Here is a 111,194-nt window from a genome sequence, read left to right as displayed (position 1 = left end):
CGGCGAAGTAGTCCTTGAAGGTCTTCTCGATCACGGGGTCGTCGTCGTAGACGAAGTAGCCGGGGTTGGGCGAGCCGATCATGTCGAAGTTCAGGTAGCCGCTGATCTTCGCGCGCCCGGCGGACCCGAGGCTGTTGACGTAGGAGCGGGAGCCGACCAGTCCCAGTTCCTCCGCGCCCCACCAGGCGAAGCGCAGGTGCTTGGCGGGGTGGTAGCCGGAGCGGGCCACGGCGAGCGCGGTCTCCAGGACGGCCGCCGAGCCGGAGCCGTTGTCGTTGATGCCGGGGCCCGAGGTGACGCTGTCCAAATGTGACCCTGACATGACAACCTGATTCGCGTCGCCGCCCGGCCAGTCCGCGACGAGGTTGTAGCCGGTGCGGCCGGAGGAGGTGAACCGCTGGACCGTGGTGGTGAACCCGGCGGCGTCCAGCTTGGCCTTCACGTAGTCGATCGACGCCTGGTAGCCGGGGCGACCGTGGGCGCGGTTGCCACCGTTCGCCGTGGCGATCGACTGGAGCTGGGCCAGGTGGGCCTTGACGTTGGCCACCGGTATGTCGGGGGCGGCGGCCGCCTCGGCGGCCCGGGACGCGGGTGCCGCACCGGCCACGGAACCGCCGGCCGCCAGGGTGGCGACCGCGACGGCACCGGCCGCCAGGGCACGCCCGGAAACGGGGAGCTTCATGTGGGGGGCTCCGAATTCCTGGGGAGTCCCTGGGGAGGACTCCCGGTGAATGGGGTGCCTGGATGGTGTGGCTCCGGCTGACGCCCCGTCAAGACCGCTATTCGGCCACGGCGTCGCGCATATCGGGTTACGGCTTCCCGGTGGGGGCGTCGAGCTGTGCGGGCGCGGCCGCGGGCTGCGCGGAAGCGGAATCCGGGGACGGCCCTCCGCAGGCCACGATGTCCGAGTCCCGCGCGCCGTCCCCCTTCTCCGCCGGCACGCCGGTGCCGGCTTCGTCCAGCCGGGCCCGCAGCGCCCGGGCGGTCCGGTGGGCGGTGCGCAGCGCGTCCCAGGTGAGCAGCGTCAGCGCCAGCCAGACCAGCGCGAAGCCGGCCCAGCGCTCGGGCGGCATGGCCTCGCCGAAGTAGAGGATGCCGAGCAGGAACTGGAAGACCGGGGCCAGGTACTGGAGCAGGCCCAGCGTGGACAGCGGCACGCGGATCGCCGCCGCGCCGAAGCAGACCAGGGGGATCGCGGTGACCACGCCGGTCGCGGCGAGCAGGGCGCCGTGCCCCACGCCCTCGGTGGTGAGGGTGGAGTCGCCGTGCGCGCCCAGCCACAGCAGGTAGCCGAGCGCGGGCAGGAACTGGATCGCCGTCTCGGCGGCCAGCGACTCGACGCCCCCGAGGTTGACCTTCTTCTTCACCAGCCCGTACGTGGCGAAGGAGAAGGCGAGGCAGAGGGAGATCCAGGGCGGCCGGCCGTAGCCGATGGTGAGCACGAGCACGGCCGCGAAGCCGGTCCCGACCGCCGCCCACTGCGCGGGCCTCAGCCGCTCCTTCAGCAGCAGCACGCCCATCGCGATGGTGACCAGAGGGTTGATGAAGTACCCGAGGGACGCCTCGACGACGTGGCCGCTGTTCACGGCCCAGATGTAGACGCCCCAGTTGACGGTGATGACCGCCGCGGCCACGGTGATCAGGCCCAGCTTGCGCGGCTGCCGCAGCAGCTCGCCGGCCCACGCCCAGCGCCGCACGACGAGCAGGGCGACGGCGACGAAGGCGAGGGACCACACCATCCGGTGGGCGAGGATCTCCCCGGCCCCGGCCGGCTTGAGCAGCGGCCAGAACAGCGGGACGAGCCCCCACATCCCGTACGCCGCGAAGCCGTTCAGCAGGCCTATGCGCTGTTCACTCCTGGACGACCCGACCACGGGCACCTCCTCCTCGCCTACGGCACGCCGGGACGGAGGCGTGCCAGGACGACGGTAGCGCCGCATCCGGCCACCTGTCATGCCCGTATCGTCATACGGTCATGACAGGTGGCCGTCGGAGGCGTCAGCCCCGGAGGGCCGCCTCGATCGCGTCGGTGATCGGGGCGGTCGGGCGGCCGATGAGCCGGGACAGGTCGCCGGTGGTCACGACCAGTTCCCCCTTCTCGGTGGACGCCTCCACGCCGCCCAGCACCTCGGCCATCGGCCCGGGCAGCCCGGCGTCGACCAGCGCGCGGACGTACTCCTCGACGGACACGGGGCGGAAGGCGACCTCGCGGCCCGCCAGCCGGCTCACCTCGGCCGCGTACTCGGCGAAGCTCCACGCCTCGTCGCCGCCCAGGTCGTACCGCGTGTTCTCGTGTCCCTCGCCGGTCAGTACGGCGACGGCGGCGGCCGCGTAGTCGGCGCGCGAGGCGGAGGAGATGCGGCCCTCGCGGGCGGCCTGGACGACGGCGCCCTGCTCCAGCACCCGGGCGAGGTTCTCCGTGTGGTTCTCGTGGTACCAGCCGTTGCCCAGGATCACCCACGGCAGGCCGGAGGCGAACAGGATCTTCTCGGTGGCGCGGTGGTCGTCGGCGAGGGAGGCGGTCAGGCCGCTGGGGGCGCTCGTGTACGCCAGCAGCGCGACACCCGCCGCCGCGGCGGCGTCGATGACGGCCTTGTGCTGTCCGGGGCGGTCCTTGGTGACCTCGTTGCCGGAGATCAGCAGCACCTTGTCGCCCGCCGAGAACAGCCCGTCGAAGGTCTCGGGCGCGTTGTAGTCGGCCACGGCGATCCGCACGCCGCGCTCCGCGAGGCCGGCGCCCTTCTCCTCGCTGCGCACGACGGCGGTGATCTGTTCGGCCGGGACCTTCTCCAGCAGCTGCTCCACCACGTGGTGGCCGAGGTGCCCGGTGGCTCCGGTGACGACGATGCTCATGCTCTGTGTACTCCTCGTGCGGTGACGTCCTTCTCTGTCACTCACCCTAGGAGGGGCGCTAACTTATGGATAGTACCCACTTTCACGTAAGGTACAGGCATGGAAGTAAGTGTCGATCGTGAGGCCATGTGCCCGTACCGGCTCGTCCTGGAGCACGTCACCAGCCGCTGGGGCGTCCTGGTCCTGATGGAGCTGACCGACCGCCCGTACCGCTTCGGTGAGCTGCGGCGCGCCGTCTCCCGGCAGGGCCGGACGGTCAGCGAGAAGATGCTGACCCAGACGCTCCAGACCCTGGAGCGCGACGGCCTGGTGCACCGGGACGCCAAGCCGGTGATCCCGCCGCGGGTGGACTACTCCCTGACGGACCTGGGCCGGGAGGCGGCCGGACAGGTCGCGGGCCTGGCCCGGTGGTCGAAGGAGCGGATGGACGACGTCGCGCGGGCGCGCCGGGCGTACGACGAGGCCCGGGCCTGACGACCCGGGCCTCGTGGAGCGGTACGTCTCTCAGCCGACGACGGTCCAGGTGTCGTTGCCGGTCAGGAGGCTGGTGAGGTCGCCCTTGCCGTGCTGTTCGACGGCGGCGTCGAGCTGGTCGGCCATGAGGGTGTCGTAGACCGGTCGGTCGACGGAGCGCAGGACGCCGATGGGGGTGTGGTGGAGGGTGTCGGGGTCGGCGAGGCGCGAGAGCGCGAAGGCGGTGGTGGGGGAGGCGGCGTGGGCGTCGTGGACGAGGACGTCGGCCTCGTTGTCCGCGGTGACGGTGACGATCCTCAGGTCGCCGGTGCGCGGGTCGCGGACGACACCCTTGGCGTGGTCGGTGCCGAAGCGGATGGGCTGTCCGTGTTCGAGGCGGATCACCGCGTCCTGGGCCTGCCGGCGGTCCTTGAGGGCGTCGAAGGCACCGTCGTTGAAGATGTTGCAGTTCTGGTAGATCTCGATCAGGGCGGTGCCGGGGTGGTCGGCGGCCTGGCGCAGCACGTCGGTGAGGTGGGCGCGGTCGGAGTCGATGGTGCGGGCGACGAAGGAGGCCTCCGCGCCCAGCGCCAGGGAGACCGGGTTGAAGGGCGCGTCCAGGGAGCCCATCGGCGTGGACTTGGTGATCTTGCCGGTCTCGGAGGTGGGGGAGTACTGGCCCTTGGTCAGGCCGTAGATGCGGTTGTTGAACAGCAGGATCTTGAGGTTGACGTTGCGGCGCAGGGCGTGGATGAGGTGGTTGCCGCCGATGGACAGGGCGTCGCCGTCGCCGGTGACGACCCACACCGACAGATCGCGCCTGCTCGTGGCCAGGCCGGTGGCGATGGCGGGGGCGCGGCCGTGGATGGAGTGCATCCCGTAGGTGTTCATGTAGTACGGGAAGCGGGAGGAGCAGCCGATGCCGGAGACGAAGACGATGTTCTCGCGGGCCAGGCCGAGCTGGGGCATGAAGGACTGGACGGCGGCGAGGACGGCGTAGTCGCCGCAGCCGGGGCACCAGCGCACTTCCTGGTCGGACTTGAAGTCCTTCATGGACTGCTCGCCCTCGGCCTTGGGCACGAGCTGGAGCAGTGCGTTGGCGTCAGTCATCGATGGCCTCCTTCAGTGCCGTGGCGAGCTGCTCCGCCTTGAACGGCATGCCGTTGACCTGGGTGTGGGAGCGTGCGTCGACCAGGTACTTCGCCCGGATCAGGGTGGCGAGCTGTCCGAGGTTCATCTCCGGGACCACCACCGTGTCGTAGCCCTTCAGCACCTCGCCGAGGTTGGGCGGGAAGGGGTTGAGGTGGCGCAGGTGGGCCTGCGCGATCCGGCCGCCCTCCTTGCGGATCCGCCGCACGGCCGCGGTGATCGGCCCGTAGGTCGAGCCCCAGCCCAGCACCAGGGCGCGCGCGCCGTCGGGGTCGTCGACCTCCAGGGCGGGCACCTCGATGCCGTCGACCTTGGCCTGGCGGGTGCGGACCATCAGGTCGTGGTTGGCCGGGTCGTAGGAGATGTTGCCGGTGCCGTCCTGCTTCTCGATGCCGCCGATGCGGTGCTCCAGGCCCGGGGTGCCCGGCACCGCCCACGGGCGGGCCAGGGTGTGCGGATCGCGCTTGTAGGGCCAGAACACCTCGGTGCCGTCGTCCAGGGTGTGGTTCGTCCCTTGCGCGAACCGCACCGTCAGGTCCGGCAGTTCCTCCAGCTCCGGGATCCGCCACGGCTCGGATCCGTTGGCCAGGTAGCCGTCCGACAGCAGGAACACCGGGGTGCGGTAGGTCAGCGCGATCCGCGCCGCCTCCAGGGCCGCGTCGAAGCAGTCCGCCGGGGTGCGCGCGGCGATCACCGGCACCGGGGCCTCGCCGTTGCGGCCGTACATCGCCTGCAGCAGATCCGCCTGCTCGGTCTTGGTCGGCAGCCCCGTCGAGGGCCCGCCGCGCTGGATGTCCACCACCAGCAGCGGCAGCTCCAGACTCACCGCCAGCCCGACCGTCTCGCTCTTGAGCGCCACGCCCGGGCCCGAGGTGGTCGTCACCGCCAGCGATCCGCCGAACGCCGCACCCAGCGCCGCGCCGATCCCGGCGATCTCGTCCTCGGCCTGGAAGGTGCGCACCCCGAAGTTCTTGTGCCGGGACAGCTCGTGCAGGATGTCCGAGGCGGGAGTGATCGGGTACGAGCCCAGGAACAGCGGCAGGTCCGCCTGCCGGGAGGCGGCGATCAGTCCGTAGGACAGCGCCAGGTTCCCGGAGATGTTGCGGTAGGTGCCCGGCGGGAACGCCCGCGCCGCCGGCGCGACCTCGTAGGAGACCGCGAAGTCCTCCGTCGTCTCGCCGAAGTTCCAGCCCGCCCGGAACGCGGCGACGTTCGCCTCCGCGAGATCCGGCTTCTTCGCGAACTTCGTCCGCAGGAACTTCTCCGTGCCCTCCGTCGGACGGTGGTACATCCAGCTCAGAAGCCCCAGCGCGAACATGTTCTTGCTGCGCTCGGCCTCCTTGCGCGACAGGCCGAACTCCCCCAGCGCCTCCACCGTCAGCGTGGTCAGCGGCACCGGGTGCACCCGGTAGCCCTCCAGCGAGCCGTCCTCCAGCGGAGACGTCTCGTAGCCGACCTTCTGCATCGCCCGCCGGGTGAACTCGTCCGTGTTGACGATGATCTCCGCACCCCGCGGCAGATCACCCACGTTCGCCCGCAGCGCCGCCGGGTTCATCGCCACCAGCACATCCGGCGCGTCACCCGGGGTGAGGATGTCGTGGTCGGCGAAGTGCAGCTGGAACGACGACACACCCGGCAGCGTCCCGGCGGGCGCCCGGATCTCGGCCGGGAAGTTCGGCAGCGTGGACAGATCGTTGCCGAACGACGCCGTCTCCGAGGTGAACCGGTCACCCGTGAGCTGCATGCCGTCACCGGAGTCACCCGCGAACCTGATGACCACCCGGTCCAACCGGCGGACGTCCTTCACCCCGACCGGTTTGCGCTGCTCTCCTACGACGGTTCCGTCGGCCTGCTCCGCTGGGCTGCTGACCTGGTTGGTCACTGAACTGGACCTCCCTCGAGGCGGCTGTCCGGGGACTGGCCTTCCGTCGACCATCCCAGGATCAACCCTACGTCCGCGGGGGGTGACTTCCGGTGGACATTCGCATGACGGTCACTATCGTGAGGCGGCCCGGAACCCCGCCGGTCCACGGTCCCCCCGCCCCGCGCCGGTGAGGACGCCCCTGGTCAGCGCCGCGGTTTCCCCATCGTCCGGACGGGCCCCGGCGACAGGATCCGACAGGCCGTTCCCCGGGACCGGAGTCTCAGGAATTGAGATAGGTGAGCACGGCGAGCACGCGCCGGTGATCACCGTCGCTCGGGGACAGCCCCAGCTTCAGGAAGATGTTGCTGACGTGCTTCTCCACGGCCCCGTCGCTGACGACGAGCTGCCTCGCGATCGCGGAGTTCGTCCGGCCCTCGGCCATCAGCCCCAGGACCTCCCGCTCCCGCGGGGTGAGCCCGGCCAGCACGTCCTGCTTGCGGCTGCGTCCGAGCAGCTGCGCGACCACCTCGGGGTCGAGCGCCGTACCGCCCTGCGCCACGCGCACCACGGCGTCCACGAACTCCCGCACCTCGGCCACCCGGTCCTTGAGCAGGTAGCCGACGCCCCGGCTGGAACCGGCCAGCAGCTCGGTGGCGTACCGCTCCTCCACGTACTGGGACAGCACCAGCACGCCGAGCCCGGGGTGCGCCTTGCGCAGCTGCACCGATGCCCGCACGCCCTCGTCGGTGTGCGTCGGCGGCATCCGTACGTCCGCCACGACGACGTCCGGCAGCTCACCCTGCGCGTCCAGCTCGGTGATCGTCTTGATCAGCGCCTGGGCGTCACCGACACCGGCCACCACGTCGTGCCCGCGGTCGGTCAGCAACCGGGTCAGCCCCTCCCTGAGCAGCACCGAATCCTCGGCGATGACCACCCGCACCCTGTCCTCCACGTTCCTCGGCCCCCCACAGCCAGATTCCGTCCACCCCACGGCCCGCGCGGCCCGTGCCGCGTCCACGGACCGTCCGTACGACAGGTCCAGCATTCCAGCATCGGGGGCCGGATGCGTTCGTACGCCGGGAACCGACGGGAAGAGCGGGGGAGGAAGGGGAGGCCGGACCGGGATTCGGACGCCCGGTGGCCGAATCCCGGTCACGCCGGCCGGAGCCCGGGGGTACGGGGCTTCCGGCCGGCGGTGTGTTCCGGGCGGCGGCAGCCGCTCAGCGGCGTACCGGATCCGTCCGCCACGGCAGTTCCGCCGTCACCCGGGTGGGACCCCCGGCCGGCGAGTCCACCACGAGGATCCCGTCCACCGCGTCGAGCCGCTCGGCCAGTCCCGCCAGACCGGAACCGGCGGACACCTCCGCGCCGCCCACGCCGTTGTCCACGACCTGGAGCATCAGCCGGTCCTCCACCCGCCAGACGTCCACGGCGGCCGCCGTGGCCCGCGCGTGCTTGCTGATGTTCTGCAGCAGCTCCGAGACGGTGAAGTAGGCGATGCCCTCGATCGCCGACGCCGGCCGCTCCGTCAGGTCCACCTCCACCCGCACGGGCGCCGTGCAGCGCGAGGCCACCGAGGACAGGGCGGCGTCCAGGCCGCGGTCGGTCAGGACGGCCGGGTGGATGCCGCGCGCCAGGTCCCGCAGCTCCTGCAGGGCCGTCTTCACCTCGCCGTGCGCCTCGCCCACCATGCGCGCCGCCTCCTGCGGGTCCTCCCGCAGCTTCTCCTTGGCCAGGCCCAGGTCCATGGCCAGGTTGACCAGGCGGGCCTGCGCCCCGTCGTGCAGGTCCCGCTCGATGCGCCGCAGGTCGGCCGCGGCCGTGTCGACGACCACCCCCCGGTCCGACTCCAGCTCCACCACCCGCGTCGCCAGCCGCGACGGCCCGAGCAGCCCGTGCACCAGCAGCCGGTCCACCGTCGTCAGGGCCCGCACGATCCACGGCGTCGCCAGGGTGACCAGCAGCCCGACCAGCGCGGTCACGGTGATCTCGAAGGGGTTGTCGAGGTAGACCCGGTGCGCCTCGTCGCCGTACAGCTGGAGCCCGTCCTGCCCGGCGTACGCCGGGAACACCCAGAACCACAGGGGATAGGTCAGCATCGTCCAGCCGGTCGCCCAGAGGCTCACGGCGACGGCGAACGAGAACACCGCCCACGGGAACTGCAGCACCGCGTACAGCAGGCTCCGCCAGGACGAGCCGCTCTTGAGGACGGCCCCCATCCAGGCCATCGCGCCCGGCTTGCCCATCCGCAGCGGCTCCGGCGCGGCCACGTCGATCCCCAGCAGGCCGCGCGCCCGGGCCCGCTCCAGCGCCCCGATCCCCCGGCACCCGGCGAGCGCGGCGGCCAGCACCGGGACACCCAGGAACGTCACCAGCAGACCGGCGCCGAGCGACACCATCGTGACGGCGTACGTGAAGAGCATGATCCCGATCGGCAGGCCCAGCAGCACGAAGCCGAACTCCCGCCAGCTGCGTCCCTCGAACGGTGCCCGCAGCCCCGCCGGCAGCCGGTGCCGTCGCGCACCGGCGTCCGCGGAAAGACCGGCCCCGCTCCCGAGCCCGTAACCCTGTCCGTACTCCGTGGCCATCGGTGCCGTCCTTCTCCTCGACGTGTGGCTGTGCTCTTACGACACCACCCTCCTCGACCGCACGTCCCCGGGCCATGGAGCCCGTCGGCGTCCTGTGAGGGGGGTTTTCCCCACCCCGCCGACCGGCATGCGAACGCCCCGGCGGGTGAGCGCCGGGGCGTGCCTCGGGGCCGGTCCGCTACCTCGTGCCGGAGGCACCGGCGGCGTCGTCGGCGTCCGAGCGGTCGCGCCACGGCAGCTCGGCCGTGACCGTCGTCGGACCGCCCTCCGGCGAACGGACCGCGAACAGGCCGTCGACGGCGCTCAACCGCTCGGCGAGGCCCTTCATCCCCGTACCGCCGTCCAGGCGCGCGCCCCCGCGCCCGTCGTCGTCCACCTGTATGAGCAGCCGGTCGGCCGACCGCCACACCTCCACGGAGGCGGATCTCGCCCCGCTGTGCTTGCTGACGTTCTGCAGCAGCTCCGAGACGGTGAAGTAGGCGATGCCCTCGATCGCCGCCGCCGGCCGCTCGGTCAGGTCGACCGTCACCTTCACCGGCACCGTGCAGCGCGAGGCCACCGAGGACAGGGCGGCGTCCAGGCCGCGGTCGGTCAGGACGGCCGGGTGGATGCCGCGCGCCAGGTCCCGCAGCTCCTGCAGCGCCAGCTTCACCTCGCCGTGCGCCTCGTCGACCATCGCCGCAGCCGCGTCGGGATCCTCCAGCAGCTTCTCCTTGGCCAGGCCCAGCCCCATGGCCAGGTTGACCAGGCGGGCCTGCGCCCCGTCGTGCAGGTCCCGTTCGATGCGCCGCAGGTCGGCCGCGGCCGTGTCGACGACCACCCCCCGGTCCGACTCCAGCTCGGCGATCCGCCGCTCCAGCTCGTCGGACGGCGACAGCAGCCCGCGCACCATCGCCCGGTCCACGTTGGTCAGGCCCCGCGCGACGAACGGCAGCACCGGCCACAGCACGAACAGCGACACCAGCGTGACGGTGAAGGTGACGACGCCCCAGGGCAGCCGTATGAGCTCGTACAGGACCGTGCGCCAGCCCACCGGGTCCTTCAGCGCCATCCACAGCCGGGTGAAGAACCCGCCCCGGCCCCGCCACGGCAGCCGGCTCGGTTCCTCCACCCGCACCCCGAGCAGCGCCCGGGCCCGTGCCCGTTCCATCCTGCCCAGCAGCCGCGCCCCCGCGAGGCCCACCGCCAGCAATGGCAGCCCGATCACGGTGACCGTCAGCCCGAAACCGACGGCCAGCGTCACCACGACGTACGTGAAGCCGATCAACGCCACCGGAAGGTCCACCAGCAGGTGGGCGATCTCCTTCCAGGTGTGCCGGTCGAGAGCGAACCGGGCCGGTGGCAGGCGGTCGCTGTCCGTCTCGCCGGTGTGTCCGGCGTGCGTCGAGGACGAGAGGCGTTCGGTCATACGGGTCAGCGTGCCGTGCGGCGCGGCGCGACGCCATGAGGTGGACCGCCGGACGTCCCTGAGGAAAACCCCACCCAGGCGTCTCACGGTACGACGGGCTGCTTACCGTCTCTTTATAGGCCCTAGACTCCCGTGCGTACAGACAGATCGTCGAACAGCAGCGTTCAGGGTCAGGGTTCGGACAGGGAGTGAGGGACGGACGTGCCGGAACCGACTGTCGGCATCGCGGCGGACTACTTCCAGGCCTACTCGGTCGTCGGACTGCTCGCCGTCGTCGGCGTGCTCTTCGTGGCCGTGGCCTTCGGCGCCGGGCGCCTGCTGCGGCCGGTGGTCCCGACGCCCGAGAAGCTCCTGACGTACGAGTGCGGAGTCGACCCCGTCGGCGAGGGCTGGGCGCACACCCAGGTCCGCTACTACGTCTACGCCTTCCTGTACGTGATCTTCGCGGTGGACTCGATCTTCCTCTTCCCGTGGGCGACGATCTTCGCCGCCCCCGGGTACGGCGCGACGACGCTCGTGGAGATGTTCGTCTTCCTCGGCTTCCTCGCCGTGGGCCTGCTCTACGCATACAAGAAGGGCGTCCTGTCATGGACGTGAACCCCTCCGCCTCCGCCCCCGGTCCCGACCCCGCCGCCGAGCCGGTGCTGCTCCCGGAACCCAAGCGGCTCGGCGCGCTCGCGCGGCTCGCCCCCGAGCCGATGAAGGTCGTCCTCAACTGGGGCCGCCGCTACTCCCTGTGGGTCTTCAACTTCGGCCTCGCCTGCTGCGCCATCGAGTTCATCGCCGCGTCGATGGCCCGCCACGACTTCATCCGCCTCGGTGTGATCCCGTTCGCGCCGGGGCCCCGTCAGGCCGACCTGATGGTGGTCTCGGGCACGGTCACGGACAAGATGGCCCCCGCCGTCAAGCGCCTCTACGAGCAGATGCCCGAGCCGAAGTACGTCATCTCCTTCGGCGCCTGCTCCAACTGCGGCGGCCCGTACTGGGACTCGTACTCCGTGACGAAGGGCGTCGACCAGATCATCCCGGTCGACGTCTACGTCCCCGGCTGCCCGCCGCGCCCCGAGGCGCTGCTCCAGGGCATCCTCAAGCTCCAGGAGAAGATCGCTCGGGAGTCGCTGGGGGAGCGGTACGGCACCTCGCCGCGCCCGTCGGCGGCCGCGCTGCAGAGCGGCCTGGTGCAGCCGCCCGCTCCCACGTCGGCTTCCACGTCGGCTCCGGAGGAGGGCCGATGACCGCGGTCGGCTGGCTGCCCGCCGATGCCGGTGACCTCTTCGGACCCGAGGCCACCGCCGAGGAGTCGTACGACCTCCTGACGGTGGACGTGCCGCCGGCGGCCTGGATCTCCGCCCTGGAGACCGCCCGCGACCGGCTGGGCTGCACGTACTTCGACTGGCTGAGCGCGGTCGACGAACCGGGCACGGGCTTCCGCGTCGCGGCGCACGTCGCCGCCCTCGCGCCGGTCCGCAGGCTGCTGGTGCGGACGACGGTTCCGCACGAGGACCCGGTCCTGCCCACCGCCGTCACGGTCTACGCGGGCGCGGCCTGGCACGAACGCGAGACGCACGAGATGTTCGGCGTCGTCTTCGAGGACCACCCCGCGCTGGACCACCTGCTGCTGCCCGAGGGCTTCGAGGGCCACCCCCTGCGCAAGGACTTCGTCCTCGCCGCCCGCGTCGCCAAGGCCTGGCCGGGCGCGAAGGAACCCGGCGAGTCCGATCACGGCGGCCCCCGGCGCCGCCAGATGCTGCCCCCGGGCGTCCCCGACCCCAACGAGTGGGGCCCGCTGAAGGGCCAGCTCCCCCCTGCTCCGGCCCGCCCGGCCCGGGGTGCCGCCCGTGCGGCGGGCGAACGTCCGGCCCGTGCGACGGGCGAGCGCCCGGCCCGCCGCATGCGCACGGCCGCCCAGGGCTCCGTCGGCCAGACGACCCCGGCCACCGAGACGCCGGGCACAAAAACCCCGGTCGCCGGAACCCCGGCCACTGAGCCGTCGGCGCCACCGGCGTCCGCGCCCCGGCGCACGCGGAGCGCGAGCCAGGGTTCCGCGTCGCAGCGACCGGGACCGGCAGCCCCCGAGGGTCAGGCGGACGCACCCGGCGGGAAGGACCGGGAGGCCGCCGGACCGCGCACACCGACCGCGCGCCGCGCCCGGAGTGCGAGCGAGGGATCGGCCTCCCAGCGGACCGGCTCCACCGCGGGCCGGTCCGACGCGGCCGGTCCGTCCGACGCGGCCGGTCCGTCCGACGCGGCCGGTCCGTCCGACGCGGCCGGTCCGTCCGGCGCCGACGGGGGAACACCCGCCGCCCCGAAGCCCGTTTCCGCGCCTCCGCGCAGCCCCGACGCACCCTGGCATCACGCCCGCCCGGCCTTCGCCGAGCCCGAGGAGCTCACCGAGGAGTCCGCGGAGTCCACCAAGGAGCCCGCGGCGCCCACCGAGGAGCCCGACGGCCGGGGGAGCGCGGAGGGCGGGAAGAGCCCGGACACCGACGAGCAGCCCCCCGCCCGCCCGGAAACCCCCGACGACCGCCCAGGAGGCACGCAGTGAACGACGCCCTCGACGTCACCCTGCGCCTCCTGGTCGTCTTCGTCGTCTTCCTCGCCCTCCCCCTGATCGTCGGCCAGACCGAGCACAAGGTGATGGCCCACATGCAGGGCCGCCTCGGCCCGATGTACGCCGGCGGCTTCCACGGCTGGGCACAGCTCGTCGCGGACGGTGTGAAGTTCGCGCAGAAGGAGGACGTCGTCCCGGCGGACGCCGACCGCCGCGTCTTCCAGCTCGCCCCCGCCGTGGCCCTGCTGCCGTACCTCCTCGTCCTCCTCGCCGTCCCCGTCGGCCCCGGCGAGGGCGCGGTGGGGCAGGTCGTCGACGCGGGGATCTTCTTCGTCCTCGCCGTCATGGGCGTCGGCGTCCTCGGCTCGCTCATGGCCGGCTGGGCCTCCGCCAACAAGTTCTCCCTCCTCGGCGGCCTGCGCACCGCCGCCCAGCTGCTCGCGTACGAACTCCCGATGCTGCTCACCGCCGCCTCCGTCGCCATGGCGGCCGGCACGGTCTCGCTCGTCGGCATCCTCGACGCCTTCGAGTGGTGGTGGCTGCCCTGGCAGATCGTCGGCGCGGTCGTCTTCTTCGTCGCCGGCCTCGCCGAACTCCAGCGCCCCCCGTTCGACATGCCGGTCGCCGACTCGGAGATCATCTTCGGCGCCTACACCGAGTACACCGGCCTGCGCTTCGCCCTGTTCCTCCTCGCCGAGTACGCCGGGATCGTCGTGCTGTGCGGCCTGACCACCGTCCTCTTCCTGGGCGGCTGGCACGGCCCCTGGGGCGCCGACGGCCTCGGCTGGGTCTGGACCCTGCTGAAGACCGCCGTCCTCGCCTTCGTCGTGATCTGGCTGCGCGTGACCTACCCCCGCCTGCGCGAGGACCAGCTCCAGAAGCTCTCCTGGACCCTCCTCGTCCCCCTCTCCCTCGCCCAGATCGCCCTCACCGGCATCGTCAAGGTGGTGATCCGGTAACCATGTCCCCCGTCCCCGGTTCCGGTCTGGCCAAGGGCCTGGCCGTCACCCTCCGCACGATGACGAGGAAGACCGTCACCGAGCAGTACCCGGACACCCTGCCCGACCTCCCGCCCCGCTCCCGCGGCGTGATCGGCCTGTTCGAGGAGAACTGCACGGTCTGCATGCTGTGCGCCCGCGAGTGCCCCGACTGGTGCATCTACATCGACTCCCACAAGGAGACGGTGCCGGCGGCCACGCCCGGCGGCCGCGAGCGCAGCCGCAACGTCCTCGACCGCTTCGCCATCGACTTCTCCCTGTGCATGTACTGCGGTATCTGCATCGAGGTCTGTCCTTTCGACGCGCTGTTCTGGTCCCCCGAGTTCGAGTACTCCGAGACGGACATCCGCGACCTCACCCACGAGCGCGACAAGCTCCGCGAGTGGATGTGGACGGTCCCGGCACCGCCCGCCCTCGACCCCGGCGCGGAGGAACCGAAGGAACTCGCCGCCGCCCGCAAGACCGCCGACAAACTGGCCGCCCGCCAGGAGGCTGCCCGGCAGGAAACGACCCAGCAGGGTGCGACCCGGCAGGGTGCGGCCGATGCGACCGGGTCGACCGAGGCGCACGCCGACGAGCAGGCCCGCGCCGCCGAGCAGCCCACCCGCCCGATGGGCGACTCCCAGCAGCAGACGGACCAGCCGGGGCCGGACCGGCCGGGGCCGGGACAGGAGGGCCGGGAATGACGCTCGCAGCGACCGCCGTCCGCCTCGCGGCGACGGACACCACGGTCACGGCCGCCGGACCCCACGGGTTCCTCTCCCCGTCCGGCGTCGAGATCGCCTTCCTCCTCGTCGGCCTCGTCACCTTCGGCGCCGCCGTCGTCACCGTCACGACCCGGCAGCTCGTCCACGCCGCCCTGTGGCTGGTGGTGGCCCTCGGCGGCCTCGCCGTCGAGTACCTCCTGCTCACCGCCGAGTTCATCGCCTGGGTGCAGGTCCTCATCTACGTCGGTTCCGTCGTCGTCCTCCTCCTGTTCGGCCTGATGCTCACCAGAGCCCCGATCGGCCGCTCCCCGGACGCCGACTCCGGCAACCGCTGGGCCGCCCTCACCGTGGCCGTCGCCGCCGCGGCGGCCCTGGTGTGGGTCGTCGTCGACGCCTTCCGGACCACGTGGATCGACCTGGACGGCCCGGCCGCCGGCTCCACCGCCGTGACGGGAGCGAGCCTCTTCCAGAACTGGGTCCTCCCCTTCGAGGCCCTCTCCGTCCTCCTCCTCGCCGCCCTGGTCGGCGCGATCGTCCTGTCCCGCAAGGCCAAGGCGGAGCGAGCCGCAGACGCCACCGGCCCGGCGACCGTCCCGCACGGTGCCGGCAAGGGCGGTGTCCGCTGATGCACCTCGCCTATCCCGCCGTCCTCTCCGCCCTCCTGTTCTGCACGGGTCTGTACGGAGTCCTCGCCCGCCGCAACGCGATCCTGGTCCTGATGTCGGTCGAGCTGATGCTCAACGCCGTCAACCTCAACCTGGTCGCCTTCGACGTCTGGCTCGGCAAGACCGCCGAGGAGACCCTGCACTCCGGACAGGCCCTGACCCTGTTCACCATCGCCATCGCCGCCGCCGAGATCGGCATCGGCCTGGCGATCGTGCTCGCCGTCCACCGCAACCGCGGCACCGCGGACATCGACCGGCTCCGCGACACCGCCGAGGGCCACGAGCCGGACGGCCCCGACACCGACGCCCCCGCGACCGGGACGGCCGAGAAGGCTGAGGCCACCGCGTGACCACGACCACCCTCGCCGTACTCGTCCCCCTCCTGCCCTTCCTCGGGGCGGTCGCCGGCCTGCTCCTCGGCCGCACCGCACCCGGCTTCGTCCGCCCGCTCGCCGTCCTGCCGACCCTGGCGGCCCTCGTCCTCGCCGTCCTGGTCGCCTCCCGCCAGGGCGGTGGCCAGGCCGTCGACGCCGCCACGGAACTGACGCCCACCGGCTCGGTCCCCATCGAGCTCGCCCTGCACATCGACGGCTTCGCCGCCCTCGTGGCCGTCCTGGTCGGCTGCGTCGCCACCTGCGTGCAGCTCTACTCGACGGGCTACCTGCGCGACGACCCGCGCTACCCCTCGTACGCCGCGCTCGTCTCCCTGTTCACCTCCGCCATGTTCCTCGTCGTCTACTCCGGCGACCTGATGGTGCTGCTGGTCGGCTGGGAGATCATGGGCATCTGCTCGTACTTCCTGGTCGGCCACTACTGGGAGACACCGGAGGCGCGGGCCGCCTCCCTCAAGGCCTTCCTGGTCACCAAGCTCGGTGACGTCCCCTTCCTCATCGGCCTGCTCGCGCTGGCCACCGAGACCGGCTCCTTCCGCATCACCAGGATCCTCGGCGCGGTGGCGAGCGGCTCGCTCGACCACCCGACCCTGATCGCCCTGCTGCTCCTGGCCGGTGTCGCGGGAAAGTCGGCGCAGTTCCCGCTGCACACCTGGCTCCCCGACGCGATGGCGGGCCCCACCCCGGTCTCGGCCCTCATCCACGCCGCGACGATGGTCGCCGCCGGCGTCTACTTCATCGCCCGGCTCCTTCCGCTCTTCGAGGCCTCACGGGCCGCGATGACCGTCCTCGCCGTCATGGCCGCCGTCACGATGGTGGGCTCGGCGCTCGCCGCGCTCGCCCAGGACGACATCAAACGCGTCCTCGCCTACTCGACCATCGGCCAGCTCGGCTACATGACCGGTGCCCTCGCCGTCGGCGACCGCGGTGCCGCCGTCTTCCACCTCCTCACGCACGGCGCCTTCAAGGCGCTGCTGTTCCTCGCCGCCGGGGTGATCATCCACGCCGCCGGCACCAACTCGCTGGCCGCCATGTCCCGCATGCGCGACCTGCGCACCCGCGTCCCGGACGCCTACTGGACGATGACCGTGGCGCTGCTCGCACTCGCCGCGATCCCCCCGTTCAGCGGTTTCTTCTCCAAGGAAGCCGTCCTCGGCGCCGCCGAGCACGTCACCACCGGCCACACCGAACACGCCCCCGGCGCCGCGGGCTGGACCGTCCTGATCGCCGGTCTGATCACGGCCCTGCTCACCGCCGCCTACGCGACGCGCCTGTGGCTGCTGGCCTTCCGCGGCCGGGGCGCCGAGGCCCCCGACCACGGCAGGCAGCCGGTCGTCATGAACGCCGTGCTCTGGATGCTCGCCCTCCCCTCCCTCGCCCTCGGCGGACTCGCCTTCCGCCTGCTGCCCGACTGGTTCGACGGCACCGACCTGACCCCGACCCTCACCACCTCCGTGCTCGGCACCGGCGTGGCCCTGATCGGCGGCATCGTCACCTACGCGGCCTGGCGGCACACCACCGCGCTCACGGCCCGCGTCCCCCTGGGCGCGGTCGCGGCCCACCCCGAGGCGGACGCCGGCCAGGTCGAGGCCGAGGCCATCGCCAGCCACGAACCCGCCTACGGGAACGTGGCCTCCGCACCCGACCCCGCCGACCCCGGACGGCTGCTGCTCGGCCCGCTGCACCGCCACGCGGCCGACGGCTTCCACCTCGACGCCCTCTACGAGGCCCTCTTCGTCCGCCCGGTCCAGGCCGGCGCGAGCCTCGTGCGGTTCCTCGACCGCGAGGTCGTCGACACCTACGTACGCGGGGCGGGAGCCCTGCCCCGCTGGCTCGGGGCCGCCGTACGCCGTGCCCAGACCGGCAATGTGCAGACCTATGTGAGCGCGCTGCTCGCCGGCACCGTCGTCCTCGCGGTCGCCACCGTCCTCGTCGCCACGGGAGCGTGAGCAGGCGTGATCGATATCAACGAGTCCGTGATGCAGTTCCTTCTGGCGTTCGTCGTCGTCGGCCCGCTCCTCGGCGCCGCCGCGGCTCTCCTGCCGGCCCCGCCCGGGCTGAAGGGGAAGTCGCCCGAGCAGGCGGTCCTGAGGCACGGCGTGACCGTGACCGGCGCCGTCCTCCTCGCCGCGATCGTCCTCGTGCTCGGCTTCGACCACGACCACCCGTCGAAGATGCAGGCCGGCACGGACATCAGCTGGATCCCCGCACTCGACGTGCGCATCCACCTCGGCATCGACGGCATCTCCCTCCCCCTGCTGGTCCTGACCGCGCTGCTGACCTTCCTGTGCGCGCTCTACTCGTACGTCAAGCCGCCCACGGGCCCGAGCCCGAAGGCCTTCGTCGCACTGCTGCTCGTCCTCGAGTCCGGCACCCTCGCCACCTTCGCCGTCCTCGACCTGATCCTGTTCTTCCTCGCCTTCGAGACGGTCCTCGTCCCGATGTACTTCCTCATCGCCCGCTGGGGCGGCGAGGGACGGGCCCAGGCCGCCTGGAAGTTCATCCTCTACACGCTGCTCGGCTCCGTCGTCATGCTGCTCGGCCTGCTCCTGATCGGAATCAGGGCGGGCACGTTCGACATGGTGGCACTCGCCACTGACAACGGCCGGTCGCTGACCACGTCCGTGCAGGTCATCGCCGTACTGGCGATCGGGATCGGGCTCGCGGTGAAGACGCCGATGTGGCCGCTGCACAGCTGGCTGCCCGACGCCCACACCGCCGCGCCGACCGTCGGCTCGGTCCTGCTGGCCGGCGTCCTGCTGAAGATGGGCACGTACGGGTTCGTCCGGATCCTCCTCCCGGTCGCCCCCGACGGCTTCCGCACCTTCGCCCCCTACCTCGCCGCCTTCGCCGTCGTCGGCATCATCTACGGCTCCCTGGCCTGCCTGGCCCTCGCCAGGCGGGGCGCGAAGGGCGACCTCAAGCGCCTCATCGCCTACTCCTCCGTCGGCCACATGGGCTTCGTCCTGCTCGGCATGGCCACCATGACCCCGACCGGCGTCAACGGCGCCCTGTTCGCCAACATCGCCCACGGCCTCATCACCGGCCTGCTCTTCTTCGTGGTCGGCGCCCTGAAGGACCGCACCGGCACCACCGACCTCGACACCCTCTCCCTCCCGTCGCCCGACCACCACCCCTCGACGAGCGGCGCCGCCGCACCGGACCGGCTCCGGACCGGCGCCGCCCTGTACGGCAGGGCGCCCCGCCTGGGCGGTCTGCTCGCCTTCGCCGCGGTCGCCTCGCTCGGCCTGCCGGGCCTGGCCGGGTTCTGGGGCGAGATGCTCGCCCTGTTCGGCGCCTTCGACCCCCACGACGGCCTCAGCCGCCCCGCCTTCCTCACCTTCATGGCGATCGCCGCCTTCGGCACCCTGCTGACCGCCGCGTACATGCTGATCGTGGTCCGCCGCGTCTGCATGGGCGCCGTCCCGCAGGAGTCCCCGAAGCTCACCGACGTACGCACGTACGAGTTCGCCGCCTGGACCCCGCTCGTCGTCCTCACCGTCGTCGCCGGGCTGTGGCCCAAGATCCTGCTCGGGCTGACCGACCCGGCCGTGCAGCAGCTCCTCTCAGGAGGCACCCGATGAGCTCCCTGGCCGAGCCCCTGGCCCAGAACCTCGTCCAGTCCGTCGACTGGCTCGCCATCGCACCGCCCACCCTCGCGGCGGTCGTCGGTCTCGTCGTCCTCGTCGCCGACCTGTTCGTCGCGGACGCCCGCAAGGCACTGCTCGGCTGGGTCGCGGTCGCCGGACTCGCCGCCTCCGCGCTCCTGCTGCTGCCCCTCGTGGGCGACGACCGCTCCACCTTCTGCCTCACCGGCGACGCCGACGTGTGCAGCTACACCGCGGACACCTTCACCCTCGCCATCCAGCTCCTCGTCCTCGGCGGCGCCCTCCTGGCCGCCCTCCTGTCGGTCACCGCGCTGAAGGACGCCGACCGGGGGCTGCCCGAGGGCGAGTACTGGTTCCTGCTGCTCTCCTCCGCCGCCGGCGCGGCCCTGCTGCCCGCCTCCCGCGACCTCGCGACCCTCGTCGTCGCCCTGGAGGTCGCCTCCCTGCCCGCCTTCGCCCTGGTCGGCCTGCGGCACGGCGACCGGCGCTCCTCCGAGGCCGCCCTGAAGTTCTTCCTGTCCTCGGTCACCGCGACCGCGGTCAGCCTCATGGGCGTCAGCTTCGTGTACGCCTCCACCGGAACCCTGTACCTCACCCAGGTGGCCGGACGCGTCCAGCACGTCGACGGGCAGCTCACCACGCTCACCCAGACCGGCGTCGTCCTCACCCTCGTCGGCTTCGCCTTCAAGACGGCCGCCGTGCCCTTCCACTTCTGGGTGCCCGACACCTACGTGGGCGCACCCCTTCCGATCGCCGCCTACCTGTCCGTCGTCGGCAAGGCGGTCGGCTTCTCCGGCCTGATCCTCGTCACCGTCGTCGCCCTCCCGTCGTACGCCGACGCCTGGGCGCCGGCCCTCGCCGTGCTGGCCGCGCTCACCATGACCGTCGGCAACGTCGGAGCCCTGCGCCAGCGGACCACGCGCGCGTACAGCGCGGTACGCCTGCTCGCCTGGTCGTCCGTCGGCCAGGCCGGCTACCTCCTGGTGCCGATCGCCGCCGCCGGATACTCCGACGACCCCGAACGGCCGATCGGCTCCACCGTCGCCTACGCCCTCATGTACGCCGCCGTGAACCTCGGCGCCTTCGCGGTGGTCGCACTGGTGGGCCGTACGAGGGCGCTCAACCGCGTCGCCGACTACCGCGGCCTGTACGCCTCCCATCCGCTGACCGCCCTGCTCCAGGCGTTCTTCCTGCTCTGCCTCGCCGGACTGCCGCCCGGCGTCATCGGCCTCTTCGCCAAGGTCACCGTCTTCTCCGCGGCCGTCGACGCGGGCCTCGGCTGGCTGGCCGTCGTCATGGCCGCCAACGTCGTCATCGCGCTCTTCTACTACCTCCAGTGGACGGCACTGCTGTTCCGCGCGCCCGAGGGCGAGACCGTACGGCACCGCCTCCCGGCCCCGCTCACGGCCGCGATCACCGCGACCGCCCTCGTCGCCGTCGCCCTGTCCGGAGCACCCCAGCTGATCCTCCGCTTCGCCGACACCGGGCTCTTCTGAACCGGCCTCCTCCGGACCGGGCCCCCCGAGCCGCCGCGCATCGGCACGCGCGCGTGGGGCACTCGGCCCCCCACGCGCGCGTGCCGCATGCCGGGCCGTCACCCGGACGGACCACGCGCGCAGCCGCGCCCGCCGGGGAACTGGCGGCCGTCGCCTGGCGTTGACCAGTACGGAAGGGTCCACTGGACGTGACATCACGACACCAGGGGCGTCGAAGACAGGAAGCAACCACAGCGAGCGAGACAAGCAAGCAAAGGGTTCCCCTGCTGCACGACTTGGAGGGCGTACCGTGCACCGCCGGCACAACGGGCTCAGAACCGCAGTACTCCTCGGGGGACTGTCCGCGCTCATCATCGTCATCGGCAGCTTCTTCGGCCGAGCGGGTCTCGTCGTCGCCGTCCTCGTCGCCCTGGGTACGAACGCGTACGCCTACTGGAACAGCGACAAACTGGCCCTGCGCGCGATGCGCGCACGCCCGGTCAGCGAGTTCGAGGCCCCGGCGCTGTACCGCATGGTCCGGGACCTCTCCACGCAGGCCCGCCAGCCCATGCCGCGCCTGTACATCTCCCCGACGGAGGCCCCGAACGCCTTCGCGACCGGCCGTAATCCGCGCAACGCCGCGGTGTGCTGCACCGAGGGCATCCTGCGCCTGCTCGACGAGCGCGAGCTGCGCGGCGTCATCGGGCACGAGCTCAGTCACGTCTACAACCGCGACATCCTGATCTCCTCGGTCGCCGGGGCCCTGGCCTCCGTGATCATGTTCCTGGTCAACTTCGCCTGGCTGATCCCGGTCGGCCGGTCGAACGACGACGACGGCCCCGGCCTCCTGGGCATGCTGCTCGTCATGCTCCTCGGCCCGCTCGCGGCCGGCCTCATCCAACTGGCGATCAGCCGTTCGAGGGAGTACGAGGCCGACGCGTCCGGCGCCCAGCTCACCGGCGACCCGTTGGCCCTCGCGGGGGCGCTGCGCAAGCTCGACGCCGGTACGAAGCAGCTGCCGCTGCCGCCGGAGCCCCGGCTCGAGACGGCCAGCCACATGATGATCGCCAACCCGTTCCGCCCGGGACAGGGGCTGTCGAAGATGTTCTCCACCCACCCGCCGATGGCGGAGCGGATCGCCCGACTAGAGAAGATGGCAGGTCGTCGGCTGTGAAGACCATCCTCAATGTCATATGGCTCGTCCTCAGCGGCTTCTGGCTGTTCCTCGGGTACTTGGCGGCGGGCCTGCTGCTCTGCGTCACGATCATCGGCATCCCATTCGGCATCGCGGCGTTCCGCATCGGCGTCTACGCCCTGTGGCCCTTCGGGTACACGGCGATCGAGCGCCGCGACGCGGGAGCGCCCTCCTGCATCGGCAACGTGCTGTGGCTCGTCCTCGCCGGCTGGTGGCTGGCCATCGGTCACATCGTCACCGGCATCGCGCTGTGCGTCACGATCATCGGCATCCCGCTGGGCATCGCCAACTTCAAGCTGATCCCGGTCTCGCTGCTCCCGCTGGGACGCGAGATCGTGCGCACGGACAAGCCGTTCACGGCCACCGACGGCACCTCGCGGACCGGTTGGTAGGTCCGGAAGCTGCCGGGAGAGGCCGCCGTTCCTCCACAGCCGCCAGGTTGTCCACAGGCCCGTGCGACGACCGGCGGCGGCTCGCATCATGAACCCGTGACCGAGACCGAGCAGTTGCCGACCCAGCCCCGCACCACCCACCCACGGAACGGGACTTCCCTCCCCGCACCGGTCGACAGGGCGAATCCACCCCCGTCGAGGTGCCCGCGCCCGTGTCCCTCCGGCCGTCAGAGGCACGCACGTGCGCCCTCCGACCGGCCGCCGCGCCGAGCCGCCGGGAAGAACGGCCCTCCGGCGGCGACCTACCGCGGAGCCGGCCACCCCCGCACCGCGTACGCCACCACGCCCACGGCCAGCACCCCCACCCCCACGATCACCGAAACCACCGGAAGGGAGAACGCCAGCACCACGCATCCGGCCAGCCCCAGCGCCGGCACGATCCGCGCCCGCGCCGTCGTGGCCGAGCCCAGCGTCCAGGCCGACGCGTTGGCCACCGCGTAGTACACCAGTACGCCGAAGGAGGAGAACCCGATCGCGCCCCGCACGTCCACCGTGGCGGCCAGGACCGCGACCGTGGCACCCACGGCCAGCTCCGCCCGGTGTGGCACCCGGTACCGCGGATGCACCGCGGTCAGCGCCGCGGGCAGGTGACGGTCCCGGGCCATGGCCAGGGCCGTCCGCGACACACCCAGGATCAGCGCGAGCAGCGAGCCCAGCGCGGCGACGGCGGCACCCGCCCGCACGACCGGCGCCAGTTCCGGCACGCCGGCCGCCCGGACCGCGTCGGCCAGCGGCGCGGTCGCCCCGCCGAGACCCGCCGGACCCAGCACGGAAAGGACAGCCACCGCGACACCCCCGTACACGGCCAGCGTGATGCCCAGAGCCAACGGAATGGCGCGGGGAACGGTGCGCGCCGGATCCCGTACCTCCTCGCCGAGGGTCGCGATCCGCGCGTACCCCGCGAAGGCGAAGAACAGCAGCCCGGCCGCCTGCAGCACTCCTCCGGCACCGCCCGACAGTCCGACGTCCAGCCGTCCGGCGTCGGACCGCCCCGACCCCAGGCACACCACCACCACGGAAGCGAGGACCGCCAGGACCACCGCCACGATCACCCGCGTCACCCAGGCCGACTTCCGCACGCCGCCGTAGTTCACCGCGGTCAGCGCCACCACGGCCGCGACCGCCACCGCGTGCGTCTGCCCGGGCCAGACGTACGCGCCCACGGTGAGCGCCATGGCGGCGCAGGACGCCGTCTTGCCGACGACGAACGACCAGCCGGCCAGATATCCCCAGAACTCCCCGAGCCGCTCACGTCCGTAGACGTACGTGCCGCCCGAGGCCGGGTACCGGGCGGCCAGCCGTGCCGACGACGTGGCGTTGCAGTAGGCCACCACGGCGGCCACGGCGAGGGCGGTCAGCAGCCCCGACCCGGCGGCGTGCGCCGCGGGCGCCAGGGCGGCGAAGATCCCGGCACCGATCATGGAACCGAGCCCCACGACCACCGCGTCGCCCACGCCCAGGGTGCGCCGCAGCTCCGAACCCGCAGGTGTCATGGGCCGCACCCTACTGACCGACGCAACCACCGGGCGGGGCCGGAACGTCCTCCCCGCCAAGAAGAAGTGAACACACCCGGAGGTACGAGCCCCCAGCGCTCGGACAGCGCGGGCACAGCGAGGAAGGGCAGGGCCACGGCATGACCGTCGTCAGCTGGATCATCCTGGGACTGTTGGCCGGAGCCGTAGCCAAGGTCCTGCTGCCGGGCCGCGATCCGGGCGGCCTCATCGGCACCACCGTCATCGGCATCGCGGGCGCGTTCATCGGCGGCTGGATATCGGCCCGCTGGCTGGACCACCCGATCAGCAAGGACTTCTACGACGGCGCCACCTGGGCGGCGGCGATCGGCGGCTCGCTGGTCCTGCTGATCGCCTACCGGATCCTGTTCGGCAACTCGCGCGACTGAGCGCGCCCGGACCGGACGGGCAGCGGAAAGGGTGGGCACCCGAGAGCGCCCACCCCTGGTCGTGCACGACTGCCGCACGCGGCCGGCCCAACCGGACGCCATGGGCATCCGGCAGGTCAGCGGTAGTTCACGAACTGCAGCGCGAAGTCGAAGTCCTTGCCCTTGAGCAGCGCGATCACGGTCTGCAGGTCGTCACGGCTCTTGGAGCTGACCCGCAGCTCGTCGCCCTGCACCTGGGCCTTCACGCCCTTGGGACCCTCGTCGCGGATGATCTTCGCCACCTTCTTCGCGTTCTCCTGGGAGATGCCCTCCTCGATCGACGCGAAGATCTTGTACTCCTTGCCGGAGAGCTGGGGCTCGCCCGCGTCCAGGGCCTTCAGCGAAATGCCGCGCTTGATCAGCTTGGACTGGAAGACGTCGAGGACGGCGTTCACCCGGTCCTCGGAGTTGGCCTCCATGAGGATCTTGTCCCCGGACCACGAGATCGAGGCGCCCACGCCCTTGAAGTCGTAGCGCTGGGAGATCTCCTTGGCGGCCTGGTTGAGGGCGTTGTCGACCTCCTGCCGCTCGACCTTCGAGACGATGTCGAAACTGGAGTCGGCCATGTCCTGTGGCTCCTTGCATCTGGGTGCGTGTCGGGTCCGTACCGGCATACGTGGGCGGCCGCCGAGCCCGGCAGGGGTTCTCGGCCGCATCCGGACAAGCCTAGCCACCCCCCGCGTCCGGGGTGGAGATCAATCGGGTGGCGAAGCACCCCTCCCTATCGGGTATTGTTTACGTCGTTGCCACGGAGCACCGCCGCAAGACGGTGCGAAGAGCAACGAACCCCGGCGGTGTGCCCGAGCGGCCAAAGGGAGCAGACTGTAAATCTGCCGGCTCAGCCTTCCCAGGTTCGAATCCTGGCGCCGCCACACGACCGAAAGGGTCTGTGACCAGCAGCAATGCTGGTCACAGACCCTTTCGTCGTTGACGGGCCTGACCTGATCGTTATGGGTACTTTTTCCCAGTGTGTCTCACCCTGATTCGGGTGCTGACCAGTCCGTGTGGGGCAGGCGTGGGGCAGTGTCGGCCCCCTAGTTGCCGCTCCTCAGTGCCCGCTCGATCCGGGCGTTCGCTGTGGCTGCACCGCCGTCCAGGCACTTCGCGTACACCCGGAACAGCACGGCCACACTGTGGCCGGCGCGCGCGGCTACTTCCTGCGGCTCCACTCCCGAACTGAGCCAGGTGGAAACGGCCGCGTGGCGAAGATCATATGGACGCTTGGCGAGCGGCGACGCGCACTGAGCGGGCGTGAGAGCACGCGCGCGGGCTTCCGCCCATACCTCGCCGTATCCGGTGTCCTGGATGAGCCCGCCGCGCTGCGTCCGGAACAGCCGCCCGTCTGGGGCGACGCCGTACGCAGTGACGTGCCACCGGAGCAGGCTCACGAGATCGGGCGGGATCGGCACCGTGCGGACTGCCTTCCGGGGCCGGTGCTTGAGCCCTCGCCGGTCGTGTGCCTCACCGCTGTCCGTCCAGGCCGACCCCGAGCGCGGGCGGGTCTCTCGGAGTTGCAGAGTGCCCCATCCTCGCCGTGGCAGGTCGCAGTCCTGGCGACGGAGGCCGATGACTTCCGCCGGCCGTGCCGCCGCGTAGTACATGCAGCCGAAGAACGCGACCAGGCGCCGCCCGCGGGGGCTCTGCGTGCGCACGGCATCGAGCAGCGCGAGAGCCTGCCGGGGGTCTGGCACTGAGGCGGGGTCCAGTTCTTCGGCTACCTGCTCCGGAGCTTTCCACTGCACCTGAGGCAGGGGGTTGTCCGTCAGACGGCCGGCGTCGACGGCGTAGCCGAGTGCGTTGTGGAAGATGGCCCGCTTCCGCCGGATGGTCGACGCGGACGCCGTGGCACCGTCCAGCTTCTTGGTCAGGGCGTCCAGAGCCGCGCGCACGTGCATCCGGTCGGCCAGCGCGGAGGTGGGCAGCGACTTCCGCTCGAACCACGCCAGCACGGCGGCCACATCGTCCGGGAGTTCCTGGTCACGGCGGCTCATGTTGAACGCCCAGCTATAGAGAGCCGTCCGCACAGTCGTGGCGTCGGCCATTCCCTTGGTGTTCGTGACAAGCGCCGGCGTCACCGTGGCCATGGCTTCCGCGAGCGTCCGGCGCGTCGAACCGGGGGAGTGCTGCCACTTCATCTCGATGTACTCGCGGGCGTGCTGATACCAACTCACGTCGTTGCGCTTCCGCAGCTCGGAGACCGGCACCCCGGTGGACTCGTCGAACGGCTCGCCAGCGTGAGCCGCCCGCAGCAGCTCGGCGCGGCGGCCCTCTGCCAGCGTCTTGGTCCGGAAGGTCTGAGAGTGCGGAGTCTCGCCCGTCTTCCAGCGCAGCTCTGCGGAGCTCTGGCCACGGTCCTTCCGCTGACGGACGGACCAAATACGAACGTCGTACGTCTTCCCCATCGGGGGCCTTCCTGCGACCGGGGCCCGGCATGAGCCGGGCCCCGTGGGTGGGTTGGTCAGTCGGTGCGATCAGTAGGCGGGGGAGTCCAGGCGGCTGAGCCAGTCGTCCAGGTCGGTGCGACGGACCCGCAGGTGACCGTTGGGCAGCTTCACGAGGCGCGGCGCCTGCCCACGGGCGCGCATGCGGTAGAAGGCGGCGCGGCTCATGCCGATCTCGGTGAGGACTTCAGGGAGCTTGAGCATCTGGGGGCGGGCCATCGTTGCTACTCCTCGGGTCGGCTGGCCTTGGGGCGTGTGTGTCCTAGGTGCGGATTTCTGCGTCACCACGTCACGTGCGTCACTCATGCCGTCTGAGCTGCGGTTTTCGGGTGACGCAGGACGCCGGGAGTGCGTCACCTGTGACACAGGCTGTTCGTCACGCGTGACGCAGGTGACGCGGCGTGACGCAGAGAGAGGCCGTCTGCGTCACGCCCGAATAGGCAGGTCGCGAGACAGATTTCATGATCGTGTGACGCTGTGACGCAGCGTCCCCCCACTTAGGAAAAAGGAGGGGGGTGTCTGTGGTTGTGCGGTGCGGCTCAGGGCTTGAAGAGGGAGCCGCTTCGCGGCACGTCCAGTGCAGGGCGGCGCTGCCGCCGAACAGCAAGAGGAGCACGCCGGGGCGGTGGTGCTCCTCTTGCTTGTGCGGTCGTGCAGTGCGGTCAGAACGCCTGCTGTTCGTGCGGGGCCGTGACCGGCGAGTGGGTCATCTCGATGTAACGGCCTTCCCTGGTGCGGCCCGAGTCGATGAAGACGCCCCGGGCGGCCAGGGTGGGCTGGAGACGCTTGAGACGGTCGGAGAGGACTTTGCCGGTGGTCGGCCACCCTTTGGGCAGGGGGCGGAAGTCCTCGCCGGTGTAGAGCTGGCTGAGGCAGTGCAGCCACTCCGTGGAGGTCATCCGCTGCTGTGCGCCCGGTTCGAGGTCGGCGGTATGGCGGAGGACGGTCTGTGCCAACAGGTCGCCCTCGATCACGTCGTCGTTCAGGTCGTCCAGGCTGGCCCGGTACGCGGCCAGCGCCCCGAGACCGGTCGCGGTGTCGAGCTGCGCGCACAGGTGCGCGAAGTCGGCCATCCGCAGATCGGTCGGGGTCTCCGCCTCAGCCGCCCGAACCTTCACGGTCAGGTCCAGGAGCGACCCGAGGACCACGGGCAGCACTTCCGCGTACTCCGTCCACAGCTCATCCTCCGTGCGCCGGACCTTTGGCCGTTCCAGGCGGAGCGGCAGGAGGCGTTCGGCGAGGTCGGGCCGGATGACCCCTACGTCGATGCCGGTCAGGAGCAGGGGGCGGCGGTAGCGGGCGCGGAACACGTCGCCGTCGGTGAAGAGCGCGCGCTTGACGTTCTCGGCGCCGGTGACGATGCAGCACATGGCGTCCGAGAGGTCCGGGGTCATGTGGGAGAGGTTGTCCAAGGCGGTGACCCATCCGGCGGCCACGGCCGCGATCAGGTTCTCTTCATCCTTGGGGGCCCGGCGCAGGTCTCCGGTCATGCCCTCGATGATCCGGATGAGCATGCGGCCGCCGGTGGACTTGCCGGCGCCCTGCGGTCCGGTGAGGAACGGGGCCGGGACGGGCACGGATGGCCCGAGACAGCCGATCAGCCACGCGATGGCCAGGCACTCCGTCTCGGCGTTGGCGAAGTTGCACAGCCTCAGCAGGAGATCGATGCCCTTGCCGTCGGTGTCCTTGACCGGCAGCGGCAATTCCCCCGTGAGCTGCGTGCGCCGCCAGCACACCTCACGCGGGTCCGGCACGGCGATGTCCCACCCGGTGGGGTGAATACGGACCGACTGCCCGTCGGCCCGTCCCAGGTCGAGCCACGTCGCGCCGTCGAATCCCGGGGCAACACGGATGTGCACGGGCTGTACGTCCTCGGTCAGGGCAAGGGCCTCGATCAGGTCGAGAGCCTCTTTGAGGGCGGTGCCGTTGAAGACGCCGTGCCCATCGCGGAAGAGGCCGACCATGAGTTCCTGGCGGTGGCTTCCGGTGGTGCCCTGGGAGCGGATCGGGCGGGCCACGGGGTGGCCATTGCGCTGCGCGTAGACGGTGCCGTCGGCGGTGCGGAAGTACCGGAAGTTGGATTGGGCGTAGTCGGTGATGATCTCGCGTGCGGGAGTCTTCTCGTCCTCGGACATGTCACAGTCCCAACGTGGTGCGGGCGTTGGTCCACGCGTCCGTGCAGTGCCGGGCCGTCTCGCCCTTGCTCTGCGCGGCGGTGAACAGCCGGGCGACGTGGGTGTCGGTGAGGCAGCCGCACCGGCCGTGCATGGACAGCACCGCGAGGAACGTCCGGTACACGGTGGCGTGCACCGCGCTGGACGCCTCCGTGATGCGCTGCTCCGCCATGGCGACGCCCCGTTCCAGGAAGACGGGCGTGCGATGGGGGCATTCCCCCCGTCCGCCCCTCAGAGGCCCTGGGAGCGTCTGTGACGCCCTGGGGGCGGGGGACGGCTCCTTTACTGCCAAGGCGCGGACAGCGTCCGGGAGAGCGGCGATGGCGCCGGTGCCCGGTCCGAGCCAACGGGCGTAGGCCATGGTGGACTTGATGTCCACGCCGGGCCGGACCCCGTTGTGTGAGGTCATGGCGCCCCGGTAGACCCAGTGTTCACCGCGGGTCGTCGGCACGGTCCGGGTGGCGGGCAGGGCGGTGCGGGCCCAGGCGATGGCGTCGGCGTCGTCGAGGTCGACGACGGTCAGTCCGGCGCCGCCGGGGTGGTAGGCGACGCACACCGCCTGCCGCCATGCTGCCGCCCACTCAAGGGAGACGATGACCGCGGGGTCGGTGGTGGCGGCGGCCCACCCGTGGCACGGGGCCGGGCACCGGCACGGGCCCGGGGTCTTCATGTTCGGCCGTCCGCCGCACGCGTTGTCGGCGCACGCCGTGCAGTTGCCGAACGGGACCTTGCCCCGGCGCAGGGGCAGCACGGGCACGCCGGACGCTGCGAGACTCAGTGCCGTGTGCTGCGGGTAGAGCGTGGGTTGCGTCATGCTGGGTGTCTCCAGTCCTTGACGGGTTCTGGCGAGCAAGGGCGGCCCCGCGTTCTTGGCGGAAGGTGGGGGCCGCCCTTGGCGTAGCTAGCCGTGGAAGTGGTTGCGCTTGATCACGGCCTTGCGGATGTTCACGGTGGTGCCGCTTTGGTGGCCGCGCGTGCTGAAGAGCTGCACGGCGATCCATCCGCCGAAGATCACGGCGGCCAGGATGATGAGCTGGGTGATGAACGCGGTGAGTGCGGCGATGAACGAGGTGAGTAGGAGCAGCCCGCCGCACAGCGCGAGGAACCCGACGCCTCCCAGGGCGACGTTCACCGCCGTCCGCGAGACGGCCGGTTTGGCGGCGGCCGGCTCGGGGTGGGCGGGGTTGATGGCGTAGCCGGTGACGACGCGGCCGTCCGGCAGGATGATGCTCGCCACCGCCGGAACGGCGTTCGGCTGCCCCGGAATGACCGGCGCCGTCACTGGCACGGCCGGCGGGAGCGGGGTGGGCTGGTGGACTTCCACGGCCCGCTGTGCGGGCACGTGTGGAGCCTGTTCGGGGTACATGCGGAATCCCTTCCGGTCGATGGCCAGGGAGGCAGAGACACCCCCTTCGGAGTGCTCTGCAGAGGGGTGTTTCGAGGGTCTGACCTGCACGCCTCCCTGGCTCCCTGAACGATCATTCGCGCAGGTCAGAGCCAGGGAGGCGGGGCAGGGAGGCGGTCAGGGAGTTCTCCCTGCCTCCCTGCCCCGCTGGTCGTTCGCTCCCTGCCGTCACTCGGCGGAAGCGGAACCTTCCCCGTCGCGGTTGGCGAGGGCGCGCGCCACCCGGTCACGGGAGACGACCATCACGCCGTCGGACTTGTACGGCCCGGCGTCGGCGTCGTCGAGGACGCGCTTGAGGTCGAGGAACGACCAGTCGCCGTACGCGTCGCCGTTGCGCGCGGCGAGCCGCGCCAGCACGTCCTTGGTCCGCACCCGCGGAGCATCGCCGACGACGGCGGCGATGTCGGCGAGCGGGTCGTGCTCTGCGCTCCGGTCGATGGCGTGCAGGGTGGTGACGCCGTCGCGCAGGGCCTTGGCCCGGTCGGTGATGGCCTTGGCGGCGTCGTCGTCGATGTAGTGCGTGCGGACCGTGATAGACGACTGTCCCGCCGGGATGGTGATGCCGTCGGAGGCGACGACCAGGGTTCCCCGGTCCAGGCCCGGACGCAGCAGGTTCGGCGCCGCCCCGCCATCAACGGCCTTGTCCCCGAGGGCCATGCGGGCCTGGGACTCCGTGCCGAGGGCGAGGGAGGCGCGGGTGTGGGCACCCTCGCGCACGAGCTTGGGGAGGTTCTCGTTGGTCGGGTCCTGCGTGCCCTGCCACATCAGCACGTTCACGGCCCGGCCCTGGTTGTGAATCTTGCGCACGGCCATGAAGTACCGGGAATCGGCCTTGGCCCCGCCGTAGGGTCGCTTGTCCTTGCCGGTGCCCTTGGCGGGGCACATGAACGCGACCTGTGCTTCGTCGACCAGCACGATCAGCGGCGGGAACACCGTGCCGGGCGGCGCCTGGAGACGCCGGTTCATCTCGTCGACCGCGCCTTCCACCATCTCGGTCACCTGGATGACGTGCTCATCCGTCGGACCCTGGATCAGGGTTGTGGCGAGGCCGTCGAACATGTTCCAGTCGCCCGCGCCCTTGAGGTCGCCCATGAGGAACTGCACGGACTTGTCCAGGGACAGCCACAGGGCCAGGGAGCGCAGAGCCACGGTCTTGCCCTGGTTCGACAGACCCGTGATGAGCAGGTGGCGCTGGTAGAGGGACAGGGCGGCGGCGTCGCCGCGCAGGTCCTGGCCCCACGGGGCCTTGCCCTTGGTGTAGTCGGCGGTCATCGTGTCGTCGGTGACCAGCGGGGACGGGCCGATCGGCTCGTCCAGCGCGCCGGAGTCGGCGACCCACAGCCGCACCGTGCGGGCCGCCTGGGGGATGGTGATGAACACCTCGTGTTCGTGCCGGGTCAGGTTCTCCGCGAGCTTGCGCCGCTTGGCCTGCACCTCGTTCGTGGCCACCCCGGAGGGAAGGGTCACGTCGACCTCGACACCGCATCCGGCAATCCGGATCGGTCCGAGCATCGAGGCGCCGGCGTCGCCCATCTCCTTGATGGCACGCGCCAGGGCCGGGACTCCGAGGTCGCGCAGGGCCTTGACCACGATGGACGGGGTGATCGGCTCCCCTTCGGTGTTGCGGACGTTCGCTGGGAGGGCCCAGGCGGGAGCGGCGTGCTGCTTGCGGCCCACCGACCACAGGGCGAGCAGGGCCAGGAAGGGGCCGATCGTGAGCGCCGGACCCCACACAACCTGCACGATCCGCATCAGCAGCGCGATGAAGTCGATGGTCGCCGACAGCGGCGTGATGACGTCGCCGACGTGGCCGGTGTTGAGGGCCATGACGACGCCGAGGGCGACCAGGACACCGATGCTCATCCCGGCGCCGACGGCCACTCCCTTGGCGGCCTCGACCGGGGAGTGCAGCAGGTCCATGCGGCGGTGGTGGCGGGCTGCGCGGAAGCGCTGCAACCGCTCCTCCCACTCCTCGGCCGCTTCGAGGTTCCCCGCAGCTTCCGCCGCCCGGATCATCCGCTCGTACCGGGACCCGGTGCGGCCGTCCCACGCCCGGCGGGCCACGATCCGGCCCCCGTTGAAGGTGTAGAGACCGTGCCGGGCCGCCGCGCGGACCGTTGCCCGGGTCGTCTCGTGCGTGACGGCCGACTTCACGACGCGGCCGGAGCGGACCCACAGCGGCACGGGCCGCGCCGGGGGCGCGTCGGGCACGACCGTGAGCACCGTCGGCGCCGTGTCGCCGGTCGGCGGGTCGGTGGGCTTGTGGAGGTGAACGACGTTCTCAGACATGCTGGAACTGCTCCTGACTGCCCCCAACGGGGGCGGGAGTAAGGGAGTGAGCCGGGGTGGCCGGGTCCGTGGAAAGAGCGGCCACCCCGGTACGGAAACGGCTGGTCAGAACCAGCCGGACGACTTCTTGGCGGCCTTGGCGCGGGCGGACTCGGTGAGGAGGCGCTGCCGCTCGCCGTGCAGGGCGGTCAGCTCCGCGTTCAGCCGGATCTCGGCACTGTTGCCGGTGGCGTCCATGCGTTGTTCCTCGCGGCCCGCGCTGCGGCCCCGGGCGACCTTGTAGCCGCCGACGGCCAGCGAGCGGGCCATGGCCCGGCGCTCACTGCCGTTCAACGGCCACCACTCGCCCCGGCGGACCGCTTCGAGCTTCTTCTGTGTCGCCTGGATCGCGCGGTCCAGGCGACGGATGTCGGCGTTGCGCATCGGTTGGCTACTCCTCGAAGGCTCGGGATGGTCAGGCGGCCGTACGGGCGGAAAGGGCGGCGGGGGCGAGGAAGCGGAGCGCGGCCGTGGCCTGTTGCGGGACCACGCCGTTGCCCAGCGCCTTGAGCTGTGCGGAGCGGGACAGGCCGGGGACGGCGGTGACGTGCCCGGCGGGCAGGCCCATGAGCCATTCGACGAAAGCGGGGCTCAGCCGTCCCACAGCGTCAACTGGCCCGGGGGCGGGGCGCTGGAGGACCGCCTCCCACCGCGCGACCGCTTCGGCGTACTCGCCCCACTCGGCGGGACCGTCGGGAACGCGCTCAGCGCCGTCTCGGGCAAATTGGCCCTGCCCGACTGCACTCGCCGGTCCGTCGCTTCCGTACGCGAGACCGCGCCCTTCGCGCCGTCCGTGGCCCGCGGGGTCGGCAGAAGCGAGCCCATCTCGGCGGCCAGGCTCCTGCCGTGCGTCCCGGCTTCCTGCGAGGGGCTGCGTTTGGTTTGCCGGTTCTCGTTCTCCGACGCGCGCGGGGTGGGCAGCAGGGAGACGACGTGGCGCAGGTTCATCCCGCCCTGGGCCGCGTGTCCGGCTCCGGTGTTCTCGGAGGTCGACGGGGTCGGCAGGAGCGAGCCGACGGCGGTCGGAAGCTGCCCGCGCTGCCCGCCGCCCTTGAAGTCCCGTGCTGCCGGAGTCGGCAGGCCAGGCGAGGACGAAGAGGCGTTTGCGCTGGTGAGCCGCTCCCACGTCAGATGCGCGAAGAGTGCACCACCGCGCATCGAACCCGAGGGCGGCAAGGTCTCCAAGCACGGTGTCGAATCCGAGAGAAAGGTGCCCTGCGACGTTCTCAAACACCGCGAGTCGGGGTCGTAGAACCCCAAGGGCACGGGCGATGTCGGGCCAGATGTGCCGCTCATCAGCGATTCCCTTCCTCTTGCCGGCGGAGCTGAACGGCTGGCAGGGGTAGCCGCCCGTCACGATGTCGACCGGTTCCACCTCGTCCCAGGGGGCGGAGGTGATGTCGCCCAGGTTCGGCACCTGCGGGTGGTGGTGGGCGAGGATGCGGGAGGCTCCGGCGTCGTTGTCCGCGACCCAGGCCACTGAGCCGCCGAACACGGCCTGGACGGCCATGTCCAGGCCGCCGTAACCGGAGCAGAGCGAACCGATCCGCAGTCCGCTCATGCCGCCGCTCCTGCGGCCCGCTCGGCGAGGATCGTGTCCCGCAGTGAGCGGGCGTTCGCCGGAGACGTGCGGATGGCGCGGCGGATGCCCTCGCCGGTCACCTTCGCGTCCGGCCAGTCGGCCGTCGCCTGCCGTGCTTCGGCGAGCAACTGTTCCGGCGTGCGCTTCGGTCGGGTCGACTTCGCCACCGCCGGGACACGGCCCGTGGCACGGCGCGGACGGGTCGACTCCGCCGACACCGCACGCCGCTCGATCGACGCGACGGGAGCGGGGTCGACCTGTGGGAGCGGCTTGGTCGGGAGCGTCGACTTGAGGAAACCGACGGCCACCGGCCGGGGCAGTGCCACCGCGTTCGGGGTGATCGGCCCCGAGGTCGATACGGGCAGGTCAGCCGTAGACCGTTTCCTGTTGATCTCGGTAGATTCCTCCGCCTTTGCGGTAACGGTGGGAATCGGGTTGGGGCGGTGGTGCAGCACCTTGGCCACGAGGTCGGAACCGAAGTAGATCGACCCGACCGGCAGCGACGTGGCGAGCAGGACCAGGGCCCAGTTCGCCGGGTCCCAGTCGGCCAGTCGCCCCCAGTCGACCGTGCGGCCGTGCAGCTCCGGGACCAGACCGTGCACGTAGTTGAGGACCAGGGAAGCGACCGTGTAGGCGCCCAGGACCCGCAGGGCGAACGTGCGGTCGCGGTCGGCCAGGACCAGGGTGGCGATGAGGGCGAGGGCCATGAGGCCGTCGACCACGAACGGATACAGCATCGCTGCCGTGTCGTCGGCGCCGACGGCGCCGGCGATGTCCCGAAGCGCGTTCCACGAGACACGGAACGCCATGCCGACCACGGCGACCAGGGCGAGCACGAGGGCGGCGCGGCCCTTGCGGTGAAGGTTCATGACCGGCCCGCCAGCCACGGGAAGGGGTGGGTGTGGTGCGCGGCGCGGAAGATGCGCACGGCCACCCCGGCGGGGGCGTCCGGCTTGGCGACCGGGCGAGCGCCGGTGATCGAGGCCAGCATGCGGGCGGCGTGGTGCTCGCATCCGTCCGCCCCCGCGTTCTCCGCGTCGATGATGGTCACGACGACCGGGCCACCGCACGGCGTCGGGTCCTCCGGGTGCGCGGCCGGGCACCGGAGGACGTTCCCGCCGGGGGTTTCGTCGACCATCTCGATCAGCCGCTCCACGGCGACCTCAAGGCGGCCGATCATGCGGGCCATGGCGCTGCCGTCCAGCAGGTTCACGCTCTCCGCAGCCGCCAGCGCGCGGCGGGCGGCCTCGAGGGTGCAGCGGTCGTACTCGGTGAGGTCGAAGCGGGCCATCAGGCTGCACCCCCCGGCACGCTCGTGCCGGCCGCGCGGTTGACCAGCGCGACGCGGGCGGCCAGCGCACGGCGGCGGGCCCGGCGGATACGGCGCGCGTCGACCTCGGTCGGCGTGCGGTCGAGGGTGACGATGTGCGCGTCCAACAGGTCGACGTCCGCCAGGATGACGGGCATCTCCTGCTCGATCGCGTCCAGCTCAGCGTCCGTGGGTTCCATCCACGGCTCGAACGCGGTAACAACGTCCTGAACAGTGACGATGTGGTTCATGGGTCATGGTTCCTTCCAGCGAGGAACGGCCCGAACGCGGCTCCCGGGATGCCCCCCCGGGAGCCGCTTGCCGTTGGAGTCGGTTCCGGCTCCCCTCAGCGCTGCTCGTGCGAGACGAGTAGCGGAGGCAACCGGCCGCCGCGACCAGCACGGCGGAAAGGCTGAGGTTCGAAGCGCGGCAGGTGCCGCAGAAGGTTCTGCGGATTTCAGATCACGCAATGCCAGTCACCGCCCCGACGGGGCGGATCCGGGCGGGTCACCCGGCCCGACATGGGCGGTCGGGATGGTGACCCGCACCCATCGACCGCACGTGTTCATGCGGCTGGGTCGGCACTCTGTTGAGTTCTCCACAGCGCGTCCTCCGGGCCGTGCGTCCGGGCGCTGCCTCGCACACCGTGATTTCAGGACCAGCCCCAATCTGGTGCGCACCAGTAGAGTGCATCTGGTGCGCACCAGTGTCAAGGTGGTTCGCTGAATCGAGTGGCGATGTGACCGCCGCGGTGCATCTCCAGAAGACCTCTGGAGGCAGGGTCGGCGGTAGCCAACAGGGCTTAACATCCGTCCTGTTAACCCCTGTTGACCTGCGGCAACGTGCGTCATGCTGGCAAGGTGGTGCGAGGGAGCCAACGCCGGGAGGTGGCCCGTGAGTACGGGACTTCGAAGCGCGCGGTCGGCGCGTGGGTGGTCGCAGGAACGACTGGTTCGGGAGATCGAGCAGTTCGCCCGACGGAACCTCACGGACGTTGCGTCGACCGCGAGTTTGCGCGTCTACGTGTCCGAGTGGGAGAACGGCAAGCGCACCATCTCTGACCGGTACGCGCGTGTCCTGCGACAGCTCCTCGGAGTCACGGACGGGGAGCTGCGGGACGCCGCACCAGCGCCGGCAGCACCGTTCGCAGACGGTTACGACGACCTGCTGAGCCGTATCGACTCGGCCAGCAACGTCAGTGAGTCCATGGTGAAGACGTTCAACGACCAGACCGAGCTACTGCGCACCATGGATCGGCAGAGGGGCGCTGCGGCCCTGGTCGATCAGATGAGTGGGCACCTTGCTGCTCTGGAAGACGCACTCAACTTCGCAGTGTTGCCCGCCACGCGTCGACCCGTGGCGCTCGCCCTCGCCGGCGCTTCAACTCTCGCGGCGTGGCAGGCAATCGACGCGGGGGCCGTTGAGCGCGCGTGGCGGCACTACGAACTTGCCAAGCGCGCGGCGCGCGACGCCGAAGAGCCCATGTACCTGGCGCATGCGATGGGCGAGCAGGCTTACGTCCTCTGTGAGGCGGGGCGACCGGCGCTCGCGGTTGACCTGGTGCGGGACGCCCAGCGCACCGTCGGCCAATCCGGTTCCGCCCGGCTGCGCGCATGGCTGTACGCCGCAGAAGCGGAGATGTGTGCCCATGCCGGGATGCCGGACGACTGCCGACGCGCGCTGGACGCGGCCATGGCCGTCATCCCGCCGGGCTTGGAGGACCGGGACCCGGACATGCTAAGCATCTTCCTGAACGGCGCCCATCTCGCCCGGTGGCAGGGCAACGTGCTCGCTCTACTGGGGGAGTCGTCGGCAGTCACAAGCCTCTACAGCGCGCTGGACGTGATGGACCCGACCTTTGTGCGCGCCCGGGCCGGACTGCATGCCGACCTGGCACAAGCGCACCTCACGCGAGCCGAGTACGACGACGCCAGTAAGCACCTGCGGCAGGCCCGACTGTTGGCGAGCCGGACCGGTTCGGTCCGGCAGCGCCGCCGCGTCGACCAGCTCAGTGCGCGGTTGTGAGTCCCTGGGTGCGTCGAGTCGCCAGGATGTGGAGCAGAGCGACCAGAGTTCCTGAGCCCAGCAGCTCACCGCGGGCCATGAGCCCGGGAATGTCCGCCAGTGGTACCCACTCGATGTGGCCGGCCTCTTCCAGGTCGGTCGGCTCGCCAACCTTCTCAGCGCCGTGCGCTACGAAGATCTCGTGTGGCGAGTCGACCATGCCGACCATGGGCTGATAGCTCACAACGTGTTCCAGCGTCTTGGGCCGCCATCCCGTCTCTTCGACGGTCTCCCGTAGCGCCGTGTCCGCCGGGTCTTCCCCCTGGTCGACGATGCCGCCGGGGAGTTCCCAGCCGAATTGCTGCGGAACGAAGCGGTATCGCCACATCATCAGAACGCGGTCCTGATCATCAATGACGGCCGTGACCGCCACGTGGTGGAGCCTCACGACGTGGTGTTCAAACCGCTTCACCCCCGGGGGCTCCACGTCCCAGAGCTGGAGTCTGACCCATCGGTTGTCGTACACGTCGCGCTCGCCGTGGATACGCCAGGGTTCCAGCCCTTCCGGACGCTGAACGCTCACCGCGCCCGGCACCCGGTACGAACTCCGTCCCCGCACCTCCAACTGCCCTTCAGAGACGAGACGGGCGAGAACCTGCCGTAGAGCCGTCCGGCCGATGCCGAGTTCTTCCGCGAGGGTGCGTTCTGAAGGGAGCTTGTCGCCGGGCGCATACTCGCCTGCCGCGAGTCGTGCGTGAAGCGTCTCGTAGACCTTGGTCGTCTTCGGTCCCATCGGCGGAGCACTCTCCGTTCTGAGGTGGTGCACACCAGAGTAGCGGTGCATGCAAGGCGGCTGCTTGCTGCCTGGGAGGCGCTGGCTCAGCGATCGTCTAGGGGCGACTCGAAGAGTGATTAGGCTGCACACCGAGTGCATTCTTAAGGGAGTCTGTGAATGACCGAGTCTTCGCAATATCGAGCGCCAACGGTGTGTCGTTCAGAGCACGCTCTACCGCGTCGGCTGCTCGCATGAAAGCGTCGGTTGCTTTTGTGTTGTCCCAAAGGACTTCACAAATTGCCGCACAGTACTTCTCGATCCTGTTGGCGCTCAGCGCGGGCATTTCTGTTCCGCCAGCAATGTACCGAAGGGCCATCAACAGGTGGTACCGTGCCGGTTTGTACTTCACCGGTACGGGGCCATTGCGGAAGAGAAACTCCAACTTGAAGTGGGCGTATGCCGACACGTAGTAAGGGTCTAGCTTGTGCCCATCGTTGAAGATTCTGCTACCGACTTGCGTTTGCAGGTCGGCGTAGTAGCTGATTGATCGATGCGGCTCGTCCAGGAACATTGCCGCAAACGATCGAATCTGCTGCGATTTGGTAATAATGCGCACTTTCTTGATGCCCGATACCGCGTTGTACTGTTTCGAGCGGCGCTCGTAATACAGGCGCTGATCGTTGTTGTAGGAACTCAAAAACTTTTCGAGTTTCTTGGCGAAGGCGCCGAGGGCATAGAGGTCTTCGTTCGTCACCTGGGTTTGACGATTGGTTGCGGTGACAATCGAATTGACTACGTCTTCGTCCTGTGTCGCCACGATCTTCAGCGGGACCTGGACCTGCTCAGTCAGGTGTTCTTTTTGGTCAAATAGGACGTGACTTGTTTGGCAGCCGTTCACGATCTGATAGTCGGTGATTGCGACCTTGTCCCGAGTGGTGGACAGTTCGCGGGCTACGATGGTGATTCCGTTGTTCAGTACAACGAATCTACCCTTCGCTGCTTCGTCTGCCAGCGTGCGTTGAATATCAGCGTTGACATCATTGTCGTACTCCTGGAAGTCCCGAACATTGTCATTGAACAGGGATTTCCTGATGTTTCCGGCGCTGTCCGAGACGATCTTGATGAACTCTGGAGCGGAGATCACTCCCAGGTACGACTCTGTGACGCCGGCGATGTCGGGAAGGAGAACTTTGCTCGGGAAAGAGAATTCCGTGGTAACGCTGTTCTTGCTGCGAAGATAACTCGCGTGCACCTCGTCAGCGCCCATGGGGTGAAACGCTACTTCGGAGAACAATCCAGTCGTCTTCAGCTGGGCTACCCGCTTGGCGACCTTTGCCTCTAGGTACTGGTCGGAAGACCACTGTCCCGTCGTGACGTAGCTCAGGCGGCATTGCGGCTTCGCCCGGCGAAAGCGAAGACTGTTGTCGTAGATTGATTGCATCAAGTTGCGAGCCAGGACGACTGAGTCGTTCATGGGGAGTGATGGGGTTTCCGAAAAGAACTCGTCGACACCATCGAAGAAGGTCATGATTTGCTCGCCAGCGAAAGTGCTCGATGTTTTCGCCTGAATGAAGCAGAAGGTTACGTCGAGTGAGCCGTTTACCTTCAGGAGCCCTTCCATGTCCTCTGTGGAATTGATCAGACTTCCGTTGACGATCACTCCAATTCCGTCGATTCCCAGGTCGTCTCCGCCGCCCGTGTGGACGTCGGTGACGTTGAACTCATCGTCATATGAATCTGAGATTACGCAATAGTCGGCGAATAGCTCGAAGGCATCTGAATCGCTTAGTTTTTCGATGGACTGCTCAGCGCGGAAGGCGTCCAGATATGCTTTAGTTACGCGGTCCATCGATCCCCCCAGGGAAGTCTGCGCGCGACGGCGACTAAGCCGGATCGTACCCCCGTACGGTGCGGAAGCGGGATACTTCGCATCATCTGGCACCTCACTGCTTATCCGGGCTTCGTCCATTGGCGCGAGTCGCGACTGGCAGTGTCATGCGCGACGCCCGCAGTGGCACGCCTGTGGCTCGTGATCCTGGTGCGACCTGCCCGCTGGGCGGGCCCCGCCAGGGACGGTTGGTTGACTGCCAGGTGTGGGGCAGGTGTGGGGCAATACGACAAGGTGCAGGTGTTCGTGCCGGTCAGGCGCGTGACCAGCGCAGACTGTAAATCTGCCGGCTCAGCCTTCCCAGGTTCGAATCCTGGCGCCGCCACACGACCGAAAGGGTCTGTGACCAGCAGCAATGCTGATCACAGACCCTTTCGTCGTTCACGGGTCCGCGAGGCCGCCCGGGCCGTCAGCCGGTTGCCGCCTTGCCGCCCTCCGCGTGGAAGCGGCGAACCAGCCTCTTGTTCTCTTCGGCTTCCCTTCGGCCGACGCAGGAACCCCTCCGCACGCTTCCCGAGTTGCTGGAACCGGCGCACACGACCGGAACCGTCACCCCAGGCCACCAGGCGTCACCGCCGCCGCGCCGAGCCACCGGGTGCGATGAACCGGAAGCAGCCGTGCCGTAAGTCGACGAGGCGTTTTCCGTCCTGGAGCAGGGGGACTCGAACCGTGTCGAAAGCTCACATACAAGACTTTTCGGCACATGCGTCTCTTCGATTCACCAGGAGGAGCCTTGAGCGACTTCCAGCGCACGAACCGTCCCGGTGACAGCAGAGCGGCGGCAGTGGCAGAGACGGCACAGCAGAAGGCGGGCGAGAGCGCCGGGCTCGTCGGTGACAAGGCCAGCGAGGTGGCGGGCACCGCGAGGGAACAGGCGGCGCACACCGCGGACGAGGCCGTCGCCCAGGCCCGCGACTTCGTGGAGGAGGTACGCGCCCAGCTCCAGGACCAGGCACAGTCGCAGACGAGGCATCTGGCGGAGAACGTGCGCCGCCTCGCCGAGGACCTGCAGGACATGGACCGGCGCGGTCGGCCGGACTCCAGTGCCTCCGGAGTCGTGCGGTACCTGGCCGACGGCGGTCACAAGGTGGCGTCCCGTCTGGAGGAACGCGGACCTGACGGACTGATCGACGACCTCCGCGACTTCGCGCGGCGCCGCCCGGGCGTCTTCCTGGCCGGAGCGGCGCTGGCGGGCTTCGCCGTCGCGCGCGCCGGCAAGGGAGTGAGCGCGGCGGGCTCGGGCCCGGGCGCCACCGGGCGGGCCGGCCCGGACGGGACACCCTCCACGTCGGCCGTGCCCCCGGTATCGGAGGCGTCCAGCCCCGAGGCACTCGGCCGCGGCGCGTCCGGCGCGCCCACCGCCTACGGTGAGGACCCGCTGGACACCTACGGGCAGTCCCAGCCGCCGCACTACACCCCCGGTGACGGGCGCGGCCCCACCACCGGGCGGCCCACCGCGGCACCGCCGGCATCCACCACGCCACCGGTGCACACCGACCCGCGCCGACCGACCTGAGGAGCTGAGCGTGGCCACGTCGTACCGAGGACCCGGTACGGGCGAAGCGCGCCCGTACGCACCCTCGTCCCCGCCGGTGTCCGCACCACCCCCGCCGTCCTCCCCGCCCTCCACGGACGACCTGGGGCAGGCCTCGGTCGGTGACCTGATCGGGGAGATCAGTTCGGACGTCTCCCACCTGGTCCGTGACGAGATCGAGCTGGCCAAGGCGGAGATCAAGCAGGAGAGCACCAAGGCGGGCAAGGCCGTCGGGATGCTCGGCGGCGCCGGTTACGCCGGGCACGTCGTCATGCTCTTCGGCAGCCTCGCCGTCGTCTTCGCCCTCGCCAACGTGATGGACCCCGCCTGGGCGGCGCTCATCGTCACGGCGCTGTGGGCGGTGGCCGGCGCGGTGCTCTACGTCATCGGACGCAAACGGCTGAAGACGGTCAACGTCAAGCCCGAACAGACCGTGGAAACCCTCAAGGAGGACGCCCGATGGGCACGACACCCGACGAGCTGAGGACCGACGTCGAACGCCGACGCGCCCACCTGTCCCGCAACGTCGACCTTCTCGCCGAGAGGGTGACGCCCCGGAAGGTGGCCAGACGCAAGGCCGGCGCCGCACGCAACAGGCTGACCGGCATCAAGGAGACCGTGATGGGGACCGCGCAGAACGCCGTCGGAAACGTGTCGGAGACGGCACGGGACGTGACGGAGAGCACAGGTCAGGCCGTCCACAGCCTGTCGGACACCACCGGGCGTGCGGTCGGGCAGGCCGCAGGCACCGCCAAGGAGACCGCTGAGCAGGTCGGTGACGCCCTCCAGCAGACGCCGGATCAGGTCAGGCGGCAGACGCAGGGCAGTCCGCTGGCGGCCGGCCTCATCGCGTTCGGCGCCGGCATGCTGGCCGCCGCGCTGCTGCCGACCACGGCGACGGAGGAGCGCGCGGGTCGGCAACTGCGTGACCACTCGGAGGAGTTGCTCGAACCGGTCCAACGCCAGGCCACGCAGGCCGCGAAGGACGTCAAGGAGGAACTGCGCGAACCCGCCACCGAAGCGGTGGAGACGGTCAAGTCGACCGCGAAGGACGCCGCGCAGACCACCAGGGACCAGGCGCAGTCCGCCGGTCAGGACACCGTTCAGGGGCTGCGGGAGGCGGGGCAGGACACCGTGGACGAGGCTCGCGGCCGATCCGGCCCGGGGACGTGACGCCCGTCCGGAGGGGAAACCCGCTCGACCTGCCGGGCGGTCGTGGACCCGCGTGGTCCGCGGTTGCCCGGCCGTCCCGTCGTCCCTCCCCGCGCACCCCTCGGCCCTCGCCCTCGTGCGCCCTACGCTGGGGCCATGTCGTCGCGCCGCAGGACCTGCCCCGAGTGCCGTCGGGAGATCGCCGTCGTCGCCGGGCGCTTCGCGCGGCACGATCCGCCCGGGGCGCGGGCCGTCGGGGAGCTCGTGTCCTGCCCCGGCTCCCGGCGGTTCGCCGGGGCGGACGCCGCCCAGCCCACGCTGGACGGTTACGCCGTTCCGGAGTTCCCCGGGCAGCTGCCCCTGTTCTGAACGGGAGTCGGTTCCGGTCCTGAGCGGGCGTCAGTTACCGGCCACCGACTTCACCGCGACCGACACCGGCGCCGAGCCGCTGATCAGTTCGAGGGTCAGACCGGCCGTCGCCGGGGTGTCGACGAGTTCCGCCAGTACGGCCGCCACGTCGTCCCGCGGGATCGGGCCGCGGCCGGTGTGCGCCTCCAGGCGCACGAGGCCCGTGCCGGCGTCGTCCGTCAGCTGGCCGGGCCGCAGGATCGTCCAGTCCAGCGCGTCCTGCGCGCGCACGTACGCGTCGGCCTCGCCCTTGGCGCGCAGGTACGCGTCGAAGATCTCGTCCCCGGCGTGCTCCGGGTCCGCGCCCATGGACGACACGATCACGAGGCGTCGTACACCCGCCCGGACGGCCGCGTCAGCGAGGAGGACCGCAGCCGCCTTGTCCACCGTCTCCTTGCGGGCCGCCCCGCTGCCCGGGCCCGCGCCCGCCGCGAACACCGCCGCGTCCGCGTCCCGCAGCCGCTCCGCGACCTCCTCGACCGAGGCCGACTCGAGGTCCAGCACGACCGGTTCGGCACCCGCCGCACGCAGATCATCGGCCTGCTCGGCCTTGCGGATGATGCCCGCCACCTCGTCGCCGCGCGCGGCGAGCAACCGCTCCAGCCGCAGCGCGATCTGACCATGACCACCAGCGATGACAATGCGCATGTCTTCGACCGTACGCCCCGACGGCCGCCCGCGCCGCACGACTTCGACCACGCCCCGGCGCCCTCGGTGCCCCCGGCGCCCCTGCCACCCCCGGCACGCCTCGCGGGTCTCACTCCGGCGTACACCCGCCTCCGTTCCATCCGGCCCCGACCCCGCGCGCCGGACCTCCCGTACGCCCGCGCGGTCCCGCCCCCGCCCCTCAGGGCCGTTCCCCGCGCCCCTGCCGCGGCAGTCCCAGCTCCGCCGAGGTCGTCGAGTCGCCGTACTCCCGCACCGCGCTCGTCCGGGCCACCACCCGCCCCCGGTGCACCACGATCCGGCCGTAGGCCAACGACAGCGCGCCCGCGAGCCGGTCCCCGCGTACCGCGAGGAGCTCGGCCGGGAAGCCGGCCTCGACCCGCACCTCGGGCAGGCCCAGCGTGGCCCGTGCCGCTCCGCTCACGGCGTCGTACGCCTCCTCGGGCCGCAGTCCGTGGCGCGAGGCCAGCAGGTACGCCGCCTCCAGCGGGTCGCCGCGGCCGACCGGGTTGGACACGTCCCGCAGCGCCCCGCTCCCGGCGGCGACCCGTACCCCCGCGGCCCGCAACAGCCGTACCGGGGCGGTGCCCTCGCGGTGGGCGGCACCCCCGTCGCCGCCCTGGCCGCAGGGGCCCTGCGGCAGGCACAGCACGGCGATCCCGGCGGCCGCCAGCCGGTCCGCGGCCCGGGAGGCCACGTCGGCGGGCAGGCGGCCCAGGCCGTCGCAGGGCCCGACGGTCACCCCGGGACGCAGTCCGCCCGCCATGGCCGCGAGCCGGGCCAGCCGCGCCGGGTCGGCGGCGTCCGTGTGCAGGTCGACGGGACGGCCGTGCTCGGCGGCGACCTCCAGGACCGCCTCCACGTACCCCGCCGGATCGGGATCCAGGTCCGGGCACCCGCCCACCACGTCCGCGCCCATCTTGACCGCGTCCCGCAGCATCGCCAGCCCGTCGGCCCCGGCCACCCCGGTCAGCACCCTCGGCATGGCCACCGCCGTCAGCTCGGCCAGTCCGCGCAGCGCGCGCCGCGCCCGCAGCACGGCGAGCAGGGCGCCCAGCCCCGGGACGTCGCCCACCCGCACATGAGCCCGCAGCGCGGTCGCCCCGTGCCCCAGCTGGAGCAGGGCGGCCTCCGTGACCCGGCGCTGGACGTCCTCGGGCTCGTGGGAGACCGGGCCGGGGACGTCGGCCGTGAGCGCGGTGTCGCCGTGGGCGTGGGGTTCGGCGGGGGCGGGCAGGAGCAGGTACCCGGTGAGGTCGACCCGCGTGCCGGGCCCGGACGGGTGGGCCACCGCCAGGCTGCCGGCCGTGCCGACCGCCTCGATGCGCCCGCCGCACAGCCGTACGTCCACGATCCGGCCGTCGGCGAGCCGCGCCCCCGACAGCAGCAGCGAGCCGTGGCCGGCCGGGTCCGAGGGGAAGGACGAGTGGGGCGGCTGCGGCTGGCTGTCGGGCATCGCACTCCTCTGGGCTCGGGACTGCGCAGTGGCGAACGCAAGATCACGCAGAGTGCGGTCGAGCCTAGGACGGTGATCTGCCCGTGGCGCGGAGGAGCGCAAAAGTCGTACCGGCACCCGCCGCGCGCCGCGGGGGCCGGTGTGCGGGGCGGGGTGTCCGGGGTGTCCGGGGGGCTCGGGAACGGGACGGGGCAGGGTCGACGAAACGGATTTGGGCGAACGGCGGGCGACCGTGTAATGTCTTCATCGCTCGCCCCAATAGCTCAGTCGGCAGAGCGTCTCCATGGTAAGGAGAAGGTCAACGGTTCGATTCCGTTTTGGGGCTCTGATGTGAGAGGTTCCCGCCGCGAGGCGGGGCCCGATCGCATCGCAGCGGTGTAGCTCAGTCGGTAGAGCAAGCGGCTCATAATCGCTGTGTCACCGGTTCAAGTCCGGTCACCGCTACTTCTGGTAGCCGATTGCGGGGTCGGTCCTTCAATCGGCTACTCTTTCCTGCGTTAATACCATCAATCCGTTCGTCAAGGAGCACTCACGTGGCTGCCACCGACGTCCGCCCGAAGATCACGCTGGCCTGCGTGGAGTGCAAGGAGCGGAACTACATCACCAAGAAGAACCGGCGTAACAACCCGGACCGACTGGAGATGAAGAAGCACTGCCCGCGTTGCAACGCGCACACCGCGCACCGCGAAACGCGATAAATCAGGCTCGTACACGAGGCCGTCCCCGTACTTTGGGGGCGGCCTCGCGTCGTTGTGTCCGGCGGTGGCCGTCCGGACAGCAGCAGTAGTCGCAGACAGCAGCAGGAGGTTGCGAGCCCATGGCGCTCGACCAGTCGTTCGTGGGGCGGACCTATCCGCCCACCGCGCCCTACGAGGTGGGCCGGGAGAAGATCCGCGAGTTCGCGGAGGCGGTGGGTGACGCCAATCCGGCGTACACGGACACGGAGGCGGCCAAGGCGCTCGGGTATCCGGATGTGATCGCTCCGCCGACCTTCGTGTTCTCCATCACCTTCAAGGCGGCGGGGCAGGTCATCGAGGACCCGCAGCTCGGTCTGGACTACAGCCGGGTGGTGCACGGGGACCAGAAGTTCGCCTACGTCCGTCCGGTGCGGGCCGGTGACCGGCTCACGGTCACCTCCACCATCGAGGCGATCAAGTCGATGGCCGGCAACGACATACTGGACGTCCGCGGCGAGGTCCACGACGAGGCCGGTGAGCACGTCGTGACCGCCTGGACCAAGCTCGTGGCCCGTGCGGCCGAGGAGGCGTGAGCACCCCATGACGCAGCCCCACACGCATCCCGCGACCGCGAAGGTCGCGTACGACGACGTCGAGGTCGGTACCGAGCTGCCCGCGCAGAGCTTCCCCGTGGACCGCGCCGCACTCGTGCGCTACGCCGGCGCCTCCGGCGACTTCAACCCGATCCACTGGAACGAGAGGTTCGCCAAGGAGGTCGGCCTGCCGGACGTCATCGCGCACGGCATGTTCACCATGGCCGAGGCGATCCGCGTGGTGACCGACTGGACCGGCGACCCGGGCTCGGTCGTCGAGTACGGCGTCCGCTTCACCCGGCCGGTCGTCGTCCCGGACGACGACCGGGGCGCCGTGATCGAGGTCAGCGGCAAGGTCGCGGCCAAGCTCGACGGCAACACCGTCCGCGTCGACCTCACGGCCACCAGCGGCGGCCAGAAGGTCCTCGGCATGTCCCGCGCGGTCGTGCGACTCGCCTGACGGCCCCCGCGCGGCGGCCCGCCGCGTGCTCGGTGAGGGGCACCCTCCCCGGAGGGTGCCCCTCGCTCTCACCTCTTGCCCTTCGCCCCCCACCCCCTCGCCCCTCGCCGGGCACCGCACGGGACTTGACGAAGTTAGTGATTGAGCACTAACTTACTCCCCATGGTCAGGATGAGCGCAGAGGAACGGCGCGAGAGCGTCATCCGTGCGGCGATGAGCGAGTTCGCCCGGGGCGGCTACTACGGCACGTCCACCGAGGCCATCGCCAAGCGGGTGGGCGTCTCCCAGCCGTACCTCTTCCGGCTCTTCCCGAGCAAGAAGGCGATCTTCCTGGCGGTGGCCGAACGCTGCCTCCAGGACATGCGCCGGGTCTTCGAGTCGGCGTCCGAGGGTCTGCACGGCGAAGAGGCCCTCGCGTCCATGGCCGAGGCCTACACCCGCCTGATCAGCGAGCAGCCCGAGAGGCTCCAGATGCAGTTGCAGGTGTACGTCACGGTCGCGGCGGCCGAGGCGGAGGGCGACCACGAGTTCGGCGAGATGGTCCGCAGCGGCTGGATGGAGCTCTGGGACGCCGTTCACCTGCCCCTCGGCGGCGACGTCGAGAGGACGGCGGACTTCATGGCGTACGGCATGCTCATCAACACCCTGGCCGGCATGGGCTTCCCGCCGGAGCACCGGGTCTGGGGCGGCTTCCACACCAAGCCGCACCGCACCGGTGCGCAGGGCCGGCAGGGGCAGGAGACCGCGTAGGGGGTGCGGCGGCGCCGTCACGGGCCCTTCCGCACACCTCTGCGCACCCTCTGTACACCCTCAAAAGTTAGTCATCAATCACTAATTCAATCACCGCAGGCAGTGAACACCCTCTGGGGGAGAGATGTCACAGCACAGCGCACGCCGCGGGGGAGCAGGCTGGGCCCTCGTCGTCACCAGCGTCGCCGGTTTCATGGCGGCCCTGGACAACCTCGTCGTCACCACCGCACTGCCCTCCATCCGGGAGGACCTGGGCGGGGGGCTGCACGACCTGGAATGGACCGTCAGCGCCTACACGCTCACCTTCGCGGTGCTGCTGATGTTCGGCGCGGCCCTCGGCGACCGCTTCGGCCGCCGCAGGCTCTTCCTGGTCGGCCTCACCGTCTTCACCGGTGCCTCCGCCGCCGCGGCCATGGCGTCCGGCATCGACTCCCTCATCGCCGCCCGGGCGGTCCAGGGCGTCGGCGCGGCGATCATGATGCCGCTCACGCTGACCCTGCTGACGGCCGCCGTGCCCGCCGAACGGCGCGGAATGGCGTACGGCATCTGGGGCGCCGTCAACGGGCTCGCCGTGGCCTCCGGCCCGCTGGTCGGCGGCAGCCTCACCGAGCACATCTCCTGGCAGTGGATCTTCTGGCTGAACGTCCCCCTGGGGCTCGCCCTGCTGCCGCTCGCCCGCCTCCGCCTCGCCGAGTCGCACGGCACCGGCGCGCCGCTCGACCTCCCCGGCACGCTGCTCGCCAGCGGCGGTCTCTTCGGCATCGTCTACGGCCTGATCCGCGGCCCGGTGGACGGCTGGACCGGCACCGTGGTGCTGATCGCCCTGCTCGTCGGTGCCGCGCTGCTCGCCGGCTTCGTCCTCTACAGCACCCGCGCCAGGAACCCCATGCTCCCCATGCGGCTGTTCCGTTCCCGGGCCTTCTCCGGCATCAACGCGGCGAGCCTGCTGATGTTCCTGGGGATGTTCGGCTCGATCTTCCTGCTCAGCCAGTACATGCAGGGCGTGCTCGGCTACTCGCCCACCGAGGCGGGCCTGCGCATGCTGCCCTGGACCGGCATGCCCATGCTGGTCGCGCCGATCGCCGGCATCCTCTCGGACCGGATCGGCGGACGCCCGGTCGTCGCCACCGGGCTCCTGCTGCAGGCGCTCGGTCTCGGCTACCTCGCCTCCGTGATCACGGCCGACGCCACCTACGCGATCCAGCTGCCCGGTCTGATCATCAGCGGGATCGGCATGGCCCTCTACTTCGCCCCGGCCTCCGCCCTGGTGATGTCCAGCGTCGCCCCGAAGGAGCAGGGCATCGCCTCCGGCACCAACAACGCCCTGCGCGAGGTGGGCGGCGCGCTCGGCATCGCGGTCATGTCCTCGATCTTCGCGGCCCAGGGCGGTTACGAGTCCGGGCAGTCCTTCGTCGACGGGCTGCGGCCCGCGGTCGCGGTGGGCGCCGCGGTGGTGGCCCTCGGCGGTGTCGCGGCCCTGCTGGTCCCGGCCCGCCACCGGGACGACCACGCGCTCACGGACGGGCCCGCGACGGCGCCCGCCACCGCACCGGTGCTCGCCGCGTCGGGGGACCCGGCCGCGCGCTGACCGGCCCGCACAGGGAGCCCCGCGCTCCCGCCCCGCTACGGGACCCCACCCCGGAGGAAGCGCCCCGGCCGGCCGGCCGGGGCGCTTCCCGTCGCCCCGAGCCGCCGGTGCCGTCTCGTAGTCTTGGGCCCGTGCAGGAAATCCACGACGCGCCCCTCGCCCCGCTGACCACCTTCCGGCTCGGCGGCCCCGCGACCCGGCTGATCACGGCCACCACCGACGCCGAGGTGATCGCCGCCGTCCGCGAGGCCGACGACACCGGCACCCCCCTGCTGCTGATCGGCGGCGGATCCAACCTGGTCATCGGCGACAAGGGCTTCGACGGCACGGCCCTGCACATCGCCACGCGCGGCTTCTCACTGGACGGCACGACGCTGGAACTCGCGGCCGGCGAGGTGTGGAGCGACGCCGTCGCCCGCACCGTCGAGGCCGGACTCGCCGGTGTCGAGTGCCTGGCCGGCATCCCCGGCTCGGCGGGCGCCACCCCCATCCAGAACGTGGGGGCGTACGGCCAGGAGGTCTCCGCCACGATCGCCGAGGTGGTCGCCTACGACCGCAGGAACCGCGAGACGGTCACCCTCGCCAACGCCGACTGCGCCTTCGCCTACCGCCACAGCCGCTTCAAGGCCGAACCCGAGCGGTACGTCGTCCTGCGCGTCCGCTTCGCGCTGGAGGACGCCGGCGGACTCTCCGCCCCCCTGCGCTACGCCGAGACGGCCCGCGCGCTCGGCGTCGAGCCCGGCGACCGGGTGCCGCTGTCCGTCGCCCGCGAGACCGTGCTGAAACTGCGCGCCGGCAAGGGCATGGTCCTGGACCCCGAGGACCACGACACCTGGTCGGCCGGGTCCTTCTTCACCAACCCGATCCTCACCGACGAGGAGTTCGCCGCCTTCCGCGCCCGCGTGGACGAGCGGCTCGGTGCGGACGTCGAGCCGCCCGCCTTCCCGGCGGGGGAGGGCCGCGTCAAGACCTCCGCGGCCTGGCTGATCGACAAGGCCGGCTTCACCAAGGGCTACGGCGCCGGCCCCGCGCGCATCTCCACCAAGCACACCCTCGCCCTCACCAACCGCGGCGAGGCGACCACGGAGGACCTGCTCGCCCTGGCCCGCGAGGTCGTCGCCGGCGTCCACGAGGCGTTCGGCGTCACGCTGGTCAACGAGCCGGTGACGGTGGGCGTCAGCCTCTGACCCCTGTCGTCGGGCCCCCGCCCGCCCCGCGGCGCCGGGCACGCTCCCCGGGGGGGGTGCCCCCACGCGCCGCGCCGAGCCGGGCCGCGGGGGCCCGCAGCGGCTCAGTAGGCCACGCCCACGCCCTGCTTCACCGTCCCCGTGTCCGCGATCAGGGCCAGCATCGCGTGGGCCACGTCGGCCCGTCCGATGAACCGGCCCTTGGCGGGGAAGCCGCCCACGACGGTCCGGTACCGGCCGGTGACCGGCTTGTCGCGCAGGCGCGGCGGCCGTACGACCGTCCAGTCCGTGGCGCTGCGGGCCAGCTCGGCCTCCATCTCCCGCAGGTCGGCGTAGACGTCCTTGAGGACCGTCGACACGATGCCGAGCACCCCGCGGTCCAGCAGTCCCGCGCCCTCCGGCTCCGGTCCGACCGGGGCGGCGCTCACCACCAGCAGCCGGCGCACGCCCTCCGCCTCCATCGCACCGAGCACCGTGCGCGTCAGCCGGGTGGCGACGCCGGCGTCCTTCCGGCTGCGCGCGCCGAGCCCGGACAGCACGGCGTCCCGGCCGGCCACCGCGGGCCGCACCGCCGCCGGGTCCCTCAGATCGGCGCGGACCACCTCCAGACCCTCGCCGGTGACCGGCAGCCGCGCGGGATCCCGGACGACCGCCGTGACCTGGTGCCCCGCGTCCAGCGCCTGCCGGACCACCTCCCGTCCGATCCCGCCCGTGGCTCCGAAAACCGTCAGCCTCATGACGTACCCCGCATCTCCTGGACGGTGGGTGAGTGTTTACTCACCCCGGCTTCCTCTAGGGTGAGTAAACACTCACCCACTCGTCAAGCCCGGTTGGAGCCGCCATGCCGTCCGGCACGCCGACCCGCGAGCGCATCCTGGACGCCGCGCACGAGCTGATGCTCACCCTCGGCCTCGCCCGCGTCACCACCAAGGAGATCGCCAGGGCGGCCGACTGCTCCGAGGCCGCGCTCTACAAGCACTTCTCCGGCAAGGAGGAGCTCTTCGTCCGGGTGCTCACCGAGCGGCTGCCCCGGCTCACCCCGCTGCTCGACTCCCTCGCCGCCGAGCCCGGCCGCGGCACCCTCCGGGAGAACCTCACCGAGATCGTCCACCAGGCCGCCCTCTTCTACGAGCAGAGCTTCCCGATCGCCGCCTCCCTGTACGCCGAGACGCAGCTCAAGCGGCGGCACGACGACGCGATGCGGCAGAGGGGATCCGGGCCGCACGTGCCGATCCAGGGCCTCGACGCCTACCTCCGCGCCGAACGGGACGCCGGCCGGATCCGCGCGGACGCCGACACCTTCGCCGCCGCCTCCCTCCTCCTCGGCGCCTGCGCACAGCGCGCCTTCGCCTACGACGCCGTCCCGGACGGCGGTCGGCCCCCGGCGGACGCGTTCGCGCGCCGGCTCGTGGCCACGCTGCTGGACGGAATCGCCGTCACCACGACGGCCTGAACCGGAGCGCCGGGCCGTTCTCCACCGCGTGCTCACGCCGCACGACCGTGCACGGCCCGCCGCGCGACGGCGTACCGCCCGACCAGGGGCGGGGCGAGAACCGGTCGACCTGGTGCCGACGCCCCCGGAGACCGGCCTGCGTCCCACCGGACGGCCCCGATCCGCGCCGCGGGCCGGGACACGGCACACCGCTCACCGTCCGGACCGACGAGACGCGCACGGCCCGCGACGCCCGGCCCCGGGCCCCGGCCCGTGGCGACACCCGCAGACCGTGACCGCCTCCGCGGCGTACCCGCCGTACGCCCGCTTCAGGCGGCCGGGGCGCTGAGCCAGGCGTCGATCCCCGCCAGCAGCCCGTTCTTCACGTCCTCGGGCGCCGCCGAGCCCCGCACCGACTGCCGGGCCAGTTCCGCCAGCTCCGCGTCCGTGAAGCCGTGGTGCTCCCGCGCGATCTCGTACTGCGCCGCGAGCCGCGAGCCGAACAGCAACGGGTCGTCCGCGCCGAGCGCCATCGGCACCCCCGCCTCGAACAGGGTCCGCAGCGGCACGTCCTCCGGCTTCTCGTACACGCCGAGGGCCACGTTCGAGGCCGGACACACCTCGCAGGTCACCTGCCGGTCCGCGAGCCGCTTCAGCAACCGCGGGTCCTCCGCCGCCCGCACGCCGTGCCCGATCCGGTCCGCCTCCAGGTCGTCCAGGCAGTCCCGCACCGACGCCGGGCCGGTCAGCTCGCCGCCGTGCGGCGCCGACAGCAGCCCGCCCTCGCGCGCGATCGCGAACGCCCGGTCGAAGTCCCGGGCCATGCCGCGCCGCTCGTCGTTCGACAGCCCGAAACCGACCACGCCCCGGTCCGCGTACCGCACGGCCAGCCGGGCCAGCGTGCGCGCGTCCAGCGGATGCTTCATCCGGTTCGCGGCCACCAGCACCCGCATCCCGATCCCGGTGTCCCGCACCGTCGTCTCCACCGCGTCCAGGATGACCTCCAACGCCGGGATCAGCCCACCCAGCCGCGGCGCGTACGACGTCGGGTCCACCTGGATCTCCAGCCAGCCCGAGCCGTCCCGCAGGTCCTCCTCCGCGGCCTCCCGGACCAGCCGCCGGATGTCCTCCGGCTCCTGCAGACACGACCGCGCCGCGTCGTACAGCCGCTGGAAGCGGAACCAGCCCCGCTCGTCCGTCGCCCGCAGCTTCGGCGACTCCCCGGCGCCCAGCGCCTCGGTCAGGGACTCGGGCAGCCGCACACCGTGCTTGTCGGCCAGTTCCAGCAGGGTGGCGGGCCGCATCGACCCGGTGAAGTGCAGGTGCAGATGGGCCTTCGGCAGCTCAGAGAGATCACGTACACGCTCCATTCCGTGATCCTGCCGCACGACACGCCCGGTCCGACAGCACTTTCCCCGTACGTGGTCTTGCTCGTACAAACACAGCAGGCCCTCACCGGAACGTTCCGGTGAGGGCCTGCCGAGAAGCGCCCCTCAGGCCCTGGCCTCCGCCAGCAGCTTCTGGATCCGGCTCACGCCCTCGACGAGGTCCTCGTCGCCGAGCGCGTACGACAGCCGCAGGTAACCGGGCGTGCCGAAGGCCTCGCCGGGCACCACCGCGACCTCGGCCTCCTCCAGGATCAGCGCGGCCAGCTCGACGGTGTCCTGCGGACGCTTGCCGCGGATCTCCTTGCCGAGCAGGTCCTTCACCGACGGGTAGGCGTAGAACGCGCCCTCCGGCTCCGGGCACAGCACGCCGTCGATCTCGTTGAGCATCCGCACGATGGTCCGGCGGCGCCGGTCGAACGCCTCCCGCATCTTCGCCACGGCGTCCAGGTCACCGGAGACCGCGGCGAGCGCCGCCGCCTGGGCGACGTTGGACACGTTGGACGTGGCGTGCGACTGGAGGTTCGTCGCGGCCTTGACGACGTCCTTCGGGCCGATGACCCAGCCGACCCGCCAGCCGGTCATGGCGTACGTCTTGGCGACGCCGTTGACCACGATGCACTTGTCGCGCAGCTCGGGCAGGATCGCCGGCATGGACACGGAGGAGGCGTCCCCGTAGACCAGGTGCTCGTAGATCTCGTCGGTCAGCACCCACAGCCCGTGCTCGACGGCCCAGCGGCCGATCGCCTCGGTCTCGGCCTCCGTGTACACGGCGCCGGTCGGGTTGGAGGGCGAGACGAAGAGGACGACCTTGGTCTTCTCCGTGCGCGCGGCCTCCAGCTGCTCCACGCTCACCCGGTAGCCGGTCGTCTCGTCGGCGACCACCTCGACCGGCACACCGCCGGCCAGCCGGATCGACTCCGGGTACGTCGTCCAGTACGGCGCCGGGACGATGACCTCGTCGCCCGGGTCGAGGATCGCGGCGAACGCCTCGTAGATGGCCTGCTTGCCGCCGTTGGTGACCAGGATCTGCGACGGGTCGACCTCGTAGCCCGAGTCGCGCAGCGTCTTCGCGGCGATCGCGGCCTTCAGCTCGGGCAGTCCGCCGGCCGGCGTGTAGCGGTGGAACTTCGGGTTCTTGCAGGCCTCGATCGCGGCCTCGACGATGTAGTCCGGAGTCGGGAAGTCGGGTTCACCGGCGCCGAAGCCGATCACCGGTCGCCCGGCGGCCTTGAGGGCCTTGGCCTTGGCGTCCACGGCGAGGGTGGCGGACTCGGAGATCGCGCCGACTCGGGCGGAGACCCGGCGCTCGGTGGGAGGGATTGCAGCGCTCATGGACCCATCGTTCCAGACCGGAAACCTCCCCGGCACACGGGTTTCACGGACTGAACAGGACCGGGCACACGCCTGAACACCAGTCCGGATCCACGGCGCGGAACGGGCGATCTCCGGCCGGTGATCGCCGACGGAGCGGCCCGTGGACTCTTTCTGTTCGACGCCCGGCCCTCGAGCACGTACACTCTCACCTCGTTGGCCTTCAGCGGGCCGCACACACTCGGTGCCCACGAGCACCCGGGCGGATGCGGTACGTTGGGGGACACACAAAGGGTCGTAGCTCAATTGGTAGAGCACTGGTCTCCAAAACCAGCGGTTGGGGGTTCAAGTCCCTCCGGCCCTGCTACACACACCTTCGCCAGGATGTGTGCGCATGTACGTACAGCAATGCAACGCCGTGCGGCTCAGACCGGGCGCGGCACGGCCACGACCCGGAATCAGGTGAGGACGAGTGACGGACGCCGTGGGCTCCATCGACATGCCTGATGCCCAGGACGAGGCGCCGAACTCCGACAAGAAGCCCCGCAAGGGCGGCAAGCGGGCCAAGAAGGGTCCGCTGAAGCGTCTTGCGCTCTTCTACCGCCAGATCGTCGCGGAGTTGCGCAAGGTCGTCTGGCCCAGCCGTAACCAGCTGACGACGTACACCGCCGTGGTGATCATGTTCGTGGTCATCATGATCGGCCTGGTGACTCTGATTGACTATGGCTTCAGCCACGCCGCCAAGTACGTCTTCGGCTGAGCCGAGAGCGAAGGGCGCCGAGGTACCCGGCGCCCCTTTCGCGTGTTCCACCCCTATGTATCCAGGAAGAAGCAGCCACCGTGTCTGATCCGAACGTGAACGACGCCGTTGAGCCTCGTGGGGAGGCTGTCGAGTCCGTCGAGGACGAGCTCGGCACTGTCGAGGGCGCGGACAACGAGGACACCGAGACCTCCGCCGAGGTCGAGGCTGCCGACGCCGAGGACGAGGCTGCCGTCACCGACGCCGGGGACGAGGCTGCGGAGGACGAGGACGCCGAGCCCGAGCTCGACCCGGTCGAGAAGCTCCGCCAGGAGCTGCGCGTCCTGCCCGGCGAGTGGTACGTCATCCACACCTACGCCGGTTACGAGAACCGCGTGAAGACCAACCTCGAGCAGCGCGCCGTCTCGCTCAACGTCGAGGACTACATCTTCCAGGCCGAGGTGCCGCAGGAAGAGGTCGTCCAGATCAAGAACGGCGACCGCAAGACGATCCGCCAGAACAAGCTGCCGGGTTACGTCCTGGTCCGCATGGACCTGACGAACGAGTCCTGGGGCGTCGTCCGCAACACCCCCGGCGTCACCGGCTTCGTGGGCAACGCCTACGACCCGTACCCGCTGACGCTGGACGAGATCGTCAAGATGCTCGCTCCCGAGGCCGAGGAGAAGGCCGCCCGCGAGGCCGCCGAGGCCGAGGGCAAGCCGGCTCCGCAGCGCAAGGTCGAGGTCCAGGTCCTGGACTTCGAGGTCGGCGACTCGGTCACCGTCACCGACGGCCCGTTCGCCACGCTGCAGGCCACGATCAACGAGATCAACGCCGACTCGAAGAAGGTCAAGGGCCTCGTCGAGATCTTCGGCCGCGAGACCCCGGTCGAGCTGAGCTTCGACCAGATCCAGAAGAACTAGCAGCTCTCTGGACGTACCGCTTCCGACCAGGTCAGGCGAACGCTCGCGCGTCGTCTGACCTGCTCGGTTTTTGGCCGCGCATCCATACCCGTTATCGTTGTGCGGTATGCCTGTCTCCGGGTCGCTCCGGATGCGGGCAGGACCCGAATCGAAAGGACCCGGAGAGCTATGCCTCCCAAGAAGAAGAAGGTCACGGGGCTCATCAAGCTCCAGATCCAGGCCGGTGCCGCGAACCCGGCCCCGCCGGTCGGCCCCGCGCTGGGTCAGCACGGCGTCAACATCATGGAGTTCTGCAAGGCCTACAACGCCGCGACCGAGTCGCAGCGTGGCTGGGTCATCCCGGTGGAGATCACGGTCTACGAGGACCGCTCCTTCACCTTCATCACCAAGACGCCGCCGGCCGCCAAGATGATCCTCAAGGCCGCGGGCGTGGAGAAGGGCTCCGGCGAGCCGCACAAGACCAAGGTCGCGAAGATCACGCGTGACCAGGTCCGCGAGATCGCCACCACCAAGATGCCCGACCTCAACGCCAACGACCTGGACGCCGCCGAGAAGATCATCGCCGGCACCGCGCGTTCCATGGGCGTCACGGTCGAGGGCTGACCTCCACCCCCGTAAGCAAGCAGAAGTGGCAGGGCCTGCTCGGCCCGGACCACGACTCCTAAGAAGCCAACAGGAGCAGTAGTGAGCAAGCGCAGCAAGTCTCTCCGCGCTGCGGACGCCAAGGTCGACCGGGACAAGCTCTACGCCCCGCTCGAGGCCGTCCGTCTCGCCAAGGAGACCTCCACGACCAAGTTCGACGGCACCGTCGAGGTCGCCTTCCGCCTGGGTGTCGACCCGCGCAAGGCCGACCAGATGGTCCGTGGCACCGTGAACCTCCCGCACGGCACCGGTAAGACCGCCCGGGTCCTGGTCTTCGCGACCGGCGACCGTGCCGAGGCCGCGCGTGCCGCGGGCGCCGACATCGTCGGCGCCGACGAACTGATCGACGAGGTGTCGAAGGGCCGTCTGGACTTCGACGCCGTCGTCGCCACCCCGGACCTCATGGGCAAGGTCGGCCGCCTCGGCCGCGTGCTCGGTCCCCGTGGTCTCATGCCGAACCCCAAGACCGGCACCGTGACCCCGGACGTCGCCAAGGCTGTCAACGACATCAAGGGCGGCAAGATCGAGTTCCGCGTCGACAAGCACTCGAACCTGCACTTCATCATCGGCAAGACGTCGTTCGACGACACCAAGCTGGTGGAGAACTACGGCGCGGCCCTGGAGGAGATCCTCCGTCTGAAGCCGTCCGCCGCCAAGGGTCGCTACATCAAGAAGGCCGCCATCAGCACCACGATGGGCCCCGGCATTCCGGTCGACTCCAACCGCACCCGCAACCTCCTCGTCGAGGAGGACCCGGCCGCGGTCTGAGCCGACGGCTCGCCCCACCGGTTCACGGGCCCCGCACCTTCCGAGGTGCGGGGCCCGTCCCCTTTCCCGGTACGGGAGCCGGGCGCCTGGGCTAGCGTGCGGGCAGGCGACGCGCACAGGGGTGGGACGACATGACGAGCACGGCGGGACGCCGCACGGCCTTCTCGATCGCGGTGACGGCGGTGCTGGCGTGTCTGGCCGCCTGCGTCCCCTCCGGCCCCACCGAGGACGATCCCGTCCCGTGGGCGGAGCCGCTGCGTACCGTGGAGCGTGCCACGAGCAGGGCCGGCTCGGCGTGGGTCCACTCCACGACCGTCGTGGGCGACGAACTGTCCCTGAAGGCCGAAGGCGCCCTCCGCTGGGGCGACGGCCTCACCGGCACCCTGACGCTCACCTACACCGGAGGGACGACCGCCGACGCGATGCGCCGGCTAGGCACCACCTCCATGGAGGCCCGCTACCTGCCCGACGCCTACTACGCGAAGATGGGCGACGCCTTCGCCGCCCGGGCGGGCGGCCGGCACTGGATCAAGTACGTGTACGCCGACCTGGAGAACCTCGGCGACGGCGCCGACGCCGGCTTCGCGGACCGGATGCGCGACACCGCCCCGGACGAGGCGGTGAGACTGCTGCTCACCTCCGACGACGTGCACGAGGTCGGCAAGGAGACGACGCGCGGGCGGTACACCACGCACTGGTCCGGCACGGTGGCGGGCGGCACCGGACGGACCGTCGACATCTGGGTCGACGCACAGGACCTGCTGGTGAAGAAGACCGAGCGGGGACGTACGGAGACGGGTGAGCTGTCCCAGACCGCCTACTACAGCGACTACGGCGTCCCCGTCCCCGTCGAGCGGCCCCCGGCCGCCGACACGGCGGACTTCAAGGAGCTGCTGACGACACCGGACGACGGCACCTGATTCAAAAAATCGCAAAATCATTCGAACCGTTTCGGATGCTTCCGCGTCCTGACTGTGTGACAGCTGTCCACTTCCCGTGTCCCTGGGGGGAATCCATGACGAAGACTTCTGTACGCGTGCCCGTGGGCGCGGGCCTGGCCGCGCTGCTGCTCGCCGCCGGCGCGGTGGGCTGTTCGAAGGACGAGGGGGCGGACAAGTCCCCCGGGATGACGCCGGCGGCGGCCGTCGCCGAGGCGGCGAAGAACACGGAGGGCATCAGCTCCCTCCACTACCGCATGACCGGAAGGGCTCCCGAGGAGGGCCGCATCGAGGCCGAGGCCCAGATGCAGCTCAAGCCGACGGTCGCGATGGCCATGAAGATGAAGGCGCCCGACCGGGGCGCCGACGCGACCGCCGAGATCCGCCTCGTCGACAAGGCCCTCTACCTCAACGGCGGCGCCGAGGCGGCCAAGGAGATGGACGGCAAGAGCTGGCTCAAGTTCGACCTGGCCGCGATGGGCGCCGACAAGGAGCTCAACCAGCTCGGCAGCGTCTCCCAGGCCGACAAGAACCCGGCGGCCGAGTCCACCTTCCTCACCAGTGCCGAGGACGTCGAGAAGGTCGGCACCGAGGACGTCGACGGGGTGAAGACCACCCACTACAAGGGCACCGTCACCCTCGACGCCCTGGAGAAGTCCCTCGCCGACGAGGACAAGGCCACCCGGGACCAGCGCCGCAAGAGCATCGAGCAGTACGAGAAGATGGGCGTCGACAAGCTCACGATGGACATGTGGATCGACGGCGACGACCGGGCCAAGCAGTTCCGCATGCGCGGCGACGCCGCCAAGGGCCCGCTGGACATGACCGTCACCTTCCTCGGCTTCAACGAGCCCGTGAAGGTCACCGCCCCGCCGGCCGGGGAGACGACGGACCTGGCCGAGATGATGCAGGAGGGCCAGGCGGGCTGAGACCGGCCGGGTCGCCGTACGGGCGGATTTGCTTGACACTGCCCCGTTCACGTACGCTCCCACAGAAGCCAAAGACCGCTGGTCGTTGCCGTGTGCTCGTGAGAGTCACGGTGGCCGAAGGATCCGCTGAACTGCGGACGACCCGCGCAGGTGACTGTGGATGAGCTCCCGCACGGCACGCCTCGAGCGTGTGCGTCCGGTCGAGCCACGCCCCGTGCGCCTGCGCCGGGGCGTTTCGTTTTCCCCAGTCCTCCTTCGGGTCCGCGCGGTCCGAATCACCCGGAAGGAGGCCGAGGCTCTATGGCGACGCCCGAAAAGGCTGCCGCGGTTGCCGAGCTGACGGACAAGTTCCGCAGCTCCAACGCCGCCGTGCTGACCGAGTACCGCGGTCTCACCGTGGCGCAGCTCAAGACGCTGCGCCGGTCGCTCGGTGAGAACGCCCAGTACGCCGTGGTGAAGAACACGCTGACCAAGATTGCGGCCAACGAGGCCGGGATCACGCTCGACGACCAGCTCTTCGCTGGTCCGACGGCCGTCGCCTTCGTCACCGGTGACCCGGTGGAGTCGGCGAAGGGTCTGCGCGACTTCGCCAAGGACAACCCGAACCTCGTCATCAAGGGCGGTGTCCTTGACGGCAAGGCGATGTCCGCCGACGAGATCAAGAAGCTCGCGGACCTCGAGTCCCGCGAGGTTCTGCTCTCCAAGCTGGCGGGTGCCTTCAAGGGCAAGCAGTCCCAGGCTGCTCAGCTCTTCCAGGCGCTCCCCTCGAAGCTCGTCCGCACCGTGGACGCGCTCCGTGCCAAGCAGGACGAGCAGGGCGGTGCCGAGTAACTCGGCTCGCTTGACGGCTCTCGCCGCCTGAGGCGAGAGCCGATGCGGGCCCGACGTACGCCCGCCTCACCCCGTACATCCGGCACCTGCCGAATTAGTGGAAGGACCGCCATCATGGCGAAGCTCAGCCAGGAAGACCTGCTCGCCCAGTTCGAGGAGATGACCCTCATCGAGCTCTCCGAGTTCGTGAAGGCCTTCGAGGAGAAGTTCGACGTCACCGCCGCCGCCGCCGTGGCCGTCGCGGGTCCGGCCGGTCCGGCCGCCCCGGCCGAGGCCGCCGAGGAGAAGGACGAGTTCGACGTCATCCTCACCGGCGCCGGCGACAAGAAGATCCAGGTCATCAAGGTCGTGCGTGAGCTGACCTCCCTGGGTCTGAAGGAGGCCAAGGACCTCGTCGACGGCACCCCGAAGCCGGTCCTCGAGAAGGTCAACAAGGAGACCGCCGACAAGGCCGCCGAGTCCCTCAAGGGCGCCGGCGCGTCGGTCGAGGTCAAGTAAGACCTCACGGGTTCCTCAGGACCTGTAACGCGCAAGCACCGAAGAGCGATCATCCATCCGGGTGGTCGCTCTTCGGCGTTCCGGGGGTCCGGCAGCGGCTGCCTTGCACGGGTGACGACGACGAGTATGGTGATCTTCGTCGTGCCGTCTCCGGGACCCTGAGAGTCCCTGGACGGCAGCCGGTTTGGACAAGGGGGGCCTTGACGAACCGCACGCAGCGCGCAATTCTCAGGACGCGTCGTCACAAGGATCCGAATCCGAGGCATGGATCCACGGCGAACAGGGCAGTATCACGGTGCGTTGAGGGCGAGACCTTGCCGCAGGTGGTGAGTACAACGAGGAGCGAACACGGTTCGGGAAACCCGCACTGGACATCAGTGTGCCAAGTGGCTACACTGTCCCTTTGCGCTGCCTGTTAGCTGCCCCCTGCCCGTCACCAGGGGTCTACCCTCGCCCGAGCACTGACGACCAGAGCATGTCTGACCTGGCTCTTCAGCCACATCAGACACCCTTTGTCTCCGTGTGAGGAAGAGGGGCCGGTACGCGCGTAGTGAGTCCGAGCCCTCGGAAGGACCCCCTCTTGGCCGCCTCGCGCAATGCCTCGACCGCGAATACGAACAACGCTGCCAGCACCGCCCCGCTGCGCATCTCCTTTGCAAAGATCCAGGAGCCCCTCGAGGTTCCGAACCTCCTCGCGCTGCAAACCGAGAGCTTCGACTGGCTGCTCGGCAACGACGCGTGGAAGGCTCGCGTCGAGTCGGCTCTGGAGTCCGGTCACGACGTCCCCACCAAGTCCGGTCTGGAAGAGATCTTCGAGGAGATCTCCCCGATCGAGGACTTCTCCGGGTCGATGTCGCTGACGTTCCGCGACCACCGTTTCGAGCCCCCGAAGAACAGCATCGACGAGTGCAAGGAGCGCGACTTCACGTATGCCGCCCCGCTCTTCGTCACCGCCGAGTTCACCAACAACGAGACCGGCGAGATCAAGTCCCAGACCGTCTTCATGGGCGACTTCCCGCTCATGACGAACAAGGGCACCTTCGTCATCAACGGCACCGAGCGTGTCGTGGTGTCCCAGCTGGTCCGCTCGCCGGGTGTCTACTTCGACTCCTCCATCGACAAGACGTCCGACAAGGACATCTTCTCCGCCAAGATCATCCCGTCCCGGGGTGCCTGGCTGGAGATGGAGATCGACAAGCGCGACATGGTCGGTGTGCGCATCGACCGCAAGCGCAAGCAGTCCGTGACCGTCCTCCTCAAGGCCCTCGGCTGGACCACCGAGCAGATCCTCGAGGAGTTCGGCGAGTACGAGTCCATGCGCGCCACCCTGGAGAAGGACCACACCCAGGGCCAGGACGACGCGCTGCTCGACATCTACCGCAAGCTGCGTCCGGGCGAGCCCCCCACGCGCGAGGCCGCGCAGACGCTGCTCGAGAACCTCTACTTCAACCCCAAGCGCTACGACCTCGCCAAGGTCGGCCGCTACAAGGTGAACAAGAAGCTCGGCGCGGACGAGCCGCTGGACGCCGGCGTGCTCACCACCGACGACATCATCGCCACCATCAAGTACCTGGTGAAGCTGCACGCCGGTGAGACCGAGACGGTCGGCGAGTCGGGCCGTTCGATCATCGTCGAGACCGACGACATCGACCACTTCGGCAACCGCCGCATCCGCAACGTCGGCGAGCTGATCCAGAACCAGGTCCGTACGGGTCTCGCCCGTATGGAGCGCGTCGTGCGCGAGCGCATGACCACCCAGGACGTCGAGGCGATCACGCCGCAGACCCTGATCAACATCCGGCCGGTCGTCGCCTCCATCAAGGAGTTCTTCGGCACCAGCCAGCTGTCCCAGTTCATGGACCAGAACAACCCGCTGTCGGGTCTGACGCACAAGCGTCGTCTCAACGCGCTCGGCCCGGGTGGTCTCTCCCGTGAGCGGGCCGGCTTCGAGGTCCGCGACGTGCACCCGTCGCACTACGGCCGCATGTGCCCGATCGAGACGCCGGAAGGCCCGAACATCGGTCTGATCGGCTCGCTCGCCTCGTACGGCCGGATCAACCCGTTCGGCTTCATCGAGACGCCGTACCGCAAGGTCGTCGACGGCCGGGTCACCGACGAGGTCGACTACCTGACCGCCGACGAGGAGGACCGCTTCGTCATCGCGCAGGCCAACGCGCCGCTGACCGACGAGTTCCGCTTCGCCGAGAACCGCGTGCTGGTCCGCCGCCGTGGCGGCGAGGTCGACTACGTCCCCGGTGACGACGTCGACTACATGGACGTCTCGCCGCGCCAGATGGTGTCGGTCGCGACCGCCATGATCCCGTTCCTCGAGCACGACGACGCCAACCGTGCCCTCATGGGCGCGAACATGATGCGTCAGGCCGTCCCGCTCATCAAGAGCGAGTCGCCGCTCGTCGGCACCGGCATGGAGTACCGCTCCGCGGTCGACGCCGGCGACGTGGTCAAGGCCGAGAAGGCGGGTGTGGTCCAGGAGGTCTCCGCGGACTACATCACCACCACCAACGACGACGGCACGTACATCACGTACCGCCTGGCCAAGTTCGCCCGTTCCAACCAGGGCACCTCGGTCAACCAGAAGGTCATCGTCAACGAGGGCGACCGGGTCGTCGAGGGCCAGGTCCTCGCCGACGGTCCGGCCACCGAGAACGGCGAGATGGCGCTCGGCAAGAACCTGCTGGTCGCCTTCATGCCGTGGGAGGGTCACAACTACGAGGACGCGATCATCCTGTCGCAGCGCCTCGTGCAGGACGACGTCCTCTCCTCGATCCACATCGAGGAGCACGAGGTCGACGCCCGTGACACCAAGCTCGGCCCCGAGGAGATCACCCGGGACATCCCGAACGTCTCCGAGGAGGTCCTCGCCGACCTCGACGAGCGCGGCATCATCCGCATCGGCGCCGACGTCGTCGCCGGCGACATCCTCGTCGGCAAGGTCACGCCCAAGGGCGAGACCGAGCTGACGCCCGAGGAGCGCCTGCTGCGCGCGATCTTCGGTGAGAAGGCCCGTGAGGTCCGTGACACCTCGCTGAAGGTGCCGCACGGCGAGATCGGCAAGGTCATCGGCGTCCGCGTCTTCGACCGCGAGGAGGGCGACGAGCTTCCCCCCGGTGTGAACCAGCTGGTGCGCGTCTACGTCGCGCAGAAGCGCAAGATCACCGACGGTGACAAGCTCGCCGGCCGTCACGGCAACAAGGGTGTCATCTCGAAGATCCTGCCGATCGAGGACATGCCGTTCCTGGAGGACGGCACCCCGGTCGACATCATCCTCAACCCGCTGGGCGTCCCGTCCCGAATGAACCCGGGACAGGTCCTGGAGATCCACCTCGGCTGGCTCGCCAGCCGCGGCTGGGACGTCTCCGGCCTCGCGGACGAGTGGGCACAGCGCCTCCAGGCCATCGGCGCCGACAAGGTCGAGCCCGGCACCAACGTCGCCACCCCGGTCTTCGACGGTGCGCGTGAGGACGAGCTCGCGGGTCTGCTGCAGCACACCATCCCGAACCGCGACGGCGAGCGCATGGTGCTCCCGTCCGGCAAGGCGCGGCTGTTCGACGGCCGCAGCGGTGAGCCGTTCCCGGACCCGATCTCGGTCGGCTACATGTACATCCTCAAGCTGCACCACCTGGTCGACGACAAGCTGCACGCCCGCTCGACCGGCCCGTACTCGATGATCACCCAGCAGCCGCTGGGTGGTAAGGCCCAGTTCGGTGGCCAGCGCTTCGGTGAGATGGAGGTGTGGGCGCTGGAGGCTTACGGCGCCGCGTACGCCCTCCAGGAGCTGCTGACCATCAAGTCCGACGACGTGACCGGCCGCGTGAAGGTCTACGAGGCCATCGTCAAGGGCGAGAACATCCCTGAGCCCGGCATCCCCGAGTCCTTCAAGGTGCTCATCAAGGAGATGCAGTCCCTGTGCCTCAACGTGGAGGTGCTGTCCTCGGACGGCATGTCCATCGAGATGCGCGACACCGACGAGGACGTCTTCCGCGCTGCGGAGGAGCTCGGCATCGACCTGTCCCGGCGCGAGCCGAGCAGCGTCGAAGAGGTCTGACGGGAGTTTCGGCGGGCCTTGAGCGATCAAGGCCCGCCGGCCCCAGGACCCCCGATTCAGACCCCAAGACTTACAACCCTGAGAGGGATTGACGCATAGTGCTCGACGTCAACTTCTTCGACGAGCTCCGGATCGGTCTGGCCACCGCTGACGACATCCGTCAGTGGAGCCACGGCGAGGTCAAGAAGCCCGAGACCATCAACTACCGCACCCTCAAGCCCGAGAAGGACGGACTCTTCTGCGAGAAGATCTTCGGTCCGACCCGGGACTGGGAGTGCTACTGCGGCAAGTACAAGCGCGTCCGCTTCAAGGGCATCATCTGTGAGCGCTGCGGCGTGGAGGTCACGCGCGCCAAGGTGCGCCGTGAGCGGATGGGCCACATCGAGCTGGCCGCCCCCGTCACCCACATCTGGTACTTCAAGGGCGTCCCGTCGCGCCTGGGCTACCTGCTGGACCTGGCGCCGAAGGACCTCGAGAAGGTCATCTACTTCGCCGCTTACATGATCACGTTCGTGGACGAGGAGCGCCGCACCCGCGACCTGCCGTCGCTGGAGGCCCACGTCTCCGTCGAGCGTCAGCAGATCGAGAACCGCCGCGACGCCGACCTCGAGGCCCGTGCCAAGAAGCTCGAGACCGACCTGGCCGAGCTCGAGGCCGAGGGCGCCAAGGCCGACGTGCGCCGCAAGGTGCGCGAGGGCGCCGAGCGTGAGATGAAGCAGCTGCGCGACCGCGCGCAGCGCGAGATCGACCGCCTCGACGAGGTGTGGAACCGGTTCAAGAACCTCAAGGTCCAGGACCTCGAGGGCGACGAGCTGCTCTACCGCGAGCTGCGCGACCGCTTCGGCACCTACTTCGACGGCTCGATGGGCGCCGCCGCGCTGCAGAAGCGCCTGGAGTCCTTCGACCTCGAGGAGGAGGCCGAGCGCCTCCGCGAGATCATCCGCACCGGCAAGGGCCAGAAGAAGACCCGCGCGCTCAAGCGCCTCAAGGTCGTCTCCGCGTTCCTGCAGACCAGCAACAGCCCCAAGGGCATGGTGCTGGACTGCGTGCCGGTCATCCCGCCGGACCTGCGTCCGATGGTGCAGCTGGACGGTGGCCGCTTCGCGACCTCCGACCTGAACGACCTGTACCGCCGCGTCATCAACCGCAACAACCGCCTGAAGCGGCTTCTCGACCTCGGCGCGCCCGAGATCATCGTGAACAACGAGAAGCGCATGCTCCAGGAGGCCGTCGACGCGCTCTTCGACAACGGCCGCCGCGGCCGCCCGGTCACGGGCCCCGGCAACCGTCCGCTGAAGTCGCTGTCCGACATGCTCAAGGGCAAGCAGGGCCGCTTCCGTCAGAACCTGCTCGGCAAGCGAGTCGACTACTCGGCGCGTTCCGTCATCGTCGTCGGCCCGCAGCTGAAGCTGCACCAGTGCGGTCTGCCCAAGGCCATGGCGCTGGAGCTCTTCAAGCCGTTCGTGATGAAGCGCCTGGTCGACCTGAACCACGCGCAGAACATCAAGTCGGCCAAGCGCATGGTCGAGCGCGGCCGCACGGTCGTGTACGACGTGCTGGAAGAGGTCATCGCGGAGCACCCGGTTCTGCTGAACCGTGCGCCCACGCTGCACCGCCTCGGCATCCAGGCCTTCGAGCCGCAGCTGGTCGAGGGCAAGGCCATCCAGATCCACCCGCTCGTCTGCACCGCGTTCAACGCGGACTTCGACGGTGACCAGATGGCCGTGCACCTGCCGCTGTCCGCGGAGGCGCAGGCCGAGGCCCGCATCCTGATGCTGTCCTCGAACAACATCCTCAAGCCGGCCGACGGCCGTCCGGTGACGATGCCGACCCAGGACATGGTCCTCGGTCTGTTCTTCCTCACCACCGACGGCGAGGGCCGCGACCTCAAGGGCGAGGGCCGTTCCTTCGCCTCGGTCGCGGAGGCGATCATGGCGTTCGACGCGGGCGAGCTGTCGCTCCAGTCGAAGGTCGACATCCGCTTCCCGGTGGGCACCATCCCGCCCCGCGGCTGGGAGCCCCCGGCCCGCGAGGAGGGCGAGCCCGAGTGGCAGCAGGGTGACACCTTCACCCTGAAGACCACGCTGGGCCGCGCGCTCTTCAACGAGCTGCTGCCCGAGGACTACCCGTTCGTCGACTACGAGGTCGGCAAGAAGCAGCTCTCCGAGATCGTCAACGACCTCGCCGAGCGCTACCCGAAGGTCATCGTGGCGGCGACGCTCGACAACCTGAAGGCGGCCGGCTTCTTCTGGGCGACCCGTTCCGGCGTCACCGTGGCCATCTCCGACGTCGTCGTTCCCGAGGCGAAGAAGGAGATCGTCAGGGGCTACGAGGCGCAGGACGAGAAGGTCCAGAAGCAGTACGAGCGCGGTCTGATCACCAAGGACGAGCGCACGCAGGAGCTCATCGCGATCTGGACCAAGGCGACCAACGAGGTCGCCGAGGCGATGAACGACAACTTCCCGAAGACCAACCCGATCTTCATGATGGTGAACTCGGGTGCACGAGGCAACATGATGCAGATGCGTCAGATCGCCGGTATGCGTGGTCTGGTGTCGAACGCGAAGAACGAGACGATCCCGCGTCCGATCAAGGCGTCGTTCCGTGAGGGCCTGTCCGTGCTGGAGTACTTCATCTCCACGCACGGTGCCCGTAAGGGTCTGGCGGACACCGCCCTGCGTACCGCCGACTCGGGTTACCTCACCCGTCGTCTGGTCGACGTCTCCCAGGACGTCATCATCCGCGAGGAGGACTGCGGCACCGAGCGCGGTCTGAAGCTGCGGATCGCCGAGCGCGGCGAGGACGGTGTCCTGCGCAAGGCGGACGACGTCGAGACCAGCGTGTACGCCCGCATGCTCGCCGAGGACGTCGTCATCGACGGCAAGGTGATCGCGCCGGCCAACGTCGACCTCGGTGACGTGCTCATCGACCAGCTCGTGCGCCACGGTGTCGAGGAGGTCAAGACCCGCTCGATCCTGACCTGCGAGTCCCAGGTCGGCACCTGCGCCATGTGCTACGGCCGTTCCCTGGCCACCGGCAAGCTGGTCGACATCGGTGAGGCGGTCGGCATCATCGCCGCCCAGTCCATCGGTGAGCCCGGTACCCAGCTGACGATGCGTACCTTCCACACCGGTGGTGTGGCCGGTGACGACATCACCCAGGGTCTGCCCCGTGTCGTCGAGCTCTTCGAGGCCCGTACCCCGAAGGGTGTCGCCCCGATCTCCGAGGCCTCCGGCCGCGTGCGGATCGAGGAGACCGAGAAGACCAAGAAGATCGTCGTCACCCCGGACGACGGCAGCGACGAGACGGCCTACCCGATCTCGAAGCGCGCCCGTCTCCTGGTGTCCGAGGGCGAGCACGTCGAGGTGGGCCAGAAGCTCACCGTGGGTGCCACCAACCCGCACGACGTGCTGCGCATCCTGGGTCAGCGTGCCGTCCAGGTCCACCTGGTCGGCGAGGTCCAGAAGGTCTACAACTCGCAGGGCGTGTCGATCCACGACAAGCACATCGAGATCATCATCCGGCAGATGCTGCGCCGCGTGACGATCATCGAGTCCGGCGACGCCGAGCTGCTGCCCGGCGAGCTGGTCGAGCGGTCGAAGTTCGAGACCGAGAACCGTCGTGTGGTCCAGGAGGGCGGTCACCCGGCCTCCGGTCGTCCGCAGCTGATGGGTATCACCAAGGCCTCGCTGGCGACGGAGTCCTGGCTGTCGGCCGCCTCCTTCCAGGAGACGACCCGAGTCCTGACGGACGCGGCGATCAACGCCAAGTCCGACAGCCTCATCGGCCTCAAGGAGAACGTCATCATCGGTAAGCTCATCCCGGCCGGTACGGGCCTGTCCCGCTACCGCAACATCCGGGTCGAGCCGACCGAGGAGGCCAAGGCCGCGATGTACTCGGCCGTCGGCTACGACGACATCGACTACTCGCCGTTCGGCACGGGCTCCGGCCAGGCCGTTCCGCTGGAGGACTACGACTACGGTCCGTACAACCAGTAAGCGAGTCGCCTGATACGACCGAAGGGCGGTCACCCCGCGAGGGGTGGCCGCCCTTCGGCGTGCTGCGCCGGCCCTGGACGGGGGCTGAGGCGCGGCGTGGGCGCCCCGCGGACCCAGGGGGTGGGGCGGGGCGCCCTCCACCGCGGCGCGCCCCCGTGAGCGAGCGTCCAGGACGTCCGTGCGGAGGCGCACCGGGATCGGGTGAAAGCCGGGCAAGCCGGGTGGCGGCGCCGGTCTCGCCCATTTGTTTTGACCGCAGCGAATGCGATAGGTACGCTCAGACCTTGTGCCTGGGGTGTGCCCTGGCCTTCGTGCGTGCCTTCAACCGCACCGGGGGCCGTGCGTGGCCACCGCGATCCGCGCCTCTTTCCGTCCTCGCGGCGAGAGTCCGCGGGTTCGACACACCCGACCGCGTGGGTCGGTGACGTCCCAGGTTAGCTTCACCATTCGGCACACAGAAACCGGAGAAGTAGTGCCTACGATCCAGCAGCTGGTCCGCAAGGGCCGGCAGGACAAGGTCGAGAAGAACAAGACGCCCGCACTCGAGGGTTCGCCCCAGCGTCGCGGCGTCTGCACGCGTGTGTTCACGACCACCCCGAAGAAGCCGAACTCGGCCCTGCGTAAGGTCGCGCGTGTGCGTCTGACCAGCGGTATCGAGGTCACTGCTTACATTCCGGGTGAGGGACACAACCTGCAGGAGCACTCCATCGTGCTCGTGCGCGGCGGCCGTGTGAAGGACCTGCCGGGTGTTCGCTACAAGATCATCCGTGGCTCGCTCGACACCCAGGGTGTCAAGAACCGCAAGCAGGCCCGCAGCCGCTACGGCGCCAAGAAGGAGAAGTAAGAATGCCTCGTAAGGGCCCCGCCCCGAAGCGCCCGGTCATCATCGACCCGGTCTACGGTTCTCCTCTGGTGACCTCCCTGATCAACAAGGTGCTGCTGAACGGCAAGCGCTCCACCGCCGAGCGCATCGTCTACGGTGCCATGGAGGGCCTGCGCGAGAAGACCGGCAACGACCCGGTCATCACGCTCAAGCGCGCTCTCGAGAACATCAAGCCGACCCTCGAGGTCAAGTCCCGCCGCGTCGGTGGTGCGACGTACCAGGTGCCGATCGAGGTCAAGCCCGGTCGCGCCAACACCCTCGCGCTGCGCTGGCTCGTCGGTTACTCCCGCGCCCGTCGCGAGAAGACCATGACCGAGCGTCTGCTCAACGAGCTCCTCGACGCCTCCAACGGCCTCGGCGCCGCTGTGAAGAAGCGCGAGGACACGCACAAGATGGCCGAGTCCAACAAGGCCTTCGCGCACTACCGCTGGTAGTCGCTACCCACATCGAGACCGAGAGAAGACTGAAGCCTTATGGCTACCACTTCACTTGACCTGGCCAAGGTCCGCAACATCGGGATCATGGCCCACATCGACGCGGGCAAGACGACCACCACCGAGCGGATTCTGTTCTACACCGGTGTGTCGTACAAGATCGGTGAGGTCCACGACGGCGCTGCCACCATGGACTGGATGGAGCAGGAGCAGGAGCGTGGCATCACGATCACGTCTGCTGCGACCACCTGCCACTGGCCGCTCGAGGACAACGACTACACGATCAACATCATCGACACCCCGGGGCACGTCGACTTCACCGTCGAGGTGGAGCGTTCCCTGCGTGTGCTCGACGGTGCCGTGACCGTGTTCGACGGTGTCGCCGGTGTCGAGCCGCAGTCCGAGACGGTGTGGCGTCAGGCCGACCGTTACGGCGTTCCGCGCATCTGCTTCGTGAACAAGCTGGACCGTACCGGCGCCGAGTTCCACCGCTGCGTGGAGATGATCTCGGACCGCCTGGGCGCCCAGCCGCTGGTCATGCAGCTCCCGATCGGTGCCGAGGCCGACTTCAAGGGCGTCGTGGACCTGGTCCGCATGAAGGCGCTCGTGTGGTCCGCCGAGGCCGCCAAGGGCGAGATGTACGACGTCGTCGACATCCCCGACACGCACACCGAGGCCGCCGAGGAGTGGCGCGGCAAGCTGGTCGAGGCCGTCGCGGAGAACGACGAAGAGATCATGGAGCTGTTCCTGGAGGGCCAGGAGCCCACCGAGGAGCAGCTGTACGCCGCGATCCGTCGCATCACCATCGCCTCCGGCAAGTCCAGCGACACCACGGTCACCCCGGTGTTCTGCGGCACCGCGTTCAAGAACAAGGGCGTCCAGCCCCTGCTCGACGCGGTCGTGCGCTACCTGCCGACCCCGCTCGACGTCGAGGCCATCGAGGGCCAGGACGTCAAGGACCCCGAGGTCGTCATCAAGCGCAAGCCGTCCGAGGACGAGCCGCTGGCCGCGCTCGCGTTCAAGATCATGAGCGACCCGCACCTCGGCAAGCTCACCTTCGTCCGGGTCTACTCGGGCCGCCTGGAGTCCGGCACCGCGGTGCTGAACTCCGTCAAGGGCAAGAAGGAGCGCATCGGCAAGATCTACCGCATGCACGCCAACAAGCGTGAGGAGATCGAGTCGGTGGGCGCCGGCGACATCGTCGCCGTCATGGGCCTGAAGCAGACCACCACCGGTGAGACGCTGTCCGACGACAAGAACCCGGTGATCCTGGAGTCCATGGACTTCCCGGCGCCGGTCATCCAGGTCGCCATCGAGCCCAAGTCGAAGGGCGACCAGGAGAAGCTCGGCGTCGCGATCCAGCGCCTGGCCGAGGAGGACCCGTCCTTCCAGGTTCACACGAACGAGGAGACGGGCCAGACCATCATCGGTGGTATGGGCGAGCTGCACCTCGAGGTGCTGGTCGACCGTATGCGCCGTGAGTTCAAGGTCGAGGCCAACGTCGGCAAGCCGCAGGTCGCCTACCGTGAGACGATCCGCAAGGCCGTCGAGCGCGTGGACTACACCCACAAGAAGCAGACCGGTGGTACCGGTCAGTTCGCCAAGGTGCAGATCGCGATCGAGCCGATCGAGGGCGGCGACGCCTCGTACGAGTTCGTGAACAAGGTCACCGGTGGCCGCATCCCGAAGGAGTACATCCCTTCGGTGGACGCCGGTGCGCAGGAGGCCATGCAGTTCGGCATCCTGGCCGGCTACGAGATGACGGGCGTCCGCGTCACGCTCATCGACGGTGGCTACCACGAGGTCGACTCCTCCGAACTCGCGTTCAAGATCGCCGGTTCGCAGGCCTTCAAGGAGGCCGCGCGCAAGGCTTCGCCCGTGCTCCTGGAGCCGATGATGGCCGTCGAGGTCACCACGCCCGAGGACTACATGGGTGAGGTCATCGGCGACATCAACTCCCGCCGTGGCCAGATCCAGGCCATGGAGGAGCGGGCGGGTGCCCGCGTCGTGAAGGGCCTCGTGCCCCTGTCGGAGATGTTCGGCTACGTCGGCGACCTCCGCAGCAAGACGTCGGGTCGCGCAAGCTACTCGATGCAGTTCGACTCCTACGCCGAGGTTCCCCGGAACGTCGCCGAGGAGATCATCGCGAAGGCCAAGGGCGAGTAAGGGACTCCGTTTAACGGACCCCCCGCACACGCTTTAGGCTTGACCCCGGAGCCTGCAAGGGGCATTCCGCCACCAACCCGGTGGAATGCCCCCTGGCCCGGGTTTCCCAGCAAAGATCACCTGGCGCCGATGAGTAAGGCGTACAGAACCACTCCACAGGAGGACCCCAGTGGCGAAGGCGAAGTTCGAGCGGACTAAGCCGCACGTCAACATCGGCACCATCGGTCACATCGACCACGGTAAGACGACCCTCACGGCCGCCATTACCAAGGTGCTGCACGACGCGTACCCGGACCTGAACGAGGCCTCGGCCTTCGACCAGATCGACAAGGCTCCCGAAGAGCGCCAGCGCGGTATCACCATCTCCATCGCGCACGTCGAGTACCAGACGGAGACGCGTCACTACGCCCACGTCGACTGCCCCGGTCACGCGGACTACATCAAGAACATGATCACGGGTGCGGCGCAGATGGACGGCGCCATCCTCGTGGTCGCCGCCACCGACGGCCCGATGCCGCAGACCAAGGAGCACGTGCTCCTGGCCCGCCAGGTCGGCGTTCCGTACATCGTCGTCGCCCTGAACAAGGCCGACATGGTGGACGACGAGGAGATCCTGGAGCTCGTCGAGCTCGAGGTGCGTGAGCTCCTCTCCGAGTACGAGTTCCCGGGCGACGACGTTCCCGTCGTCAAGGTCTCCGCTCTGAAGGCCCTCGAGGGCGACAAGGAGTGGGGCAACTCGGTCCTCGAGCTCATGAAGGCCGTGGACGAGGCCATCCCGGAGCCCGAGCGTGACGTCGACAAGCCGTTCCTGATGCCGATCGAGGACGTCTTCACCATCACCGGTCGCGGTACGGTCGTCACCGGCCGCATCGAGCGTGGTGTCCTCAAGGTCAACGAGACCGTCGACATCATCGGCATCAAGCCGGAGAAGACCACCACCACGGTCACCGGCATCGAGATGTTCCGCAAGCTGCTCGACGAGGGCCAGGCCGGTGAGAACGTCGGTCTGCTGCTCCGCGGCATCAAGCGCGAGGACGTCGAGCGCGGCCAGGTCATCATCAAGCCGGGCTCGGTCACCCCGCACACCGAGTTCGAGGCGCAGGCCTACATCCTGTCCAAGGACGAGGGTGGCCGCCACACGCCGTTCTTCAACAACTACCGTCCGCAGTTCTACTTCCGCACGACGGACGTGACCGGCGTCGTGACCCTCCCCGAGGGCACCGAGATGGTCATGCCGGGTGACAACACCGAGATGAAGGTGGAGCTCATCCAGCCCGTCGCCATGGAAGAGGGCCTGAAGTTCGCCATCCGCGAGGGTGGCCGGACCGTGGGCGCCGGCCAGGTCACCAAGATCAACAAGTAAGCTCCGCTTGCTTGTCGGTCGACCCGACCTGACATGGGCTGATGCCTGAAAGGGCCCGTACGACTTCGGTCGTACGGGCCCTTTCGTCGTTCCACGGCCTCTACTCCCGGACGCCGGCGGCCTCCACCGCCCGGTGGCGGCGCAGGGCCAGCCCCGCCGGGACCACCGAGGCGACGACCGCGAGGACGGCGCAGGCACCCGCGGTCGCGCCGACGGCCGTCCACGGCACCACCGGCGCGGCGGGCACCGAGAGCAGGCCCAGGGCCGCCCCCATGCCGGCCAGGTTGAGGCCGGCGACGGCCAGCCCCAGCAGCGCGCCGACCGCTACGACCGTCAGGGACTCGGCGCCGACCAGGCGGAGCACCTGGCCGTCGGTGGCCCCGGCCAGGCGCAGTGCCGCGAGGTCACGGACCCGGTCGGAGGTGGCCATCACCATGGTGTTGGCCAGGGAGACGGCCGTGTAGAGCAGGGCGATGCCGAGGACCAGGAAGAGACCCAGCCGGGTCGTGCCGTCGGTCTGCGGGTACGTGGCCTCGACCCACTCGTCCCTGGTCGACACCCGACCGCCGGCCGGCCCCACCGCCGCCCGCAGTTCACCCGCCACCGCATCGGCGTCGGCGCCGTCCGTGAGGGCGACCTCCACCCGGTCGACGGGGGCGCCGGGGGCGTTGGCCGCGGTGACGTAGACGCCGTTGCCGCCGGTGCCGGTGTGCATCACCGCGGCGATGCGCAGGGTCTTCTCCGTGCCGTCTCCGAGCCACACCCGCACGTCCCGGCCGACCGTGTGCTCTTCCCACTCCTCGTTCACGATGATCGACCGGTCGTCCAGGTCGCCCGCCCTCCCGGCAGCCAGAGGCAGCCTTGTCGTGGCCGTGAGCGCCTCGGGGCCGGCGACGGCACGGGCGTCGGACCTGACGAGGGCCACGCCCTCCTCCAGGACGTACACCGCGCTCGACGCGGACGGCGAGATCTCCGTTCCGGGGATCGCGCGCAGCCGGTCCAGGGTCCGGCGGTCGAAGCCCGGGCCGGCGCCGCCGGGTGCGGCGATCACGAAGTCGGCGACGGTCCGCCCGCGCGTCTCGGACGCCTCCGCCTCGTTCAGGGTCGCGGTGGCGCCGAGCAGCGAGCCCGCGAGCGCGACCGTGACCAGCACGGGCGCGGCGACGGCCGCGGTGCGGCGGACACCGGCGGCCGCGTGCTCCCGCACCAGCATCCCCGCGGCGCCCGGCAGCCGCGCCGGGAGCCAGGTCAGCGCCCGGACCAGTGGACGCACCACGACCGGCGCGAGCAGGGCGGCCGCGGTGATCGACAGCATCGGCCGGCTCACGTACGTCTTGCGGTGCAGCAGGTCACCGGGGTCGCCGGCCAGGGAGACGCCGAGCGTCACCAGCGCGGTCAGCAGCAGCGCCGAGCCCGCCAGCCACCGGCCCCGGGTCATCGCACCGGCGTCGACGGAGGCTTCGCGCAGCGCCTCGACGGGACCGGTGCTCCCCGCCCGCCACGACGCCGCGACCGCACCGCACAGGGCGACGACCAGCCCGGTCCAGAAGGCCGTGTGGTACGGCCAGGCGTGGTCGCCGATGCGGAACCAGGCCGGTGCCAGGCCGCCGTCGACCACCCAGGCCGCCAGGTGCGGGGCGCCGTACGCGCCGAGCAGGCAGCCGGTCGCGGAGGCGAGCACGCCGACGCCGAGGGCCTCGGCCAGCACCGTCCGGCGCAGTTGCCCCGGCGTCGCACCGGCCGTGCGCAGCAGCCCGAACTCCCGGCGCCGCTGGGCCACCGCGAAGGCGAAGGTGGACGCCACGACGAACACCGACACGAACGCGGTGACGCCGCCGGCCGTGCCGAACAGGGCGTTCATCGCGGTCAGCGCCTCCTCGTCCCGGTCGGGGTCGGCGTCCGCGTACCGCCGGGCGTCCCCGGTGAGCACCCGGACGTCCGCGCTGCCCGGCACCGCGTCCCGTACGGCGCCCCGCACCGCCTCCCGTACGGCGGACGCCTCCGCGTCGACCGCCACCTGCACGCTCACCGGCGCGAGCTGGGCGGCCCGTGCGTCGGTGAAGAAGACGGCGTCCTCGAAGCCGAGGCCGGGCACGGTGCCCACGACGCGCAGGGCGCCCCGGTCCGTGCGCACCCGCTCGCCCGGCACGGCCCAGCCGCCGGTGACGACGACCTCGTCGGCAGTACGGGGCGCGCGGCCCGCGTCGATCCGGTACGGGGCGAACGCGGCGGTGGACCAGGGGTGGCCCACGAGGCCGCTCGGGGCGCGCCGACCGTGGACGCGTACCGGGAAGGACCGGTCCTCCACGACCGTGCCGAGCCGCTCCAGCCGGGCCACGACCGCGGCGGGCACGGCACGCGGCCGCGCCAGCTCCGCCGTGTCCTGCCCGGCGGGCGTCGGCACCCGCAGGGTGTCCTGCCCCCGGACCACCACCGGCGCGGCGGCGAACCGCTCCGGCGCGCGGCCGGGCGCGTCCAGCGAGGAGGCGAGCGCCGGCCCCGTCACCGCGAGCAGCGCGACCCCCAGCGTCAGAGCCACGAAACTGCCGACGAAGGTGACCCAACGGACGCGCAGGGTGTGCAGGGCGGTGGTCAGCACGGCCTGCCCTCCAGACCGGTCAGGTGGGCGGCGATGGCGTCGGCGCCCGCCCCGGCCAGGTCGCCGCCCACGCGGCCGTCGACGAGGAACACCACGCGGTCGGCGTAGGAGGCGGCCACCGGATCGTGCGTGACCATGACGACCGTCCGGCCCTCGCGGTCGACCATGCCGCGCAGCAGGCTCAGTACCTCGCGGCCGGTGCGCGTATCCAGCGCACCGGTCGGTTCGTCGGCGAAGAGCACCTCGGGGCGGGTGACCAACGCGCGGGCCAGGGCGACGCGCTGCTGCTGGCCGCCGGACAGCTGCGGGGGCCGGTGCCGGGCGCGGTCACCGAGGCCGACCTGCCGCAGCACCTCGCGCACCCGGCCGTGGGGAGGGCGGCGCCCTGCCAGGCGCAGGGGAAGGGCCACGTTCTGCTCGGCGGTCAGCGAGGGCAGCAGGTTGAACGCCTGGAAGACGAACCCCACGCGCTCACGGCGCAGCAGCGTCAACCGCCGCTCGCTCAGCCCGGTCAGCTCGGTACCGCCGACGACCACCGACCCCGACGTGGGCCGGTCCAGGCCGGCGGCGCACTGCAGAAGGGTCGACTTGCCCGACCCGGAGGGGCCCATCACGGCCGTGAAGGTGCCCCGGGGGAAGCCGACGGAGACCTCGTCGAGGGCCGCCACGGCGCCGTCGCCCGCCCCGTACCGTCGGCTGACGGAGCGCAGCCTGATCGCGTCGTCGTCCATGTCGTCCCCACTCCTCGGGTGCCGGTCGCCTCGCTGTCCGGCTCCACGAAACCGTCCGCGATCACCCCGGCGCAGTGCGGCAGGGGCGAGAACCGGGGTAGGGCAGGCCATACCCCCGGGACGCCCACTGGGCCGATGGCCCCGCCGCACGGGGGAGTCCTACGGTGATCCGCATGCACCCACGAAACGCCTGGCAGGCCCTGCCCGCCCGCGGTTACCTGCTCTCTGCCTGGCCCTGGCGTGCCCTCGCCTACCTGATGACCGGGGCGGTGGCCGGCGCCCTCACCCTGGCGGTGATCACGGTCGCGGTCGTCCTCGCGGGAGCGCTCGCCGTCGTCCTGGTGGGTCTGCCGCTGCTGGTGCTCACCGCCCTCGTCGGCATCCCCGTGGCCCGCCTGGAACGGCACCGGCTGCGCCTGGTCGACCGCGCCCCCGCACCGCCCCGGCCGGTACGGCAGCCGTACGCCACCGGACCCTGGCCGTGGCTGATCACCCGGCTGCGGGAGCGGGCGACCTGGCGGGAGCTGGGCCACGCCCTGCTGTTCGCCCTCCTGCTGTGGCCGCTGGACGCCCTGGTCGTCGTGTTCGCCCTGGCGCTGCCCCTCCACCTGGCCGCCACCCCGCTGGTGATGGCCGCGTACGGCGACGGCGAGGAGGCGAAGGTCCTCAAGCTGTGGACGGTCACCACCTGGCCGGCCGCGTCCGGCGTCGCGGTGCTCGGACTGCTGCTCCTCGCCCTCGGCGGCTACGCACTGGGCCTGGCGGCGGGCGCGCGGGCCGAGCTGGCGCGTGTCCTCGTCGCCGCCCCGCGCGAGGGCGACCCCGAGGCCAGGGTCGTCGAACTGACCCGCTCCCGGGTGCGGTTGGTGGACGCCTTCGAGGCCGAGCGGCGCCGCATCGAACGCGACCTGCACGACGGCGCCCAGCAGCGCCTCGTCGCCCTGACCATGGCCCTCGGCCTGGCCCGTCTGGACGCCCCGCCGGGACCGCTGGCCGACCAGCTCGCCAAGGCGCACGGCGAGGCGGGCAGGGCCCTGGAGGAACTGCGCGAACTCATCCACGGCATCCACCCCAAGGTCCTCGCCGACTACGGCCTGCCCGCGGCCGTCGCCGACGCCGCCGACCGCTCCGCCGTCCCCGTCGACGTCGACCTGGAACTGCCCGGACGGCTGCCCCGGGCGGTCGAGGCCGCCGCGTACTTCGTGGTCCGCGAGGCCCTCGCCAACGTCGGCAGGCACAGCGGCGCCACCCGCGCGGAGGTGACCGGCGGCCACCGCGACGGACGGCTCGTGCTGCGCGTCCGCGACGACGGCCGGGGCGGGGCCGACGCCGCGGCGGGCAGCGGGCTGACCGGACTCGCCGACCGGGTGTCGGTGCTGGATGGCAGACTCGCCCTGTCCAGCCCGCCGGGCGGACCGACCCTGCTGAGCGTGGAGATACCGTGCGAGTGGACCGACCGCTGCGCGTAGTACTGGCCGAGGACAGCGTGCTGCTGCGCGACGGCCTGACCGGCCTGCTCGCCCGCTTCGGCCACGAGGTCGTCGCGGCCGTCGGCGACGCGGAGGCCCTCGTCGCGGCCGTGACGGAGCACGCCCCGGACATCGTCGTCACCGACGTGCGCATGCCGCCCGGCTTCCAGGACGAGGGCCTGCACGCGGCCGTACGCCTGCGCGAGGAGCGGCCCACGCTGCCCGTCCTCGTCCTCAGCCAGTACGTGCAACGGGCCTACGCCGCCGAGCTGCTGGACTCCGGCGACGGCACCGGCGTCGGCTACCTGCTCAAGGACCGGGTCGGCCAGGTCGAGGAGTTCGTCGACGCGCTGGCCGGGGTCGCCGACGGCGGCACGGTCGTCGACCCGGAGGTGGTACGCCAGTTGCTGCGCCGCCGCCGGGACCCGCTGGAGCGCCTCAGCCCGCGCGAGCGCGAGGTGCTCGCCCTGATGGCGGAGGGCAGGTCCAACGCGGCGATCGCCCGCGAACTCGTCGTCTCCGAGGCGGCCGTGGGCAAGCACATCGGCAGCATCCTCACCAAGCTCGACCTGCCCCCGGCGGCAGGCACCCACCGCAGGGTGCTGGCGGTGCTGACGTATCTGCGGGGCTGACGCGGAACGGCGGCGCGGAGGCCGGCAGAGGCGAAGGCGTACAGGTTCGGTCACGAAATCCGCATGAGGCGGCACTTCCCCTCCACCCGACGGCACGATTGATCACCGCAAGCCTCGCCCCGGCCCCCACCGACTGGGCGCCGTCACCAGGAAAGTGAGCCCGTGAGTTCCGTCCCGCCCCCCGACCGTTCCGGCGACGAACCGGCCCCCTCGATCTCCGACGAGCAGTGGGAGGCGTTCCTGCGGGAGGCCGCCGAAGGCGGGGGCGGCTCCGCGCCCAAGGAGCCGTCGGCGCGGGCGCGGATGGTGGCCCGGCGGTTGCGCGAGGAGGGGGAGCCGACGCCGTGGCGTGCCGCACCGCAGGGCGCGTCCAAGGGTGCCGGACGCCCGCGCCGGCGCCTGGTCGGCGCGGTCGTCGGCGTCGTGGCGCTGGCGGCGCTCGCGGTGGTCGCCGTACGGCCCTCCCTGCTCCTGGACCGGCTGCCCGGCGGGGACGACGCCTCCGCACCGCCCACGATGGCGGCCGAGACGGCACGGCCGACCGGCGCTCCCGGACCGGCGGCCGGGGCGGAACAGGCCACCCCCGAGCACCCGTTCCGCGGCTCGCCCGCCGAGGGGTGGGCCGAGGGTGCCGACGCCATCGTGGTGCCGCCGGCGAAGGCGCTGTCAGGCCGGAGCGAGGAGGACGTGGCCTTCGCGCTGCGCCGCACCAAGGACCTCCTGGTCGCCGCCAACCTGGACCCCGCCGTCCTGCGCGGCGAACGGCCCGACGAGGCGCTGGCCGTCCTCGACCCGAAGCAGCCCGAACTGCTCCCGAAGCTGCGCCGCTCCCTGAGCGACCCGGACGCGGACCACGATCCGCTGCGGCTCTTCACCCGCTTCGACCCGGACGAGACCCGCCTGGTCGGCGACGTCGTCAAGGTCCGTGGCCGCATGACGCTCGCCGCCGGGGAACCGGGCGTGGTGAAGGTCAACGCGGACTACACCTTCGTCTACCCGCTGGTGCGGGTCGACGACCCGGACGGACCGGTCGCCCGCACCATCATCCGCCGCGAGCTCACCCTGACCCTGAACGACCCGGCCCGGTGGAACGTGACCGAGGGCAAGCTCCTGGTGGAGAAGTACTTCTCCGAGTACGGCAACACCAGCTGCGACGTCCACGACGGCTACCTGCACCCGGGCTTCCCCGACGACGACGGTCCCGGCGGCGCACGGCCCACCGGGCCCCTGACCGACCCCTACGACCGCAGCCGCCCCCTCACCGGCTCCGGGTCGGAAGGCTGCGGCCGGGTCACCCGCACCTGAAGCGGGCGCGTTCCTTGACTCCGCGGGCGTTTCCTGGCTTTCCCGGCCTTCGGTGACAGTGGGCGCCATGGACTGTGACGTAGTGGTGGCCGGGGGCGGCCCGGTCGGTCTGATGCTGGCCTGCGAGCTCCGGCTCGGGGGCGCGCGGGTGGCCGTACTGGAGCGCCTGACCGGAGTGAACCCGGTGATCAAGGGCGGGGCGATCACCACGCCCAGCGCCGAGGCGCTCTACCGCCGGGGCATGCTGCCCGCCCTGGCCGAGGTGCAACGGCGGGCGCTGGACCGCTTCCAGGCGTTCCTGCGCGAGCGGAACGGTGAGGGCGGGGACGGTGACGGAGACGAGGCCGCGGGCCAAGGGCTGGGGACCGTCGGGCACTTCGGCGGAATCCTGCTGCGCGCCGCCCTGGTCGACCGTACCGAGCCGGGCCTCGGCGACGCCGGACCCGCCGCCGACATCGCCTTCGTGACGCAGCAGGACGTCGAGCGGCTGCTCGGCAGGCGCGCGGACGAGCTCGGCGTCGACGTGCGCCGGGGCGTGGAGCTGACCGGCTTCGACGCCGACGACGAGGGCGTCACCGTGCGGACCGGCCGCGGGGCGATCCGCGCCGGCTGGCTCGTGGGCTGCGACGGCGGCCGCAGCACGGTCCGCAAGCTCGCCGGGTTCGCGTTCCCCGGTACGGACCCGGAGGTCACCTGTCACCAGGCGGTGGTGGAGATGACCGGCGCCGAGGACCTGAAGGTCGGCTGGACCGCCACGGACACCGGGGTGTACGCCTACGGGCCGATGCCGGGCCGCGTCGTCACCGTCGAGTTCGACGGCCCGCCGGCCGACCGGGACGCGCCGGTCACCGCCGAGGACCTCCAGGCTCGACTGCGCCGCGTCTCCGGCGTGGACGTCACGGTCACCGGGGTGCGGACCGCGACCCGCTTCACCGACCACGCCCGCCAGGTCACCGAGTACCGCAGGGGCCGGGTGCTGCTGGCGGGCGACGCGGCGCACGTGCACTCCGCGTTCGGCAGCCAGGGGCTGAGCCTGGGGATCGGGGACGCGATGAACCTCGGCTGGAAGCTCGCCGCGGTGATCGCCGGGCGGGCGCCGGAAGGGCTGCTGGACACGTACACCTCCGAGCGGCACCCGGTCGGCGCACGGGTCCTGGACTGGACCCGGTCCCAGGTCGCGGTCATGCGCCCGGACCCGCGGTCCCGGGCCCTGCGCGCGATCGTCAGCGACCTGGCGGAGACGGTCGCGGGCACCACGTACCTCACCGCGCGGCTCAACGGCGCCGCCGTGCGGTACGAGCTGCCGGGCGAGCACCCGCTGACCGGCCGCAGCACCCCGGACCTCGAACTGGCCGACGCCGGCCGCCTCGCGGACCACCTCCACGGCGGCCGGGCACTCCTGCTCGACCTCACCGACGACCCGGAGCTCAGGGCCCTGGCCGCGGGGTACGCCGACCGCGTCGACACCCTGACGGCCGGCTGCCCGTCCCGCCCGGAACTGGCGGCGGTCCTCGTCCGTCCGGACGGCTTCACGGCGTGGGCGGCCGACACGGGGGAGCAGGCGCCGACGGCAGGGCTGGCGGAGGCACTGGAGGAGTGGTTCGGAGTCCCGGAGGGCGCGGTGACGCCGGGCTGATCCGCCGCGCTGCCGACCGGCACGGGCCTGGGGGAGGAGACGTCAGGCCTCCGCCCCCTCGTTCGCGGCGAGCAGCTCCCGCGTCCGGCGCACCAGCGCCTCCCTCACCGCATCGGGCGCCAGCACGCGCAACGGCGTGCCGAGGCTGAGCAGGTACCCGGCCAGCCCCTCCGCGCTGGACCCGCCGATCTCCACGACGGTGGCGTCCGGACCCTCGGCCCGGTGCAGCCCGACCGTCGCGGGGATCAACCGCAGCGCCTGCTCCTCGGACACCGGCAGGCGGACGGTGGCCAGCAGCGCGTACGGCCCGGTCGCGCTCGCGCGGGACACGAGCAGCGCCGGATCGGGCAGCGGTTCGGTGAACTCGACGGGCCGCCCGGTCGGCTGCATCCGCTCCACCCGGTCGGCCCGGAAGGTCCGCCACTCACCCCGCGCGACGTCGAGCGCCACGAAGTACCAGCGCCGCCCGGTGTGCACGAGCCGGTACGGATCCACGTCGCGCACACTGGCCCGCCCCTCCCAGTCCCGGTACGCCATCCGGGCCCGCTCGCCCCGCCGGCACGCGGCCGCCAGCTCCAGCAGCATCCCCGCCGGGACCTGCGGCTCCCCGGCCCTCGGCGTCTGCACGAACGCGGCGTCCATCTCCCCGAGCCGGTCCGCGACCCGCTCGGGCAGCACCTGCCGCAGCTTCAGCAGTGCCGACAGCGCCGCCTGGTCCCCACCGAGCGCCCCGCTCAACGCCGCCTCCCGCAGCCCGACGGCCACGGCGAGGGCCTCCTCGTCGTCGAGGATCAACGGCGGCGTACGCGTCCCCGGCCGCAGCCGGTACCCGCCCCACGGCCCCGGGTCGGAGTCCACGGCGTACCCGAGCTCCCGCAGCCGCGCGACGTCCCGCCGCACCGTCCGCTCCGTGACCTCCATCCGCTCGGCCAGCTCACCGCAGGTCCAGGCGGGACGGACGGCGAGCAGGGAGACCAGTCGCAGCAGCCGGGCGGAAGTACTGAGCACGGTCCAGAAGTCTTCCACGCCCCCGCCGCCGACCAGGACCGAACCTGTCCTGGTCACGTCCTACGGTCTCTCCCATGACGACAACGGAGAACACCCCCGCGACCACGTCCCCGGCCTTCCGCTACGCGGCCGTCACCTTCGACTGCTCCGACCCCGTGGAGATGGCCCGCTTCTGGGGCGAGGCCCTCGGCCTTTCCGTCGCCTTCCACACCGACGACTTCTACTTCCTCGGCGGCAAGGACGGCGGGCCCGGCCTCGGCTTCAACCGCCTCCCCGACTACCGTCCGCCGACCTGGCCGGGGACCGACCAGGAGAAGCAGGCCCACATCGACGTCGGCGCCGACGACCTGGACGAGGGCGAGGCCCGCCTGCTCGCCCTGGGCGCCACGAAGCCCGACTTCCAGCCGTCCCCGGACCGCTGGAGGGTGCTGCTGGATCCGGCGGGGCACCCGTTCTGCGTGTCCACGATGGCGTGAGCCGACAGGGCTACTCGTCCTCGAAGGCGGCCTCGGCGGTCGGCGCGGTGACGGCGCGGGCGAGCCAGTGGCGGAGAACCTCGGGGTCCCCGCACTCCGTGATGCGCGCACGGACGTCGTCGGAGACGTCGAGGCCGCGCTGCTCGAGGACCAGCAGAACGTCCTGTGCGCCGCGTTCGGCCCGGCCCTCGTCGCGGATTTCCTCGGAGATGTAGGACGTGTGGAAGGAGAGGTCCACGGCCACCAGGTTCCTCCAGAGGTGCTTGGCCGGGCGGTTGCCCAGGCCCTGTGCGGTGAATTCGACGAGGGGACCCGCGACGTCTTCCGGCGTGTCCCGCTGGAAGACGCGGTGCATCGCCTCGTGGGGCGGGCTGTCCATGGGTTTCCTTGTTGGTTCAGGAGTGCGCGGTGGCTGCTCGGCAGTCGCGGCAGTGGGTTTGGGTCTCGGGGGCGCGGAAGGCCCGGTCGCAGCCGTCGCAGGTGCGCATCCGGTGGCGGGGCGGCGGCGGGGCGGGCGCCGGTGCGCGGAACGGGGGCGGGGGCGGCAGTTGGGCGGTGAGGCGGTGGGCGAGGAACGCGGCCGGGCGGTGCAGGGGTTCGTCGGGCAGGTCGTGGGTCAGGGCGTGGCGTACGGCGGTGGGGGCGACGTCGCGTTCCAGCCAGGCGGCGACGCCGGGGGCCAGGTGGGTGGTGTCGGTCGCGGAGAGCAGCAGGCGGGGGTCGTGGCGGCGCAGGCCGGCGAGGAGGTCGACCGCCGTCTGGAGGAGGGCGGGGGCCGTGCAGCTCGGCTGCGGGACGGCGGGGAGGGCTTTGCGCCCCGTACGGCGCGGCGGCGCAGGCGTTCGCTTCGCGGGCGGACACCCCGTGTCGACCGGCTCGCGCCGGTGCCGGGGCTGGTTGCAGGAAACGGTGCGGGTGACGATGCGGCCGGTCTCGGTGCGGTGGCGTTCGCGGCGCAGGTAGCCGTGGGTCTCCAGCTCGCGCAGGGCGGCGGCGATGCGGGTGGGTCCCTCGGGGAAGCGGGCGGCGAGCGACTTGATGTCGGCGCTGGCTCCGGTGGGGAGCGACTGGAGGTGGCAGCCGAGGCCGATCGCCAGCAGCGACAGCTCCTCGTGCTGGACCAGGTGGTTGCCGATCACCACGAAGCGGGTGGTGTGGCGGGTGTTGTCGTGGACGATGCCGCCGCGGTGGTGACGGGGGCGGGGCGGATTGCCGTCTGCTGCTGACTGGGCGCGCGAGGGCGCGCTAGGGTTTTGGGTACCCATCGGGAAGTTCCTCTTGTTCTGCTTCCTTGGTGGTAGGCCCTCGCACCGGGATGCCAGTCCCAGCGGGGGCCGATGTCTTTTCGGCTGTGCCTGCTTGCGCTGAGAGTAGGGGAGTTGAGGACCCGAAAATCCAGCTGAGCCGGTGATGTTCACCCGCCCGGGTGATGACGCGCCGCGGGCGGGAGGGGTGGGGCTTGGTGGGGGTCATTTCTCCCCGAGTTCTTTCTCTTGGTAGGGCACCGACGGCACCGCAACCTCAGAACTCGGGTTCCGGTGGCGTGCAGCGCAGTTCCGCCCAGACCGTCTTGCGCGGGAAGCGGCCCTCCGTCACTCCCCAGCGGCTCGCCAGCGCCTCCACCAGGAGCAGGCCACGGCCGGATTCCGCGTCGACGGCCGGTTGTTGCGGATGCGGGAGTTCCTCGCCGCGGGTGTCGGTGACCTCGATGCGGAGGATGCCGCCGACGACGTAGAGCGTGAGCCGGAAATCGCGGCCCGGGACGCGTCCGTGGGCGCTCGCGTTGTTGGCCAGCTCGGCGACGAGGAGGCGCGCCGGGTCCAGGGGCAGGCCCCAGGAGCGGAGCTGCTCGGTCGCGAGGAGACGGGCCAGCCGGGCTCCGCGTGGCGTGGGGGAGAGCTGCACGCTGAAGTTGCGGACGGACGAGCTGAGTTCGGCGGATTTCTGGTTCACGTCACTCAGCGTGGCGGCGTGTGCGTACCGTGAGAAGTGACTCGGTGAGTACGTACGGTGACTGTCCGGCGCTTGTCCAGTGGTGTCGGTGCTGTCTGCGCGGTGCGTGCGGGTAGGGCGCTGGGGCAACACGGTGAGCGCGACGAAGGGGTGCGGGATGACGGTCGAGACGGACGAGTCGGGGTGGGAGGTGGACCCCGACGACGAGTGGGGCGTCGCGGTCATCACCACGGTGGGACGGCAGTTGAAACCCCGTCGGGAGGCGGCGGGCCTGCGCGCCGGCGAGTTCGGCGTGGCGGTCGGGTACGGGGAGGACCTCGTCTACAAGGTCGAGGGCGGCAAGCGGATCCCGCGCCAGGAGTACCGGGACAGGGCCGACGAGGTACTGGGGTCCGGTGGGCTCACCCCTGCCGCCTGGGCGACCTTCCTGCCGTACGCGTCGCAGCGCTGACCTCCTGCGTCCCGACGACCGCCAGCAGCTCCAGCAGCCCCGCGCTCTCCGTGCCCACCGCCGGGGTGAACCAGAGGAGCCGCTGGCGGCCGTCCTCGCTGAACAGGTTGAGGCAGTTGACCTCGATCAGGCCGATCACCGGGTGGAGGAGCCGCTTGCGGTCGTCGCGCCGGAAGGCCACCTCGTGGTCGGCCCACAGCGCGGCGAACTCGGGGGAGACGTCGAGCAGCGTACGGATCATCGACCCGGTCTCGGGGTCCTTGGCGTCCCGCCGGGCCGCCGCGGCCCGCAGGTCGGCGACGAAGGCGCGGGACTGGGTCTCGTGGTCGGCCTCGGGATACAGCAGCCGGGCCTCCGGCTCGGTGAACCACCGGTGCACGAAGCTGGCGCGGGGCCCGCGGAGACCGGACTGGTCCCCGAGCAGCGCCACGGCCAGCGGATTCTGCACGAGCGTGACGTGCAGGTCGGTGATCACCTGCGCCGGGGTGGACGTCATGCGCCCGAGCAGGTCCAGCATGCCGGGGTGCACGTGCGAGGCGGGCCCGCCCTGGACGGGCACCGGCCGGTCGGCGAGCCGGTACAGGTAGTCCCGCTCGTCGCCGGACAGCCGCAGCGCCCGCGCCAGCGCGGCGATCATCTGCTCGGACGGCTGGGACCCGGCGCCGCGCTCCAGCTCGTTGTAGTAGTCCACCGACGCCCCGGCGAGCTGGGCGACCTCCTCGCGGCGCAGCCCCGGCACCCGGCGGCGCGGTCCGGCCGGGAGTCCGACGTCGGCGGGGCGGATGCGCTCGCGCCGCGACCGCAGGAACGCTCCCAGCTCGGCGTACTTCACAGCGCTCATGCCGTCCATTCTGCGCCGGGCGGGGCCGGCGACCCAGGGGACGGCATCCCCTGGATGCGCCCGTCGACCGGACGCATCGTGGAGTCATGACCACGCACACGCATCACACGAACCAGCAGACACCCGAACCGGCGGGCGGCACACGGGTCGCCGTCGTCACCGGCGGATCGCGCGGCATCGGCCGGGCGGTCGCGCGGAAGCTCGCCGAGGACGGCCTGGCCGTCGTCGTGAACTACGCCCGCGACGCCGCGGCCGCCGACGAGACGGTGGCGGCGATCACCGCCGCCGGCGGACGGGCGATCGCCGTGCAGGCCGACGTGGCGGAGGAGAAGGAGGTCGCCGCGCTGTTCGACCGGGCGGAGGAGGAGTACGGCGGCGTCGACCTGGTCGTGAACGCGGCCGGGCGGATGACGCTGTCGCCGATCGCCGACCTGGACCTGGCGGCGCTCGACGCCATGCACCGCACCAACATCCGCGGCACCTTCGTCGTCGCCCAGCAGGCGGCGCGACGACTGCGCGCGGGGGGCTCGTTCGTCGGGTTCTCGACCTCCGTGGTGGGGGCCCAGTTCCCCACCTACGGCGGCTACGCGGCGAGCAAGGGCGCCGTGGAGGCCATGACGATGATCCTGGCGCGGGAGCTGCGCGGGCGGGACATCACCGTGAACACGGTCGCCCCCGGCCCGACGGCCACGGACCTGTTCCTCGACGGCAAGACGCCCGAGCAGGTCGAACGCCTCGCCAAGACGCCGCCCCTGGAGCGGCTGGGCACCCCGGAGGACATCGCCGCCGTGGTCGCCTTCCTGGGCAGCCCCGCCGGGCACTGGGTGAACGGCCAGATCCTGCGCGCCAACGGAGGGCTGGTCTGACATGCCCTTCGCCCACTTCAAGGTCCCCGCGGGCACGCTCACGCCGGAGGACAAGAAGAAGATCGTCGAGCGCACCACCGACCTCTACGCGGAGATCTACGGGGAGCGCGCCCGCCCGACCACCGTCGTCCTCGTCGACGAGGTCCCCGACGGCGGCTGGGGCGTCGCCGGGCACGTCCTCACGGCGGCGATGCTCAACGGGGAGGCGTGACCGGGCCCGGACCGCCCGCGTCCCGTACGTCCTCCGGTGGCCGGTACGCGGCGACCCGGTCTCACATAGTGGTCGGGGCGCAGACCGAACACTGGCCAGGGTGTTTACATGCGCGTAACACTTAAGTGTCCCTGCGCGCGGCAACGGCGCCGAGCGCCCCTCACCGGACGGGACGGGAGTCACGCCGGCCACCCCTCCCGGCCTCCCTCCCGGTCCTGGTGCCAGCCGTGCCAGAAAGGGCTTCCGTGACGACGCGATCCGAGACGAAGACCACGCTCGACCACCTGCTCACCGAGATCGAGCACCGCAACCCCGCCCAGCCGGAGTTCCACCAGGCCGTCCACGAGGTGCTGGAGACGCTCGCCCCGGTGGTCGCCGCCAGGCCCGAGTACGCCGAGCCGGGGCTCATCGAGCGTCTGGTCGAGCCCGAGCGGCAGGTCATCTTCCGGGTGCCGTGGCAGGACGACCAGGGGCGCACCCACGTCAACCGCGGCTTCCGTGTCGAGTTCAACAGCGCGCTCGGCCCGTACAAGGGCGGTCTGCGCTTCCACCCCTCCGTCAACCTGGGCGTCATCAAGTTCCTGGGCTTCGAGCAGATCTTCAAGAACGCGCTGACCGGCCTCGGCATCGGCGGCGGCAAGGGCGGCAGCGACTTCGACCCGCACGGCCGCAGCGACGCCGAGGTCATGCGGTTCTGCCAGTCGTTCATGACGGAGCTGTACCGGCACATCGGCGAGCACACGGACGTCCCCGCGGGCGACATCGGCGTCGGCGGCCGGGAGATCGGCTACCTCTTCGGCCAGTACCGGCGGATCACCAACCGCTGGGAGGCCGGCGTCCTGACGGGCAAGGGCGCGGGCTGGGGCGGCTCGCTGATCCGCCCCGAGGCGACCGGCTACGGCAACGTCCTCTTCGCGGCCGCGATGCTGCGCGAGCGCGGCGAGGACCTGGAGGGCCAGACGGCGGTCGTGTCCGGCTCCGGGAACGTGGCGATCTACACCATCGAGAAGCTGGCCGCCCTCGGCGCCAACGCCATCACCTGCTCGGACTCCTCCGGCTACGTGGTCGACGAGAAGGGCATCGATCTGGAGCTGCTCAAGCAGATCAAGGAGGTCGAGCGCGGCCGGGTCGACACGTACGCCGAGCGGCGGGGCGCCTCGGCGCGCTTCGTGCCCGGCGGGCGGGTCTGGGAGGTCCCGGCCGACATCGCGCTGCCGTCGGCCACGCAGAACGAGCTGGACGAGAACGACGCCGCCGCGCTGATCCGCAACGGCGTCAAGGCGGTGTCCGAGGGCGCCAACATGCCGACGACCCCCGAGGCCGTCCACCTCCTCCAGCGCGCCGGCGTCGCCTTCGGCCCCGGCAAGGCCGCGAACGCGGGCGGGGTCGCGGTCAGCGCCCTGGAGATGGCCCAGAACCACGCCCGTACGTCGTGGTCGGCGGAGCGCGTCGAGGACGAGCTGACGCACATCATGAACGACATCCACACCACCTGCCACGAGACCGCCGAGCGCTACGGCGCCCCCGGCGACTACGTGACGGGCGCCAACATCGCCGGCTTCGAGCGCGTCGCCGACGCGATGCTCGCCCAGGGCGTCATCTGACGTACGGGTGAACGCGCCGCCAACGCCGGACGGGGCGTTGGCGGCGAGTCGTCGAAAGCACTTCCGCAGGCGGGACGGCTGTTCTTGTCTGGACGGATGGTGCATGCGGCGGACAAGGGAACACCGATGGTCGAGCGGGCGGCGAGACGCGTCGCGGGGCGGTCGAGGCAACCGCTCCCGCCGCTCGCCGTGACCGTTCCGGGCCCCGCCTCCGGACCCCCGGCACCGGCCGCCGCCCGCCCCGGCGGCCGCCTGTACGTCATCGACGGCATCCGGCTGCTCGCCGCCCTGATGGTGGCCGTGCACCACTACGCCGGGACCTGGCGGGCCGACCGCCCCGGCAACGCGATCTGGGACCGGCCGGTCTCCGAGATCATGCCGACGGTGTTCCGGTTCGCCTCCTACGGCTGGATCGGCGTCGAGATCTTCTTCGTGATCAGCGGCTTCGTGATCTGCATGTCGTGCTGGGGGCGCACCCCGCGCCAGTTCTTCGTCTCCCGCGTGATCCGGCTCTACCCGGCGTACTGGTTCGCGGTCCTCTTCACCACGGCCGTGCTGATCGCCGTACCGGGGGTGTGGGAGCGCCTGCGCCTGCGCGAGGTGCTGCTCAACCTGACCATGCTCCAGTCCGGTTCGGCCGTGCCCAACGTCGACGGCGTCTACTGGACCCTCTGGTCGGAACTGCGCTTCTACCTGCTCTTCCTCGTCGTGGTCGCCATGGGGCTGACGTACCGCAGAGTGGTCCTGTTCTGCTGCCTGTGGGGCGCGGCGGCGATGCTCGCGCCCATCGCCCGCCTGCCCCTGCTGGAACTGGTCGCCAACCCGGACGGCGCCTGGTACTTCATCGCGGGCCTCGCCCTCTACCTCATGCACCGCTTCGGCCAGGACCTCCTGCTGTGGGGCATCCTCGCCATGGCGTGGCTCATGGGACAGCTGGAGCTCGGCAACCGCATCGAGGAGATCGAGCACGTCTCCGGCTGGCGGGGGAGCGTGCTGATCTTCACCGCCTTCCTGCTCTTCATGGTCGCCGTGGCCCTCGGGTACACGGACCGGATCCGCTGGAAGTGGCTGGTCACGGCGGGCGCCATGACGTACCCCCTCTACCTCGTCCACTACGCGGCCGGCACCGCGCTCATCAACCGCCTCCACGGCACGATGGACGCCCGCCTCCTGGTGGCCGCGGTCATCGCCGGCTTCCTGCTCCTGAGCTACCTCGTCCACCGCCTCGTGGAACGCCCCCTGTCCCGGCTGCTGAAGCGGGGACTGGACACGTCGTTCGCCCGCCTGCGCAACGCGGGGAACGGGGCGTGAGCCGCGGGCCGGGCGAACCGGCCGCGCCCTGGCAGAACCCGGTGGCGGATCCGACACCACGGAGCCGGACGGAACGCCCTCGCGCCGGACGACCGGCCGACGAGCCTGTTCCCAGGGTGAGGTACCGTGACCCTGAGTGATCAGTAGATCCGGGAGCGCTTGTCGCCGGGGAGGCGGTTCGTCGTGAGTGGTGCTGTCGCGCCGGGGCCGGTGGGCGGTGGGCGGAAGGACCTGGCCTCCACACCCGCCGAGAAGGCGGCCGCCGTGAAGGCGATCGAGGAGCACATCCAGCCCGACACCGCCAAGGCCGGGGCGTGGGCGGACGAGGACACGGGGAGCGCGGTCAAGGCGTTCGCGGCCAAGGACGGGGACGGCTGGCTCATCTCCGGGGCGTTGAAGAAGGCCCACGAGACGTGGGGCGAGCAGGTGAAGAACCTGATGGACCGGCTCGACGCGGAGAAGGGCGCGCTGCGCGGCGCCGGCACGATCCTGCAGAGCACGGACCACGGGGTGGGGGCCCAGACCCTGAAGATCCGTCCCCCGTCCCCGCTGGACCGGCTCTGAGGCGCGAGGCGGGGAAGGAACAGGGGAGGGGAACGGGCGGATGCCGACGTACCACGAGATCATGACCACCGACCTCGACGCGCTCATCACCGCCGCCGACCGGTGGGACGGCATGGCGGGCGAGTTCGCCGAGCAGGAGAAGGCCTACGGCCGGGATGTGCACGGCATCTCCATGGGCACCGGCTGGGTGGGACTGAGCGCCGACGCGGCCAACCGGCGCTTCGACGTCACCCTCAAGGAGTTCGGGTACGCGCAGACCGAGGCCAAAGCGGTGGCCGGACTCCTGCGCGACGCGCACGCGCAGTTCGTCGACCTGCGCGGCCGGCTGAAGTCGGCACGGCAGGACGCCGTGGACGCGGGCATGAAGGTGTCCGAGCAGGGCCATGTGAGCCTGGACATCGAGCGGTTGTCGGACGCCGAACGCAGAACGCTGCGTCACGATCCGGGGTGGCAGGAGGCCGTCCAGTCGTGGCAGGACCGCATCGACAAGGCGGTCCGGGACGTCACGGACGCGGACGTGGGCGTACAGATCGCCCTGCAGGCCGTCGTGACCGACTCCAGCGTCATCGCCGGGGGCAAGGGCTTCAACGGCGAGGCGAAGAACGACATCGAGAAGTACGAGGGCGAAGCGGCCGAGGAGGCGCTGGAGAAGCTCCGCGGCGGCGGTCGCCTGTCCGACAGGGAGATCGCCGAGCTCGAGCGGACGTTCCGCGACAACAGCGACGACCCGGCGTTCTCCCGCACTCTCCTCGACGGCCTGGGCGCCGACGGCACCCTCACGCTGACGAACGAGCTGAACGACCTCATCCACGTACGGGGCGGCGACCGCGCGGCCCACTACTCGACGATCGAGACCGGCCTGGCCAACGCCCTGGCCTCCGCGACGAAGGACACCAAGTCGTCGTGGTACGAGGGCTGGCGCGAGGACATGCGCGAGGCCGGCGTGGAGCGGCACGGCACCGACGCGCAGGGCGCCCGCCTGGACAAGGCCGTCGGCTACCAGTCGCTCGTCACGCTGATGCAGAAGGGACACGGATACTCGCCGGACATGCTCGGGGACCTCACCGACGACATGATCGCGGCGGAGAAGAAGGATCCGGGCATCTGGCAGCTGAAGCACGAGTACGCCGGCAAGCGGGACGGCTGGTTCGCCAACGACCCGGTGGACGGCATGCTCGGCCTCATGAGCCACCACCCCGACGCGGCGGCGGCGTATCTCGGTTCCGACGAGAAGATGACGTACCTGATGAAGGACAGGGACTGGGACGTCACCCTGCACGAGCACGAGGGCGCCAAGGCCAGCACGTACACGCCTGGGGTGGACGGCGACAACCGTGCCGGTTTCGGCGCCGCGCTCCAGGCCGCGGCGACCGGCATCGACCCGTCGGACGAGAACGCGCGGTACGTCGAACACACGAAGCAGAACGACGCGGTGTTCACGTCGGCCCTCACGTCCCTGGCCGACAGCGGCGACGACTTCCCGCCGTCCCTGCGGCAGCCGATGGCGAACATCATGGTCAACCACGGGGACACGGTGCATCGATCGATGAGCAATATCAGCATGGCCGATTCACCGATTGATCAGACCGACCTCCTCGAGGTCACCAAGCAGGTCTCCAAGGACTCGGACGCATACAGCACGCTGAACGGCGGACTGAATCAGGCCATGGTGGCCGACATCCATGACGACGGAGCCAAGGGGTCGACTGAGTCACTGAACAGGGCCGGGCGGACGATCGGCTTCCTCGAAGAGGCGCGCGTCCAGGCGCAAGGCGATCCCAAGGTCGCGGAATTCGAGGCCAAGCCACTCATCGACGAAGCGATCAGTTACATCCCTGTGGTCAGTGACAAGGTGCAGCAAGGATTTGACTATGTTACGGGAAAGTGGCTGGAGGACGAACAGCGGAGGCTCGACGGTCAGCAGACCGCCGATAATATTGCGCACTATTCCAGTCGGAACGGACAGTTGATGGCACTCGCCGAGGAATGGCGAGGAACTCGCGAGTCACCTCCCCGAGAACCGTACGATGTTCAGAAACAGATCAACGAGTCCGCCGAGGACGGAATTAAGCATGCGCAAGGAGTATCGGGAAAGCAGGCGACGTGAAGTCCCTCAAGTGGCATGGGGTGACAGTTTTTTTCGCGCTGGCGATAGTCCTCGTCACGACCGGCTGCGACCGGTCGGATGGCGACCAGATCCCGGAGCTGCTGTGCGGTACCCGGATCGACCGGGAGCTGTTCCGCTCGGTTCTCACCTCCACGGGCGACCTGACCGAGTCCAACAGGCTGGACCCATCTGAGGGGATCTCAGCCCCCTGCACTCTCTTTTCCAGCGGGAAGCGGATTCTGGAGCTTCACTTCTATTACTCCACTGCGAGCCCTGAATTTGCTGGGCGATCCAAGTATGATCCCGTCTTCCGGGATATTTCGCAGTGGAAGTCGGTGAACATCGCGGACGAGGCAATCGTCGGCAATAATGGTGCGATCGTATCGGGGTCGTGCGTTGTCGGTCGTAACACCGACTTGATTATCGAAATGCGCATGCCTGAGGTGAACATCATGGATGAAAGCCACCGCAAGGACATCGAGAAGTTCATGCGCGCCTACTTCCCCGCCACCGTCAAGACCCTGCACTGCCGGTGAGCCTCTCCTCGGAGGTGGTTGCTCGGGTGCTCGTGTGTAGGGTTTGGTGACGTGGGGTACAGCCAGCCGCCTCGATTGGCCAGCCCCGCGCCCCGTACACCAGACCAGCCGAGTCGCCCGGTCGAGCGCCGATGCTGCGCGCCTTTCGCCGGGAGGGCCGGAAGCGAGTCCCACAACTCGTCGTCCCTGATCAGGGGCGGACGTACGGGAACCTTCCGGAAAGCGTCACCGGGGTGCAGACCAGGCACCCGGTGGGCTTCTCGCCCCGCCCGCGGTTCCGGAAGGGCCCGCACGCCCCCGGCAGAGAAGTCCCCAAAGGGACATCTGTGTCAGCAGGAGCGCGACATGCCCGACCGCGTGGGTCAGAGGTGAAGGGCGGCGCTCTGGACACCGCCCACGCCCGCAACTGGACGCAGAACAGCGGCAGAGCTCCAGCAACTGTCGCGCTTCGCCGTGCTGCAGGTGGCCGGTTGACTGTGCGGCACACCGGTAGGCCGCCGTTGGACGGGTACGAGGGCTGCTGCTTAGCTGGGGTCAGGACTGTGCCAGGTCGACAGCGAACGAGAGAGGTGTCCGGTGGAGACTCCCCGCCTTGAGGAGGTGCGGCTGACCTCCTTCAAGAGCTTCACCGAGCAGCGCCTGCCCTTGCAGGACCTCACCGTGCTGATCGGGCGCAACGGCAGCGGAAAGTCCAACGCGCTGGACGGGCTGATGGTGCTGTCCCGGCTGGCACTGGGAGAGCCGGTGCGGGACGCACTGGACGGGCCGCGCAGCGGGGGGGAGGAACCGATCCGAGGTGGCGCCGAGGGGTGCGCGCCGCTGGGGGAGGACCGTTTCGGGCTCGGGTGCCGCGTGCGGTCCGGAGAGGCGGTTTTCGACCTGGACGTGGTGATCGCGGTCTCGCCTGAGGTGCGCATCCTCCGTGAGGAACTGACGGCGGTCGAGGGCGTGCCCTACGCAGGCCGTCGACTGGCGGCGGGACGCTCCCTCCTGGCGAGCGACGCACCGGACGCACGCCGCAGTGACCTCAACGTCCGCTACTTCAACGGGCGGCGTGGTCTCGACCCGGGAGTACCGTTCGCCGCCGACCGGCTGCTGGCCGGGCAGGTGCCGGTGAGGCTGCCCGCGACCACGGAGGCCACGAAGCTCGTGCACCGAGCGGCGCAGGACGTGCTCGCCGTTCTGCGGGACGTCTTCCTCCTTGATCCGGTTCCGCATCTCATGAGGCAGTACGTCAACGCGCGCGACGTGGAGCTCAGACGCAGCGCCGACAATCTGAGCGCAGCGGTCGCGGGCCTGGCCAAGACCGATCCCGCCGCTTTCGACAGGCTTACGGAGCTGGTGGCGGGAATGCCCGAATACCCGGTGCGGGGGGTGAGCAGTGTCGGCACCAAGTTGGGGGATGTGCAACTGGTACTGCGCGAGGCGGGATATCACGGAGCGGAGCACGACGTCCCGGCACGGCTCCTGAGTGACGGCATGCTGCGATTCCTGGCCTTCGGCACCGCCTTGCTGAGTGCGCCCGTCTCCGGCGGTGGCGACGAGCCGCTCCTGACGCAGCGGCACCTGGTGATCGAGGAGATCGAGAACGGCCTCTACCCCACCCAGGCCGCACGGGTACTGCGCCTGATGAAGGAGGAGTCCCAGCGGCGACGCATCGATGTGCTCTTCACCACCCACAGCCCGGCCCTGCTCAACTCTCTGAACGCACAGGACCATCCGGGAGTCGTCGTGTGCAGCCGGGACCCGGAGTCGGGGGAGAGCCGGCTGACCCGCCTCACGGAACTGCCCGGCTATGTCGATCTCCTGGCCGCGGGAGACCTCGGCGACGCGGTGACCAAGGGGCGCCTGCCGGATGCCGTGCGCCCCCGGGAAGAGGGCGTGACAAGCGTCGAGGACTTCCTGAGGAGCCTGTGAGCCCGTGAGCAGACAGCAACAGTCCGGGCTGCGTCTCCCCGTCGTCGACTTCCTGGACACCTCCGTCTTCGTCGAAATCCTCGGCGTACCTCATATGAACGCCCACCGCGACGAAGTCCTGTCGGAGATGGACGTCCGGCTGAAATCCAAGGTGCGCTTCGTGCTGCCGACCGCGACCGTGATCGAGACCGGCAACCACGTCTTCCAGATCAAGAACGGTGATGCCCGCCGGAAGTGTGCTGCGGATTTCATGAGCATGCTGCGCAGGACCGCGCGCGGGGAGGCGCCCTGGGTGCTGCACGAGCGGACCTGGGACGGTGCCTTCCTCACCTCGCTCTGTGACGGCGGTACCACCGGCATGGACCTGGCCACGCACGCCGTACGACAGCAGCTGGGCACCGGCGACCTGAGCATCGTCTCCGAGCGGGACCTGTATGCGGCCCGGGCGCGGGCCGAGGTCCGCATCTGGACGCTGGAGACCACGATGGGGACGTGGGCCGAGCTGCCCTGAGCCGCGCCGTCCGCTACCGCCGGGGTGGGGCGGGGCACTGTCCGGCGGACCCGGTCCCCACCTCGGCCCAGACGGTCTTGAGTGGGGGCGGGCCGGGGGCGACGCCCCAACGGTCGGCGAGGGCCTCCACGAGCAGCAGGCCGCGGCCGGACTCGGCGTCGTCGGTGGAGTGCTGCGGGCACGGCAACCGGTCACCGCGCGTGTCGGTGACCTCGATGCGGAGAGTGTCACCGACGACGTACAGCAGCAGCTGGAAGTCCCGGCCGGGGACGCGGCCGTGGGTGACGGCGTTGGCCGCCAGCTCCCCGACGATGAGCTCTGCCGGATGCGACGGCAGCCCCCACGTGCGCAGTTGCTCGGTGGCGAGCAGCCGAGCGAGACGGGCGCCGCGCGGCGTGGAGGACAGCTGGAGGCTGAGGTTACGAACGGGGCGGGCGAGGTGGTTTTCAGGGGCACGCATGTCTTGATTCACGTCACTCAGCGTGGCCGAACCTGATTCCGTGGATGAGTGACAACGCCTGCACGTACCGTCACTGTCCCGGCTTTTGTCTCGGCTGTCTCGGCTGTCCCAGGCGTTGTACGGAGTACGAGTACGCGCCGAAGGAGGAGCAGCCGTGGACGAGGGTGTCGACGAGGCGGGCTGGGATGTCGAGCCGGGTGACGAGATCGAGCCGGTGGTGCAGGCGGTGGGCCGCCTGCTCAAGGTATGCCGGGAGGCCGCCGGGATGAGCGTGCCCGAGCTGGCGGCCGCCCTCGGATACGGCGAGGACATGATCCGCAAAATCGAGCGAGGGGCCCGCATTCCCCGCCCGGAGTACCTGGACAGAGCGGACCAGATCCTGAAGGCGCAGGGGCATCTGAGGGCCTTCATGGAGGACATGCGCAAGGCACGGTATCCGAAGAAGGTGCGGCAGTTGGCCGAGCTGGAGGAACGGTCGGTGGAGATGCTGCTGTACAGCAATCACAACATCCACGGGTTGTTGCAGACGGAGGAGTACGCGCGGGCGCTGCTTCGTACCTGGCGTCCCGCCTACTCGCCGGACGAACTGGAGCGTATGACGGTCGCTCGTATGGCCCGGAAGTCCGTCTTCGAGCGCTCACCCGCGCCAGAGTTCAGCTTCGTCCTGGAAGAGGTGACGCTGCGCCGCCCGGTCGGAGGCACAATGGTGCTGCGCCGACAGCTCGAACACATGCTGGACGTGGCGAAGTTGCCGTTCGTGGAGCTTCAGGTGATGCCTACCGCCCACGCGAACCACCCGGGAACGGGTGGGCTTGTCGAGGTGCTCAAGTTCGCGGACGGTACGGGGATGGGGCGTACCGAAGGTGACTTCGGAGGCCGCCCGGTCTCGCACCCCAGGCAGCTCCGCGTTCTCGATCTGCGCTATGGCATCATCCGGGCTCAGGCGCTCACACCAGAGGAGTCTCTGGTCTTCATCGAGCAAATGCTGGGAGAGCTATGAGCACGCCGGAACTCCACTGGTTCAAGAGCAGCTACAGCAGCAGCAGTAACGGCAACGACTGCGTTGAAGTCGCCCCCACCCCCGCCACAGTCCACGTCCGCGACTCCAAGAACACGTCCGGCCCCCGACTCGCGCTCACACCCGAGGCGTGGGCGGACTTCGTGACCTACGCGTCGCAGAGCTGACCTCTCGACGCCCGCACCCCACGAGAAGCCGGAGCCTCACGTGGGGTGTTCCGCGTCGGCGGCGGATCAGCCGGCGTCTTCGATGATGTCGAGCGGCGGGAGGTGCCTGACGATCTCGATGGTGGCGAGACTGACCGTCATGATGCGCCTGAGCAGGTCGACGATGTAGCGCGGATCGTCGGACCAGTCGTTGGGATCGTTGACGATGCCGGACTTGGGATCGGTCCTCACCTGGTACCGGTCGATGATCCATTCGATGGCGGAGCGCGACCCGAGCTGGTACTCGTACGCCTCCTCCGGGATGTTCTCCAGGGTGATACGGCGCCTCCGTCTTCGCCGCCGAAGAACAGGAGACCGAGCCACTGACACGGATGGCCGCGAGCCGCCCGCACCTCACTGTGTGACGGGCGCGTCTGATCAGGCGGTGCCCGGTCCCGTTCCGGCGTCCGGCCCCGGGCGGCCGGACGTCCTCGCCAGGCGCGTCAGCAACTTCGCGTAGACCGTCGTCGCCGCTGCCACGATCGTCGCGATGGTCGACAGGGCGAGGATGCCGAGCAGGGCCGGCCACTGGCGGAGTTCGCTGGCGCAGGCGCCGTCGGTGCGCTGGAACGGGTCGAGCAGCGGACCCTCGCAGCGCGGCTCGCTGTCGCCGCCGTAGGAGCTGAGCATCAGGATCGCGAAGCAGCCCCACAGGGCCAGGGACAGCAGGATCCAGGTGATCGACCACTTGTCCACGCGATCGGCCGCCCGGAGCGACGCCTCGCCGAGCTGTTCGGCTTCCGGCGTTCCGGTCGTTCAGGCCTCGGTCATGCTCGTCCCCTCCCGAATGTCCCGGCATGTCCCGCCCCGCGCCCTCGCCCGGCGGGCCGCGGTTTGATCCGCGTCACGTGCGGGGTATTCTCTCCGGCTCGATTGGCCAGGCCCCCGTCCCGTATGGCAGACTAGCGGGGTTGCTCGGTCGAGTGCCGATGCTGCGCGCCTCCCGCCGGGAGGACCGGAAGCGAGTCCCACAGTACTCGTCGCCCCTGATCAGGGGCGGAAGTATGGGAATCTTCCGGGAAGTGTCAGCGGGGTGCAGGCCAGGCACTCGGTGGGCCTTTCGCCCCCGGCCTGCGGTTCCGGAAGGGCCGCGCTCCCCCAGCAGGGAAGTCCTGGAGAAGGACATCTGTGTCAGCGGGAGTGCGACACGCCCGACCGCGTGGGTCGGCCGAAGGGGTTCGAACACCGGGTTCCAGAGCGTTTTCGAGAGACAGGACTACGAAGTAGCCATGGCGGGACAGAAGATCCGCATCCGGCTCAAGGCCTACGACCACGAGGTCATCGACTCCTCGGCGAAGAAGATCGTCGAGACGGTGACGCGTACTGGTGCGTCGGTCGCGGGCCCGGTGCCGCTGCCCACTGAGAAGAACGTGTACTGCGTCATCAAGTCGCCGCACAAGTACAAGGACTCGCGCGAGCACTTCGAGATGCGCACGCACAAGCGCCTGATCGACATCCTCGACCCGACCCCCAAGACCGTTGACTCTCTGATGCGACTCGACCTCCCGGCCGGTGTCGACATCGAGATCAAGCTCTGAGGCCGGTGATCTGAAGATGACCAAGCAGATCAAGGGCATCCTGGGCGAGAAGCTCGGCATGACGCAGGTGTGGGACGAGAACAACCGCGTTGTTCCGGTCACCGTCGTCAAGGCCGGCCCCAACGTCGTCACCCAGGTCCGCACGAACGACGTCGACGGCTACGAGTCCGTCCAGATCGCCTTCGGCGAGATCGACCCGCGCAAGGTGAACAAGCCCCTCAAGGGCCACTTCGCCAAGGCCGACGTCACCCCCCGCCGCCACCTTGTCGAGATCCGCACCGCGGACGCCGCCGAGTACACCCTGGGCCAGGAGATCACCGCTGAGGTGTTCGAGTCCGGTGTCAAGGTCGACGTGACCGGCAAGAGCAAGGGCAAGGGCTTCGCCGGTGTCATGAAGCGTCACAACTTCAAGGGCCTCGGCGCCGGTCACGGCACCCAGCGCAAGCACCGCTCGCCCGGCTCCATCGGTGGCTGCGCCACCCCGGGTCGCGTGTTCAAGGGCCTCCGCATGGCCGGCCGTATGGGCAACGAGCGGGTCACCACCCAGAACCTGACCGTCCACGCCGTTGACGCGGAGAAGGGTCTGCTGCTCATCAAGGGCGCGGTTCCCGGTCCGAACGGCGGCCTCGTCCTGGTCCGCACCGCGGCCAAGGGGGCCTGAGGTAACCGATGAGCACTGTTGACATCCTTTCGCCGGCGGGCGACAAGGCCGGTACCGTCGAGCTCCCCGCGGAGATCTTCGGCGTTGAGAAGGTCAGCGTCCCGCTGATCCACCAGGTCGTCGTCGCGCAGCTGGCCGCTGCCCGCCAGGGCACGCACAAGACCAAGACCCGCGGTGAAGTCCGTGGTGGCGGCAAGAAGCCGTACCGCCAGAAGGGCACCGGCCGCGCGCGCCAGGGTTCGACCCGTGCGCCGCAGTTCGCCGGCGGTGGCGTCGTGCACGGTCCCGTGCCGCGCGACTACTCGCAGCGGACCCCGAAGAAGATGAAGGCCGCGGCCCTGCGCCACGCCCTCACCGACCGGGCCCGCCACAACCGCATCCACGTCGTCACCGGCGTGATCGAGGGCGAGACCCCCTCCACCAAGGCCGCCAAGAGCCTGTTCGGCAAGATCAGCGAGCGCAAGAACCTGCTGCTCGTCGCCGACCGCTCCGACGAGGCCGCGTGGCTGTCCGCCCGCAACCTGCCCCAGATCCACATTCTGGAGCCGGGCCAGCTGAACACGTACGACGTTCTCGTCTCGGACGACGTGGTCTTCACCCAGGCCGCCTTCGAGTCCTTCGTGTCCGGCCCGAAGGCCAATGACACCGAAGGGAGCGAGGCCTGATGGCTACGCGTCACCCGAGCATCGCCTCGAAGGCCGCCAAGGCGGCCAAGGCCGCGCGCGTCGCCAAGGCGCGTCGCCACGAGGCCGAGGGCAAGAACACCGTCGTCACCCCGGCGAGCAAGGCCTTCACGGACCCCCGTGACGTGCTGCTCAAGCCGGTCGTGTCCGAGAAGAGCTACGCGCTGCTCGACGAGAACAAGTACACGTTCATCGTCGCGCCGGGCTCCAACAAGACCCAGATCAAGGAGGCCGTCCAGGCGGTCTTCTCGGTCAAGGTCACCGGGGTCAACACGATCAACCGCCAGGGCAAGCGCAAGCGGACCCGCACCGGCTTCGGCAAGCGTGCCGACAGCAAGCGCGCGATCGTGACCCTCGCCGAGGGCGACCGTATCGACATCTTCGGCGGTCCGACCTCCTGACGGAGGTCCGGATCGTCCGATATCGGACGAGGACTGAGAAATGGGTATCCGCAAGTACAAGCCGACGACTCCGGGCCGTCGTGGCTCCAGCGTCGCCGACTTCGTCGAGGTCACGCGGTCCACGCCGGAGAAGTCGCTGGTCCGCCCGCTGCACAGCAAGGGCGGCCGTAACAACGCCGGTCGTGTGACCGTTCGCCACCAGGGTGGCGGACACAAGCGCGCCTACCGCGTGATCGACTTCCGTCGTCACGACAAGGACGGCGTGCCGGCGAAGGTCGCGCACATCGAGTACGACCCCAACCGCACCGCGCGCATCGCGCTGCTGCACTACGCCGACGGCGAGAAGCGCTACATCCTCGCCCCGCGCAACCTGCAGCAGGGTGACCGCGTCGAGAACGGTCCCGGGGCCGACATCAAGCCGGGCAACAACCTGGCCCTCCGCAACATCCCGGTCGGTACCACGATCCACGCGATCGAGCTCCGTCCCGGTGGCGGCGCCAAGTTCGCCCGCTCCGCCGGCGCCTCCGTGCAGCTGCTCGCGAAGGAGGGCACGATGGCCCACCTCCGCATGCCGTCCGGAGAGATCCGCCTGGTCGACCAGCGCTGCCGCGCCACGGTCGGCGAGGTCGGCAACGCCGAGCAGAGCAACATCAACTGGGGCAAGGCGGGCCGCAAGCGGTGGCTGGGCGTTCGCCCGACCGTCCGTGGTGTGGTCATGAACCCGGTGGACCACCCGCACGGTGGTGGTGAGGGCCGGACCTCCGGTGGTCGTCACCCCGTGTCCCCGTGGGGCAAGAAGGAAGGCCGTACTCGTTCGCCCAAGAAGGCGTCGAACAAGTACATCGTCCGCCGCCGCAAGACGAACAAGAAGCGCTAAGGACGGGTTGAGATGCCTCGTAGCTTGAAGAAGGGACCCTTCGTCGACGACCACCTGATCAAGAAGGTGGACGCCCAGAACGAAGCCGGTACCAAGAACGTCATCAAGACCTGGTCCCGTCGCTCGATGATCGTCCCGGCGATGCTCGGCCACACGATCGCGGTGCACAACGGCAAGACCCACATCCCGGTGTTTGTCACCGAGTCCATGGTCGGCCACAAGCTCGGCGAGTTCTCGCCGACGCGCACCTTCCGGGGTCACGTCAAGGACGACCGGAAGTCGAAGCGCCGCTAGTCAGCGGGGTGTGAAAGACCATGACAAACACTGAAGGGACAACCATGGAAGCCAGGGCCCAGGCGCGGTACATCCGCGTCACGCCCATGAAGGCCCGCCGCGTGGTGGACCTCATCCGTGGCATGGATGCCACGGAGGCTCAGGCGGTCCTGCGTTTCGCCCCGCAGGCCGCGAGCGTGCCGGTCGGCAAGGTGCTGGACAGCGCCATCGCCAACGCCGCGCACAACTACGACCACACCGATGTCGACAGCCTCTACATCTCCGAGGCCTACGTCGACGAGGGCCCGACCCTGAAGCGGTTCCGGCCGCGCGCCCAGGGCCGTGCCTACCGGATCCGCAAGCGGACCAGCCACATCACCGTGGTCGTCAGCAGCAAGGAAGGAACCCGGTAATGGGCCAGAAGGTAAACCCGCACGGGTTCCGGCTCGGTGTCACGACCGACTTCAAGTCGCGTTGGTACGCCGACAAGCTGTACAAGGACTACGTCAAGGAAGACGTCGCCATCCGTCGGATGATGACGTCCGGCATGGAGCGCGCCGGCATCTCCAAGGTCGAGATCGAGCGCACCCGTGACCGCGTGCGTGTGGACATCCACACCGCTCGTCCGGGCATCGTCATCGGCCGCCGCGGCGCCGAGGCCGACCGCATCCGCGGCGACCTCGAGAAGCTCACCGGCAAGCAGGTCCAGCTGAACATCCTCGAGGTCAAGAACCCCGAGACGGACGCTCAGCTCGTGGCCCAGGCCGTCGCCGAGCAGCTCTCCTCCCGCGTCTCCTTCCGCCGTGCCATGCGCAAGAGCATGCAGTCGGCGATGAAGGCCGGCGCCAAGGGCATCAAGATCCAGTGCGGTGGCCGCCTCGGTGGCGCCGAGATGTCCCGCTCGGAGTTCTACCGCGAGGGCCGCGTGCCCCTGCACACGCTCCGCGCGAACGTGGACTACGGCTTCTTCGAGGCCAAGACGACCTTCGGCCGCATCGGCGTGAAGGTCTGGATCTACAAGGGCGACGTCAAGAACATCGCCGAGGTCCGCGCCGAGAACGCTGCGGCCCGTGCGGGTAACCGCCCGGCCCGTGGTGGTGCCGACCGCCCGGCCCGTGGTGGCCGCGGTGGCGAGCGGCGCGGTCGCAAGCCGCAGCAGCAGTCGGCTCCGGCCGCCGAGGCCCCCAAGGCCGAGGCGCCCGCCGCTGCCGCTCCGGCTGAGAGCACCGGAACGGAGGCCTGACCGACATGCTGATCCCCCGTAGGGTCAAGCACCGCAAGCAGCACCACCCGAAGCGCAACGGTATGTCCAAGGGTGGGACGCAGGTTGCGTTCGGCGAGTACGGCATCCAGGCGCTGACCCCGGCCTACGTCACGAACCGCCAGATCGAGGCGGCTCGTATCGCGATGACCCGTCACATCAAGCGTGGCGGCAAGGTCTGGATCAACATCTACCCGGACCGTCCGCTCACCAAGAAGCCGGCCGAGACCCGCATGGGTTCCGGTAAGGGTTCTCCCGAGTGGTGGATCGCCAACGTCAAGCCCGGACGCGTCATGTTCGAGCTGTCGTACCCCAACGAGAAGATCGCCCGTGAGGCGCTGACCCGTGCGGCCCACAAGCTGCCGATGAAGTGCCGGATCGTCAAGCGCGAGGCAGGTGAAGCGTGATGTCGGCCGGTACCAAGGCGTCCGAGCTGCGCGAACTGGGTGACGAGGAGCTGCTGAACAAGCTCCGCGAAGCCAAGGAAGAGCTGTTCAACCTCCGCTTCCAGGCGGCGACGGGTCAGCTCGAGAACCACGGCCGGCTCAAGGCCGTCCGTAAGGACATCGCGCGGATCTACACCCTGATGCGTGAGCGCGAGCTGGGCATCGAGACGGTGGAGAGCGCCTGATGAGCGAGAACAACGTGACTGAGACTGCAAACACCGGCGGCTCCGCCGCAGGCGAGGCACGCGGATTCCGCAAGACCCGCGAGGGTCTGGTCGTCAGCGACAAGATGGACAAGACCGTCGTCGTCGCCGTCGAGGACCGCGTCAAGCACGCGCTGTACGGCAAGGTCATCCGCCGTACGAACAAGCTCAAGGCCCACGACGAGCAGAACGCCGCGGGCGTCGGCGACCGCGTCCTCCTCATGGAGACCCGGCCGCTGTCCGCGACGAAGCGCTGGCGCGTCGTCGAGATCCTCGAGAAGGCCAAGTAATTCCTGCGGTAATCCCCGCAGGTCAGTTCCGCCAGGCTCCGGGAGCCGCTCGCTGAGCGGCTCCCGGGGAACCGGCAGACAATCAGGAGATAGACGTGATCCAGCAGGAGTCGCGACTGCGCGTCGCCGACAACACGGGTGCGAAGGAGATCCTCTGCATCCGTGTGCTCGGTGGCTCCGGTCGCCGCTACGCGGGTATCGGTGACGTCATCGTCGCCACCGTCAAGGACGCGATCCCCGGTGGCAACGTGAAGAAGGGTGACGTCGTCAAGGCGGTCATCGTTCGCACCGTCAAGGAGCGCCGCCGTCCGGACGGCTCGTACATCCGCTTCGACGAGAACGCCGCCGTCATTCTGAAGAACGACGGCGACCCTCGTGGCACCCGTATCTTCGGCCCGGTCGGCCGTGAGCTGCGCGAGAAGAAGTTCATGAAGATCATCTCCCTCGCGCCGGAGGTGCTGTGAGCATGAAGATCAAGAAGGGCGACCTGGTCCAGGTCATCACCGGTAAGGACAAGGGCAAGCAGGGCAAGGTCATCGCGGCCTTCCCCCGCGAGGACCGCGTCCTGGTCGAGGGTGTCAACCGGGTCAAGAAGCACACCAAGGCCGGTCCGACCGCTCGCGGTTCGCAGGCCGGCGGCATCGTGACCACCGAGGCCCCGATCCACGTCTCCAACGTCCAGCTGGTCGTGGAGAAGGACGGCAAGAAGGTCGTCACGCGCGTCGGTTACCGCTTCGACGACGAGGGCAACAAGATCCGCGTTGCCAAGCGGACGGGTGAGGACATCTGATGGCGACCACCACCACTCCGCGTCTGAAGACGAAGTACCGCGAGGAGATCGCCGGCAAGCTGCGTGAGGAGTTCTCGTACGAGAACGTCATGCAGGTTCCGGGCCTCGTCAAGATCGTGGTCAACATGGGTGTGGGCGACGCCGCCCGCGACTCCAAGCTGATCGAGGGCGCCATCCGCGACCTCACCACGATCACCGGTCAGAAGCCGGCCGTCACCAAGGCCCGCAAGTCCATCGCGCAGTTCAAGCTGCGTGAGGGCCAGCCGATCGGTGCCCACGTCACGCTCCGTGGCGACCGCATGTGGGAGTTCCTGGACCGCACCCTGTCGCTCGCGCTGCCGCGCATCCGCGACTTCCGTGGTCTGTCCCCCAAGCAGTTCGACGGCCGTGGCAACTACACCTTCGGTCTCACCGAGCAGGTCATGTTCCACGAGATCGACCAGGACAAGATCGACCGCACCCGGGGTATGGACATCACCGTGGTGACCACGGCGACCAACGACGCTGAGGGCCGCGCGCTCCTCCGTCACCTCGGCTTCCCCTTCAAGGAGGCGTGAGCGAGATGGCGAAGAAGGCTCTGATTGCCAAGGCTGCTCGCAAGCCCAAGTTCGGTGTCCGCGGCTACACGCGCTGCCAGCGCTGCGGCCGTCCGCACTCCGTCTACCGCAAGTTCGGCCTGTGCCGCGTGTGCCTTCGTGAGATGGCTCACCGTGGCGAGCTGCCGGGCGTGACCAAGAGCTCCTGGTAATCCGGTAATCCCGGGTTATTCAGGCTCTCGGTAAGCATCTGGGTCGGCAGGGGCCCACCTCCGCATGCCGTAGGCTAGCGGGGTTGGGCGTCTGCCGCCCGTACGACTTACTACGCCGTAGGTCCACCGCGCCGCACCCGTCCCGTCTCGGATCGGGGAGAGGGATGGCGCACCAGGAAACCCCGGCGAGAGAGGCCGAAGGCCAATTCATGACCATGACTGATCCGATCGCAGACATGCTTACGCGTCTGCGGAACGCGAACTCGGCGTACCACGACTCCGTGACGATGCCGGCGTCCAAGATCAAGTCTCACATCGCGGAGATCCTCCAGCAGGAGGGCTTCATCACGGGCTGGAAGATCGAGGACGCCGAGGTCGGCAAGAACCTCGTCCTCGAGCTGAAGTTCGGCCCGAACCGTGAGCGCTCCATCGCGGGCATCAAGCGGATCTCCAAGCCCGGTCTCCGGGTGTACGCGAAGTCCACCAACCTGCCGAAGGTGCTGGGCGGCCTCGGCGTGGCGATCATCTCCACGTCGCACGGGCTCCTCACCGACAAGCAGGCCGGCAAGAAGGGCGTGGGTGGGGAAGTCCTCGCCTACGTCTGGTAGCGGAAGGGAACGGAGGAAACAGCTATGTCGCGCATCGGCAAGCTCCCCATCGCGGTTCCCGCCGGCGTGGACGTCACCATCGACGGCCGTACGGTCGCGGTCAAGGGCCCCAAGGGCACGCTGACCCACACCATCGTCGCGCCGATCGACATCGCCAAGGGTGAGGACGGCGTTCTGAACGTCACCCGCCCCAACGACGAGCGTCAGAGCAAGGCCCTGCACGGCCTGTCCCGCACGCTGGTGGCGAACATGATCACCGGCGTGACCCAGGGTTACGTGAAGAAGCTCGAGATCAGCGGTGTCGGTTACCGCGTGGTCGCCAAGGGTTCGAACCTGGAGTTCTCCCTCGGTTACAGCCACCCGATCACCGTCGAGGCCCCCGAGGGCATCACCTTCAAGGTGGAGTCCCCGACCCGCTTCTCGGTCGAGGGCATCGACAAGCAGAAGGTCGGCGAGGTTGCGGCCAACATCCGCAAGCTGCGCAAGCCCGACCCGTACAAGGCCAAGGGCGTCAAGTACGAGGGCGAAGTCATCCGCCGCAAGGTCGGAAAGGCGGGTAAGTAAGCCATGGCATACGGGCAGAAGATCCTCAAGGGCGACGCCTACAAGCGCGCCGCGATCAAGCGCCGTCACATCCGGATCCGCAAGCGGATCGCCGGTACGGCGGAGCGTCCCCGTCTGGTCGTTACTCGCTCGAACCGCCACATCGTGGCCCAGGTGATCGACGACCTCAAGGGCCACACCCTGGCGTCGGCGTCCACCCTGGACAGCTCGATCCGCGGCGGCGAGGCCGACAAGTCGGCGCAGGCCAAGCAGGTCGGTGCCCTGGTCGCCGAGCGCGCCAAGGCCGCCGGTGTCGAGGCCGTCGTGTTCGACCGTGGTGGCAACCAGTACGCCGGGCGCATCGCCGCTCTGGCGGACGCCGCCCGCGAAGCCGGACTGAAGTTCTGAGCCGGTTCCGTAGCTAGCGGAAAAAGAGAGAGGTAATTCCAATGGCTGGACCCCAGCGCCGCGGAAGCGGTGCCGGTGGCGGCGAGCGGCGGGACCGGAAGGGCCGTGACGGCGGCGCAGCTGCCGCCGAGAAGACCGCTTACGTCGAGCGTGTCGTCGCGATCAACCGCGTCGCCAAGGTTGTGAAGGGTGGTCGTCGCTTCAGCTTCACCGCGCTGGTCGTGGTGGGCGACGGTGACGGCACCGTGGGCGTCGGATACGGCAAGGCCAAGGAGGTGCCGGCCGCCATCGCCAAGGGTGTTGAGGAGGCCAAGAAGCACTTCTTCAAGGTCCCCCGCATCCAGGGCACCATTCCGCACCCCATCCAGGGTGAGAAGGCTGCCGGCGTCGTCCTGCTCAAGCCCGCGTCCCCGGGTACCGGTGTGATCGCCGGTGGTCCGGTGCGCGCCGTGCTCGAGTGCGCCGGTATCCACGACGTGCTGTCGAAGTCGCTCGGCTCCGACAACGCCATCAACATCGTGCACGCGACCGTGGAGGCCCTCAAGGGCCTGCAGCGTCCCGAGGAGATCGCGGCCCGCCGTGGTCTGCCCCTCGAGGACGTCGCCCCCGCGGCTCTTCTCCGTGCGCGTGCCGGGGCGGGTGCGTAATCATGGCGCAGCTCAAGATTACGCAGGTCAAGTCCTACATCGGCAGCAAGCAGAACCACCGTGACACCCTGCGCTCCCTTGGTCTCAAGGGCATCAACACGCAGGTCGTCAAGGAGGACCGCCCCGAGTTCCGCGGCATGGTGCACACCGTCCGCCACCTCGTGACGGTCGAGGAGGTCGACTGATCATGGCGGAGCAGAACCCGCTCAAGATCCACAACCTCCGTCCCGCCCCGGGCGCCAAGACCGCCAAGACCCGTGTGGGTCGTGGTGAGGCGTCGAAGGGTAAGACGGCCGGTCGTGGTACCAAGGGCACGAAGGCCCGCTACCAGGTTCCGGAGCGCTTCGAGGGTGGCCAGATGCCCCTCCACATGCGTCTTCCGAAGCTGAAGGGCTTCAAGAACCCGTTCAAGACCGAGTTCCAGGTCGTGAACCTCGACAAGCTGGCCGCGCTGTACCCCGAGGGTGGCGAGGTCACCGTCGAGGGCCTCGTGGCCAAGGGTGCCGTTCGCAAGAACAGCCTCGTCAAGGTCCTCGGCCAGGGCGAGATCTCCGTGGCGCTGCAGGTGACGGTCGACGCCGTCTCCGGCTCCGCCAAGGAGAAGATCACCGCCGCCGGCGGTACCGTCACCGAGCTCGTCTGAGCCCTTCAGACGTCTCGATGACCTGAGCGAACCCGACCGGGGATACTCCACAAAAGGGGTATCCCCGGTTGGTCGTTCCAAGGGAAGTGGTCCCGCCGGTAAGGTGGCCTGCGCTGCCCTCTTTCACGGGTGCCACACATGAGGCACTCTGAGCGGCAGTTCACCGTTATCCCCTAAGTCGTCAGTCGAACCTCAAGACCGTCACCCTTGACGCAGAAGCGCGGGGGTCGCAGGAGGCACCGTGCTCACCGCGTTCGCCCGGGCGTTCAAGACGCCCGACCTGCGCAAGAAGCTGCTCTTCACGCTCGGCATCATCGTGGTGTACCGACTCGGTACCCACATCCCGATTCCCGGCGTCGACTACAAGAGCGTCCAGGAGTGTGTGGACCAGGCGTCCGGCAACCAGGGCCTCTTCGGTCTGGTCAACATGTTCAGCGGTGGCGCCCTGCTGCAGATCACGGTCTTCGCGCTCGGCATCATGCCGTACATCACGGCGAGCATCATTCTGCAGCTGCTGACCGTGGTGATCCCGCGCCTGGAGGCCCTGAAGAAGGAGGGCCAGGCGGGCACGGCGAAGATCACGCAGTACACCCGCTACCTGACCATCGCGCTCGCGATCCTGCAGGGCACCGGCCTGGTGGCCACCGCCCGCAGCGGCGCCCTCTTCTCCGGCTGCACCGTCGCCGGCCAGATCGTGCCGGACCGGTCGATCTTCACCACCGTCGTCATGGTGATCTGCATGACCGCCGGTACGGCCGTCGTCATGTGGCTCGGCGAGCTCGTCACCGACCGCGGCATCGGCAACGGCATGTCGATCCTGATGTTCATCTCGATCGCCGCGACCTTCCCGTCCGCGCTGTGGGCCATCAAGACGTCGGGCAAGCTGGCCGACGGCTGGATCGAGTTCGGCACCGTCATCCTGGTCGGCCTGGCCATGGTCGGTCTGGTCGTCTTCGTCGAGCAGGCCCAGCGCCGCATCCCGGTGCAGTACGCGAAGCGCATGATCGGCCGCCGTTCCTACGGCGGTACCTCGACGTACATCCCGCTCAAGGTGAACCAGGCGGGCGTCATCCCCGTCATCTTCGCCTCGTCGCTGCTCTACATCCCGGCGCTGATCGTCCAGTTCTCCAACTCGAAGGCCGGCTGGGCCACCTGGATCACGAAGAACCTCGCGGACACCGCGGCCACGCCGCACATCATCCTGTACTTCTTCCTGATCGTCTTCTTCGCCTTCTTCTACGTGGCCATCTCGTTCAACCCCGAGGAAGTCGCCGACAACATGAAGAAGTATGGTGGCTTCATCCCGGGCATCCGGGCTGGCCGACCGACCGCTGAGTACCTGAGCTACGTACTCAACCGGATCACCTGGCCGGGTTCGCTGTACCTGGGTCTGATCGCTCTCGTCCCGACAATGGCGTTGGCTGGTTTCGGGGCAAACCAGAACTTCCCGTTCGGCGGCACCAGCATCCTGATCATCGTGGGTGTGGGCCTCGAGACGGTGAAGCAGATCGAGAGCCAGCTCCAGCAGCGCAATTACGAAGGGTTCCTCCGCTGATGCGAATCGTCCTCGTCGGGCCGCCGGGTGCCGGAAAGGGAACGCAGGCCACCCGCCTTGCCGAGACGCTGCACATTCCGCACATCTCCACGGGAGACCTGTTCCGCGCGAACATCAGCCGGCAGACCGAGCTGGGCAAGCTCGCCAAGTCCTACATGGACGCCGGCAACCTCGTACCGGACGAGGTCACCATCGCCATGGCGAAGGACCGGATGGAGCAGCCC

117 protein-coding genes, 5 tRNA genes and 2 pseudogenes (2 of these 124 running past the window's edge) are annotated in these 111,194 nt (G+C 70.1%); 85 read left to right on the top strand and 39 right to left on the bottom strand.

All coding sequences use genetic code 11. The features are described 5' to 3' along the window. The 3 genes from JHAT_RS05250 to JHAT_RS05240 form a co-directional block, all read right to left on the bottom strand. A protein-coding gene (locus tag JHAT_RS05250) for a M28 family metallopeptidase (protein WP_077796838.1) crosses the window boundary here: on the bottom strand, positions 1 to 682 show its 5' portion. 272 nt of this gene lie to the left of the window's left edge; only the first 682 of its 954 coding nucleotides appear in the window; the start codon lies at positions 680 to 682; its stop codon lies off the left edge, out of view. Positions 683 to 809: 127 nt separating this feature from the next. Continuing rightward, on the bottom strand, positions 810 to 1,874 hold the full coding sequence (gene rarD / locus JHAT_RS05245; protein WP_077796837.1) for an EamA family transporter RarD: 1,065 nt from the start codon (positions 1,872 to 1,874) through the stop codon (positions 810 to 812). Positions 1,875 to 1,998: 124 nt separating this feature from the next. After that, positions 1,999 to 2,853 (bottom strand): NAD(P)H-binding protein, encoded by an 855-nt coding sequence (locus tag JHAT_RS05240; RefSeq protein ID WP_077796836.1) that lies wholly within the window; start codon positions 2,851 to 2,853, stop codon positions 1,999 to 2,001. A gap of 99 nt (positions 2,854 to 2,952) precedes the next feature. Between JHAT_RS05240 and JHAT_RS05235 the strand changes: the two genes are divergently transcribed. Beyond that, positions 2,953 to 3,327 (top strand): helix-turn-helix domain-containing protein, encoded by a 375-nt coding sequence (locus JHAT_RS05235; RefSeq protein WP_077796835.1) that lies wholly within the window; start codon positions 2,953 to 2,955, stop codon positions 3,325 to 3,327. A gap of 30 nt (positions 3,328 to 3,357) precedes the next feature. Here the strand turns inward: JHAT_RS05235 and JHAT_RS05230 are convergent, their stop codons facing one another. From JHAT_RS05230 to JHAT_RS05210, 5 genes are all read right to left on the bottom strand, one after another. After that, positions 3,358 to 4,416: a 2-oxoacid:ferredoxin oxidoreductase subunit beta gene (locus JHAT_RS05230; RefSeq protein WP_077796834.1), complete on the bottom strand. Its 1,059-nt coding sequence runs from the start codon at positions 4,414 to 4,416 to the stop codon at positions 3,358 to 3,360. After that, positions 4,409 to 6,337 carry a 2-oxoacid:acceptor oxidoreductase subunit alpha gene (locus JHAT_RS05225; RefSeq protein ID WP_077796833.1) on the bottom strand — a complete coding sequence of 643 codons (1,929 nt, stop codon included), beginning with the start codon at positions 6,335 to 6,337 and terminating at the stop codon, positions 4,409 to 4,411. The genes JHAT_RS05230 and JHAT_RS05225 overlap by 8 nt, the downstream gene beginning before the upstream one ends. Before the next feature lie 262 nt (positions 6,338 to 6,599). Further along, complete coding sequence (locus JHAT_RS05220; protein WP_290439797.1) at positions 6,600 to 7,259, bottom strand: response regulator transcription factor; 660 nt, start codon at positions 7,257 to 7,259, stop codon at positions 6,600 to 6,602. A 280-nt stretch (positions 7,260 to 7,539) separates the two neighbouring features. Next, positions 7,540 to 8,907, bottom strand: a complete 1,368-nt coding sequence (locus JHAT_RS05215; protein WP_077796831.1) for a sensor histidine kinase — start codon at positions 8,905 to 8,907, stop codon at positions 7,540 to 7,542. Positions 8,908 to 9,085: 178 nt separating this feature from the next. After that, positions 9,086 to 10,315, bottom strand: a complete 1,230-nt coding sequence (locus tag JHAT_RS05210) for a sensor domain-containing protein (protein ID WP_077796830.1) — start codon at positions 10,313 to 10,315, stop codon at positions 9,086 to 9,088. Between the two features lie 201 nt (positions 10,316 to 10,516). On the opposite strand from JHAT_RS05210, the gene JHAT_RS05205 reads away from it, so the two are divergent. From JHAT_RS05205 to JHAT_RS05150, 12 genes are all read left to right on the top strand, one after another. Next, positions 10,517 to 10,912: an NADH-quinone oxidoreductase subunit A gene (locus JHAT_RS05205; protein ID WP_077796829.1), complete on the top strand. Its 396-nt coding sequence runs from the start codon at positions 10,517 to 10,519 to the stop codon at positions 10,910 to 10,912. Further along, a complete protein-coding gene (locus JHAT_RS05200) occupies positions 10,903 to 11,550 on the top strand; it encodes an NADH-quinone oxidoreductase subunit B (RefSeq protein ID WP_077796828.1) in 648 nt (215 codons plus the stop codon). The genes JHAT_RS05205 and JHAT_RS05200 overlap by 10 nt, the downstream gene beginning before the upstream one ends. Next, on the top strand, positions 11,547 to 12,860 hold the full coding sequence (locus JHAT_RS05195; protein WP_077796827.1) for an NADH-quinone oxidoreductase subunit C: 1,314 nt from the start codon (positions 11,547 to 11,549) through the stop codon (positions 12,858 to 12,860). Before JHAT_RS05200 ends, JHAT_RS05195 begins: the two co-directional genes overlap by 4 nt. Beyond that, on the top strand, positions 12,857 to 13,825 hold the full coding sequence (locus JHAT_RS05190; RefSeq protein WP_077796826.1) for a complex I subunit 1 family protein: 969 nt from the start codon (positions 12,857 to 12,859) through the stop codon (positions 13,823 to 13,825). Before JHAT_RS05195 ends, JHAT_RS05190 begins: the two co-directional genes overlap by 4 nt. 2 nt (positions 13,826 to 13,827) lie before the next feature. After that, positions 13,828 to 14,550, top strand: coding sequence for an NADH-quinone oxidoreductase subunit I (locus tag JHAT_RS05185; RefSeq protein ID WP_077796825.1), 723 nt, complete (start codon positions 13,828 to 13,830; stop codon positions 14,548 to 14,550). Beyond that, positions 14,547 to 15,197, top strand: a complete 651-nt coding sequence (locus JHAT_RS05180) for an NADH-quinone oxidoreductase subunit J (protein WP_077796824.1) — start codon at positions 14,547 to 14,549, stop codon at positions 15,195 to 15,197. Before JHAT_RS05185 ends, JHAT_RS05180 begins: the two co-directional genes overlap by 4 nt. Then, a complete protein-coding gene (gene nuoK, locus JHAT_RS05175) occupies positions 15,197 to 15,586 on the top strand; it encodes an NADH-quinone oxidoreductase subunit NuoK (RefSeq protein ID WP_077796823.1) in 390 nt (129 codons plus the stop codon). Before JHAT_RS05180 ends, nuoK begins: the two co-directional genes overlap by 1 nt. Beyond that, positions 15,583 to 17,577: an NADH-quinone oxidoreductase subunit L gene (locus JHAT_RS05170; RefSeq protein WP_077796822.1), complete on the top strand. Its 1,995-nt coding sequence runs from the start codon at positions 15,583 to 15,585 to the stop codon at positions 17,575 to 17,577. The genes nuoK and JHAT_RS05170 overlap by 4 nt, the downstream gene beginning before the upstream one ends. Positions 17,578 to 17,583: 6 nt before the next feature. After that, positions 17,584 to 19,212 (top strand): NuoM family protein, encoded by a 1,629-nt coding sequence (locus tag JHAT_RS05165; protein WP_077796821.1) that lies wholly within the window; start codon positions 17,584 to 17,586, stop codon positions 19,210 to 19,212. Beyond that, positions 19,209 to 20,732 (top strand): NADH-quinone oxidoreductase subunit N, encoded by a 1,524-nt coding sequence (locus JHAT_RS05160; protein ID WP_077796820.1) that lies wholly within the window; start codon positions 19,209 to 19,211, stop codon positions 20,730 to 20,732. Before JHAT_RS05165 ends, JHAT_RS05160 begins: the two co-directional genes overlap by 4 nt. Positions 20,733 to 21,021: 289 nt before the next feature. Then, entirely contained in the window at positions 21,022 to 21,885 is an 864-nt protein-coding gene (htpX, locus tag JHAT_RS05155) for a zinc metalloprotease HtpX (RefSeq protein WP_077796819.1), read from the top strand. After that, positions 21,882 to 22,298 (top strand): YccF domain-containing protein, encoded by a 417-nt coding sequence (locus JHAT_RS05150; protein WP_077796818.1) that lies wholly within the window; start codon positions 21,882 to 21,884, stop codon positions 22,296 to 22,298. Before htpX ends, JHAT_RS05150 begins: the two co-directional genes overlap by 4 nt. 302 nt (positions 22,299 to 22,600) lie before the next feature. Here JHAT_RS05150 and JHAT_RS05145 read toward each other — a convergent pair whose 3' ends face one another. After that, positions 22,601 to 23,851 carry an APC family permease gene (locus JHAT_RS05145; RefSeq protein WP_077796817.1) on the bottom strand — a complete coding sequence of 417 codons (1,251 nt, stop codon included), beginning with the start codon at positions 23,849 to 23,851 and terminating at the stop codon, positions 22,601 to 22,603. 140 nt (positions 23,852 to 23,991) lie between these two features. Here JHAT_RS05145 and JHAT_RS05140 point away from each other — a divergent pair, with 140 nt between their 5' ends. Further along, positions 23,992 to 24,258: a GlsB/YeaQ/YmgE family stress response membrane protein gene (locus JHAT_RS05140; RefSeq protein ID WP_077796816.1), complete on the top strand. Its 267-nt coding sequence runs from the start codon at positions 23,992 to 23,994 to the stop codon at positions 24,256 to 24,258. A gap of 116 nt (positions 24,259 to 24,374) precedes the next feature. Here JHAT_RS05140 and JHAT_RS05135 read toward each other — a convergent pair whose 3' ends face one another. Then, complete coding sequence (locus tag JHAT_RS05135) at positions 24,375 to 24,863, bottom strand: YajQ family cyclic di-GMP-binding protein (protein ID WP_077796815.1); 489 nt, start codon at positions 24,861 to 24,863, stop codon at positions 24,375 to 24,377. Between the two features lie 224 nt (positions 24,864 to 25,087). On the opposite strand from JHAT_RS05135, the gene JHAT_RS05130 reads away from it, so the two are divergent. Next, positions 25,088 to 25,169: transfer RNA gene (locus JHAT_RS05130), tRNA-Tyr, on the top strand. A 162-nt stretch (positions 25,170 to 25,331) separates the two neighbouring features. Here JHAT_RS05130 and JHAT_RS05125 read toward each other — a convergent pair. From JHAT_RS05125 to JHAT_RS05075, 12 genes and pseudogenes are all read right to left on the bottom strand, one after another. Next, the gene (locus tag JHAT_RS05125; protein ID WP_077796814.1) at positions 25,332 to 26,699 is read right to left on the bottom strand and encodes a tyrosine-type recombinase/integrase; all 1,368 of its coding nucleotides are present in this window, start codon (positions 26,697 to 26,699) and stop codon (positions 25,332 to 25,334) included. A 69-nt stretch (positions 26,700 to 26,768) separates the two neighbouring features. Then, positions 26,769 to 26,957, bottom strand: coding sequence for an AlpA family transcriptional regulator (locus JHAT_RS05120; RefSeq protein ID WP_077796813.1), 189 nt, complete (start codon positions 26,955 to 26,957; stop codon positions 26,769 to 26,771). 443 nt (positions 26,958 to 27,400) lie between these two features. Beyond that, positions 27,401 to 28,873 carry an ATP-binding protein gene (locus JHAT_RS05115; RefSeq protein ID WP_077796812.1) on the bottom strand — a complete coding sequence of 491 codons (1,473 nt, stop codon included), beginning with the start codon at positions 28,871 to 28,873 and terminating at the stop codon, positions 27,401 to 27,403. Between the two features lies 1 nt (position 28,874). After that, positions 28,875 to 29,726 carry a bifunctional DNA primase/polymerase gene (locus JHAT_RS05110; protein WP_077796811.1) on the bottom strand — a complete coding sequence of 284 codons (852 nt, stop codon included), beginning with the start codon at positions 29,724 to 29,726 and terminating at the stop codon, positions 28,875 to 28,877. Positions 29,727 to 29,813: 87 nt separating this feature from the next. Beyond that, a complete protein-coding gene (locus JHAT_RS05105; RefSeq protein WP_077796810.1) occupies positions 29,814 to 30,278 on the bottom strand; it encodes a hypothetical protein in 465 nt (154 codons plus the stop codon). Positions 30,279 to 30,485: 207 nt separating this feature from the next. Continuing rightward, positions 30,486 to 32,606 carry an FtsK/SpoIIIE domain-containing protein gene (locus tag JHAT_RS05100; protein WP_077796809.1) on the bottom strand — a complete coding sequence of 707 codons (2,121 nt, stop codon included), beginning with the start codon at positions 32,604 to 32,606 and terminating at the stop codon, positions 30,486 to 30,488. Between the two features lie 105 nt (positions 32,607 to 32,711). Then, positions 32,712 to 33,029: a hypothetical protein gene (locus JHAT_RS05095; RefSeq protein WP_077796808.1), complete on the bottom strand. Its 318-nt coding sequence runs from the start codon at positions 33,027 to 33,029 to the stop codon at positions 32,712 to 32,714. A 31-nt stretch (positions 33,030 to 33,060) separates the two neighbouring features. After that, positions 33,061 to 33,249 carry a hypothetical protein gene (locus JHAT_RS35140; protein WP_253195400.1) on the bottom strand — a complete coding sequence of 63 codons (189 nt, stop codon included), beginning with the start codon at positions 33,247 to 33,249 and terminating at the stop codon, positions 33,061 to 33,063. Between the two features lie 528 nt (positions 33,250 to 33,777). Continuing rightward, a pseudogene (locus JHAT_RS35135) lies at positions 33,778 to 34,155 on the bottom strand (DNA cytosine methyltransferase); the annotation flags it as partial. A 47-nt stretch (positions 34,156 to 34,202) separates the two neighbouring features. Continuing rightward, the gene (locus JHAT_RS05085; protein ID WP_077796806.1) at positions 34,203 to 35,096 is read right to left on the bottom strand and encodes a DUF2637 domain-containing protein; all 894 of its coding nucleotides are present in this window, start codon (positions 35,094 to 35,096) and stop codon (positions 34,203 to 34,205) included. Then, a complete protein-coding gene (locus JHAT_RS05080; protein WP_077796805.1) occupies positions 35,093 to 35,518 on the bottom strand; it encodes a hypothetical protein in 426 nt (141 codons plus the stop codon). The genes JHAT_RS05085 and JHAT_RS05080 overlap by 4 nt, the downstream gene beginning before the upstream one ends. Then, positions 35,518 to 35,787: a DUF6284 family protein gene (locus JHAT_RS05075; protein WP_077796804.1), complete on the bottom strand. Its 270-nt coding sequence runs from the start codon at positions 35,785 to 35,787 to the stop codon at positions 35,518 to 35,520. Before JHAT_RS05075 ends, JHAT_RS05080 begins: the two co-directional genes overlap by 1 nt. Before the next feature lie 643 nt (positions 35,788 to 36,430). Here JHAT_RS05075 and JHAT_RS05070 point away from each other — a divergent pair. Then, a complete protein-coding gene (locus JHAT_RS05070) occupies positions 36,431 to 37,561 on the top strand; it encodes a helix-turn-helix transcriptional regulator (RefSeq protein ID WP_171990749.1) in 1,131 nt (376 codons plus the stop codon). Here JHAT_RS05070 and JHAT_RS05065 read toward each other — a convergent pair. Both JHAT_RS05065 and JHAT_RS05060 read right to left on the bottom strand, forming a co-directional pair. Next, on the bottom strand, positions 37,545 to 38,333 hold the full coding sequence (locus tag JHAT_RS05065) for an NUDIX domain-containing protein (RefSeq protein ID WP_077796803.1): 789 nt from the start codon (positions 38,331 to 38,333) through the stop codon (positions 37,545 to 37,547). The two genes, JHAT_RS05070 and JHAT_RS05065, sit on opposite strands and share 17 nt — an antisense overlap. A gap of 97 nt (positions 38,334 to 38,430) precedes the next feature. Next, positions 38,431 to 40,164, bottom strand: a complete 1,734-nt coding sequence (locus JHAT_RS05060) for an AIPR family protein (RefSeq protein ID WP_171990748.1) — start codon at positions 40,162 to 40,164, stop codon at positions 38,431 to 38,433. 248 nt (positions 40,165 to 40,412) lie between these two features. Here JHAT_RS05060 and JHAT_RS34530 point away from each other — a divergent pair. The 5 genes from JHAT_RS34530 (at position 40,413) to JHAT_RS05040 (ending at position 43,258) form a co-directional block, all read left to right on the top strand. Beyond that, positions 40,413 to 40,528: transfer RNA gene (locus JHAT_RS34530), tRNA-Tyr, on the top strand. 408 nt (positions 40,529 to 40,936) lie between these two features. Continuing rightward, on the top strand, positions 40,937 to 41,719 hold the full coding sequence (locus JHAT_RS05055; RefSeq protein ID WP_143660357.1) for a hypothetical protein: 783 nt from the start codon (positions 40,937 to 40,939) through the stop codon (positions 41,717 to 41,719). A gap of 76 nt (positions 41,720 to 41,795) precedes the next feature. Further along, the gene (locus tag JHAT_RS05050) at positions 41,796 to 42,221 is read left to right on the top strand and encodes a phage holin family protein (protein WP_216353420.1); all 426 of its coding nucleotides are present in this window, start codon (positions 41,796 to 41,798) and stop codon (positions 42,219 to 42,221) included. Further along, the gene (locus JHAT_RS05045) at positions 42,197 to 42,910 is read left to right on the top strand and encodes a DUF3618 domain-containing protein (RefSeq protein ID WP_077796801.1); all 714 of its coding nucleotides are present in this window, start codon (positions 42,197 to 42,199) and stop codon (positions 42,908 to 42,910) included. Before JHAT_RS05050 ends, JHAT_RS05045 begins: the two co-directional genes overlap by 25 nt. Positions 42,911 to 43,045: 135 nt before the next feature. Further along, the gene (locus tag JHAT_RS05040; protein ID WP_077796800.1) at positions 43,046 to 43,258 is read left to right on the top strand and encodes a hypothetical protein; all 213 of its coding nucleotides are present in this window, start codon (positions 43,046 to 43,048) and stop codon (positions 43,256 to 43,258) included. A gap of 30 nt (positions 43,259 to 43,288) precedes the next feature. Here JHAT_RS05040 and JHAT_RS05035 read toward each other — a convergent pair whose 3' ends face one another. Both JHAT_RS05035 and JHAT_RS05030 read right to left on the bottom strand, forming a co-directional pair. After that, complete coding sequence (locus JHAT_RS05035) at positions 43,289 to 43,945, bottom strand: NAD(P)H-binding protein (RefSeq protein WP_077796799.1); 657 nt, start codon at positions 43,943 to 43,945, stop codon at positions 43,289 to 43,291. Positions 43,946 to 44,144: 199 nt separating this feature from the next. Further along, positions 44,145 to 45,419, bottom strand: a complete 1,275-nt coding sequence (locus tag JHAT_RS05030) for an amidohydrolase family protein (RefSeq protein WP_077796798.1) — start codon at positions 45,417 to 45,419, stop codon at positions 44,145 to 44,147. A 252-nt stretch (positions 45,420 to 45,671) separates the two neighbouring features. Between JHAT_RS05030 and JHAT_RS05025 the strand changes: the two genes are divergently transcribed. From JHAT_RS05025 to JHAT_RS04990, 8 genes are all read left to right on the top strand, one after another. Further along, positions 45,672 to 45,744: transfer RNA gene (locus JHAT_RS05025), tRNA-Thr, on the top strand. Positions 45,745 to 45,790: 46 nt separating this feature from the next. After that, a tRNA-Met gene (locus JHAT_RS05020) sits at positions 45,791 to 45,863 on the top strand. 89 nt (positions 45,864 to 45,952) lie between these two features. Beyond that, complete coding sequence (gene rpmG / locus JHAT_RS05015) at positions 45,953 to 46,117, top strand: 50S ribosomal protein L33 (protein WP_003948671.1); 165 nt, start codon at positions 45,953 to 45,955, stop codon at positions 46,115 to 46,117. 119 nt (positions 46,118 to 46,236) lie between these two features. Next, positions 46,237 to 46,689: a MaoC family dehydratase N-terminal domain-containing protein gene (locus tag JHAT_RS05010; protein WP_077796797.1), complete on the top strand. Its 453-nt coding sequence runs from the start codon at positions 46,237 to 46,239 to the stop codon at positions 46,687 to 46,689. 7 nt (positions 46,690 to 46,696) lie between these two features. Beyond that, on the top strand, positions 46,697 to 47,149 hold the full coding sequence (locus JHAT_RS05005; protein WP_077796796.1) for a MaoC family dehydratase: 453 nt from the start codon (positions 46,697 to 46,699) through the stop codon (positions 47,147 to 47,149). Between the two features lie 162 nt (positions 47,150 to 47,311). Then, positions 47,312 to 47,899: a TetR/AcrR family transcriptional regulator gene (locus tag JHAT_RS05000; RefSeq protein WP_077796795.1), complete on the top strand. Its 588-nt coding sequence runs from the start codon at positions 47,312 to 47,314 to the stop codon at positions 47,897 to 47,899. Between the two features lie 124 nt (positions 47,900 to 48,023). Next, positions 48,024 to 49,487, top strand: coding sequence for an MFS transporter (locus JHAT_RS04995; RefSeq protein WP_077796794.1), 1,464 nt, complete (start codon positions 48,024 to 48,026; stop codon positions 49,485 to 49,487). Between the two features lie 131 nt (positions 49,488 to 49,618). After that, positions 49,619 to 50,674 carry a UDP-N-acetylmuramate dehydrogenase gene (locus JHAT_RS04990; RefSeq protein WP_077796793.1) on the top strand — a complete coding sequence of 352 codons (1,056 nt, stop codon included), beginning with the start codon at positions 49,619 to 49,621 and terminating at the stop codon, positions 50,672 to 50,674. Positions 50,675 to 50,778: 104 nt separating this feature from the next. Here the strand turns inward: JHAT_RS04990 and JHAT_RS04985 are convergent, their stop codons facing one another. After that, positions 50,779 to 51,411: an NAD(P)-dependent oxidoreductase gene (locus JHAT_RS04985; protein ID WP_077796792.1), complete on the bottom strand. Its 633-nt coding sequence runs from the start codon at positions 51,409 to 51,411 to the stop codon at positions 50,779 to 50,781. Positions 51,412 to 51,515: 104 nt separating this feature from the next. On the opposite strand from JHAT_RS04985, the gene JHAT_RS04980 reads away from it, so the two are divergent. Next, a complete protein-coding gene (locus JHAT_RS04980) occupies positions 51,516 to 52,127 on the top strand; it encodes a TetR/AcrR family transcriptional regulator (protein WP_077796791.1) in 612 nt (203 codons plus the stop codon). A 308-nt stretch (positions 52,128 to 52,435) separates the two neighbouring features. On the opposite strand, the gene JHAT_RS04975 is transcribed toward JHAT_RS04980, so the two are convergent. Next, positions 52,436 to 53,476 (bottom strand): adenosine deaminase, encoded by a 1,041-nt coding sequence (locus tag JHAT_RS04975; RefSeq protein ID WP_077796790.1) that lies wholly within the window; start codon positions 53,474 to 53,476, stop codon positions 52,436 to 52,438. A gap of 123 nt (positions 53,477 to 53,599) precedes the next feature. Beyond that, positions 53,600 to 54,826 (bottom strand): pyridoxal phosphate-dependent aminotransferase, encoded by a 1,227-nt coding sequence (locus JHAT_RS04970; protein ID WP_077796789.1) that lies wholly within the window; start codon positions 54,824 to 54,826, stop codon positions 53,600 to 53,602. Positions 54,827 to 55,096: 270 nt separating this feature from the next. On the opposite strand from JHAT_RS04970, the gene JHAT_RS04965 reads away from it, so the two are divergent. The 15 genes from JHAT_RS04965 to tuf all read left to right on the top strand — a co-directional run bounded on the left by JHAT_RS04965 (position 55,097) and on the right by tuf (position 73,983). Then, positions 55,097 to 55,169, top strand: a tRNA-Trp gene (locus JHAT_RS04965). 108 nt (positions 55,170 to 55,277) lie between these two features. Continuing rightward, a complete protein-coding gene (secE, locus tag JHAT_RS04960; protein ID WP_077796788.1) occupies positions 55,278 to 55,565 on the top strand; it encodes a preprotein translocase subunit SecE in 288 nt (95 codons plus the stop codon). A gap of 80 nt (positions 55,566 to 55,645) precedes the next feature. Further along, on the top strand, positions 55,646 to 56,467 hold the full coding sequence (nusG, locus tag JHAT_RS04955; RefSeq protein ID WP_077796787.1) for a transcription termination/antitermination protein NusG: 822 nt from the start codon (positions 55,646 to 55,648) through the stop codon (positions 56,465 to 56,467). Positions 56,468 to 56,635: 168 nt separating this feature from the next. Next, entirely contained in the window at positions 56,636 to 57,070 is a 435-nt protein-coding gene (rplK, locus tag JHAT_RS04950; RefSeq protein ID WP_006130605.1) for a 50S ribosomal protein L11, read from the top strand. Between the two features lie 81 nt (positions 57,071 to 57,151). Further along, positions 57,152 to 57,877 carry a 50S ribosomal protein L1 gene (gene rplA / locus JHAT_RS04945; RefSeq protein ID WP_077796786.1) on the top strand — a complete coding sequence of 242 codons (726 nt, stop codon included), beginning with the start codon at positions 57,152 to 57,154 and terminating at the stop codon, positions 57,875 to 57,877. A gap of 131 nt (positions 57,878 to 58,008) precedes the next feature. Beyond that, entirely contained in the window at positions 58,009 to 58,797 is a 789-nt protein-coding gene (locus JHAT_RS04940; RefSeq protein WP_077796785.1) for a hypothetical protein, read from the top strand. Between the two features lie 95 nt (positions 58,798 to 58,892). Continuing rightward, positions 58,893 to 59,744, top strand: a complete 852-nt coding sequence (locus JHAT_RS04935; protein ID WP_077796784.1) for an LppX_LprAFG lipoprotein — start codon at positions 58,893 to 58,895, stop codon at positions 59,742 to 59,744. A 300-nt stretch (positions 59,745 to 60,044) separates the two neighbouring features. Continuing rightward, positions 60,045 to 60,575, top strand: a complete 531-nt coding sequence (rplJ, locus tag JHAT_RS04930) for a 50S ribosomal protein L10 (RefSeq protein WP_077796783.1) — start codon at positions 60,045 to 60,047, stop codon at positions 60,573 to 60,575. A gap of 114 nt (positions 60,576 to 60,689) precedes the next feature. Further along, entirely contained in the window at positions 60,690 to 61,073 is a 384-nt protein-coding gene (gene rplL / locus JHAT_RS04925; protein ID WP_077796782.1) for a 50S ribosomal protein L7/L12, read from the top strand. A 580-nt stretch (positions 61,074 to 61,653) separates the two neighbouring features. Next, on the top strand, positions 61,654 to 65,139 hold the full coding sequence (gene rpoB, locus JHAT_RS04915; RefSeq protein ID WP_077796781.1) for a DNA-directed RNA polymerase subunit beta: 3,486 nt from the start codon (positions 61,654 to 61,656) through the stop codon (positions 65,137 to 65,139). A 98-nt stretch (positions 65,140 to 65,237) separates the two neighbouring features. Beyond that, positions 65,238 to 69,137, top strand: a complete 3,900-nt coding sequence (locus JHAT_RS04910; RefSeq protein ID WP_077796780.1) for a DNA-directed RNA polymerase subunit beta' — start codon at positions 65,238 to 65,240, stop codon at positions 69,135 to 69,137. Positions 69,138 to 69,609: 472 nt separating this feature from the next. Further along, positions 69,610 to 69,981, top strand: coding sequence for a 30S ribosomal protein S12 (rpsL, locus tag JHAT_RS04905; RefSeq protein ID WP_003948652.1), 372 nt, complete (start codon positions 69,610 to 69,612; stop codon positions 69,979 to 69,981). Between the two features lie 2 nt (positions 69,982 to 69,983). Beyond that, complete coding sequence (gene rpsG / locus JHAT_RS04900; RefSeq protein ID WP_003974303.1) at positions 69,984 to 70,454, top strand: 30S ribosomal protein S7; 471 nt, start codon at positions 69,984 to 69,986, stop codon at positions 70,452 to 70,454. 39 nt (positions 70,455 to 70,493) lie between these two features. Next, positions 70,494 to 72,620 (top strand): elongation factor G, encoded by a 2,127-nt coding sequence (fusA, locus tag JHAT_RS04895; protein ID WP_077796779.1) that lies wholly within the window; start codon positions 70,494 to 70,496, stop codon positions 72,618 to 72,620. Between the two features lie 169 nt (positions 72,621 to 72,789). Continuing rightward, positions 72,790 to 73,983 carry an elongation factor Tu gene (tuf, locus tag JHAT_RS04890; RefSeq protein ID WP_077796778.1) on the top strand — a complete coding sequence of 398 codons (1,194 nt, stop codon included), beginning with the start codon at positions 72,790 to 72,792 and terminating at the stop codon, positions 73,981 to 73,983. Between the two features lie 100 nt (positions 73,984 to 74,083). Here tuf and JHAT_RS04880 read toward each other — a convergent pair whose 3' ends face one another. Both JHAT_RS04880 and JHAT_RS04875 read right to left on the bottom strand, forming a co-directional pair. Next, positions 74,084 to 76,582, bottom strand: coding sequence for an FtsX-like permease family protein (locus JHAT_RS04880; RefSeq protein WP_077796777.1), 2,499 nt, complete (start codon positions 76,580 to 76,582; stop codon positions 74,084 to 74,086). Further along, positions 76,576 to 77,313 carry an ABC transporter ATP-binding protein gene (locus JHAT_RS04875; RefSeq protein WP_077796776.1) on the bottom strand — a complete coding sequence of 246 codons (738 nt, stop codon included), beginning with the start codon at positions 77,311 to 77,313 and terminating at the stop codon, positions 76,576 to 76,578. The genes JHAT_RS04880 and JHAT_RS04875 overlap by 7 nt, the downstream gene beginning before the upstream one ends. A gap of 173 nt (positions 77,314 to 77,486) precedes the next feature. On the opposite strand from JHAT_RS04875, the gene JHAT_RS04870 reads away from it, so the two are divergent. From JHAT_RS04870 to JHAT_RS04855, 4 genes are all read left to right on the top strand, one after another. After that, positions 77,487 to 78,782, top strand: a complete 1,296-nt coding sequence (locus JHAT_RS04870) for a sensor domain-containing protein (RefSeq protein ID WP_077796854.1) — start codon at positions 77,487 to 77,489, stop codon at positions 78,780 to 78,782. After that, on the top strand, positions 78,755 to 79,414 hold the full coding sequence (locus JHAT_RS04865; protein WP_171990747.1) for a response regulator transcription factor: 660 nt from the start codon (positions 78,755 to 78,757) through the stop codon (positions 79,412 to 79,414). The genes JHAT_RS04870 and JHAT_RS04865 overlap by 28 nt, the downstream gene beginning before the upstream one ends. A 162-nt stretch (positions 79,415 to 79,576) precedes the next feature. Further along, a complete protein-coding gene (locus JHAT_RS04860) occupies positions 79,577 to 80,719 on the top strand; it encodes a hypothetical protein (RefSeq protein WP_077796774.1) in 1,143 nt (380 codons plus the stop codon). A 67-nt stretch (positions 80,720 to 80,786) separates the two neighbouring features. Then, positions 80,787 to 82,355: an FAD-dependent monooxygenase gene (locus JHAT_RS04855; RefSeq protein ID WP_171990746.1), complete on the top strand. Its 1,569-nt coding sequence runs from the start codon at positions 80,787 to 80,789 to the stop codon at positions 82,353 to 82,355. 42 nt (positions 82,356 to 82,397) lie between these two features. On the opposite strand, the gene JHAT_RS04850 is transcribed toward JHAT_RS04855, so the two are convergent. Next, positions 82,398 to 83,381, bottom strand: a complete 984-nt coding sequence (locus JHAT_RS04850) for a YafY family protein (RefSeq protein ID WP_077796772.1) — start codon at positions 83,379 to 83,381, stop codon at positions 82,398 to 82,400. Positions 83,382 to 83,437: 56 nt separating this feature from the next. Here JHAT_RS04850 and JHAT_RS04845 point away from each other — a divergent pair, with 56 nt between their 5' ends. After that, the gene (locus JHAT_RS04845) at positions 83,438 to 83,839 is read left to right on the top strand and encodes a VOC family protein (RefSeq protein WP_077796771.1); all 402 of its coding nucleotides are present in this window, start codon (positions 83,438 to 83,440) and stop codon (positions 83,837 to 83,839) included. Between the two features lie 10 nt (positions 83,840 to 83,849). On the opposite strand, the gene JHAT_RS04840 is transcribed toward JHAT_RS04845, so the two are convergent. From JHAT_RS04840 to JHAT_RS04830, 3 genes are all read right to left on the bottom strand, one after another. After that, positions 83,850 to 84,218, bottom strand: a complete 369-nt coding sequence (locus JHAT_RS04840) for a hypothetical protein (RefSeq protein ID WP_375603543.1) — start codon at positions 84,216 to 84,218, stop codon at positions 83,850 to 83,852. Between the two features lie 16 nt (positions 84,219 to 84,234). Further along, positions 84,235 to 85,104, bottom strand: a complete 870-nt coding sequence (locus JHAT_RS04835) for a helix-turn-helix domain-containing protein (protein ID WP_077796770.1) — start codon at positions 85,102 to 85,104, stop codon at positions 84,235 to 84,237. Positions 85,105 to 85,360: 256 nt separating this feature from the next. After that, positions 85,361 to 85,792 (bottom strand): ATP-binding protein, encoded by a 432-nt coding sequence (locus tag JHAT_RS04830; protein WP_077796769.1) that lies wholly within the window; start codon positions 85,790 to 85,792, stop codon positions 85,361 to 85,363. 157 nt (positions 85,793 to 85,949) lie between these two features. Between JHAT_RS04830 and JHAT_RS04825 the strand changes: the two are divergent. After that, positions 85,950 to 86,210, top strand: a pseudogene (locus JHAT_RS04825) (helix-turn-helix domain-containing protein); the annotation flags it as partial. Here the strand turns inward: JHAT_RS04825 and JHAT_RS04820 are convergent. Further along, a complete protein-coding gene (locus tag JHAT_RS04820) occupies positions 86,194 to 87,093 on the bottom strand; it encodes a helix-turn-helix transcriptional regulator (RefSeq protein ID WP_171990745.1) in 900 nt (299 codons plus the stop codon). The pseudogene JHAT_RS04825 and the gene JHAT_RS04820 overlap by 17 nt on opposite strands. 77 nt (positions 87,094 to 87,170) lie before the next feature. Between JHAT_RS04820 and JHAT_RS04815 the strand changes: the two genes are divergently transcribed. The 9 genes from JHAT_RS04815 to JHAT_RS04775 all read left to right on the top strand — a co-directional run bounded on the left by JHAT_RS04815 (position 87,171) and on the right by JHAT_RS04775 (position 96,711). Beyond that, positions 87,171 to 87,950 (top strand): SDR family oxidoreductase, encoded by a 780-nt coding sequence (locus tag JHAT_RS04815; protein ID WP_077796767.1) that lies wholly within the window; start codon positions 87,171 to 87,173, stop codon positions 87,948 to 87,950. Between the two features lies 1 nt (position 87,951). Beyond that, the gene (locus JHAT_RS04810; protein WP_077796766.1) at positions 87,952 to 88,161 is read left to right on the top strand and encodes a 4-oxalocrotonate tautomerase family protein; all 210 of its coding nucleotides are present in this window, start codon (positions 87,952 to 87,954) and stop codon (positions 88,159 to 88,161) included. A 245-nt stretch (positions 88,162 to 88,406) separates the two neighbouring features. After that, positions 88,407 to 89,765, top strand: coding sequence for an NADP-specific glutamate dehydrogenase (gdhA, locus tag JHAT_RS04805; RefSeq protein WP_171990744.1), 1,359 nt, complete (start codon positions 88,407 to 88,409; stop codon positions 89,763 to 89,765). Between the two features lie 126 nt (positions 89,766 to 89,891). Next, positions 89,892 to 91,076 (top strand): acyltransferase, encoded by a 1,185-nt coding sequence (locus JHAT_RS04800; RefSeq protein WP_077796764.1) that lies wholly within the window; start codon positions 89,892 to 89,894, stop codon positions 91,074 to 91,076. A 183-nt stretch (positions 91,077 to 91,259) separates the two neighbouring features. Further along, positions 91,260 to 91,640, top strand: coding sequence for a hypothetical protein (locus JHAT_RS04795; RefSeq protein WP_077796763.1), 381 nt, complete (start codon positions 91,260 to 91,262; stop codon positions 91,638 to 91,640). Between the two features lie 40 nt (positions 91,641 to 91,680). Further along, positions 91,681 to 93,747, top strand: coding sequence for a hypothetical protein (locus JHAT_RS04790; RefSeq protein WP_077796762.1), 2,067 nt, complete (start codon positions 91,681 to 91,683; stop codon positions 93,745 to 93,747). Further along, entirely contained in the window at positions 93,744 to 94,283 is a 540-nt protein-coding gene (locus JHAT_RS04785; protein ID WP_077796761.1) for a hypothetical protein, read from the top strand. Before JHAT_RS04790 ends, JHAT_RS04785 begins: the two co-directional genes overlap by 4 nt. A gap of 576 nt (positions 94,284 to 94,859) precedes the next feature. Beyond that, the gene (locus JHAT_RS04780) at positions 94,860 to 96,200 is read left to right on the top strand and encodes an AAA family ATPase (protein WP_077796760.1); all 1,341 of its coding nucleotides are present in this window, start codon (positions 94,860 to 94,862) and stop codon (positions 96,198 to 96,200) included. Between the two features lie 4 nt (positions 96,201 to 96,204). Further along, entirely contained in the window at positions 96,205 to 96,711 is a 507-nt protein-coding gene (locus JHAT_RS04775; protein WP_077796759.1) for a hypothetical protein, read from the top strand. A 13-nt stretch (positions 96,712 to 96,724) separates the two neighbouring features. Here the strand turns inward: JHAT_RS04775 and JHAT_RS04770 are convergent, their stop codons facing one another. Continuing rightward, positions 96,725 to 97,171, bottom strand: a complete 447-nt coding sequence (locus JHAT_RS04770; protein WP_077796758.1) for an ATP-binding protein — start codon at positions 97,169 to 97,171, stop codon at positions 96,725 to 96,727. A gap of 154 nt (positions 97,172 to 97,325) precedes the next feature. On the opposite strand from JHAT_RS04770, the gene JHAT_RS04765 reads away from it, so the two are divergent. Beyond that, the gene (locus tag JHAT_RS04765) at positions 97,326 to 98,171 is read left to right on the top strand and encodes a helix-turn-helix transcriptional regulator (RefSeq protein ID WP_077796757.1); all 846 of its coding nucleotides are present in this window, start codon (positions 97,326 to 97,328) and stop codon (positions 98,169 to 98,171) included. Continuing rightward, positions 98,168 to 98,356 carry a DUF397 domain-containing protein gene (locus JHAT_RS04760; RefSeq protein ID WP_077796756.1) on the top strand — a complete coding sequence of 63 codons (189 nt, stop codon included), beginning with the start codon at positions 98,168 to 98,170 and terminating at the stop codon, positions 98,354 to 98,356. The genes JHAT_RS04765 and JHAT_RS04760 overlap by 4 nt, the downstream gene beginning before the upstream one ends. Before the next feature lie 66 nt (positions 98,357 to 98,422). Here JHAT_RS04760 and JHAT_RS04755 read toward each other — a convergent pair whose 3' ends face one another. Together JHAT_RS04755 and JHAT_RS04750 are read right to left on the bottom strand one after the other, a co-directional pair. Next, entirely contained in the window at positions 98,423 to 98,719 is a 297-nt protein-coding gene (locus JHAT_RS04755) for a type ISP restriction/modification enzyme (protein ID WP_216353419.1), read from the bottom strand. A 54-nt stretch (positions 98,720 to 98,773) separates the two neighbouring features. Beyond that, entirely contained in the window at positions 98,774 to 99,091 is a 318-nt protein-coding gene (locus tag JHAT_RS04750) for a hypothetical protein (protein WP_077796755.1), read from the bottom strand. A 533-nt stretch (positions 99,092 to 99,624) separates the two neighbouring features. Here JHAT_RS04750 and rpsJ point away from each other — a divergent pair. The 23 genes from rpsJ to JHAT_RS04630 all read left to right on the top strand — a co-directional run. After that, a complete protein-coding gene (gene rpsJ, locus JHAT_RS04745; protein ID WP_003948644.1) occupies positions 99,625 to 99,933 on the top strand; it encodes a 30S ribosomal protein S10 in 309 nt (102 codons plus the stop codon). Positions 99,934 to 99,949: 16 nt separating this feature from the next. Further along, entirely contained in the window at positions 99,950 to 100,594 is a 645-nt protein-coding gene (gene rplC, locus JHAT_RS04740) for a 50S ribosomal protein L3 (protein ID WP_037858413.1), read from the top strand. Between the two features lie 8 nt (positions 100,595 to 100,602). After that, positions 100,603 to 101,259, top strand: coding sequence for a 50S ribosomal protein L4 (gene rplD, locus JHAT_RS04735; RefSeq protein ID WP_077796754.1), 657 nt, complete (start codon positions 100,603 to 100,605; stop codon positions 101,257 to 101,259). Further along, on the top strand, positions 101,259 to 101,678 hold the full coding sequence (rplW, locus tag JHAT_RS04730; protein WP_007443985.1) for a 50S ribosomal protein L23: 420 nt from the start codon (positions 101,259 to 101,261) through the stop codon (positions 101,676 to 101,678). Before rplD ends, rplW begins: the two co-directional genes overlap by 1 nt. Before the next feature lie 40 nt (positions 101,679 to 101,718). After that, positions 101,719 to 102,555 (top strand): 50S ribosomal protein L2, encoded by an 837-nt coding sequence (rplB, locus tag JHAT_RS04725; protein ID WP_003974264.1) that lies wholly within the window; start codon positions 101,719 to 101,721, stop codon positions 102,553 to 102,555. A gap of 12 nt (positions 102,556 to 102,567) precedes the next feature. Beyond that, positions 102,568 to 102,849, top strand: a complete 282-nt coding sequence (gene rpsS, locus JHAT_RS04720) for a 30S ribosomal protein S19 (RefSeq protein ID WP_010036728.1) — start codon at positions 102,568 to 102,570, stop codon at positions 102,847 to 102,849. A 44-nt stretch (positions 102,850 to 102,893) separates the two neighbouring features. After that, the gene (rplV, locus tag JHAT_RS04715) at positions 102,894 to 103,241 is read left to right on the top strand and encodes a 50S ribosomal protein L22 (RefSeq protein ID WP_028420772.1); all 348 of its coding nucleotides are present in this window, start codon (positions 102,894 to 102,896) and stop codon (positions 103,239 to 103,241) included. Continuing rightward, a complete protein-coding gene (gene rpsC, locus JHAT_RS04710; RefSeq protein WP_009190135.1) occupies positions 103,241 to 104,071 on the top strand; it encodes a 30S ribosomal protein S3 in 831 nt (276 codons plus the stop codon). The genes rplV and rpsC overlap by 1 nt, the downstream gene beginning before the upstream one ends. A gap of 5 nt (positions 104,072 to 104,076) precedes the next feature. After that, a complete protein-coding gene (gene rplP, locus JHAT_RS04705; protein ID WP_009190136.1) occupies positions 104,077 to 104,496 on the top strand; it encodes a 50S ribosomal protein L16 in 420 nt (139 codons plus the stop codon). After that, on the top strand, positions 104,496 to 104,720 hold the full coding sequence (gene rpmC, locus JHAT_RS04700; RefSeq protein WP_005481220.1) for a 50S ribosomal protein L29: 225 nt from the start codon (positions 104,496 to 104,498) through the stop codon (positions 104,718 to 104,720). The genes rplP and rpmC overlap by 1 nt, the downstream gene beginning before the upstream one ends. After that, positions 104,720 to 105,028, top strand: coding sequence for a 30S ribosomal protein S17 (rpsQ, locus tag JHAT_RS04695; protein WP_077796753.1), 309 nt, complete (start codon positions 104,720 to 104,722; stop codon positions 105,026 to 105,028). The genes rpmC and rpsQ overlap by 1 nt, the downstream gene beginning before the upstream one ends. A gap of 95 nt (positions 105,029 to 105,123) precedes the next feature. Continuing rightward, complete coding sequence (rplN, locus tag JHAT_RS04690; protein WP_003998823.1) at positions 105,124 to 105,492, top strand: 50S ribosomal protein L14; 369 nt, start codon at positions 105,124 to 105,126, stop codon at positions 105,490 to 105,492. Between the two features lie 2 nt (positions 105,493 to 105,494). Continuing rightward, positions 105,495 to 105,818, top strand: a complete 324-nt coding sequence (gene rplX / locus JHAT_RS04685) for a 50S ribosomal protein L24 (RefSeq protein WP_010036713.1) — start codon at positions 105,495 to 105,497, stop codon at positions 105,816 to 105,818. Beyond that, positions 105,818 to 106,375, top strand: a complete 558-nt coding sequence (gene rplE / locus JHAT_RS04680) for a 50S ribosomal protein L5 (protein ID WP_077796752.1) — start codon at positions 105,818 to 105,820, stop codon at positions 106,373 to 106,375. Before rplX ends, rplE begins: the two co-directional genes overlap by 1 nt. Before the next feature lie 5 nt (positions 106,376 to 106,380). Further along, positions 106,381 to 106,566, top strand: coding sequence for a type Z 30S ribosomal protein S14 (locus JHAT_RS04675; RefSeq protein ID WP_003948630.1), 186 nt, complete (start codon positions 106,381 to 106,383; stop codon positions 106,564 to 106,566). Between the two features lie 209 nt (positions 106,567 to 106,775). After that, entirely contained in the window at positions 106,776 to 107,174 is a 399-nt protein-coding gene (gene rpsH / locus JHAT_RS04665) for a 30S ribosomal protein S8 (protein ID WP_007494756.1), read from the top strand. A 24-nt stretch (positions 107,175 to 107,198) separates the two neighbouring features. Continuing rightward, on the top strand, positions 107,199 to 107,738 hold the full coding sequence (gene rplF / locus JHAT_RS04660) for a 50S ribosomal protein L6 (protein WP_077796751.1): 540 nt from the start codon (positions 107,199 to 107,201) through the stop codon (positions 107,736 to 107,738). Positions 107,739 to 107,741: 3 nt separating this feature from the next. After that, the gene (gene rplR / locus JHAT_RS04655; protein ID WP_019329629.1) at positions 107,742 to 108,125 is read left to right on the top strand and encodes a 50S ribosomal protein L18; all 384 of its coding nucleotides are present in this window, start codon (positions 107,742 to 107,744) and stop codon (positions 108,123 to 108,125) included. A 41-nt stretch (positions 108,126 to 108,166) separates the two neighbouring features. After that, complete coding sequence (gene rpsE, locus JHAT_RS04650; protein ID WP_019753099.1) at positions 108,167 to 108,772, top strand: 30S ribosomal protein S5; 606 nt, start codon at positions 108,167 to 108,169, stop codon at positions 108,770 to 108,772. Between the two features lie 2 nt (positions 108,773 to 108,774). Continuing rightward, positions 108,775 to 108,957, top strand: coding sequence for a 50S ribosomal protein L30 (gene rpmD / locus JHAT_RS04645; RefSeq protein ID WP_003974250.1), 183 nt, complete (start codon positions 108,775 to 108,777; stop codon positions 108,955 to 108,957). 2 nt (positions 108,958 to 108,959) lie between these two features. Then, positions 108,960 to 109,415, top strand: a complete 456-nt coding sequence (gene rplO, locus JHAT_RS04640; protein WP_023547373.1) for a 50S ribosomal protein L15 — start codon at positions 108,960 to 108,962, stop codon at positions 109,413 to 109,415. 241 nt (positions 109,416 to 109,656) lie between these two features. After that, complete coding sequence (secY, locus tag JHAT_RS04635; RefSeq protein ID WP_077796750.1) at positions 109,657 to 110,970, top strand: preprotein translocase subunit SecY; 1,314 nt, start codon at positions 109,657 to 109,659, stop codon at positions 110,968 to 110,970. After that, positions 110,970 to 111,194, top strand: the 5' end (the start) of a protein-coding gene (locus JHAT_RS04630; RefSeq protein WP_077796749.1) for an adenylate kinase. 429 nt of this gene lie beyond the right edge of the window; only the first 225 of its 654 coding nucleotides appear in the window; its start codon is at positions 110,970 to 110,972; its stop codon lies off the right edge, out of view. Before secY ends, JHAT_RS04630 begins: the two co-directional genes overlap by 1 nt.

It is taken from the genome of Streptomyces sp. JHA26 (genome assembly GCF_002005565.1).
GTDB lineage: Bacteria > Actinomycetota > Actinomycetes > Streptomycetales > Streptomycetaceae > Streptomyces.
Note: the sequence above shows the minus strand (reverse complement) of the source record. Positions and strands in the feature narration are given on the sequence as shown.

Excerpts from the sequence above, each read along its gene's own strand:
- JHAT_RS05060 (WP_171990748.1), bottom strand. The coding sequence starts at position 40,164 with ATGGACCGCGTAACTAAAGCATATCTGGACGCCTTCCGCGCTGAGCAG.
- rplC (WP_037858413.1), top strand. The coding sequence starts at position 99,950 with ATGACCAAGCAGATCAAGGGCATCCTGGGCGAGAAGCTCGGCATGACG.
- JHAT_RS04995 (WP_077796794.1), top strand. The coding sequence starts at position 48,024 with ATGTCACAGCACAGCGCACGCCGCGGGGGAGCAGGCTGGGCCCTCGTC.
- JHAT_RS05010 (WP_077796797.1), top strand. The coding sequence starts at position 46,237 with ATGGCGCTCGACCAGTCGTTCGTGGGGCGGACCTATCCGCCCACCGCG.
- JHAT_RS05115 (WP_077796812.1), bottom strand. The coding sequence starts at position 28,873 with ATGTCCGAGGACGAGAAGACTCCCGCACGCGAGATCATCACCGACTAC.
- fusA (WP_077796779.1), top strand. The coding sequence starts at position 70,494 with ATGGCTACCACTTCACTTGACCTGGCCAAGGTCCGCAACATCGGGATC.
- JHAT_RS05200 (WP_077796828.1), top strand. The coding sequence starts at position 10,903 with ATGGACGTGAACCCCTCCGCCTCCGCCCCCGGTCCCGACCCCGCCGCC.
- rpsS (WP_010036728.1), top strand. The coding sequence starts at position 102,568 with ATGCCTCGTAGCTTGAAGAAGGGACCCTTCGTCGACGACCACCTGATC.
- rpsJ (WP_003948644.1), top strand. The coding sequence starts at position 99,625 with ATGGCGGGACAGAAGATCCGCATCCGGCTCAAGGCCTACGACCACGAG.
- rpmD (WP_003974250.1), top strand. The coding sequence starts at position 108,775 with ATGGCGCAGCTCAAGATTACGCAGGTCAAGTCCTACATCGGCAGCAAG.
- JHAT_RS05240 (WP_077796836.1), bottom strand. The coding sequence starts at position 2,853 with ATGAGCATCGTCGTCACCGGAGCCACCGGGCACCTCGGCCACCACGTG.
- JHAT_RS04855 (WP_171990746.1), top strand. The coding sequence starts at position 80,787 with ATGGACTGTGACGTAGTGGTGGCCGGGGGCGGCCCGGTCGGTCTGATG.
- rpsQ (WP_077796753.1), top strand. The coding sequence starts at position 104,720 with ATGAGCGAGAACAACGTGACTGAGACTGCAAACACCGGCGGCTCCGCC.
- JHAT_RS04835 (WP_077796770.1), bottom strand. The coding sequence starts at position 85,104 with ATGGGTACCCAAAACCCTAGCGCGCCCTCGCGCGCCCAGTCAGCAGCA.
- JHAT_RS04975 (WP_077796790.1), bottom strand. The coding sequence starts at position 53,476 with ATGGAGCGTGTACGTGATCTCTCTGAGCTGCCGAAGGCCCATCTGCAC.
- JHAT_RS05030 (WP_077796798.1), bottom strand. The coding sequence starts at position 45,419 with ATGCCCGACAGCCAGCCGCAGCCGCCCCACTCGTCCTTCCCCTCGGAC.
- JHAT_RS05075 (WP_077796804.1), bottom strand. The coding sequence starts at position 35,787 with ATGAACCACATCGTCACTGTTCAGGACGTTGTTACCGCGTTCGAGCCG.
- JHAT_RS04840 (WP_375603543.1), bottom strand. The coding sequence starts at position 84,218 with ATGGACAGCCCGCCCCACGAGGCGATGCACCGCGTCTTCCAGCGGGAC.
- JHAT_RS05210 (WP_077796830.1), bottom strand. The coding sequence starts at position 10,315 with ATGACCGAACGCCTCTCGTCCTCGACGCACGCCGGACACACCGGCGAG.
- JHAT_RS04790 (WP_077796762.1), top strand. The coding sequence starts at position 91,681 with ATGCCGACGTACCACGAGATCATGACCACCGACCTCGACGCGCTCATC.
- rplE (WP_077796752.1), top strand. The coding sequence starts at position 105,818 with ATGGCGACCACCACCACTCCGCGTCTGAAGACGAAGTACCGCGAGGAG.
- rplP (WP_009190136.1), top strand. The coding sequence starts at position 104,077 with ATGCTGATCCCCCGTAGGGTCAAGCACCGCAAGCAGCACCACCCGAAG.
- rpsH (WP_007494756.1), top strand. The coding sequence starts at position 106,776 with ATGACCATGACTGATCCGATCGCAGACATGCTTACGCGTCTGCGGAAC.
- rpmC (WP_005481220.1), top strand. The coding sequence starts at position 104,496 with ATGTCGGCCGGTACCAAGGCGTCCGAGCTGCGCGAACTGGGTGACGAG.
- JHAT_RS04935 (WP_077796784.1), top strand. The coding sequence starts at position 58,893 with ATGACGAAGACTTCTGTACGCGTGCCCGTGGGCGCGGGCCTGGCCGCG.
- rpsE (WP_019753099.1), top strand. The coding sequence starts at position 108,167 with ATGGCTGGACCCCAGCGCCGCGGAAGCGGTGCCGGTGGCGGCGAGCGG.
- JHAT_RS05105 (WP_077796810.1), bottom strand. The coding sequence starts at position 30,278 with ATGTACCCCGAACAGGCTCCACACGTGCCCGCACAGCGGGCCGTGGAA.
- JHAT_RS05085 (WP_077796806.1), bottom strand. The coding sequence starts at position 35,096 with ATGAACCTTCACCGCAAGGGCCGCGCCGCCCTCGTGCTCGCCCTGGTC.
- JHAT_RS05180 (WP_077796824.1), top strand. The coding sequence starts at position 14,547 with ATGACGCTCGCAGCGACCGCCGTCCGCCTCGCGGCGACGGACACCACG.
- rpsG (WP_003974303.1), top strand. The coding sequence starts at position 69,984 with ATGCCTCGTAAGGGCCCCGCCCCGAAGCGCCCGGTCATCATCGACCCG.
- JHAT_RS05035 (WP_077796799.1), bottom strand. The coding sequence starts at position 43,945 with ATGCGCATTGTCATCGCTGGTGGTCATGGTCAGATCGCGCTGCGGCTG.
- rplF (WP_077796751.1), top strand. The coding sequence starts at position 107,199 with ATGTCGCGCATCGGCAAGCTCCCCATCGCGGTTCCCGCCGGCGTGGAC.
- rplK (WP_006130605.1), top strand. The coding sequence starts at position 56,636 with ATGCCTCCCAAGAAGAAGAAGGTCACGGGGCTCATCAAGCTCCAGATC.
- JHAT_RS04875 (WP_077796776.1), bottom strand. The coding sequence starts at position 77,313 with ATGGACGACGACGCGATCAGGCTGCGCTCCGTCAGCCGACGGTACGGG.
- JHAT_RS04940 (WP_077796785.1), top strand. The coding sequence starts at position 58,009 with ATGACGAGCACGGCGGGACGCCGCACGGCCTTCTCGATCGCGGTGACG.
- JHAT_RS04970 (WP_077796789.1), bottom strand. The coding sequence starts at position 54,826 with ATGAGCGCTGCAATCCCTCCCACCGAGCGCCGGGTCTCCGCCCGAGTC.
- JHAT_RS04810 (WP_077796766.1), top strand. The coding sequence starts at position 87,952 with ATGCCCTTCGCCCACTTCAAGGTCCCCGCGGGCACGCTCACGCCGGAG.
- JHAT_RS05135 (WP_077796815.1), bottom strand. The coding sequence starts at position 24,863 with ATGGCCGACTCCAGTTTCGACATCGTCTCGAAGGTCGAGCGGCAGGAG.
- JHAT_RS04675 (WP_003948630.1), top strand. The coding sequence starts at position 106,381 with ATGGCGAAGAAGGCTCTGATTGCCAAGGCTGCTCGCAAGCCCAAGTTC.
- JHAT_RS05120 (WP_077796813.1), bottom strand. The coding sequence starts at position 26,957 with ATGGCCCGCCCCCAGATGCTCAAGCTCCCTGAAGTCCTCACCGAGATC.
- JHAT_RS04800 (WP_077796764.1), top strand. The coding sequence starts at position 89,892 with ATGGTCGAGCGGGCGGCGAGACGCGTCGCGGGGCGGTCGAGGCAACCG.
- rplL (WP_077796782.1), top strand. The coding sequence starts at position 60,690 with ATGGCGAAGCTCAGCCAGGAAGACCTGCTCGCCCAGTTCGAGGAGATG.
- JHAT_RS04980 (WP_077796791.1), top strand. The coding sequence starts at position 51,516 with ATGCCGTCCGGCACGCCGACCCGCGAGCGCATCCTGGACGCCGCGCAC.
- rplW (WP_007443985.1), top strand. The coding sequence starts at position 101,259 with ATGGCTACGCGTCACCCGAGCATCGCCTCGAAGGCCGCCAAGGCGGCC.
- rplB (WP_003974264.1), top strand. The coding sequence starts at position 101,719 with ATGGGTATCCGCAAGTACAAGCCGACGACTCCGGGCCGTCGTGGCTCC.
- JHAT_RS05185 (WP_077796825.1), top strand. The coding sequence starts at position 13,828 with ATGTCCCCCGTCCCCGGTTCCGGTCTGGCCAAGGGCCTGGCCGTCACC.
- rplD (WP_077796754.1), top strand. The coding sequence starts at position 100,603 with ATGAGCACTGTTGACATCCTTTCGCCGGCGGGCGACAAGGCCGGTACC.
- JHAT_RS04820 (WP_171990745.1), bottom strand. The coding sequence starts at position 87,093 with ATGGACGGCATGAGCGCTGTGAAGTACGCCGAGCTGGGAGCGTTCCTG.
- JHAT_RS05110 (WP_077796811.1), bottom strand. The coding sequence starts at position 29,726 with ATGACGCAACCCACGCTCTACCCGCAGCACACGGCACTGAGTCTCGCA.
- rplV (WP_028420772.1), top strand. The coding sequence starts at position 102,894 with ATGGAAGCCAGGGCCCAGGCGCGGTACATCCGCGTCACGCCCATGAAG.
- JHAT_RS05065 (WP_077796803.1), bottom strand. The coding sequence starts at position 38,333 with ATGGGACCGAAGACGACCAAGGTCTACGAGACGCTTCACGCACGACTC.
- JHAT_RS04870 (WP_077796854.1), top strand. The coding sequence starts at position 77,487 with ATGCACCCACGAAACGCCTGGCAGGCCCTGCCCGCCCGCGGTTACCTG.
- rpsC (WP_009190135.1), top strand. The coding sequence starts at position 103,241 with ATGGGCCAGAAGGTAAACCCGCACGGGTTCCGGCTCGGTGTCACGACC.
- JHAT_RS05045 (WP_077796801.1), top strand. The coding sequence starts at position 42,197 with ATGGGCACGACACCCGACGAGCTGAGGACCGACGTCGAACGCCGACGC.
- JHAT_RS05195 (WP_077796827.1), top strand. The coding sequence starts at position 11,547 with ATGACCGCGGTCGGCTGGCTGCCCGCCGATGCCGGTGACCTCTTCGGA.
- JHAT_RS04760 (WP_077796756.1), top strand. The coding sequence starts at position 98,168 with ATGAGCACGCCGGAACTCCACTGGTTCAAGAGCAGCTACAGCAGCAGC.
- rplO (WP_023547373.1), top strand. The coding sequence starts at position 108,960 with ATGGCGGAGCAGAACCCGCTCAAGATCCACAACCTCCGTCCCGCCCCG.
- JHAT_RS05005 (WP_077796796.1), top strand. The coding sequence starts at position 46,697 with ATGACGCAGCCCCACACGCATCCCGCGACCGCGAAGGTCGCGTACGAC.
- JHAT_RS05215 (WP_077796831.1), bottom strand. The coding sequence starts at position 8,907 with ATGGCCACGGAGTACGGACAGGGTTACGGGCTCGGGAGCGGGGCCGGT.
- rplJ (WP_077796783.1), top strand. The coding sequence starts at position 60,045 with ATGGCGACGCCCGAAAAGGCTGCCGCGGTTGCCGAGCTGACGGACAAG.
- JHAT_RS05230 (WP_077796834.1), bottom strand. The coding sequence starts at position 4,416 with ATGACTGACGCCAACGCACTGCTCCAGCTCGTGCCCAAGGCCGAGGGC.
- JHAT_RS05040 (WP_077796800.1), top strand. The coding sequence starts at position 43,046 with ATGTCGTCGCGCCGCAGGACCTGCCCCGAGTGCCGTCGGGAGATCGCC.
- JHAT_RS05140 (WP_077796816.1), top strand. The coding sequence starts at position 23,992 with ATGACCGTCGTCAGCTGGATCATCCTGGGACTGTTGGCCGGAGCCGTA.
- JHAT_RS04770 (WP_077796758.1), bottom strand. The coding sequence starts at position 97,171 with ATGCGTGCCCCTGAAAACCACCTCGCCCGCCCCGTTCGTAACCTCAGC.
- JHAT_RS05080 (WP_077796805.1), bottom strand. The coding sequence starts at position 35,518 with ATGGCCCGCTTCGACCTCACCGAGTACGACCGCTGCACCCTCGAGGCC.
- JHAT_RS05235 (WP_077796835.1), top strand. The coding sequence starts at position 2,953 with ATGGAAGTAAGTGTCGATCGTGAGGCCATGTGCCCGTACCGGCTCGTC.
- JHAT_RS04815 (WP_077796767.1), top strand. The coding sequence starts at position 87,171 with ATGACCACGCACACGCATCACACGAACCAGCAGACACCCGAACCGGCG.
- JHAT_RS05095 (WP_077796808.1), bottom strand. The coding sequence starts at position 33,029 with ATGCGCAACGCCGACATCCGTCGCCTGGACCGCGCGATCCAGGCGACA.
- JHAT_RS05000 (WP_077796795.1), top strand. The coding sequence starts at position 47,312 with ATGGTCAGGATGAGCGCAGAGGAACGGCGCGAGAGCGTCATCCGTGCG.
- nuoK (WP_077796823.1), top strand. The coding sequence starts at position 15,197 with ATGCACCTCGCCTATCCCGCCGTCCTCTCCGCCCTCCTGTTCTGCACG.
- rplR (WP_019329629.1), top strand. The coding sequence starts at position 107,742 with ATGGCATACGGGCAGAAGATCCTCAAGGGCGACGCCTACAAGCGCGCC.
- JHAT_RS05160 (WP_077796820.1), top strand. The coding sequence starts at position 19,209 with ATGAGCTCCCTGGCCGAGCCCCTGGCCCAGAACCTCGTCCAGTCCGTC.
- JHAT_RS04845 (WP_077796771.1), top strand. The coding sequence starts at position 83,438 with ATGACGACAACGGAGAACACCCCCGCGACCACGTCCCCGGCCTTCCGC.
- JHAT_RS05125 (WP_077796814.1), bottom strand. The coding sequence starts at position 26,699 with ATGGGGAAGACGTACGACGTTCGTATTTGGTCCGTCCGTCAGCGGAAG.
- rplX (WP_010036713.1), top strand. The coding sequence starts at position 105,495 with ATGAAGATCAAGAAGGGCGACCTGGTCCAGGTCATCACCGGTAAGGAC.
- JHAT_RS05145 (WP_077796817.1), bottom strand. The coding sequence starts at position 23,851 with ATGACACCTGCGGGTTCGGAGCTGCGGCGCACCCTGGGCGTGGGCGAC.
- JHAT_RS05100 (WP_077796809.1), bottom strand. The coding sequence starts at position 32,606 with ATGTCTGAGAACGTCGTTCACCTCCACAAGCCCACCGACCCGCCGACC.
- JHAT_RS04985 (WP_077796792.1), bottom strand. The coding sequence starts at position 51,411 with ATGAGGCTGACGGTTTTCGGAGCCACGGGCGGGATCGGACGGGAGGTG.